General features: G+C 64.2%; 100 protein-coding genes, 1 tRNA gene, 1 pseudogene and 1 riboswitch (2 of these 103 only partly in view). Of the genes and pseudogenes, 59 read left to right on the top strand and 43 right to left on the bottom strand.

Annotated features, from left to right (window positions below; translation table 11 throughout):
* From R2B70_RS07755 to R2B70_RS07735, 5 genes are all read left to right on the top strand, one after another.
* Nucleotides 1-860 carry the 3' portion of an FAD-dependent oxidoreductase gene (locus R2B70_RS07755; protein ID WP_318163047.1) on the top strand. Its footprint begins 562 nt before the window's first position, so 860 of the gene's 1,422 nt are visible here — the last part of the coding sequence; its start codon lies beyond the left edge, outside the window; it ends in the stop codon at nt 858-860.
* Nucleotides 861-1,036: 176 nt separating this feature from the next.
* Nucleotides 1,037-1,609: a hypothetical protein gene (locus R2B70_RS07750; protein WP_318163329.1), complete on the top strand. Its 573-nt coding sequence runs from the start codon at nt 1,037-1,039 to the stop codon at nt 1,607-1,609.
* A 187-nt stretch (nt 1,610-1,796) separates the two neighbouring features.
* Nucleotides 1,797-3,059 carry a hypothetical protein gene (locus R2B70_RS07745; protein ID WP_318163328.1) on the top strand — a complete coding sequence of 421 codons (1,263 nt, stop codon included), beginning with the start codon at nt 1,797-1,799 and terminating at the stop codon, nt 3,057-3,059.
* A 76-nt stretch (nt 3,060-3,135) separates the two neighbouring features.
* Complete coding sequence (locus tag R2B70_RS07740; protein ID WP_318163046.1) at nt 3,136-4,812, top strand: hypothetical protein; 1,677 nt, start codon at nt 3,136-3,138, stop codon at nt 4,810-4,812.
* Between the two features lie 50 nt (nt 4,813-4,862).
* Complete coding sequence (locus R2B70_RS07735; protein WP_318163045.1) at nt 4,863-6,059, top strand: Bcr/CflA family multidrug efflux MFS transporter; 1,197 nt, start codon at nt 4,863-4,865, stop codon at nt 6,057-6,059.
* Nucleotides 6,060-6,132: 73 nt separating this feature from the next.
* On the opposite strand, the gene R2B70_RS07730 is transcribed toward R2B70_RS07735, so the two are convergent.
* From R2B70_RS07730 to R2B70_RS07720, 3 genes are all read right to left on the bottom strand, one after another.
* Nucleotides 6,133-6,699: a pyridoxamine 5'-phosphate oxidase family protein gene (locus R2B70_RS07730; RefSeq protein WP_318163044.1), complete on the bottom strand. Its 567-nt coding sequence runs from the start codon at nt 6,697-6,699 to the stop codon at nt 6,133-6,135.
* 18 nt (nt 6,700-6,717) lie between these two features.
* Entirely contained in the window at nt 6,718-8,148 is a 1,431-nt protein-coding gene (nhaD, locus tag R2B70_RS07725) for a sodium:proton antiporter NhaD (protein ID WP_318163043.1), read from the bottom strand.
* A 132-nt stretch (nt 8,149-8,280) separates the two neighbouring features.
* Nucleotides 8,281-8,754, bottom strand: coding sequence for a DUF4357 domain-containing protein (locus tag R2B70_RS07720; protein WP_042075259.1), 474 nt, complete (start codon nt 8,752-8,754; stop codon nt 8,281-8,283).
* A 152-nt stretch (nt 8,755-8,906) separates the two neighbouring features.
* On the opposite strand from R2B70_RS07720, the gene R2B70_RS07715 reads away from it, so the two are divergent.
* From R2B70_RS07715 to R2B70_RS07700, 4 genes are all read left to right on the top strand, one after another.
* Entirely contained in the window at nt 8,907-9,587 is a 681-nt protein-coding gene (locus R2B70_RS07715; RefSeq protein ID WP_209791758.1) for an ABC transporter ATP-binding protein, read from the top strand.
* A gap of 21 nt (nt 9,588-9,608) precedes the next feature.
* A complete protein-coding gene (locus R2B70_RS07710; RefSeq protein ID WP_318163042.1) occupies nt 9,609-12,035 on the top strand; it encodes an FtsX-like permease family protein in 2,427 nt (808 codons plus the stop codon).
* Entirely contained in the window at nt 12,032-13,105 is a 1,074-nt protein-coding gene (locus R2B70_RS07705) for a lipocalin-like domain-containing protein (protein ID WP_318163041.1), read from the top strand. Before R2B70_RS07710 ends, R2B70_RS07705 begins: the two co-directional genes overlap by 4 nt.
* A 573-nt stretch (nt 13,106-13,678) precedes the next feature.
* Entirely contained in the window at nt 13,679-14,380 is a 702-nt protein-coding gene (locus R2B70_RS07700; protein ID WP_084202573.1) for a cold shock domain-containing protein, read from the top strand.
* 128 nt (nt 14,381-14,508) lie between these two features.
* Here the strand turns inward: R2B70_RS07700 and R2B70_RS07695 are convergent, their stop codons facing one another.
* Genes R2B70_RS07695 through R2B70_RS07675 form a run of 5 tightly spaced genes read right to left on the bottom strand, consistent with a single transcriptional unit; the run spans nt 14,509 to nt 21,922 of the window.
* Nucleotides 14,509-17,316, bottom strand: a complete 2,808-nt coding sequence (locus tag R2B70_RS07695; RefSeq protein ID WP_318163040.1) for an FAD-binding and (Fe-S)-binding domain-containing protein — start codon at nt 17,314-17,316, stop codon at nt 14,509-14,511.
* Nucleotides 17,316-17,960 (bottom strand): LutC/YkgG family protein, encoded by a 645-nt coding sequence (locus R2B70_RS07690; RefSeq protein ID WP_042075247.1) that lies wholly within the window; start codon nt 17,958-17,960, stop codon nt 17,316-17,318. Before R2B70_RS07690 ends, R2B70_RS07695 begins: the two co-directional genes overlap by 1 nt.
* 1 nt (nt 17,961) lies before the next feature.
* On the bottom strand, nt 17,962-19,398 hold the full coding sequence (locus tag R2B70_RS07685; RefSeq protein ID WP_042075244.1) for a LutB/LldF family L-lactate oxidation iron-sulfur protein: 1,437 nt from the start codon (nt 19,396-19,398) through the stop codon (nt 17,962-17,964).
* The gene (locus R2B70_RS07680; RefSeq protein WP_318163327.1) at nt 19,391-20,212 is read right to left on the bottom strand and encodes a (Fe-S)-binding protein; all 822 of its coding nucleotides are present in this window, start codon (nt 20,210-20,212) and stop codon (nt 19,391-19,393) included. Before R2B70_RS07680 ends, R2B70_RS07685 begins: the two co-directional genes overlap by 8 nt.
* Before the next feature lie 12 nt (nt 20,213-20,224).
* Complete coding sequence (locus R2B70_RS07675) at nt 20,225-21,922, bottom strand: L-lactate permease (protein WP_318163039.1); 1,698 nt, start codon at nt 21,920-21,922, stop codon at nt 20,225-20,227.
* Between the two features lie 61 nt (nt 21,923-21,983).
* Here R2B70_RS07675 and R2B70_RS07670 point away from each other — a divergent pair, with 61 nt between their 5' ends.
* Entirely contained in the window at nt 21,984-22,961 is a 978-nt protein-coding gene (locus R2B70_RS07670) for a LysR family transcriptional regulator (RefSeq protein ID WP_197971228.1), read from the top strand.
* A gap of 15 nt (nt 22,962-22,976) precedes the next feature.
* On the opposite strand, the gene R2B70_RS07665 is transcribed toward R2B70_RS07670, so the two are convergent.
* Nucleotides 22,977-23,771: an alpha/beta fold hydrolase gene (locus R2B70_RS07665; protein ID WP_318163038.1), complete on the bottom strand. Its 795-nt coding sequence runs from the start codon at nt 23,769-23,771 to the stop codon at nt 22,977-22,979.
* 107 nt (nt 23,772-23,878) lie between these two features.
* On the opposite strand from R2B70_RS07665, the gene R2B70_RS07660 reads away from it, so the two are divergent.
* The 3 genes from R2B70_RS07660 to R2B70_RS07650 are packed head-to-tail and all read left to right on the top strand — an operon-like array spanning nt 23,879 to nt 25,136.
* Entirely contained in the window at nt 23,879-24,247 is a 369-nt protein-coding gene (locus R2B70_RS07660) for an MmcQ/YjbR family DNA-binding protein (protein WP_318163037.1), read from the top strand.
* Nucleotides 24,244-24,789 (top strand): GNAT family N-acetyltransferase, encoded by a 546-nt coding sequence (locus tag R2B70_RS07655; protein ID WP_318163036.1) that lies wholly within the window; start codon nt 24,244-24,246, stop codon nt 24,787-24,789. Before R2B70_RS07660 ends, R2B70_RS07655 begins: the two co-directional genes overlap by 4 nt.
* An 11-nt stretch (nt 24,790-24,800) precedes the next feature.
* On the top strand, nt 24,801-25,136 hold the full coding sequence (locus tag R2B70_RS07650) for a DUF3802 family protein (RefSeq protein ID WP_209791749.1): 336 nt from the start codon (nt 24,801-24,803) through the stop codon (nt 25,134-25,136).
* 274 nt (nt 25,137-25,410) lie between these two features.
* Here the strand turns inward: R2B70_RS07650 and msrA are convergent, their stop codons facing one another.
* Nucleotides 25,411-26,043 (bottom strand): peptide-methionine (S)-S-oxide reductase MsrA, encoded by a 633-nt coding sequence (gene msrA, locus R2B70_RS07645; RefSeq protein WP_042075228.1) that lies wholly within the window; start codon nt 26,041-26,043, stop codon nt 25,411-25,413.
* A 253-nt stretch (nt 26,044-26,296) separates the two neighbouring features.
* Here msrA and argA point away from each other — a divergent pair, with 253 nt between their 5' ends.
* Nucleotides 26,297-27,625 (top strand): amino-acid N-acetyltransferase, encoded by a 1,329-nt coding sequence (argA, locus tag R2B70_RS07640; protein WP_318163035.1) that lies wholly within the window; start codon nt 26,297-26,299, stop codon nt 27,623-27,625.
* A 106-nt stretch (nt 27,626-27,731) separates the two neighbouring features.
* Nucleotides 27,732-27,953: riboswitch (Lysine riboswitch) on the top strand.
* Between the two features lie 86 nt (nt 27,954-28,039).
* Entirely contained in the window at nt 28,040-29,392 is a 1,353-nt protein-coding gene (gene lysC, locus R2B70_RS07635) for a lysine-sensitive aspartokinase 3 (RefSeq protein ID WP_209791747.1), read from the top strand.
* Nucleotides 29,393-29,551: 159 nt separating this feature from the next.
* Here lysC and R2B70_RS07630 read toward each other — a convergent pair whose 3' ends face one another.
* A complete protein-coding gene (locus R2B70_RS07630; protein WP_318163034.1) occupies nt 29,552-30,634 on the bottom strand; it encodes a hypothetical protein in 1,083 nt (360 codons plus the stop codon).
* A 249-nt stretch (nt 30,635-30,883) separates the two neighbouring features.
* On the opposite strand from R2B70_RS07630, the gene R2B70_RS07625 reads away from it, so the two are divergent.
* Nucleotides 30,884-33,145 (top strand): LTA synthase family protein, encoded by a 2,262-nt coding sequence (locus R2B70_RS07625; protein ID WP_318163033.1) that lies wholly within the window; start codon nt 30,884-30,886, stop codon nt 33,143-33,145.
* A gap of 118 nt (nt 33,146-33,263) precedes the next feature.
* Here R2B70_RS07625 and R2B70_RS07620 read toward each other — a convergent pair whose 3' ends face one another.
* The 6 genes from R2B70_RS07620 to R2B70_RS07595 form a co-directional block, all read right to left on the bottom strand.
* Nucleotides 33,264-33,581 carry a heavy metal-binding domain-containing protein gene (locus R2B70_RS07620; RefSeq protein WP_219144031.1) on the bottom strand — a complete coding sequence of 106 codons (318 nt, stop codon included), beginning with the start codon at nt 33,579-33,581 and terminating at the stop codon, nt 33,264-33,266.
* A 159-nt stretch (nt 33,582-33,740) separates the two neighbouring features.
* Entirely contained in the window at nt 33,741-35,033 is a 1,293-nt protein-coding gene (locus R2B70_RS07615) for an NAD(P)/FAD-dependent oxidoreductase (RefSeq protein ID WP_216990021.1), read from the bottom strand.
* Between the two features lie 74 nt (nt 35,034-35,107).
* Nucleotides 35,108-35,647 carry an alpha/beta hydrolase YcfP gene (gene ycfP / locus R2B70_RS07610; RefSeq protein WP_042075214.1) on the bottom strand — a complete coding sequence of 180 codons (540 nt, stop codon included), beginning with the start codon at nt 35,645-35,647 and terminating at the stop codon, nt 35,108-35,110.
* A gap of 185 nt (nt 35,648-35,832) precedes the next feature.
* Nucleotides 35,833-37,641: a M3 family oligoendopeptidase gene (locus R2B70_RS07605; RefSeq protein ID WP_318163032.1), complete on the bottom strand. Its 1,809-nt coding sequence runs from the start codon at nt 37,639-37,641 to the stop codon at nt 35,833-35,835.
* A gap of 80 nt (nt 37,642-37,721) precedes the next feature.
* Nucleotides 37,722-39,512 carry a M3 family oligoendopeptidase gene (locus R2B70_RS07600; protein WP_318163031.1) on the bottom strand — a complete coding sequence of 597 codons (1,791 nt, stop codon included), beginning with the start codon at nt 39,510-39,512 and terminating at the stop codon, nt 37,722-37,724.
* Between the two features lie 171 nt (nt 39,513-39,683).
* Complete coding sequence (locus R2B70_RS07595; protein WP_318163030.1) at nt 39,684-40,598, bottom strand: DUF808 domain-containing protein; 915 nt, start codon at nt 40,596-40,598, stop codon at nt 39,684-39,686.
* A 265-nt stretch (nt 40,599-40,863) separates the two neighbouring features.
* On the opposite strand from R2B70_RS07595, the gene R2B70_RS07590 reads away from it, so the two are divergent.
* A complete protein-coding gene (locus R2B70_RS07590) occupies nt 40,864-41,466 on the top strand; it encodes a DUF924 family protein (protein WP_318163029.1) in 603 nt (200 codons plus the stop codon).
* A 66-nt stretch (nt 41,467-41,532) separates the two neighbouring features.
* Here the strand turns inward: R2B70_RS07590 and secF are convergent, their stop codons facing one another.
* From secF to hinT, 9 genes are all read right to left on the bottom strand, one after another.
* Nucleotides 41,533-42,447 (bottom strand): protein translocase subunit SecF, encoded by a 915-nt coding sequence (gene secF / locus R2B70_RS07585; protein WP_318163028.1) that lies wholly within the window; start codon nt 42,445-42,447, stop codon nt 41,533-41,535.
* Between the two features lie 109 nt (nt 42,448-42,556).
* Nucleotides 42,557-44,359: a protein translocase subunit SecD gene (secD, locus tag R2B70_RS07580; RefSeq protein ID WP_318163027.1), complete on the bottom strand. Its 1,803-nt coding sequence runs from the start codon at nt 44,357-44,359 to the stop codon at nt 42,557-42,559.
* A gap of 146 nt (nt 44,360-44,505) precedes the next feature.
* Nucleotides 44,506-44,973: a hypothetical protein gene (locus tag R2B70_RS07575; RefSeq protein ID WP_318163026.1), complete on the bottom strand. Its 468-nt coding sequence runs from the start codon at nt 44,971-44,973 to the stop codon at nt 44,506-44,508.
* A 108-nt stretch (nt 44,974-45,081) separates the two neighbouring features.
* Nucleotides 45,082-45,942, bottom strand: coding sequence for a DUF6279 family lipoprotein (locus tag R2B70_RS07570; RefSeq protein ID WP_042075201.1), 861 nt, complete (start codon nt 45,940-45,942; stop codon nt 45,082-45,084).
* Between the two features lie 50 nt (nt 45,943-45,992).
* Nucleotides 45,993-46,853, bottom strand: coding sequence for a phosphotransferase (locus R2B70_RS07565; protein ID WP_318163025.1), 861 nt, complete (start codon nt 46,851-46,853; stop codon nt 45,993-45,995).
* Nucleotides 46,843-47,439 (bottom strand): penicillin-binding protein activator LpoB, encoded by a 597-nt coding sequence (gene lpoB, locus R2B70_RS07560; RefSeq protein ID WP_318163024.1) that lies wholly within the window; start codon nt 47,437-47,439, stop codon nt 46,843-46,845. The genes R2B70_RS07565 and lpoB overlap by 11 nt, the downstream gene beginning before the upstream one ends.
* A complete protein-coding gene (locus R2B70_RS07555; protein WP_318163023.1) occupies nt 47,439-47,837 on the bottom strand; it encodes a YcfL family protein in 399 nt (132 codons plus the stop codon). Before R2B70_RS07555 ends, lpoB begins: the two co-directional genes overlap by 1 nt.
* 69 nt (nt 47,838-47,906) lie before the next feature.
* Nucleotides 47,907-49,319, bottom strand: coding sequence for a hypothetical protein (locus R2B70_RS07550; protein WP_318163022.1), 1,413 nt, complete (start codon nt 49,317-49,319; stop codon nt 47,907-47,909).
* Nucleotides 49,319-49,669 carry a purine nucleoside phosphoramidase gene (gene hinT / locus R2B70_RS07545; RefSeq protein WP_209791711.1) on the bottom strand — a complete coding sequence of 117 codons (351 nt, stop codon included), beginning with the start codon at nt 49,667-49,669 and terminating at the stop codon, nt 49,319-49,321. Before hinT ends, R2B70_RS07550 begins: the two co-directional genes overlap by 1 nt.
* Nucleotides 49,670-49,926: 257 nt before the next feature.
* On the opposite strand from hinT, the gene R2B70_RS07540 reads away from it, so the two are divergent.
* Nucleotides 49,927-51,939 (top strand): methyl-accepting chemotaxis protein, encoded by a 2,013-nt coding sequence (locus R2B70_RS07540; RefSeq protein WP_318163021.1) that lies wholly within the window; start codon nt 49,927-49,929, stop codon nt 51,937-51,939.
* Nucleotides 51,940-52,010: 71 nt separating this feature from the next.
* Here the strand turns inward: R2B70_RS07540 and R2B70_RS07535 are convergent, their stop codons facing one another.
* Nucleotides 52,011-52,895 (bottom strand): 6-carboxytetrahydropterin synthase, encoded by an 885-nt coding sequence (locus R2B70_RS07535; RefSeq protein ID WP_318163020.1) that lies wholly within the window; start codon nt 52,893-52,895, stop codon nt 52,011-52,013.
* A gap of 79 nt (nt 52,896-52,974) precedes the next feature.
* Here R2B70_RS07535 and R2B70_RS07530 point away from each other — a divergent pair, with 79 nt between their 5' ends.
* The 5 genes from R2B70_RS07530 (at nt 52,975) to R2B70_RS07510 (ending at nt 56,793) form a co-directional block, all read left to right on the top strand.
* Nucleotides 52,975-54,318, top strand: a complete 1,344-nt coding sequence (locus R2B70_RS07530) for a dihydroorotase (protein WP_010674339.1) — start codon at nt 52,975-52,977, stop codon at nt 54,316-54,318.
* A gap of 1 nt (nt 54,319) precedes the next feature.
* A complete protein-coding gene (locus R2B70_RS07525) occupies nt 54,320-54,442 on the top strand; it encodes a hypothetical protein (RefSeq protein ID WP_280841991.1) in 123 nt (40 codons plus the stop codon).
* Between the two features lie 211 nt (nt 54,443-54,653).
* Nucleotides 54,654-54,730, top strand: a tRNA-Pro gene (locus R2B70_RS07520).
* Between the two features lie 123 nt (nt 54,731-54,853).
* Entirely contained in the window at nt 54,854-55,330 is a 477-nt protein-coding gene (locus tag R2B70_RS07515) for a CC0125/CC1285 family lipoprotein (RefSeq protein WP_318163019.1), read from the top strand.
* A gap of 203 nt (nt 55,331-55,533) precedes the next feature.
* Nucleotides 55,534-56,793 carry a dicarboxylate/amino acid:cation symporter gene (locus R2B70_RS07510; RefSeq protein WP_318163018.1) on the top strand — a complete coding sequence of 420 codons (1,260 nt, stop codon included), beginning with the start codon at nt 55,534-55,536 and terminating at the stop codon, nt 56,791-56,793.
* A 72-nt stretch (nt 56,794-56,865) separates the two neighbouring features.
* Here R2B70_RS07510 and R2B70_RS07505 read toward each other — a convergent pair whose 3' ends face one another.
* Nucleotides 56,866-57,312 carry a methyltransferase family protein gene (locus R2B70_RS07505; RefSeq protein WP_042075180.1) on the bottom strand — a complete coding sequence of 149 codons (447 nt, stop codon included), beginning with the start codon at nt 57,310-57,312 and terminating at the stop codon, nt 56,866-56,868.
* Nucleotides 57,313-57,485: 173 nt separating this feature from the next.
* Between R2B70_RS07505 and alr the strand changes: the two genes are divergently transcribed.
* On the top strand, nt 57,486-58,712 hold the full coding sequence (gene alr / locus R2B70_RS07500) for an alanine racemase (protein WP_042075178.1): 1,227 nt from the start codon (nt 57,486-57,488) through the stop codon (nt 58,710-58,712).
* A gap of 57 nt (nt 58,713-58,769) precedes the next feature.
* Here alr and R2B70_RS07495 read toward each other — a convergent pair whose 3' ends face one another.
* The 7 genes from R2B70_RS07495 to R2B70_RS07465 form a co-directional block, all read right to left on the bottom strand.
* Nucleotides 58,770-59,726, bottom strand: coding sequence for a TerC family protein (locus R2B70_RS07495; RefSeq protein WP_216990007.1), 957 nt, complete (start codon nt 59,724-59,726; stop codon nt 58,770-58,772).
* Between the two features lie 291 nt (nt 59,727-60,017).
* A complete protein-coding gene (gene oppF, locus R2B70_RS07490; RefSeq protein ID WP_318163017.1) occupies nt 60,018-61,013 on the bottom strand; it encodes a murein tripeptide/oligopeptide ABC transporter ATP binding protein OppF in 996 nt (331 codons plus the stop codon).
* Nucleotides 61,014-61,994 carry an ABC transporter ATP-binding protein gene (locus R2B70_RS07485; RefSeq protein ID WP_318163016.1) on the bottom strand — a complete coding sequence of 327 codons (981 nt, stop codon included), beginning with the start codon at nt 61,992-61,994 and terminating at the stop codon, nt 61,014-61,016. It abuts the gene before it with no gap.
* Nucleotides 61,995-62,101: 107 nt separating this feature from the next.
* Nucleotides 62,102-63,013: an oligopeptide ABC transporter permease OppC gene (oppC, locus tag R2B70_RS07480; RefSeq protein ID WP_042075170.1), complete on the bottom strand. Its 912-nt coding sequence runs from the start codon at nt 63,011-63,013 to the stop codon at nt 62,102-62,104.
* Between the two features lie 14 nt (nt 63,014-63,027).
* Nucleotides 63,028-63,948 (bottom strand): oligopeptide ABC transporter permease OppB, encoded by a 921-nt coding sequence (oppB, locus tag R2B70_RS07475; protein WP_010674330.1) that lies wholly within the window; start codon nt 63,946-63,948, stop codon nt 63,028-63,030.
* A 97-nt stretch (nt 63,949-64,045) separates the two neighbouring features.
* Nucleotides 64,046-65,665, bottom strand: a complete 1,620-nt coding sequence (locus R2B70_RS07470; protein ID WP_042075168.1) for an ABC transporter substrate-binding protein — start codon at nt 65,663-65,665, stop codon at nt 64,046-64,048.
* Nucleotides 65,666-65,945: 280 nt separating this feature from the next.
* The gene (locus R2B70_RS07465) at nt 65,946-66,581 is read right to left on the bottom strand and encodes a YchE family NAAT transporter (protein ID WP_042075167.1); all 636 of its coding nucleotides are present in this window, start codon (nt 66,579-66,581) and stop codon (nt 65,946-65,948) included.
* An 850-nt stretch (nt 66,582-67,431) separates the two neighbouring features.
* On the opposite strand from R2B70_RS07465, the gene adhE reads away from it, so the two are divergent.
* The 5 genes from adhE (at nt 67,432) to R2B70_RS07440 (ending at nt 75,791) form a co-directional block, all read left to right on the top strand.
* A complete protein-coding gene (adhE, locus tag R2B70_RS07460; RefSeq protein ID WP_318163015.1) occupies nt 67,432-70,107 on the top strand; it encodes a bifunctional acetaldehyde-CoA/alcohol dehydrogenase in 2,676 nt (891 codons plus the stop codon).
* 108 nt (nt 70,108-70,215) lie between these two features.
* Nucleotides 70,216-71,451 (top strand): HD-GYP domain-containing protein, encoded by a 1,236-nt coding sequence (locus R2B70_RS07455; RefSeq protein ID WP_216990004.1) that lies wholly within the window; start codon nt 70,216-70,218, stop codon nt 71,449-71,451.
* 352 nt (nt 71,452-71,803) lie between these two features.
* Nucleotides 71,804-73,474 (top strand): sensor histidine kinase, encoded by a 1,671-nt coding sequence (locus tag R2B70_RS07450; RefSeq protein WP_318163014.1) that lies wholly within the window; start codon nt 71,804-71,806, stop codon nt 73,472-73,474.
* Nucleotides 73,475-73,524: 50 nt separating this feature from the next.
* Nucleotides 73,525-74,229, top strand: a complete 705-nt coding sequence (gene btsR, locus R2B70_RS07445) for a two-component system response regulator BtsR (protein ID WP_318163013.1) — start codon at nt 73,525-73,527, stop codon at nt 74,227-74,229.
* Between the two features lie 140 nt (nt 74,230-74,369).
* Nucleotides 74,370-75,791 carry a carbon starvation protein A gene (locus R2B70_RS07440; RefSeq protein ID WP_042075160.1) on the top strand — a complete coding sequence of 474 codons (1,422 nt, stop codon included), beginning with the start codon at nt 74,370-74,372 and terminating at the stop codon, nt 75,789-75,791.
* A gap of 67 nt (nt 75,792-75,858) precedes the next feature.
* Here R2B70_RS07440 and R2B70_RS07435 read toward each other — a convergent pair whose 3' ends face one another.
* On the bottom strand, nt 75,859-77,493 hold the full coding sequence (locus R2B70_RS07435; protein ID WP_318163012.1) for a mechanosensitive ion channel family protein: 1,635 nt from the start codon (nt 77,491-77,493) through the stop codon (nt 75,859-75,861).
* Nucleotides 77,494-77,738: 245 nt separating this feature from the next.
* Between R2B70_RS07435 and R2B70_RS07430 the strand changes: the two genes are divergently transcribed.
* The 5 genes from R2B70_RS07430 (at nt 77,739) to R2B70_RS07410 (ending at nt 83,043) form a co-directional block, all read left to right on the top strand.
* Entirely contained in the window at nt 77,739-78,071 is a 333-nt protein-coding gene (locus R2B70_RS07430; RefSeq protein WP_318163011.1) for a DUF3302 domain-containing protein, read from the top strand.
* Nucleotides 78,072-78,081: 10 nt separating this feature from the next.
* On the top strand, nt 78,082-79,119 hold the full coding sequence (locus R2B70_RS07425) for an HlyD family secretion protein (RefSeq protein ID WP_318163010.1): 1,038 nt from the start codon (nt 78,082-78,084) through the stop codon (nt 79,117-79,119).
* A 129-nt stretch (nt 79,120-79,248) separates the two neighbouring features.
* A complete protein-coding gene (locus tag R2B70_RS07420; protein ID WP_318163009.1) occupies nt 79,249-81,009 on the top strand; it encodes a DEAD/DEAH box helicase in 1,761 nt (586 codons plus the stop codon).
* 125 nt (nt 81,010-81,134) lie between these two features.
* Nucleotides 81,135-82,568: a D-alanyl-D-alanine carboxypeptidase/D-alanyl-D-alanine-endopeptidase gene (gene dacB / locus R2B70_RS07415; RefSeq protein ID WP_216989997.1), complete on the top strand. Its 1,434-nt coding sequence runs from the start codon at nt 81,135-81,137 to the stop codon at nt 82,566-82,568.
* 217 nt (nt 82,569-82,785) lie between these two features.
* Nucleotides 82,786-83,043, top strand: coding sequence for a GrxA family glutaredoxin (locus R2B70_RS07410; protein WP_010674029.1), 258 nt, complete (start codon nt 82,786-82,788; stop codon nt 83,041-83,043).
* A gap of 58 nt (nt 83,044-83,101) precedes the next feature.
* On the opposite strand, the gene R2B70_RS07405 is transcribed toward R2B70_RS07410, so the two are convergent.
* Complete coding sequence (locus R2B70_RS07405; RefSeq protein ID WP_209791671.1) at nt 83,102-83,311, bottom strand: DUF1653 domain-containing protein; 210 nt, start codon at nt 83,309-83,311, stop codon at nt 83,102-83,104.
* Between the two features lie 355 nt (nt 83,312-83,666).
* Here R2B70_RS07405 and R2B70_RS07400 point away from each other — a divergent pair, with 355 nt between their 5' ends.
* Nucleotides 83,667-84,881 (top strand): pyridoxal phosphate-dependent aminotransferase, encoded by a 1,215-nt coding sequence (locus tag R2B70_RS07400; RefSeq protein ID WP_005302243.1) that lies wholly within the window; start codon nt 83,667-83,669, stop codon nt 84,879-84,881.
* Nucleotides 84,882-84,942: 61 nt separating this feature from the next.
* Here the strand turns inward: R2B70_RS07400 and R2B70_RS07395 are convergent, their stop codons facing one another.
* Both R2B70_RS07395 and fabV read right to left on the bottom strand, forming a co-directional pair.
* A complete protein-coding gene (locus tag R2B70_RS07395; protein ID WP_318163008.1) occupies nt 84,943-86,418 on the bottom strand; it encodes a YfcC family protein in 1,476 nt (491 codons plus the stop codon).
* 163 nt (nt 86,419-86,581) lie between these two features.
* On the bottom strand, nt 86,582-87,775 hold the full coding sequence (gene fabV, locus R2B70_RS07390) for an enoyl-ACP reductase FabV (RefSeq protein WP_209791667.1): 1,194 nt from the start codon (nt 87,773-87,775) through the stop codon (nt 86,582-86,584).
* A 281-nt stretch (nt 87,776-88,056) separates the two neighbouring features.
* Between fabV and R2B70_RS07385 the strand changes: the two genes are divergently transcribed.
* From R2B70_RS07385 to R2B70_RS07375, 3 genes and pseudogenes are all read left to right on the top strand, one after another.
* Nucleotides 88,057-88,494 carry a DUF4124 domain-containing protein gene (locus R2B70_RS07385; RefSeq protein ID WP_010673985.1) on the top strand — a complete coding sequence of 146 codons (438 nt, stop codon included), beginning with the start codon at nt 88,057-88,059 and terminating at the stop codon, nt 88,492-88,494.
* A 510-nt stretch (nt 88,495-89,004) separates the two neighbouring features.
* A pseudogene (locus R2B70_RS07380) lies at nt 89,005-89,763 on the top strand (PAS domain-containing protein); the annotation flags it as partial.
* Nucleotides 89,764-89,859: 96 nt separating this feature from the next.
* Complete coding sequence (locus tag R2B70_RS07375) at nt 89,860-90,303, top strand: methyl-accepting chemotaxis protein (protein WP_272941395.1); 444 nt, start codon at nt 89,860-89,862, stop codon at nt 90,301-90,303.
* A gap of 73 nt (nt 90,304-90,376) precedes the next feature.
* Here R2B70_RS07375 and R2B70_RS07370 read toward each other — a convergent pair whose 3' ends face one another.
* Together R2B70_RS07370 and R2B70_RS07365 are read right to left on the bottom strand one after the other, a co-directional pair.
* Nucleotides 90,377-90,574 (bottom strand): hypothetical protein, encoded by a 198-nt coding sequence (locus R2B70_RS07370; RefSeq protein WP_010673983.1) that lies wholly within the window; start codon nt 90,572-90,574, stop codon nt 90,377-90,379.
* Between the two features lie 61 nt (nt 90,575-90,635).
* On the bottom strand, nt 90,636-91,532 hold the full coding sequence (locus R2B70_RS07365; protein ID WP_257707113.1) for a DMT family transporter: 897 nt from the start codon (nt 91,530-91,532) through the stop codon (nt 90,636-90,638).
* A 111-nt stretch (nt 91,533-91,643) separates the two neighbouring features.
* Between R2B70_RS07365 and rsxA the strand changes: the two genes are divergently transcribed.
* From rsxA to gloA, 8 genes are all read left to right on the top strand, one after another.
* Nucleotides 91,644-92,225, top strand: coding sequence for an electron transport complex subunit RsxA (gene rsxA, locus R2B70_RS07360; RefSeq protein WP_318163007.1), 582 nt, complete (start codon nt 91,644-91,646; stop codon nt 92,223-92,225).
* A 4-nt stretch (nt 92,226-92,229) separates the two neighbouring features.
* Nucleotides 92,230-92,796, top strand: a complete 567-nt coding sequence (gene rsxB, locus R2B70_RS07355) for an electron transport complex subunit RsxB (protein ID WP_010673980.1) — start codon at nt 92,230-92,232, stop codon at nt 92,794-92,796.
* A 14-nt stretch (nt 92,797-92,810) separates the two neighbouring features.
* Nucleotides 92,811-95,402 carry an electron transport complex subunit RsxC gene (gene rsxC, locus R2B70_RS07350; RefSeq protein WP_318163006.1) on the top strand — a complete coding sequence of 864 codons (2,592 nt, stop codon included), beginning with the start codon at nt 92,811-92,813 and terminating at the stop codon, nt 95,400-95,402.
* Nucleotides 95,403-95,405: 3 nt separating this feature from the next.
* Nucleotides 95,406-96,458, top strand: a complete 1,053-nt coding sequence (gene rsxD / locus R2B70_RS07345; protein WP_318163005.1) for an electron transport complex subunit RsxD — start codon at nt 95,406-95,408, stop codon at nt 96,456-96,458.
* A gap of 43 nt (nt 96,459-96,501) precedes the next feature.
* Nucleotides 96,502-97,134, top strand: a complete 633-nt coding sequence (rsxG, locus tag R2B70_RS07340) for an electron transport complex subunit RsxG (protein WP_103858587.1) — start codon at nt 96,502-96,504, stop codon at nt 97,132-97,134.
* Between the two features lie 16 nt (nt 97,135-97,150).
* On the top strand, nt 97,151-97,909 hold the full coding sequence (locus R2B70_RS07335; protein ID WP_042079243.1) for an electron transport complex subunit E: 759 nt from the start codon (nt 97,151-97,153) through the stop codon (nt 97,907-97,909).
* Nucleotides 97,910-97,923: 14 nt separating this feature from the next.
* On the top strand, nt 97,924-98,565 hold the full coding sequence (gene nth, locus R2B70_RS07330; RefSeq protein ID WP_103858586.1) for an endonuclease III: 642 nt from the start codon (nt 97,924-97,926) through the stop codon (nt 98,563-98,565).
* A 90-nt stretch (nt 98,566-98,655) separates the two neighbouring features.
* Nucleotides 98,656-99,069 carry a lactoylglutathione lyase gene (gloA, locus tag R2B70_RS07325; protein WP_042079241.1) on the top strand — a complete coding sequence of 138 codons (414 nt, stop codon included), beginning with the start codon at nt 98,656-98,658 and terminating at the stop codon, nt 99,067-99,069.
* A gap of 60 nt (nt 99,070-99,129) precedes the next feature.
* Here the strand turns inward: gloA and R2B70_RS07320 are convergent, their stop codons facing one another.
* Nucleotides 99,130-100,761, bottom strand: coding sequence for a methyl-accepting chemotaxis protein (locus R2B70_RS07320; protein WP_318163004.1), 1,632 nt, complete (start codon nt 100,759-100,761; stop codon nt 99,130-99,132).
* A 290-nt stretch (nt 100,762-101,051) separates the two neighbouring features.
* Between R2B70_RS07320 and R2B70_RS07315 the strand changes: the two genes are divergently transcribed.
* The 13 genes from R2B70_RS07315 to R2B70_RS07255 all read left to right on the top strand — a co-directional run bounded on the left by R2B70_RS07315 (nt 101,052) and on the right by R2B70_RS07255 (nt 113,028).
* On the top strand, nt 101,052-101,981 hold the full coding sequence (locus tag R2B70_RS07315) for a ZIP family metal transporter (protein ID WP_318163003.1): 930 nt from the start codon (nt 101,052-101,054) through the stop codon (nt 101,979-101,981).
* Between the two features lie 240 nt (nt 101,982-102,221).
* A complete protein-coding gene (mtnN, locus tag R2B70_RS07310) occupies nt 102,222-102,914 on the top strand; it encodes a 5'-methylthioadenosine/S-adenosylhomocysteine nucleosidase (protein WP_042079239.1) in 693 nt (230 codons plus the stop codon).
* A gap of 59 nt (nt 102,915-102,973) precedes the next feature.
* On the top strand, nt 102,974-103,873 hold the full coding sequence (locus R2B70_RS07305) for a cobalamin biosynthesis protein (protein WP_318163326.1): 900 nt from the start codon (nt 102,974-102,976) through the stop codon (nt 103,871-103,873).
* Nucleotides 103,866-104,708 carry a cobalamin-binding protein gene (locus tag R2B70_RS07300; protein ID WP_318163002.1) on the top strand — a complete coding sequence of 281 codons (843 nt, stop codon included), beginning with the start codon at nt 103,866-103,868 and terminating at the stop codon, nt 104,706-104,708. The genes R2B70_RS07305 and R2B70_RS07300 overlap by 8 nt, the downstream gene beginning before the upstream one ends.
* Nucleotides 104,709-104,811: 103 nt before the next feature.
* The gene (gene pseB, locus R2B70_RS07295) at nt 104,812-105,816 is read left to right on the top strand and encodes a UDP-N-acetylglucosamine 4,6-dehydratase (inverting) (RefSeq protein ID WP_069784654.1); all 1,005 of its coding nucleotides are present in this window, start codon (nt 104,812-104,814) and stop codon (nt 105,814-105,816) included.
* The gene (gene pseC, locus R2B70_RS07290) at nt 105,813-106,955 is read left to right on the top strand and encodes a UDP-4-amino-4,6-dideoxy-N-acetyl-beta-L-altrosamine transaminase (protein WP_318163001.1); all 1,143 of its coding nucleotides are present in this window, start codon (nt 105,813-105,815) and stop codon (nt 106,953-106,955) included. The genes pseB and pseC overlap by 4 nt, the downstream gene beginning before the upstream one ends.
* Nucleotides 106,946-107,791 carry an aldo/keto reductase gene (locus R2B70_RS07285; protein WP_318163000.1) on the top strand — a complete coding sequence of 282 codons (846 nt, stop codon included), beginning with the start codon at nt 106,946-106,948 and terminating at the stop codon, nt 107,789-107,791. Before pseC ends, R2B70_RS07285 begins: the two co-directional genes overlap by 10 nt.
* On the top strand, nt 107,788-108,543 hold the full coding sequence (locus tag R2B70_RS07280) for a glycosyltransferase family protein (RefSeq protein WP_318162999.1): 756 nt from the start codon (nt 107,788-107,790) through the stop codon (nt 108,541-108,543). The genes R2B70_RS07285 and R2B70_RS07280 overlap by 4 nt, the downstream gene beginning before the upstream one ends.
* Nucleotides 108,540-109,829: an aminotransferase class III-fold pyridoxal phosphate-dependent enzyme gene (locus tag R2B70_RS07275; RefSeq protein ID WP_318162998.1), complete on the top strand. Its 1,290-nt coding sequence runs from the start codon at nt 108,540-108,542 to the stop codon at nt 109,827-109,829. Before R2B70_RS07280 ends, R2B70_RS07275 begins: the two co-directional genes overlap by 4 nt.
* Nucleotides 109,830-110,774 carry a hypothetical protein gene (locus tag R2B70_RS07270; protein WP_318162997.1) on the top strand — a complete coding sequence of 315 codons (945 nt, stop codon included), beginning with the start codon at nt 109,830-109,832 and terminating at the stop codon, nt 110,772-110,774.
* Nucleotides 110,756-111,319, top strand: coding sequence for a UDP-4-amino-4,6-dideoxy-N-acetyl-beta-L-altrosamine N-acetyltransferase (gene pseH, locus R2B70_RS07265; RefSeq protein WP_318162996.1), 564 nt, complete (start codon nt 110,756-110,758; stop codon nt 111,317-111,319). The genes R2B70_RS07270 and pseH overlap by 19 nt, the downstream gene beginning before the upstream one ends.
* The gene (gene pseI, locus R2B70_RS07260; protein WP_318162995.1) at nt 111,316-112,344 is read left to right on the top strand and encodes a pseudaminic acid synthase; all 1,029 of its coding nucleotides are present in this window, start codon (nt 111,316-111,318) and stop codon (nt 112,342-112,344) included. Before pseH ends, pseI begins: the two co-directional genes overlap by 4 nt.
* A gap of 18 nt (nt 112,345-112,362) precedes the next feature.
* Nucleotides 112,363-113,028, top strand: coding sequence for a class I SAM-dependent methyltransferase (locus tag R2B70_RS07255; RefSeq protein ID WP_318162994.1), 666 nt, complete (start codon nt 112,363-112,365; stop codon nt 113,026-113,028).
* Nucleotides 113,029-113,085: 57 nt separating this feature from the next.
* Here R2B70_RS07255 and R2B70_RS07250 read toward each other — a convergent pair whose 3' ends face one another.
* Nucleotides 113,086-113,783 carry the 3' portion of a 6-hydroxymethylpterin diphosphokinase MptE-like protein gene (locus R2B70_RS07250; RefSeq protein WP_318162993.1) on the bottom strand. It continues 1,405 nt past the right edge of the window, so the window shows 698 of its 2,103 coding nt (coding positions 1,406-2,103); the start codon falls outside the window, past its right edge; it ends in the stop codon at nt 113,086-113,088.

Raw genomic sequence — 113,783 nt, 5'->3', positions numbered from 1 at the left:
TCAAGGACGTGGCGCGCCGACTGCTGCCAAGACGCAGCGGCAGCCTCTCGGTGCGCACCTATGCCCGCAAGTATCGCTACCCCAAGTACGGCTTCGGCCAGATCTTCACCACCCTGGGGGAGCGGCTGGTGGCAGAGGGGGCCCTGCTCAAGACCGGCGCCACCATCACCCGCCTCGAGCAGGTCGATGGCCGCATCGAACGGGTCTATTGGCAACAGGAGGGTATTGAACAGAGCGCCGCCTTCGATCAGGTGATCTCCACCCTGCCGCTGCCGCTCACCTGCCGGCATCTGGGCTTGCCGTGCGATCTGCACTACCGGTCGCTTCGCTTCGTCAATATGCCGCTCAAACAGGAGAACCTGTCGGACAACACCTGGCAGTACCTCTCCGACCCCCATATTCTGGCCACCCGTCTGCAGGAGCCGCGCCGGCGCAGCCCCTTTATGGCGCCCCAGGGGCAAACATCCGTGATGCTGGAGATCCCCTGCAATCCGGGGGGTGCCACCTGGCAGGCGCCGCTGGCCGAGCTGCGCGGTCGGGTCACCGCCGATCTCGCCAGCCTCGGCGTCGATACCCAGAAACTTGGCGATGAGACCTTCGAGGCTCGCAGCGAATACGCCTATCCGCTGATGGATCTCGGCTATCAGGCCCGCCGCAACGAAGCCATCCAAGCGCTGATGCCGATCACCAACCTCATCATGACCGGCCGTCAGGGGACATTTCGCTACATCTTCACCGACACCGCCATGGAGATGGGGATGATGGCCGCCGACATGGTGATCGACGGGGTGGACAGACGCCACGCCATTTTCAATCATCGCAACGAAAACACCGTGATCGAAACCCAGAGCGTGGCCTGAGGCCTACGCCGTAAGCCAACCCCCTCCCGGCCTCCCCCTTCGAAATGGGGAGGTGCTTTACCGACGTTGTCGGCAAGGCGATCTGCTCCCTCCCCTGACAAGGGGAGGGTCGGGGTGGGGTCCAACGGATCAGGACTGGCGCCATGCCGCCAGGACAAATCAACAAGGAGAACAGGATGACCATACGCCACGGCTTGATCGCCCTCGCGTTGCTGACGGGCCCGCTGCTGACCCTGAGCGGGCAGGCGCAGGCTTACTCCTACGCCGCCGCCGGCAAGGAGCCGCTGATCGACGCCCGCGAGGCGCTGCTTGGCGCCGCCACTGACGGCAAGGATGCCAGCACCACCTTGGGCGACATCGCCGAGGAGCTGACCTATCTGGAAGAGCACCACAAGGTGGAACTGCAAGCGCCCCTGGCGGCCGCCATCAAGGGGAAAGATGCCGCCGCCACCGCCGCCCTGCTCAACCGCGCCTACAAGGCGGAGATCGAGCGCCGCCTCGAGGGGGCCAGCCAGAATCTTGGCGACTACCAGACCGCCAAGGTGCTGGTGGTCAAGAGCAAGCGCTTCCTCGACTTGATCCTCCCCTCCCTCGGTGAAGGGGATCGCAAGGCCGCCGATCAGGCGCTGGCCAGGGTGCTGGATGCCATCGGCAACCCTGGGGTGTTCGGGGTGGGCGCCAAGCCCGCCGATGCCACCGCTTTCGCCGAGGCCGAGAAAACCCTGATGGCCGTGCTGGCGCCGCTTTGATGACCAACTGCCCATCATTGCGCCATCTCGTTGTGACAAACGGTGGGTTTCGCTTCGCTCTACCCACCCTACGCACTTTGATGACCTCTCATTGATGACGACGGCCCCCCTCATCCCCGGTCCTTCTCCCGCAAGGGGGGAAGGGGGGCGTCACCAGGGCCGATTACGCTTTCCCATTCGACCCTGTCTGCTGATCCTGCTGCAATTGGCCTGGCTTTGCTGGCTGCTGGCCTTCCCGGTGGCGCTCGATTCCGACGACGCCCTCAACTTTGCCCACGGGGTGGTGCGCTTCAGCGTGCTGGAATTCTCCCCCCACTTTCCGGGCTACCCCGCCTTTATCTGGCTGGCGCGGCTGATCAATCTGGCGGTGGACAATCCGACCCGCGCGGTGCTGTGGGCCAGCCTCTTGGGCACAGCCCTGATAGCGCCGCTCGCCGCCTGGCTGGCGGTGAGATTGTGGCAACGGCCCAGCCTGCTGGCACCGGTCTGGCTGCTGGTGCTGGCTCTGCCGCTCACCCCGACGCTGGCGCTCTCCGGCCTCTCGGACGGGCCGGCGCTCGCCGCCTGGCTGGGCGCGCTCTTGGCCTTGCAGCAGCGCAGAATTGCGCTGGCGGGTATGTTACTGGGCCTCATGCTGGCGCTGCGCCCCTCCTACTTCGTGCTGGCCCTGCTGCCCCTTTGGCTCGGGATGGCGCAGAAGGGAACGCGCGTCAGGTTTGTGCTCCCCATCGCGCTGGTGGGGCTCGCCAGCCTGCTTTTTGTCTGGCAGGCCGATGGCTGGGCCTATTTCAGCGAGGGACGCCGCTTTACCGACGGTCACTTCACCCTGTGGGGCAACACGGCGGCGGCCCACGGCGATCGGCTGCTAAGCTGGACGAACACCTTCAACGATCAGCTGACTCCGCTCTGGCCCCTGGCTGTCGGGGGGCTGCTGGCGCAGCCTCTGTGGCAACGACTCAAGGGCCACACCGCCCTCTCTTCGCTCTGGTCCCTCTACTGGCTCATCCTGCTGCTCTGGACCCTGTTTGGCCAGAACCCGGACAATCCCCGCCATCTGGCGCCCATTACCCTGTTCGGCCTTGTGCTGCTGGCTGGCTGGCTGCCACACCGGGGCGAGCTGCCGGCCATGGTGGGGGCTCTCTTGCTGCTGCTTTGCACCCTCACCCCGCCGGCCGCACCGGCCATGACCCGGGCCGCCAGGCTGGCCGAGCAGGCGTGCCCGGCCCTGGTGACCCAATGGGGGGTGAGGTTGCTGCGCGAAACCACGGCATTGCCGGTCACCGACGGCTGGTACCAGGGGGATGCCAGGCTTGCGCTCACACGAGGGGCCTGTCGCCTCAGCCGCCGCCCTCTGGCGGCAGGGGATCTGCCCGGCCCTTATGACGCCGTCTGGTTTGCCCCCCGTTTTCACGCCGAGCCCGGCCTCTGGCTCGCCATCCCGCGTCCATAGCCCGCCGGGCGGCGCATCCTGGTGTCATCCGGCTCGACTACACTCACTGCGCATGGGAGAGGCGGGGAGAGGATGCATGAAGGGAGGAAAGGAGTGGGCACTGGTGCCCCTGATCCTGACACTGGCCAGCGCACTCCTGATGCTGCCGCTCTGGTTGCAGGGGGGCAGCCAGGGGCACGATCTGTTTCATCATCTGCTCTCCGGTCACTATTTTGCCCGCCAGCTCTGGCAGGGGGAGCTCTATCCCCGCTGGCTGATGGCTATGAACGGCGGCTTCGGCAGTCCCACCTTCTTCTTCTATCCCCCGCTCCCCTACTACGCCAGCGCCCTGTTTGCCGGCCCGCTTGCCCCCGCCCAGCAGGCCGTCTACCCCCTGCTCGGCAGCGCCACCGTGGCGCTGCTGCTCTCCAGCATGTTTGCCTATCTGTGGCTGCGTGCCACCACTTCCCCTGGCCGGGCCCTGACGGTGAGCCTGCTCTACCTGATCCTGCCCTATCACGTCGCCATGGATCTCTATGCCCGCTTCGCCCTGGCGGAGTTCTGGGCCTTCGCCTGGGCCCCCCTCATCCTGCTTGGCCAGGATCTCGCCCATCGCGGCCGACGCAAGGGGCTCCCCCTGCTGATCCTGGGGCTGGCGCTGCTGGCCTTCTCCCACCTGCCCAGCCTGCTGCTGATGATGGGGCTGGTCAGCTTGCGCGCCCTCTGGTTCGCCTGGCGCACCCGTGCCCTGCGTCCCTGCTGGCTCGCCCTCTGCGCCCAGGGGCTGGCGCTCTGCATGGCGGCCACCCTGCTGCTGCCCGCCCTGGCGGATCAGGGAGCCATTTCCATGGAGCTGATGCGCGGCGGCATGTTCGACTATAGGCGCAACTTCCTCGACCGTTTGCCCTCGGGCTGGGGGGACTGGCGCTTTCGCGGCCACCTGGCGTGGCAGAGCGTGCTGACCATGGCCCTGCTGCTGCTCGCCTGGGCCGCCGCCCGGGAGCCACGTCACCCCGAGATCGCCTGCTGGGGGGCGATCGGGGTCGCCGCCTTCCTGATGATGCTGCCCCCGAGCCAACCGCTCTGGAGCCTGCTGCCCCCCCTGCAGCGGGTGCAGTTTCCCTGGCGGCTGAACCTTGTCCTTGCCCTCGCCACGGTCGCCGTGGTGGCCCTGGGCACCCCGTCCCATCGCCCCTGGCAGGGGCTCTGGTGGGGCCTGCTCCTGCTGACGCTTCTCTCCACCCTGGCCTACGTGCGCCACGCCCCCCTCACCCAGGCCCCCACCCGGACGGCCATGGCGTTCGAGTTCGACAGCAAGCGCAGCGCCCGGGAATACAGGCCGAGGCAGGTCCCGGGGGGCATGTTCGCCCCGACCCTGCTGGCCTGGAAGGAGGAGTTCCAGCCCCCGGTGAGCGCCGAGCCTCCGGGGGCCCGCTGGGAGCTGGATCGCTGGCAGCCCAGGGAGCTGGCCCTCAGGGTGACGGCCAGGGTGCCGACCCGGCTCGTCCTGCACCAGTACCATTACCCCGGCTGGCAGGCCTGGCTGGACGAGCGCCTGATGCTGACGGTGAGCGCCAATCCCCAGGGTCTGATGCAGGTCTGGGTACCGGCAGGCAGCCACAGCCTCACGCTGAGGCTTGCGGCCCGCTGGCCGGAGCGGGCGGGCAATGCCCTCTCGCTGCTCGGGTGGCTGGCCTGGATCCTGCTGCTCTGCCGGCCCGCCCCCCGGGCGGCGCCGGGGCAGGATGAGCCTGCCCAAGCCCGCCAAAGCTGATAGACTGATCACCTGCTCCCTTGGCCTCTTGCCCACGACACGGATACTCTATGCCTCAAGCCAGCTCCCTCTCCCCCCGTTTTCTCTTCATTCTGCTCGGTGCCCTGGCGGGCCTGACCCCGCTCGCGGTGGACATGTACCTGCCCGCCATTCCAGCCATCGCCCGGGATCTAGCCACCAGCATCGACGGCGCCCAGCTCACCATCAGCGCCTTCCTCGGGGGCTTTGCCATCGGCCAGCTGTTCTACGGGCCGCTCGCCGACAGCTTCGGCCGCAAGCCGGTGATCCTGGCGGGCCTGACGATGTTTGCCGTGGCCTCGGTGGGCTGCGCCATGGCCGACTCTCTGCCCGAACTGCTCGCCTGGCGCATGTTGCAGGCCACTGGCGGAGCGGCGGGATCCGTGGTGGTCAACGCCCTGCTGCGCGACCTTTTCGAGAAGGATGCGTTTTCCCGGGCCATGTCCTTCGTCATCCTGGTGATGACGCTCGCCCCCCTGGTAGCCCCCGTGGTGGGGGGCTACATCAGCGCTCACGCCGACTGGCGGGTGATCTTCTGGCTGCTGGTGGGGATCAGCCTGCTCATCTGCGTGGTGATGCAGTGGAAGATAGAGGAGACCCTCAAGCCCGAGCACAAGCAGCCCCTGCGGCTCGGCCAGGTGCTTGGCAACTACTGGGGCGTGCTCTCCCACCGCGGCGCCATGGGCTATGTGCTGTGCGGCGCCCTGTCGAGTTCGGGCATGTTCGCCTTCCTGAGCGCCTCCCCTTACGTCTATATCGAGTATTTCAAGGTGCCGACCGAGCACTACGGCTGGCTGTTCGGCCTCAACATCCTGCTGATGATGGTGGTCACCTTCGTCAACAGCCGCCTGGTGAAAGGGGTGGGCGCCGAGCGCATGCTGCAATACGGTCTGACGGTGCTGCCGCTGGCCGGGGCCCTGCTCATCTACAACGCCTGGAGCCAGACCGGAGGCCTGTGGGGCATCGTCATCCCGGTGGTGCTCTTCGTCGGTCACATCAGCCTGGTGGGGGCCAACGCCATGACCGGCCTGATGGGCCACTTCCCCCAGTCTGCGGGCACCGCCTCGGCGCTGGCGGGCACCCTGCGCTTCGGCATCGGTGCCCTGGTGGGCGTGCTGGTCAACCTCAATCCGCCCGAGTCCCCGCTGCCCATGGCCGTCGCCATCGCCGGCTGCGGTCTGGGCTCGGCGCTCTGCTACTGGCTGCTGACCGGCAAGGGCCGCGCCTGAGGCGGCGTCGCTGCAGTCCCAAAAAGAAGCCCCGTCCACGGACGGGGCTTCTTGCATGGAGGCGGGCTGACCTTCAGGGGGCCGGCGGCAACCCGCTGCGCACCAGGATCTCGCTCTCCAGCCCATCCAGGCTCACCTGGTTCTTCTTGCGCCAGTAGGCTGCGATCCCCTCCTGCCCCTGGCGGGCCGACCAATTGGCGAGATCCTCCCTGTCCCCCTGGTAGTCAAACAGGGGCACCGACATGCCGCAGGAGGCCTGGACCCGTTCAATGTCCAGCAGGAAGATCTGGCGAGCCGCGACGCTTGGGGGAAAGCGTGCCAGCGCTGCCGCCCAGTCGCCGTCCCCCCGGTGCAGCACCCGCGCCCGGCCATAGGCCCGCAGAATAAGCGGCGCCCCCTCGAAGGCGCAGAACATCACCGTCATGCGCGGATTGTGCAGCACATGGGCCGCCGACTCGTTGCCGCTGCCGGTCAGATTGAGCCAGACCAGGGTGTTGGCATCGAGGACGCGCAGCGAGTCCCCGCCCTTGGGGGAGACGTTGACCGTGCCCTCGCCCGCCGCCGTGCCGACGAAGAAGATCTTCTGCGCCTCGATGAAGGCCACATGGCGCGGCGAGAGCCCCCCGAACAGTTGTCCCATCTTCCCTCCTCAAATCCCTCAGAACAGGGCGCTGTTGAGCCACAGGTGCGCCCCTATGCCGACCATATAGCCAAGCAGAATGGCGGGCAACCACTTGAGATGGCCGACGAAGGTATACATGCCCCTGGCCTGCCCCATCAGGGCCACCCCGGCGGCGGAGCCGATGGAGAGCAGGCTGCCCCCCACCCCGGTGGTCAGGGTCACCAGCAGCCACTGCCCCGTGCTCATCTGCGGCTCCATGGACAGCACCGAGAACATCACCGGAATGTTGTCGATGAGGGAGGAGAGCAGGCCGATGGCCACGTTCGCCAGGGTCGGATCGCCCCCCTGATAGAGGAGCTGGGAGGCGAGCGCCAGATAGCCCATGAAGCCGAGGCCGCCGACGCACATCACCACGCCGTAGAAGAAGAGCAATGTGTCCCACTCCGCCTTGGCGATCTTGTTGAACACATCGAACGGCACTATGGAGCCGAGGCGCAGCAGCCTGGCCTCGTCGCCGGTGCGCTCGTACAGCGCCCGTTCGCGAGCCAGGGAGACGGGCTGGGTCTTGCGCAGGTAGAAGCCGAAAAACTGCAGGTAGCCGAGCCCCGTCATCATGCCGAGCACGGGGGGCAGCGCCAGGAAGTGATGGCAGGCGACGGCGGTCACTATGGTGAGGAGAAAGAGCAGCACTATGGTGAGGGCCCCGCGCCTGAGCACCAGGGTTTCCCCGGACATGGCGGGCACCAGGCGTGGCACCATCAGGCTCATCAGGCTGGCCGGCACCAGGAAGTTGAGCAGGGCGGGGAGGAAGAGCAGCAGAAACTGCGTGAAGGAGACCTTGCCCGCCTGCCACACCATCAGGGTGGTGATGTCGCCAAAGGGGCTGAAGGCGCCGCCCGCATTGGCCGCCACCACTATGTTGATGCAGGCCAGGTTGATGAAGCGGCGCTCCCCGTTGGCCACGTTGAGCACCACGGAGCACATCAGCAGCGCCGTGGTGAGGTTGTCCACCACGGGAGAGATGAAAAAGGCGAGAAAACCGGTGAGCCAGAACAGGGTCCGCAGGCTGAAGCCCGCCTGCACCAGGCGCACCCGCAGCACGGCGAACAGCAGCCTGTCCTCCATGGCGTTCACATAGGTCATGGCCACCAGCAAAAAGAGCATCAGCTCGGCATACTCCAGCAGCGTCTGCCGAAAGCCCGCCTGCGCCAGCGGGCTCAGCCCCTGCCCAGCGTAGACCAGGCCGATGACTATCCAGATGATGCCGGCGGCCACCAGCACGGGCTTGGATTTGCGCAGCTTCAGGTACTCTTCGGCCATCACCAGGGCATAGGCCAGGGCGAAGATGGCGAGGGCAAAGAGGCCGATGGCGGTGTGCGTCAGGTTGAGGGGGCCGCCTTCGGCGAAGGCGGGGGCACAGAACAGGGTCAACCCGGGCAGGGGGGCGAGGCGCAGGAGTCCAGACATGGGTGCTTCTCTTGAGAACCGTCTGGCATTGAGGCTAGCAGCACAGAGGGAAGCCGCCCTCCCCCTGCCATCTGACCTGCCCAGGGCGGGCGCTCACATCAAGGGAGCGAGGCCCGGCACCGGGCCCCGTCGTCAGGAGGCCTTCTTGCCAAAGCCGGACTGCTTGAGGGTGTAGCCTGCGCTGTTTTGCCAGGCATCCAGACCGCTTCGGTTGTTGCCCGCCACCAGGCTGGCGGCCAGGCTCGGGCTGTTGAACAGCTGATCGGCGGTGAAGACGAAGCCCCCTTCGGGGCGAGGGCTGAGTACCCCCTTGCCCAGGAGCTCCTGGCGCAGCTCGATCACCGCCTCGCGCAGGGAGGCGGCATCCTCGCCGTTGGCGGTGGAGCCCGCCTGCACCATGAAGCCGGGGTTCTGCCGCTTGCCCACCGGATAACCGTGGGCCTCGGCCCCCTTGCCGTTGAAGTGGTAGAGCTCGCGCTCCCCCGGCTTGTTGTCGGAGAGCGCCTTTTGCAGGGTCATCAGCTCGTTGTAGATATCGATGGGAACCACGGCAGCCTGCTTGACGCCCTTGCTGTCGACGATAAAACTGACTTGCTTGTGTAACATCCTTGCTCATCCTGTGACCCATGGAGAGCCCTATTCTAACCACCACAGGCGAGCGGGATCCAGCGAGGATCCTCATCCCTTTTGCAGGCGCGATCACTAACTGGCATAGTGACTGACATTGTGAAAGCCATTGGCCATCAACCGGTTATCCCATGCTTAGCCTGCGCAACCTCAGTAAACGCTTCGCCAGCGGCGGCGAGACGCTCCCCCTGTTTGCGGGGCTGGATCTCCAGCTCGCCGCCGGGGAAACCTGCCTGCTGCTGGGGCAAAGCGGCTGTGGCAAGTCCACGCTGCTGAACCTCATCGCCGGCCTCATCGCCCCGGACGAGGGGGAGATCTGGCTGGGACAGACCCGTCTCGACACCCAGCCTGCGGACGAGCGGGCCCGGCTGCGGGGCCGCCATTTCGGCATCGTCTATCAGGATTTCAACCTGCTGCCGACCCTGACCGTGGAGGAGAACCTGCGCCTGCCCCTGGAGATCAACCACCTGCCCCGGGACGACGCACGCCTCGATGCCCTGCTCGAGCGCCTTGGCATGAGCCACAAGCGCCACGCCTGGCCGGAGCAGCTCTCCGGCGGCCAGCGCCAGCGGGTGGCGCTGGCCCGGGCCCTCATGCACAGACCCCGGTGGCTGCTCGCTGACGAACCCACCGGGAGTCTCGACGAGCACAACGCCGAGCAGGTGATGGCCCTGATGATGGCGGCGGTGCGCGATACCGGCGCAGGCCTCCTGCTGGTGAGCCACAACCCGGGCTATGGCGCCCTGGCGGATCGGGTGCTGCGCCTGGAGGGGGGCCGGCTGGTCGAGATCAAGGGGCACCGCCATGAGTGACGCCCGCCGCCCGGGGGCGCCATGCTGCCGCTGAAGGCGCTGCTGCGCCTCTATCGCGCCCACCCCTGGCTGCTGCTGATGAGCCTGGCCGGGCTCACCCTCGGGGTCACCCTGGTGGTGGCCATCGAGCTGCTCAACCACAGCGCCCGCACCAACTTCGTCGCCGCCCGCAGCCAGCTCGCCGGGGAGGCCAACTACCGCCTGGCGCCCCGGGGCGGGCTGGATGAGCGGCTCTACGTGCACCTGATGCGAAGCCAGCCGGGCCTTGATGCCATGCCCGAGCTGCACGCCTGGCTCAAGGACGCCCAGGGGCGCAGCTTCCAGCTCCTGGGGATGGATCTCTTCAACCCCGGCCCCTTGCGCCGACTCTTTGGCGAGCAGCCGACACGCGAACCCGATTTTTCCTTGAGCCGCGCCGACAGCGTCTGGCTCGCGGCCCCCGAGGCCAGACGTCTCGACTGGCAGCCGGGCCAGTCGCGGACCTTTGTGCTGGGCGACGAGTCGAAGCGCCCCCTCACCCTCACCCTGGCGGGCACCTTCGAGCCCGGCGCCATCCCCATGGAGCGGCTGCTGGTGACCGACATCGGCCTCGCCCAGCCCCTGCTTGGCAAGGCCGGAAGGCTGGATCGTATCGTCTTCAAGCTGAGCGACGCGCAGGCCACTGCCTTGCAAAGTGCCTTGCAGGCCGCGCTGGGATCCGAGTTCCCCCATCAGCCGCTCTGGCTCGAACCCATCAGCCCGGCCCTTGATGCGAGCCAGCTCGGCGATGCCCTGGCCCTCAACCTCACGGCCCTCTCCCTGCTCGCCATGGCGGTGGGGCTGTTTCTGGTGTTCAACGCTCAGCGCTTCGTGCAGAGCGTGCGCCGCCCCCAGCTCGCCCAGCTCATCATCCTCGGCATGCCGCCGCGACGGGTGCTCGGCTGGCTGGCCCTCGAACTCGTCATGCTCGCCAGCATAGGCACCCTGCTCGGGCTGCTGCTGGGGAGCCTGCTGGCCCTGACCCTGATGGGGCAGCTCACCCAGGCGCTGGCCGACCTCTACGGCCCCAACCCCATAGATATGCTGCGCCTCTCCCCGACCAGCCTCATCAAGGCGCTGCTGATAGGCCTGGCTGGCACCCTTGCCGCCAACCTCCCCGGCTGGTGGCAGTTGCTGCGCCAATCCCCCCTGGCGCTTCGGGAAGGAAACAGCCGCCCGCCGGCTCACCCCTGGCAACGTCGGGTGCTGGCCATCGCCATATTACTGCTCTGTGTCATTTGTCTGTGGTGGCCAGAAACGGGGCTCGGCGGCGCCCTCTTCGTGGCCGGGGGCTGGCTGCTCGCCATGGCCCTCGTCCTGCCCGATGCCCTGCGCGCTCTGCTGGGGCGACTGCGTGGGCGCGGCCCCCTCACCGCCCGGCTCGGGGTGGCCGAGACCCAATACCATCTGGATCGCACCGCCATCGCCGTGATGGCGCTGCAACTCGCCATCGCCGCGGCCATCGGCATCGGGGTCATGGTGTCGAGCTTTCGCTCGAGCGTGGAGATCTGGCTCGGCCAGCGCCTCGCCGCCGACCTCTATGTCACCGCCCCCAAGGGGGTGGCGGGCAGTCGCGGCGCCCTGAGCGAGCAGACCCTCAACACCCTGCTCGCCGCCCCAGAGGTGAGCGCCGCCTCGCGCCGCGCCGTGCTCCCCGCCCGCTGGCAGGGCCATCCCATCGAGTGGGCACAGATGGACTTTATTCCCGAGCTCAAGGTTGCCTACCCGCTGCTGGCCGGGCGCTGGCCCGCCACCCCTGACGAGGTGCTGGCAAGCGAACCGCTCACGGTGCGCCTCGGGGTCAGGGTGGGCCAGCGCCTCGAGGTAACAAGCGAGGGGGGGCCGAGAGCCTTCACCGTCACCGGCGTCTATCAGGATTACGGCAGCGACAAGGGCCAGATACTGCACGCCTTCGAAGGGGGCGCCGTGCAATCCCTCGCCCTCTTCAGCACGGACCCCGAGGGCCTGAGCGATCGGCTGCGCGCTCGTTTTGGCGAGCGGGTGAATCTGCTGCCCGCCCCCGCCATCCATGCAGCGGCGCTCAGGGTGTTCGACCAGACCTTCGTGGTGACCGAGCTGCTGAAACTGCTGATCCTGGGCATCGCCTTCGTCGGCATCGGCTCCGCCTTTATGGTGTTGGGGCTGGCCCGGCGCGGCGAGTTGCAGACCCTGCAGAGCCTTGGCTTGAGCCCCCGCCACTGCCGCCGGTTGCTGGTGTGGCAGGGGGCGGGTCTGGGACTGCTCACCGCGCTCCTGGCCCTGCCGGTGGGCTATGGCCTCGCCTGGGTGCTGATCGAGGTGGTCAACCCCCGCGCCTTCGGCTGGCGCCTGGCCTTCGAGGCCGCTCCCCTGCATGCCGTCACGGCGCTCTTGCTGGCGCCGGTGTGTGGGGCGCTCGCCTCCTGGTTTGCCGCAAGGAGAGTGGTATGAAATTGAGTTGGAAGTGGCCTCTGGGGCTGGGCGTTCTCTGGGTGCTCTATGGCGCTGCCGCCTGGGCCAGCGATCTGGGGGCCATCCTCGGTGGCGGCAGCGATCACTTCAAGAAGGCGCTGCCGGGCCAGCTTATCCACCTGCCCGCCGATCACGGCGCCCACCCCGACTACCGCTCCGAGTGGTGGTATCTCACCGGCAACCTGAAAGACGAGCAGGGGCGCGACTACGGCATGCAGTGGACCCTGTTTCGCCAGGGAATCGAGCAGCAGATAACGTCAGACAACCCCTGGCTCAGCCCCCAGCTCTGGCTGGCCCAGTTCGCCATCACGGATCTCGCCCGTGGTACCCACCGCCAGGATGAGCGCACCAGCCGCCAGGGGCCCGGGCTCGCCGGCGCCAGCGGCGGCGAGTGTTGGATCAAGGAGTGGCGGCTGACCTCTGAAGGGAAATCGCTCTTTCCCGCCACCCTCAAGGTGCAGAGCAAGGCGGGGGATCTCGACCTCAAGGTGAGCGCCGCCAAGCCGGTGGTGCTGCAGGGCGAAGCGGGTTACAGCGAGAAGAGCCCGGGCAACGCCTCGTTTTACTACTCCTACCCGCGCCTGAACCTGAGCGGCACTTTGACCCTGGAGGGGGAGACCCGCACCGTAACAGGCCAAGGGTGGTTTGATCACGAGTGGAGCAGCTCGGTATTGGCCGAGTGGCAATCGGGCTGGGACTGGTTTTCGCTCCAGTTTGACGATGGTCGCGAGCTGATGCTGTTTCGCCTGCGCACCAAAGCGGGCCACACCGAGCCCGAAAACCGCTACGGCATCCTGATTGAGCGAGACGGCAGTAGCCGGGTGCTGAACCCTGAGCAGATCCGCCTCACCCCGGGCAAGACCTGGCGCGGCCCCAAGGGGCAACCCTACCCTATCGAGTGGCAGCTGGCAGCCGCCGATTTGAACCTGACGATCCGTGCCCGCCAACCCAATCAGGCCATGACGGGGCGTTTTGACTACTGGGAAGGGGCGGTCTCCGTCTCGGGAGACGCCAAGGGCGTCGGTTATCTGGAGATGACGGGGTATTGAACCCAAGGCCTCCCCCATTTTCTCGCAGCGTCTCTTTTTTGTGTTGCGGGGCGAAGTCTACGCCCCGTTACCATCTCTACGGTTTGGTTCTGAGACAGCCTCCCAATAACAGCCATCACCAAATTTCCTGCCCCCTCCAATTTCTGATCCCCATCAAAAATACTCACCAAACCACACCCAAAGTAAAACGTTTTGCTCAACATAGACTGCTGCACTTGGTACCCTGTCCATGCGACCCTCATAGCCCTAAAGGCAGCCAGGGAGCGGCGATGGTTCGTACCTCTTCAATCGGTTAACCGCAGCACAACGGAGGCTATATTCCGTGCGGTAGCCGTGTGATTTAATGAGTAATGAAATAGGACTGGACACCAGTAAACATCTTTGTCTGATAGTTAGGCAGGGGGTCATATATCCACAACATCAAGATTGAATGTGGTATACGATATAAAAATCACAGTGAGACCTTTCTCTATATAGAAAGCATCTAGGGACACAAGAATAAAAAATCACTTTCTTTGTCAATCCCTCGAACATTAACACAGTCAATTCAACATTCGACACCCAGGGAAGAAAATGAAAGGAAAAATTACTCAATGGAATGATGACAAGGGCTTTGGATTTATTACGCCAGAAGATGGTTCAGAAAAAACATTCTTTCATATTTCTGCTGTAAGCCCCAAAGACAGAAGGCCACAGATTAATGACGAGGTATTGTTTGAGACTGAAACCGATAGTCAGCGACGAGTGAGAGCTACAGAAGTTTACTATGAAGGTTGGACTCTTCGTCCTATCACACAGCCTTCCAAACAAAGCCATCGTGCTAAGGGAGGGTCAAGTGATAAAAAAATCATCCTTGAACCAGTCAGAAAAACACCTCTGGATTATGTTTTTTTAATCCTGGCTATAGTTTTGATAACGTTAGCTGGCTTTAACTATTTTAAAGAAAAAGACCTTACAACATCACTTCCAATTGCATTTTTTGCAATAATACCACTGGCTCTATTTAGTCGTCCAAAAAAACCTTCAAACAAATTTTTTACCTGTTCTCGCTGTCGCTGCAATGCTCCGTTTGACAATCGCACCATTCGTGCTTGGAATACGGGCACAATAAAACTCTATTGCTCAAATTGCCATGCTGAATGGTTGAATAACCGAGAAAACACAAGTAATAATTTCCACTCATCATCAAGCCGGGGTAGCGGCTGCCTTGGTGTTCTAGCAATGATGATCGTTATTCCAGTAGGGTTAGTGTCTATTGCATCCTGGCTGAGTTGAACATTACATAATGAGAACTTGGTGTGAAGCAGCTAGCGGCCATAGGCGTTAAAAATAGACGTCAGACTCTTGCTCCTATTTTTCCAACAAAGAAAGCCCCGTCAGAACTTGTTCTGCCGGGGCTTTCTTTATCTCGCCGCCTGATCCACCAGATAAAGGATGCTGTGATAGGGAATGCCGGCGTGCTGGCTGAGCCCCATTTCGCAGGTGCGGCTGTTGCTGAAACCCTGACGGCAATCGCTGGGCACCTGGGCTGGCAGGCTGGCAAGCGCCGCGGCGTTGAGCTCCGGGGTCATCAGCCCCTTGTCGCCGGCAAAGCCGCAGCACTGGATATGCTCAGGGATTATCACCTCACGGGCGCAGGCGCGGGCCACCGCCAGCATCGTCTCCCCCAGCCCCATGCGCCGGCTGCTGCAGGTGATATGGAGCATGACGGTCTCGTCGATGGGGGTCAGCTCAAGGTGGGGTAGCAGGTGTTCCAGCACAAAGGCGGAGGGCTCGAACACCCGAAGCCCCTTGCCGAGCGCCCCCGACAGCAGTCGCTGCACGCAGGGGCTGGTATCGAGCAGCACGGGCCAGCGCCCCTGCTCGCTTGCCTGCCACAGCGCCGCCACCAGCTCACTGCGCTTGCCCTGTGCCACCTCGACCATCCCCTTGCTGTCATAGGGCATGCCGCAGCAGAGCCCCTCAACTCTCACCGGCACTATCACCCGGCAACCCGCCTTCTTGAGCAGGGATAACACCACGTCCGGCAGTGACGGGGCATCCTCCTGCTGGCCGAATACCCGGCTGGCGCACGACGGCAGATAGACCACGGCGCGATCCTCTCCCATGTCCTCGCTGGATCCGCCATGGCTCCCCTCCCCTTGCGACCACCGGTAGCGGCTCGGGCCCGGCAGGGTCGGCAGCCAGGCGGGTGTGCGCTGGCCGCTCAGATGGCGAACCCCGTTCACCAATCCGGCCAGCGCTTTGTCCCCCAACAGCTTGCCGGCAATCCTTTTGAGGCCGAGGGCTCCGCGAGCCGTGCGGGTGACGCCGGCGAAGTGATCGGCGCTCCAGCGGGCGATGGGCACGAAGCGCCGGTATTTGTCAGTGCGCAGCTTCTTGATGAGCGCACCGGTATTGATGCCGACCGGGCAGCGATCGGCGCAGAGCCCGGTGGCGGCGCAGGTGTCGATGCCCTGATAGTCAAACAGCCGGGCCAGCTGGTTGGAGGGCTCATCGGCACGATTGCGGCGGGCCAGTTCGCGGTAAAGCACGATGCGCTGGCGCGGCGAGAGCGACAGGGTGCGCGAGGGGCAGACCGCCTCGCAAAAGCCGCACTCGATGCACGGATCGACGATAGCATCGCTCGCCGGCATGGGCTTGAGGTGGGCCAGATGGGCCTTGGGGTCGTCGTTGATGATGACGCCGGGATTGAGCAGGCCATCGGGGTCGAGCAGCGCCTTGATGCGGCGCATCAGCGCCATCCCCTCCGGCCCCCATTCCAGCTCCACATAGGGGGCCATGTTGCGGCCGGTGCCGTGCTCGGCCTTGAGGGACCCGCCAAAGCGCACGGCGACGAGTTCGGCCACCGCATCCATAAAGGCGCCGTAGCGGGCCACCTGCGCCGGATCCTCGAACCCCTGGGTAAAAACGAAGTGCAGGTTCCCCTCCAGCGCGTGGCCGAAGATGATGGCCTCGTGATACTCAAACTCGTCGAACAGTTGCTGCAGCCCCGCAACCCCTTCGGCCAGACGCTCGATGGGAAAGGCGACATCCTCGATGATGACGGTGGTGCCGGTGGTGCGCACCGCCCCCACCGCCGGGAAGAGCCCCTTGCGAATGGCCCAGAGCCCGGCGCTATCGGTAGTAAAAGGCACAGAGGCGACCTGGGCGAACTCGGCCGCCATGGCCGTCACCTGCTCGCAGCGAGTCACCAGCTCCTCTTTCGATTCCCCATGCACCTCGACAAGCAGGGCGCAGGCAGCCAGGTCCAGCGTCTTGATAAAGTCCGGCAGGCCGGGCTTGCCCGCGACCGAGCGAAGGGAGCGCCCATCCATCAGCTCCACCGCCGCCACCGGCGCACTTTTCAGGCGCGAGGTGGCCAGACAGGCCTGCTCCGCATCCCGAAACACCAGCAGGGCCGAGGCCTTGTGGGGGTATTCGGGCACGGTATCGAGCACCACCTCGGCGATAAAGCCGAGGGTCCCCTCCGAGCCGATCATCAGGTGGGTGAGGATATCGATGGGGTCTTGATGGTCGAGCAGGGCATTGATGGCGTAGCCGGTGGTGTTCTTGAGCCGGTACTTGTGGCGAATTTTGGCGGCAAGCTCGGCGTTCGCCAGCACTTCGGCGCGCAGGGCGGCGAGCCCGGCCAGCAGCTCCGGGCGTCTGGTCGCCAAGGCGGCGCGGCTGTGGGGATCACCGCTCTCCAGCACGGTGCCATCGGCCAGCAGCAGGGTCATGGCGTGCAGGGTGTGATAGCTGTTGTGGGCGGTGCCGCAGCACATGCCGCTCGCGTTGTTGGCGGCGATGCCGCCCAGCTTGCAGGCGTTGATGGAGGCGGGATCCGGCCCAATCTTGCGGCCCAGAGGCGCCAGATAGCGGTTGGCATCGGCGCCGATCACTCCGGGTTGCAGGGCGATGCGCTTGCCCTCGTCCAGAATGCGGTGGCCGCGCCAGCTATCGGTGAGAGTGATAAGCACCGAATCGCTCAGGGCCTGACCCGAGAGGCTGGTGCCGGCGGCGCGAAAGGTGCACGGCAGGTGCAATTCGCGGCACACCCCCAGCACAAAGCGCACTTCATCGAGGGAGTCGAGGCGCACGATGCGCTCGGGCACCAAGCGGTAGAAGCTCGCGTCCGTGCCGTGGGCGAGGCGCAAATCCGGGTCGCTCACCAGCCGCTCCGGCGGGATGCGCTCAAGCACGGCGGCGTCAAACTGGTTCCAGCGCATCAGCAATCCTCCACCAGCACTACCAAGAGGCGACTCGGGCCGTGGGCGCCGTAGGCCAGGGTCTGCTGGATGTCGGCGGTCTTGGAGGGGCCGGAGACCAGCAGCAGATTGGTGGGCATGGCCTGCTGCCAGCGTCCGGCCTCCACCAGCCCTGCCAGGTTGTCGGCGATGGTGGAGGCCGCCAGCAGGGCGATATGGCAGGGGGGCACCAGGGATAAGGTGCGCGGCTCGCCGCCGTCCGGCAGCAACACCAGCGTCCCGGTATCGGCGATGGCCCCCGCGCAGTGGGTGATCCCCGCCTGACAAACGTCAAACAGCTCGTCTTTCCAGCCGGCGAACTCCCCCGCCGGGGTCAACACAGAGCGCCCGGCGCAGGCGGCCGTGACCTCATCCTGCCAGCGGCCGCCCTGGCCACAGGCCAGACTCGTCACGCCTTCTTCATCCAGCCAGGCGCTCAGATCACGGGCCAGGTTTGCCTGTTGGACAGTGAGGATCTCGGCGTGGCTGGCGGTGATCATGCCAAGAAAGCGCTCACGCCGCGCGTTGTCATCTTCCCCGCGCCAGGGCTGCCAGGCGTGCGGAGCCTGGGCAATGGGGGTAGCGGCGCCGCGCAGGCGGTTCAAGATAGCCTCTTTGCTCGACATCTCAGGACTCCTTCTTCTTCTGGCGCAGCAGGGCGTGCAGGCTCTGGGGGGCGGGTTTGGGGGCCTCGCGGCACTGGGTCCAGGGGCCCAAGTGTTTGGGCATCAAGCCCCGCAGGCGACCGGCCACACCGGTCGCGGCGTGATAGAGGCGCGGATGAGTGGCGGCAAAGGCAAAGCCCTGCATGGCCAGGGTCTCGAGCCGGCTCCTGGCCGCCCCCTGCCCCGCCAGCGGTTCGTGACCGGGCTCTGCGTCGTGTTTGGCCTCCCGGCGCAGGCGCTGCAACATGTCGGGAATGGGGATACGCACCGGGCACACCTCGCCGCAGGCCCCGCACAGGCTCGATGCGGTCACCAGATCGCTCGTGCTTTCCAGCCCCAGCAGGTGGGGGGAGATGATCTTGCCGATGGGGCCCGGGTAGATGGTGCCGTAGGCGTGGCCGCCGATGCGGGTGTAAACCGGGCAGTGGTTCATGCAGGCGCCGCAGCGGATGCACTGCAATGTCTTGCGCAGCTCCTCATCCCGGTAAGCCTGGCTGCGGCCGTTGTCGAGCAGCACCAGGTGCACCTCGTCCGGGCCGTCCAGCTCCCCTGCCCGGCGCGGGCCGCTGATGACGTTGAAGTAGGTGGTGATGGCCTGGCCGGTGGCCGAGCGGGTCAGGGCGCTGTAAAGAGGCGGTACGTCACTGAAAAACTCCACCACCTTCTCGATGCCGGTGATGGCCACGTGCACTTTCGGCACAGTGGTGCACATGCGCCCGTTGCCCTCGTTCTCGACGAGGCACAGGCTGCCAGTCTCGGCCACCGCGAAGTTGACGCCGGAGAGCCCCATGCCGGCGCGGCGAAACTCTTCGCGCAGGGCCCGCCGCCCGGTCTGGATCAGGGCGTCCACGTCCGTGGTGGGGGTAAAGCCTTCCAGGTTGCTTGCGAAGGTGTCGCTCACCTCCTGCTTGTTCTTGTGGATGGCGGGCATGATGATGTGGGACGGGGTGTCGCCGTCGAGCTGGACGATAAACTCCCCCATGTCGCTCTCAAGACAGCGAATGCCGTGGCGCGCCATCTCGTGGTTGAAGCCCACCTCCTCGCTCACCATGGACTTGCCCTTGGCGATGCTGCTCACCCCATGCTGCTGAGCGATGCCGAGGATGATGGCGTTGGCCTCGGCCGGCGTCTGGGCCCAGTGCACCCTGATACCGTTGCGCTCGCAGTTGGCTTCGAGCTGCTCCAGCAGCTCCGGCAAGCGCGAGAGGCAGCGCTGGCGAATTTGCTCGGCCGCATCGCGCACCGCCGCTTCTTCCTGCGGGTCGGCGAAGGCGTCGCGCCGCTTGCCGCGCAGGTAATCCATGGCGCCGCGAAAATTCTGGCGCAGCACGGGGTCGGCCAGGGCCGCCTCGGCCTGGGGGTGGAAGCGGCGCGGCGAATACTTGGCGTGATCAGACATGGGGCTGGGCCTCTTTGGTATGAGCCAAATCGCTAACAGCGACGCCGTTATGAGCTATTTCGTCACTGTCGGGGCGGCTGTGGGCGAGCAGGAAGCTCGCCAGGTGGGTGGCAGGCAAGATCCTGCCCTGATAGGCCAGGGATCCCTTGATGTTCAAGAGGCACCCCCAGTCGGCGCTCACCAGGGTGTCGGCGCCGGTGGCCAGCAGGTGGCGGGTCTTGTCCTCCACCATGGCCTGGCTGATGTGGGGGTGGCGCACCGAGAAGGTGCCGCCAAAGCCGCAGCACTCGCTCTCGTAGGCCTGTTCATGCAAGGTGACGCCATCGAGCTGCCCCAGCAGGCTGCGGGCCGTAGTGTGTACCTGCATCTCGCGCCGGGCCGAGCAGGAGGTGTGCATGACGATGCTCGCCTCCCCCACCCCGTGCCAGCGCACCCGGCAGATCCGGGCCAGAAACTCGGTGAGCTCGAACACCCGATCGCAAAAATCGGCCACCTCGGGGCTCTCGGGGAAGAGGCGGCGGTAGTGGTGGTGCATCATGCCGCCGCAGGAGCCCGACAGCACCACCACGGGCCAGGGCTCGGGGAAGAGCGCCATCTGGCTTTGCGCCACCTTGCGCGCCTCCTCCTCATGACCCGAGGTGTAGGCCGGCTGCCCGCAGCAGGTCTGTTTCTCGACAAAGTGCACCCTTATCCCTTCCCGCTCGATCAGGGCGATGGCATCGAGCCCCGCCACCGGGTCGAACAGGTCCACCAGACAGGTGGCGTAGAGATAGACATTGGCCGGCTTGGCCGGGTAGACCCGCATTACCTTCATCACTTGCTCTCCTTACTTGAGCTGCAGCAGTGCGTCCGAGATGTGGAAGCTGTACATGAGCGCCAGCCCGATAAGGCCGGTGACCAGCAGGTAGTAGAGGGTCGGCAGCGCCGTCTTGCGCAGCGTCGCCCCCTCACGGCCGAGCAGCCCCACGGTGGCCGAGGCCGCCACCACGTTGTGAATGGCGATCATGTTGCCCGCAGCGGCGCCGACTGCCTGCAGGGCCAGCATGGCGGCGGTGGAGACCCCCAGGGTCTGGGCCACCTCGAACTGGAACTGGCTGAACATCATGTTCGATACCGTGTTGGATCCGGCGATAAAGGCCCCCAGCGCACCGATGGTGGCGCTGAGCGCCGGGAAGAACTCCCCCACCAGCCCGGCGGCAAAATTGGCGGTGGTCACCGGCATGCTGGCGAGATCCGCCCCGTTGACGCCGGAGTTGATGAAGATGCGCACCATGGGCACGGTGAAAATCAGCACGAAGCCGGCGCCGATCAGGGTGCGGCTGGACTCCCCCAATGCCCGCCCGAAGGGGGCGAGGGAGCGCGATTGCAGCCAGGTGGCGAGCAGGGCGCAGAGCACCAGCAGGCCCCCCGGCAGGTAGAGTGGCTCAATGGAGGCGCTGACCCCCTTCTCCCCCAGCAGATCCGTGAAGGCGAGGCTCACCGACAGGAGGCTGGCCTTGAACTCCGGGCTCACCCGGCTCGCCACCAGCAGGAGCGCCAGCGCCACATAGGGGAGCCAGGCCAGCATGAGCGACATGGGGCGGCCGGCGGCCTCTTTGAGATCGAGCTTGAGGGAGCCCAGCCACTCGGCGGGCCACTCGTTCTCGGGGGCGAAATCCCAGGAGTTCTTGGGCACCAGAAAACCGGCTCGCGCCGCTGTCACCACCAGGGCCAGCCCCACCAGACCGCCGATGAGGGACGGGAACTCGGGGCCGAGCAGCATGCCGGTGAGGGCATAGGGGACGGTGAAGGCGAGGCCGGCGAAAATCGCAAACGGCAGGATGGAGAGCCCCTCGGTCCAGCTGCGGTTGCGACCGAAGAAGCGGGTCAGCATCATCACCATCAGCACCGGCATCAGGGTGCCGACGGTGGCGTGAATGAGGGCCACGTTGGTGGTCACCTGTTGCAGGTAGATGTCCCAGCTGCTGCCACCGGCGCTCAGGGTCTGGCCGATGGCCTGGTTATCCAGCCCCTTGTTGATGCCCACCAGAATGGGGGTGCCTACCGCGCCGAACGACACCGGGGTGGACTGGATCATCATGCCGAGCAGCACGGCGGCGAGCGCCGGAAAGCCGATGGCCACCAGCAGGGGCGCGGCGATGGCGGCCGGGGTGCCAAAGCCCGAGGCCCCTTCGATAAAGGCGCCGAAGCACCAGGCGATGATGATGGCCTGGATGCGCCTGTCCGGCGAGATGTTGGTAAAACCGCCGCGAATGGTGCTGATGGCGCCGGTGTGTTTCAGGGTGTTGAGCATCAGGATGGCGCCGAACACGATCCAGAGCACGGTCACCGTGATCACCAGCCCCTGCAGGGTGGAGGCGATGACCCGGGTCGGGCTCATCTGCCAGCCCCAGAGGGCGATGAACACGGTCAACAGGAAGGCGACGGGCATGGCGCGCTTGGCGGGCCAGTTGAGGCCGACCAGCAGCACGGCGGCCACCAGGATCGGCGAGAAGGCCACCAGGGCCAGCAGGGTGTCTGTCATCATTGCGTCCTTGTCCAGAGGGGTGCAGAGGCGCACCTTGTTGTTGTTTTGTTAAGCGGACGTGACCTTACCCTGTTCCTTTTTCGCGATATATGGAAATAATGAACAACATTCGTTCCAAAAGTTGATTAATATGGCCAGTACCGACGACCTCATCCTCTTCGCCCAGGTGGTGGAGGCCGGATCCTTCAGCAAGGTAGCTGAACAAAATTCCCTGACAAATTCAGTGGTTAGCAAGCGGATCGGGCGTCTTGAGGAGGAGCTCGGGGTGCAGCTCCTCTATCGCACCACCCGCCGGCTCACCCTGAGCGAGGCGGGCAAGGCGCTCTATCAAGGTGCCAAAAATGTGAAGGCCGCCGCACTGGACGCCTTCGACGCGGTGGCGGGATTTGGTGAAAAGGTGAGCGGTCATGTGCGGATGTCGGTGCCCACCATCTCGGGGGAGCTCTTGCTCGCCGATGCGGTGGCCGATTTTTGCCAGCAGCACCCGGGGCTCACGGTGGAGATGTCGCTGGACAACCGCTTCGTCAACCTGGTGGAAGAGGGGTTCGATCTGGTCATTCGCACCGGCTATCTGGATGACTCGAGCCTGATTGCCCGCCACATTCTCGACTCCCAGTGGGTCATCTGCGCCGCCCCCGCCTATGTGCGCCGTTTCGGGGCGCCGCGGGAGCCGTCGGATTTGCTCACCCACAACTGCCTGCGCTACGCCTACCAGAGCACGGGGGCCTCGGAGTGGGCCTTCAAGGGGGAAGAGGGCAACTATCTGGTGTCGGTGTCGGGGAGCTTTTCAACCGACAACGCCGGCGCCCTGCGCAAGGCGGCGCTGGGGGGGCGCGGCATCGTCTATGTGCCGCGCTGTCTGGTCTATCACGATCTGATGAACGGCGAGCTGGTGGATCTCTTCCCCGATCAGGTGGGCAAGAAGCTCGGCATCTACGCCGTCTACCCCTTCACCCGCCAGCCGCCGCGCAAGATAAGGCTGCTCATCGAGCACATCCGCCAGCGCTATCTGGAGATTGGCCACTACTTCCTCTGAGGCCCTTGTCGGGCCTCAGAGGGCGGATGACGCCGCCTGACGGGAGAGAAACGCCAGGGACTGGCGGTTGAAGTGATCCGGCTGCTCCACGTTGCAGACATGGCCGCATTTCTCGATGATGGCCAGCCGACTGTAGGGGTCGCGGGCCACCTGCTCGCGCACCGGGGCGATAAACATGTGGTCCTCCTCCCCCATCAGGTAGAGGGTCGGGATCGGCAGGGCCCGCTCGCGAAAATAGCGCATAAGAGGGTTCACCTCGGTGGCGAGACGGAACCAGCGTTTGAACTCCTTCTGGCACAGCTTGCGGGCCTCGCGCACGAAGAGGTTGCGGGACTCCTGATGGTGCTGGCGCGGCATGATGATGAAGGCGAACAGCCGGTAGAGCCACATGTAGGGCAGGATGTGCTGGCCGAGGCGGCCAAGCTGCACCAGCACCCGGGAGCGGATGTCGAGGCGCAGTATGGCGCCGCCGAGCACCATGCTCTTGACCCGCTCGGGGCAGAGCTCCGCCAGGTGGCGAATGAGGATGGTGCCGAGCGAAATGCCGACAAAATGGGCGTGCGGGATGCGCAGGTGATCGAGCAGGCGCAAGATGTCCTCGGTCACCGCCCGGAAGCTGTAGTGACCCTTCACCACCTGCTGCAACTGGTTGGACTGGCCGTGGCCGCGCAGGTCGAGCAGCAGCACGTTGAAGTGCTCGCGATAGGCGCGCAGCTGCTTGAACCAGATGGAGGAGCTGCCGCCCGCCCCGTGCACGAACACCACCCAATCCCGATCGGGGCCCAGTTCAAAGGTCTTGTGGTACAACATCTCGTGGGCTCCCGGGGTGATGGGGGGTATACTCGGCGCGCATATTAACAGATGGCTCACCCCGGTGAACATGCTTCCTCCATGATCGGACCAGAGCGGACTCCTCCATGACACTCGTGCAATTGCGTGAATTTTTGCTCAGCCAGCCCGGCGCCACCGAAGATACCCCCTTCGGCCCGGAGATCCTGGTCTACCGCATCGCCGGCAAGATGTTCGCCCTGGTGGACTGGCAGGCGGATCCCCTCTCCATCAACTTGAAGTGCGAGCCCGAGCTCGCCCTGCTGCTGAGGGAGATCCACCCCGAGGTGAAACCGGGCTGGCACATGAACAAGCAGCACTGGAACACGGTGACCCTGAGCGAGAGCCTGCCGGACGAGCTCTGGCAAGGCTGGATAGTGCACTCCTACGAGCGGGTGGTGGCGGGACTGCCCAAGGCCAGGCGGCCTCAGGCCCCGATCGGCGACGCCACGCCATGAGCCCCGCCTTGCCGACACAGGGAGCCGGCCCGCTGCACATCGTTCCCCTCGCCGAGCGCCATGTCCCCGCACTGCTGGCCCTGTTCGAACAGTCGGTGCGCCGCCTGGGCCCGGAGCACTACAGCCAGGAGCAGGTGGAACAGTGGGCCAGGGGGGCCCACCACCCTGGCCTCGCCAGCCAGTTGCGCGAGCACCATGGCTGGGTCGTCGAACGGGGGGAGACGCCCCTTGGATTCGCCACCCTGAGCGATGACGGCCACCTCAGCCTGCTCTACGTGAGCGCGGATCATCAGCGCCAGGGGATCGGCACCCTGCTGCTGGAGGCGGTGCTCGAGCACGCCGTCCGGCTGGGACTGCGTCTCCTGACCACGGAGGCGAGCGCCTTCAGCCTCGCCCTGTTCCTGCGCCACGGCTTCGAGCTGGCAGGAGTGGAGACGGTGGACCGTGGCGGTGTCCGTTTTATCCGCCATCGCCTCTACTGCCGCTTGCCAAGCGGGGGCCAGCCACTAAAATACCCACCATTTCCCCAAGGCATTGAATAAAGGGCGACCATATGGTGGTAGAGAGCGACGGTTACATTGCGCTGATCGAGTATCTGGTAGAGAGTCTGGGTCTGTTCGAGAGCCAGCAGCAGGGCAGCGGCACCCAGACCATAGAGGATCTGGTGAGCAGCCGGGTGGCCGACAACCTGATGGCCATCTGCGAGCAGAATCCCCAGCTCGACCCCAAGGTGCGCTTCATGATCATGCAGGAGGCCGATGCCGTGGTGGCCGATCTGGAGGAGGTGCTCTCCGCCGTCTGGCTGCGCGCCCCCACCCCGGCCCAGCACGCCTTCCTCGACGAGTTCATCAGTCTCATCAAGAACCTGTTCGACAACACCATAGGCTAGGCCCTTCCCGCCCCTCGTCGAGACGCCAATGAAAAGGGCCGCCTCATCGGGCAGCCCTGCTTGCTAGCATTGTCAATTCATCGCGCTTGTCAGTTGAATGAATATCGGAGCAACAAAGGTGTCTGGTCTTGGCTTCCATCCATGGTAGCTAACCTGTTGGTCAGCCCTGGTTCAGTTTAGTTCCCCGCCAGACAGTATTTTCTCGATATTTATTTCACCCTTCTTTCAAAAATGTGACACGGGGCCGGCTGGCCCCGTGTTGCGCGACGACGCCTCAGCGATTGAGGCTGGGCGGCAGGCAGACGCCTATGCCCCCCAGGCCGCAATAGCCTTCCGGGTTCTTCTCCAGATACTGCTGGTGATAATCCTCGGCGTAGTAGAAGGGCGCCAGCGGCAGGATGCGGGTGGTGATGGTGCGCCCGTCACCGCTCGCCGTCATGGCCTGCTGGTAGGCGGCCAGGCTCTGCTGGGCGATGGCCTCCTGGCTCTCGTCGGCATAGAAGATCACCGAGCGGTACTGGGTGCCGATGTCGCCGCCCTGGCGCATCCCCTGGGCCGGATCGTGGTGTTCCCAGAACAGCTTGATGAGATCCCCATAGCCGATGACCCTGGGATCGAACACCACCTGCACCGTCTCGGCGTGGCCGGTCAGCCCGCTGCACACCTCCTTGTAGGTGGGGTTGGGGGTCAGACCCCCCTGATAACCGGCGGCGGTGGAATAGACCCCGGGCTGCTGCCAGAACAGCCGCTCGACGCCCCAGAAACACCCCATGCCAAACCAGGCCAGCTCCATCCCCTCGGGCCAGGGCCCCTGGGTCGGATGACCGTTTACCGCGTGCTGCTGGCCAATCTCCAGCGCTTCCCGCCGTCCCGGCAGGGCCTCTGCCGGTGAAATAATCTGCTCCATATGCCCTGTCCTTGTATAAAACCCCGCGCGATGCGGCTGACGAAAAGGAACACCGAAGATAACAGGTTCCTAGCCCGGATCAACCGAGGGCGGCCTCCCGCGGCGGGGGCCGCCCTCCGGTGCGCCTCGCGGCCCCTCTCCCTCCCCCTGGTCAAAATCACGGCAAAAAAACACCAATTCAATATTTAGTCTTGATTTGTGAATTAATTTTCATATATTGAGCAAATTGCTGCTTTTTTATGGAATGAAACACGTGCGTGAACGCGAACCCAGCCTGGTCCATGCCTTTCGGCAGTCCACCCCCTATGTCAACGTGCATCGGGGTGCCACCTTCGTCCTGATGATCGGCGGGGAAGCCATCTGCCACCCCAACTTTGCCAACATCGTCAGCGACATCGCCCTGCTGCAGACCCTCGGCATTCGCCTGGTGCTGGTGTTTGGCTCGCGGCCGCAAAATGACGAGGCCCTGGCCCGCGCCGGCATCCAGGCCCAGTACCACAGGCGGGTCCGGGTCACCGACGATCAGAGCTTCGCCATCATCAAGCAGGTGTGCGGCGGTCTGCAATACGACATCACGGCCCAGCTCTCCATGGGGCTGGCCAACACCCCCATGCAGGGGGCGCGCATCAGCGTGGTGAGCGGCAACTTCGTCACCGCCCAACCGCTGGGGGTCGACGACGGCATCGATTTTTGCCACAGCGGCCGGGTACGGCGCATCGACGTGGAGGGGATCACCCGCCAGCTGGATCAGCATGGCCTGGTGCTCATCTCCCCCATCGGCTGCTCGGTCACCGGCGAGAGCTTCAACCTGAGCTCGGAAGAGGTAGCCCGCCGGGTGGCGGTGGATCTGAAAGCGGACAAGCTCATCTGCTTCAGCAGCACCCAGGGGGTCATGGACAGACACGGAGAGGCCATCTCCGAGCTCTTCCCCGAGCAGGCCGAGGAGCTGCTGGCGGAGCTGGAGCAGGCGGGGGAAGAGATGTCCGGCACCGCCCGCTACCTGCGCGCGGCCATCGCCTCCTGCCGGGGTGGCGTGCCCCGCTCCCACCTGGTGAGCTATCAGGATGACGGCGCCATGCTGCAGGAGCTGTTCAGCCGCGAGGGCCTAGGCACCCAGATAGTGCGCGAAAGCGCCGAGCGGGCGCGGGCCGCCACCATAGAGGACATCGGCGGCATCCTGGATCTCATCCGCCCCCTGGAGGAGGAAGGCATACTGGTGCGCCGCTCCCGGGAGCAGCTGGAGATGGAGATAGACAAGTTCACCATCATAGAGCGCGACGGCCTCATCATCGGCTGCGCCGCCCTCTACTGCTTTATGGAGGAGGCGATGGCCGAGATGGCCTGCGTCGCCATTCACCCGGAGTACCGCAACTCCAACCGGGGCGACACCCTGATCGCCAAGGTGGCCGAGCGGGCCAAGCGGCTCGGCATCCGCCGCCTGTTCGTGCTCACTACCCGCTCCATCCACTGGTTCCGGGAGCGGGGCTTCGATCCCCTGGAGGTGGAGAATCTGCCGGTGGCGCGCCAGCGCCTCTACAACTGGCAGCGCCGCTCCAAGGTTTTGTCCAAGACCATTTCGTAACTTGTTGATCTTGTGTCTGGTTGCCGTCAATTGTGTACTTTTTTACAAACTCGATTGACAGTGCAATCCAGTGCAGGGTATTTGTACATGTACGCCACCCCAGGGTGGCACCAGAAGAGGAGCGCTGCCCAGGCAGCCCAAGGGAGGACACCAGAATCCGGTGAACTTGGGTCAGGGGGAGCAGCGCCGAGACGAGGCGAGTGACTGGACACCGCCACGTCGGCTGCGGGGGCTGAATCCCCCGGGTTGTCATCGGTCGTGTGCATCCCACAGGCATCCAGCAGGATCCTTGCGGGATGGGCACCACGGGTGGAGTGCTTCTGGCCGGGATCCTCACGTTTTCCTGCCATTTTTTGCCTCCTCCTCTCTTTTGCCCGATGAAACCGGATTTTCACCTTGAGACAGGAGTATGCAATGAACCTCATCAACGTCGCCAAGTTTGGCGGAACCAGCGTCGCCGATGCCGCGGCCATGAACCACTGCGCCGACGTGGTGCTGGCCAATCCGGCGACCCGGGTGGTGGTGCTGAGCGCCAGCGCCGGCGTCACCAACCTGCTGGTGAGCCTGGCCCAGGGCGAACTGGACGAAGCCGGGCAGGACGCCCTGCTCGACAAGCTGACCGGGATCCAGCAGGCCATCCTGACCGCGCTCGGCAACCCGAGCGACGTGAGCGCCCTCATTCACGCCCAGCTCGGCGACATTCGCACCATGGCGCGCCAGGCCTGCCAGCACACCGACGCCGAGCTTGCGGACAGGCTCATCGCCTGCGGCGAGCTGATGTCCACCCGCCTCTTCACCGAGCTGCTGCACCAGCGCGGCGTCAAGGCCCAGTGGCAGGATGCGCGCCAGCTGCTGCGCACCGACAGCCGCTTTGGCAAGGCCACCGTGGATCTCGCGGCGACCCGCGCGCTCTGCCAAGCCACGCTGGGCCCCCTGCTGGGTGACAGCCTCGTCATCACCCAGGGCTTCATCGGTGCCGATGGCGACGGCCGTACCACCACCCTCGGCCGCGGCGGCTCCGACTACAGCGCGGCCCTGCTCGCCGAGGCGCTGGACGCAGGCAGCATAGAGATCTGGACCGACGTCCCCGGCATCTACACCACGGATCCGCGCCTGGTCACCCGGGCCCGCCCCATCCCCGAGATCAGCTTCGTGGAGGCGGCGGAGATGGCCACCTTCGGCGCCAAGGTGCTGCACCCGGCCACCCTGCAACCGGCCCTGCGCCAGGACATCCCGGTGTTCGTGGGCTCCGCCAGGGATCCGGCCGCCGGCGGCACCTGGATCCGCGCCAGCACCAGCACCAATCCCCTGTTCCGGGCCGTGGCCCTGCGCCGCAACCAGGTGCTGGTCACTCTGCACAGCCTCAACATGTTCCACGCCTACGGCTTCCTGGCCGAGGTGTTCGGCATTCTGGCCCGCCACCGCATCTCGGTGGATCTCATCACCACCTCCGAGGTGAGCGTGTCGCTGACCCTGGATCACACCGGCAGCCAGAGCAACGGCGAACCCATCCTCAATGACAAGGTGCTGGCGGAGCTCGGCCAGCTGTGCAAGGTGGAGGTGGAGACCGGCTTCGCCCTGGTGGCCCTCATCGGCAACCGCATGAGCGAGGCGGCCGGAGTGGGCAGCCAGGTGTTCGACGCCATCCGCGAGCACAACATCCGGATGATCTGCTACGGCGCCAGCGCCCACAACCTCTGCTTCCTGGTGAAAGAGGACGAGGCGGGCCACATCGTCAACTGCCTGCACCGGGAGCTGCTCGACTGAGCAACGCTCTTCTCCTGGCCTGGACAAACCTGGCGGGCCCCCCTGCTTCCCTCGCGGGAGCAGGGGCTTGAGGGACATCCATCCTCCCTCTCTGGAGCCACCACGAGATCGACAACAAAGAGGGGCGCCGCGGCGCCCCTCTTGTCGTGCAGGTATGCCCTAGGATCGCGCGGGCGGCAGCAGGTTGGCGCGGATCTGCTCGCGCAGCCCCCCCAGCCGCTGCAACAGACCGGCCTGACCGAGCCCGGCCTCATCGTGCTCCAGGTTCTCGGCAAGCGCCGGGAAGTGATCCCGCACCGCCAGCTCCAGCCAGTCGAGGCGGCGCAGGGTGAGCGGGCCGCAGCTCTTGCCGCTGAGATCGTCCTGGATGTCGAGCCGGTGGCTGCGGTACATGTCGCGCCACCAGTTGGCCGCCAGCGCCTCGTCGCTTGCCAGCGCCGCACTCCACTCCCCCACCAGCCCCTGCATGCGGGCCAGCACGGGGGCGCTCGCCCCCTCCCGCGACAGGTATTGCAGCTCCCCCTTCGCCCAGGCGAGGCAGAGCTCGCGCCAGTGGCGAAACAGCGGCAGGGGGTCGGCCACATCCAGCCAGAGCCCGGAGAGGGTGCGGGTCTCGAGCCGCTCCGGCACGTGGAAGCCGGGGTCGGTGAGGCCGTTGGAGTTGAATTCGTACAGGGGATCGAAGGGCCACATGTAGCCAAAGTCGAACACCGAGATCTGCTGGCCGTCATCGAGCAGGTTGCCCGGGCTCGGATCCCAGTCAAACCAGCCCCAGCGTGCCAGCTCGGCCTCCACCGCCAGCATCTGCGCCAGGTTGCGCTTGCAGAGCTCGCGCACCGGCTCGCCCCGCAGCCAGGGGGAGACCAGCACCCCGGCCCGGGCTGAGCCGAAGCTGGTACAGACCACGTTGGAGAGGATGGTGGGGTGCAATTCCCGCAGGGACTCTATCTCCCGGCGGCGCTCCAGTTCGGTGAGAAAGGCGGTCTTGCCGTCCACATTGGCCACCAGGGAGTCCTGCCGGCACCGTTTCAGGCACCAGTGATGACCCTCCACCTTGAGATGAAACACCTCGGCGGTGAGTCCGTGGCCATAGGCCCTGATCACCGCCGGGTGATCCTCGGTCAGCCCGATGAGCTGGGCCAGCGGCAAGGGACAGTCCCGCTCCCGCCCGATCCGGATCTCTTCTTTGTTCTCCAGCATCTGGAGCAACCTGGCCTGACGCGCCGCAACCTTGGGATTCATACATGTACCTCCAACCGTTGTTCTGAGACTAAACAGCGGTACGGCGGCAGACCAGCGGTAAAGCCCCATGATGACGCTTTCATCACAGAATGAGCCCCCCTGGCGGATCGGGATCACATTTTGCAAGTCACGGTCGTCACGAAATATTCATCCCCTTGTCATTGAATTGACATCGAGGAACAAGCCCCTCACCATCTGGTCAAAATAGATGCAGCGTTGCTGCCGTGCCCGCTCCAAGGATGAGCCCCTATGAATGCCCCCGTCTCCGGTCACTCCCCTTCCCCGTCCCGGCCCCTGGCCGGATGGCTGCTTGGGGGACTGACCGCCCTGCTGCTGCTGACCCTGGCCCTGCCGCTGCTCAACCCCGTCGGTTGGCTCGGGCGGGTGCAACCGCTGATCCTGGGGCCCGCGGATCAGCCCATCGCCACCCTCTCCCGCTACAGCCTGCTCTACAAGAGCGACAGCCGTGGCCTCTATCTGGTGGTACGCAGCCAGTGGCAACTGTTGAAGCCGCTGCAGGAGGGGGACAAGGTGCGAGTGGAGCTGCTCAACGACAGGGGTGTTCGCATCGATCAGCTGAGCCAGGCGGCAGAGAAACGCCAGAAGTGCCGCCAGGAGCGCTGCACCCTGGATCTCAACAGTGCGCTGCGGGCGCCGGATGATGCCCTGGACAGCCGCTATCAGCTGCGCATCGGCCTCTTGCTGAAAGATCGGCCGCAGAGCGGGGAGTACAGCCAGATCCTGCAGACCCTGCCGGAGCGCGGCTTCAACCTGACCTATCTGATGACCAGCCTGCTGCTGGTGCTGCTGATGAGCGCCGCCATGCTCAGGGTGTTGATGCCGCGGCTGCGCCGCAGCTACCGCTCGCGGATCCTCGGCAGCCTGCTGCTCGGCAACCTCACCTTCGTGCTGCTGCACGGCTTCGTGGTGTTCAAGCTGGGGGAGTTTCTGTTCTGGTCCGGCTTTCGGCCTGAACACTACTATCTCGCCTGGGGCAGCATGGTGCTGGGCTGGAGCCTGTGCGCCCTGGCGGGCTTCAACCTCTACATGGGGCTGGTCTTTACCGCCCTCTCAGGCATAGGCCTGCTGGCGAACTTCATGAAGATCGCCATCTACGGGGTGCCGCTCGGGGGGGACGATCTCGGCAACCTGCTGGCCCTGCTCCACATCCTGCTGGATCAACACCCGGTGCTGCCGGTGCTGGCCGTGCTGGGCCTGCTGTACCTGTGCTGGCGCTTCGCCCTGTCCCGCTGGATCCTGCGCACGGCCGCCGCCACCGCCGCCTTCTTCGCCCTGTGCGTGTTCGCCACCCAGACCGGCAACAAGCTGCTCGGGGCCAACATCCGCTACGTCGACAGGGCGGTGAACTACCACAGGGACATCATCCGTGCCGGTCCCGGCCTCTACCTGTTCAACCTGGTGGACGAGATGCTGCAAAGCGGCAACGTCTTTCGCTACCCCCTGCAGATCAACGAGCGCACTCCCGAACTCAGCCAGCCGGCCCTGGGCCAGCCACCGCGCTTCGATCTGGTGATAGTGCTGCAATACGAGTCGCTCTGGCTCGACTGGCAGGGCAAGATCTGCGCCCCCGCCCCCACCCTGAACCTGCCCGCCGGGGTGGCGCAGTGGCACAAGACCATCCACTCCCCCACCACGGGGGGCATGACGGTGCTGGCGGAGTTCGAGATGAACACCGGGCTGCCGGCGGGCCTGCTCAAGCAGGGGGTGGTGCCCTACTACTACCTGTCAAACCAGGTGCCTGGGCTGGCCCAGAGCGCGAAGCAGAGCGGCTACCAGACCCTGTTCGCCCACCCCTATGTGGAGAAGTTCTGGGGCCGTGCCAAGGCGATCCCGGCGCTCGGCTACGAGGAGCGCTGGTTCGACACCCGCTTCACCAGCCTGGAGCACAAGGGGCTCTATATCTCGGACGATGCCCTCATTGATCACCTGCTGAGACGCACGGCGCAGGACGACGGGCCCCTCTTCGCCTACGCGGTCACCATGCAGGGGCACGGCCCCTTCGACGGGGATCGCTATCGGGCCCAGCAGATCGATCGGGCCTGCCCGGATCAGAGCCCGGCGGAGCGGCAGCTGCTCAACACCTACTACACCGGGGTGGTGGATGCCATGGCCTCCCTGGAGCGGCTGCTCAAGACACTCGATCGCTCCGGCAAGCGCTACCTGGTGGTAGCCTTCGGGGATCACCAACCCTTCCTGATGTCGGCGGGCAAGGGCATCCACGGCGCCAAGCCGCCCCGGGATGCCCCCTACCAGATCCCCATGATGGCCTTCACCCGCGCCGATGAGGGGCTCGATCTCGCCCGCCAGTTCGCCCCGGTGCGCCAGCTCTACCAGATGGGTCAGGCCACCCGAGCGCTGCTGGCGGGGGACTTCACCCCCATAGAGGACAAGCCCCTGCTGCACCCTGTGCTCGGGGAGGAGAAGGGCTTCGACCCCTCCCCCCTGGTGCCGCAGATCCGCGCCAGCTTCCGGGCCGATGCCTTGCCCTAACCCTTCTCCCGCAAGGGGAGAAGGGACCATCGCCTCATACCATCAGGGCGTCGCGCCCGCAAAAAAGCCGATCTCAGGATCGGCTCGGGGCGCTGGCTGGCAAGGGGTGAAAGCGGGCTCACACCACCACGGCGGTGCCGCTGATGCTGACCATCAGCATGCTGCCGTTCTGGCCCACCACCTCGTAGTCGATGTCGATGCCGACCACGGCGTTGGCCCCCAGGGCGGCGGCACGCTCCCTGAGCTCCTCGAAGGCGATCTCCCGGGCCCGGGCCAGCTCCTTTTCATAGGCGCCGGAGCGACCGCCGATGATGTCGCGGATGCCGGCGAACAGATCCTTGAAGATGTTGGCGCCGAGGATGGCTTCGCCCACGACGATGCCGCGGTACTCACGAATGGGCTTGCCCTCCAGGGTGGGGGTGGTTGAGAGGATCATCTTGCGCTCCTTGGGATGAAAACGGGTTTCAGACTACCCCAAACCGTCGCCAAGGGACATCCCCCTGCCGCGCCACTTCGGGATCTGCCGCACCGCTTCGGCCATAAAAAAGGAGAGGCCCTGGCCTCTCCTTCTGATCTGAGTGTCGACCAATACCGCTCAGTGCAGCTTCATGCTCGGGCGCAGCACCCGGTTGATGCGGCCCACCAGCATGATGAGGCCGGTCTTGATGTAGCCGTGCAGGGCCACCTGGTGCATCCGGTACAGGGAGATGTAGACGATGCGGGCGATGTAGCCCTCCACCATCATGGAGCCACGCATCAGGTTGCCCATCAGGCTGCCCACGGTGGAGAAGCGGCTCAAGGAGACCAGGGAGCCGTGATCGTGGTAGCGGTAGGGCTTCATCTCGCCGCCGTTCATCTTGGCCAGGATGTTCTTGAACGCCTGGGTCGCCATCTGGTGGGCGGACTGGGCGCGCGGCGGCACGAACTTGCCGTCCGGCTGCGGGCAGGCGGCGCAGTCGCCGATGACGAAGATGTTCTCGTCGCGGGTGGTCTGCAGGGTCTCGTGGACCACCAGCTGGTTGATGCGGTTGGTCTCGAGGCCCGCGATCTCCTTCATGAAGTCCGGCGCCTTGATGCCCGCGGCCCACACCATGAGGTCTGCTTCAATCAGCTCCCCATCCTTGGTGTGCAGACCCTCGGCGGTCGCTTCGGTGATCATGGTGGCAGTGCGCACGTCCACGCCCAGTTTCACCAGCTCCTGGTGGGCGGAGCCGCTGATGCGCTCCGGCAGGGCCGGCAGGATGCGGGGGCCCGCTTCCACCAGGGTCACCTTGAGGCTGTCGGTGGTGAGATTCTTGAAGCCGTAGGCGTAGAGCTGCTCCACCGCGTTGTAGAGCTCGGCGGAGAGTTCGACGCCGGTGGCGCCGCCGCCGACGATGGCGATCTTCACCTTGTCACCGGGCTGGTATTCGGTGGCGAACTGCAGGAAGCGGTTCATCATGCTGTTGTAGAAGCGGTGCGCCTGGGAGGGGCTGTCCAGGAAGATGCAGTGATCCTTGATGCCCTTGGTGTTGAAGTCGTTGGAGACGGAGCCGATGGCCATCACCAGGATGTCGTAAGGGACTTCCCGCTCGTTGACCACCAGGGCGCCACTGTCGTCGTGGATGGGGGCCAGCACGATGCGCTTCTCGTCGCGCTTGATGTCGGTCAGGCTGCCGAGCTGGAATTCGAAGCCGTGGTTCTTGGCGTGGGACTGGTAGCTCAGGGCGTCGATGCCCGCATCCATGGAGCCGGTGGCTACTTCGTGCAGCAGGGGTTTCCACAGGTGGGTGCGGTTGCGATCCACCAGGGTGACCTTGGCCTTGTTCTTCTTGCCCAGCTTGCGACCCAGGCTGGTCGCAAGCTCGAGACCGCCGGCGCCACCGCCTACAACGACAATATTCATCATGATGATTTTCCTTGGTTCCTCAAAACGAAAGGGAGCCATTGGCTCCCTAAAACGAAATCGGTTGACGTGATGGCTCAGGCTTCTTTGAAGGCCTTCATCCGTTGCAGATGGTGCGAGATGTTCTTGAACTTATGGGTCTCGCGCTCATCCCATACGATGTCGTAATAGTTCTTCAATTCACGTTCAGTGTCCCGATTATCGCGGATTTCATCCCGGACGGAAAGGATGCACAGGCAGTTTCCTGAATTTTTATTACGAAATTCGGTTACACACTTGGTGCCGATGTCCTCGTACTCCTCCGGCCTGTCGATCTTGCCCTGCATGTTCTCTTCCGGGTGCAGGTTGGGGTTGAAGATCACCTGCTTGATACCGCACAGAAACCCGATCCGCTCGCTCCAGTAGCCGCCAAGCCCCACGCCGCAGATGAGGGGCTTGGGGTCCGTGCTCATGTCGAGCTGTTTCTTCACTTCCTTGAGCAGGTGGCTCATGTCGTGGCGGGGATGAACCGTGCTGTAGTGCACGAAGCGCACATCATCATCGATAAACTGCAACTGCAGCACTTTTTCATGATTGCCGGGGCTGGTGGCATCGAAGCCATGCAGATAGATGATCATGGACAAGACCTCAAAAACTGTGTCGGTTCTATCGAAACTACCCCAGCGACAGGGCCTTGCGCCACCAAAACATCTGACTTTCTTGCTTTGGATCACGCCCGTCCGGGCCGGAAAACCGCGGGGCAGAACCCTTTGCCCCGCCATGCCCCTGCAAGGAACATGGCGGGAACCGGGTCTGTCGTGACTCAGCCGCCGCTTTGGGCGAAGCGCTCCACCGCCGCTTCCACCAGGGCCAGGCTCCCCTGCCAGAAGGCGCTCTGGCGAATGTCCTGCCCCAGGTGTTTCTCCACCAGCGCCTCGGCGCTCATGCGGCCGGTGTCCCGCAGCAGGGCGCGATAGGCCCCGGCCACGTTCTCCTCCCCCGCCGCCTGGCGACCCATCAGCTGCTGATAGACCCCGAGGCTGAACAGATAGCCAAAGAGATAGGGGTAGTTGTAAAAGCCGAAGCCCGCGATGGAGAAGTGCGCCTTGGCGGCCCAGAACATAGGGTGATAGCGGCTGAGGCTCTTTTCATACCAGCGCCCCCAGGCCTCGTCGGTCAGCGCCTTGAGCCGCGCCGGCGAGACATAGCCCGACTCGCGTTCGGCCACCAGGGCGCGCTCGAAGTCGAAGCGGGCCGGGATGTTGACCAGGAAGGTGGCGGCGCCGTCGGCCTCCGCCCAGGCGATGGCAAGGCGCTCCTCGGGGCTCTGCGCCTGCTCGAACAGGGCGCTGCGCACCAGGGTCTCGGCGAAGATGGAGGCGGTCTCGGCGAGCGTCATGGGGTAGCTGCGCTGGCTCATGGGCAAGTCTCGGATGAGCCAGTTGTGCCAGGCGTGCCCCAGCTCGTGGGCCAGCGTGATGACGTTGTCCATGGTGCCCGCATAGGTGATGAAGACCCGCGGCTCCACCGGCTCGGCAAACTTGGTGCAATAGGCACCGGTGCGCCGGTTCGGGGTGGGGGCGGCATCGATCCAGCCGCGCTCGGCCATCATGCGGGCAAAGTCACCCATCTCGGGGTCGAAGCGGGCGAAGGCCTCGGCGATGATCCCGATCGCCTCCTCGAAGGGGATCTCCCGGCGGCTGGCGGCGGGGGGCGGCGCAAACAGATCCTCGGGCCCCAGCACCTCGAGGCCGAGGCGCCCGGCCATCAACCCCAGGGCCCGCTGGCCCAGGTGGCGGGCCTGCCAGGTCTCCTCCATCAGGGTATCCAGGGTCGCCCGCTCGATATGGCTCTGGTGGCAGGAGAGATCCAGGGCATCGAGGGTCCGAACCTTGCCGCGCTGGCGCGAGAGCTCCAGGCGCCAGCCGTTGAGGGCGTTGAGGATGGCGGCCACCGTCTCCTGCTCCCCCTCCCAACCGGCGCTGATGGCATCGAAGGCCTCTTTGCGCAGGGCCCGATCCGGGCTGGAGAGCAGGTTGCTCGCCTCTGCCAGCCCCATCTCGCGGCCGTCGATCACCAACCGGATCTTGCCCACCAGATCGTTGTAGAGGTTGCCCCAGGCGTGCAGGCCGTCGGTGCCCAGGCCGATGACCAGTTGCTCCGCCTCCACCGGCAGGCGCTGATCCTGCAATCGGCGCTCATGGCGCAGCCGGTACGCCTCCTCCCCCAGCAGGGGATCGGCCATCAGCTGCTCAAACTCGGGCGCAGGTAGCGCCAGCATCAGATCGTCGATGGGGGCAAGCGTCTTGAACAGATCGGCGTTGAGGGCGCGGGCGCGGGAGGCCTGCTGCTTGGCCAGCCCGTCCCGGGCATCCTGGCTCCCCTTGCAGGCCGCCAGCACGGCGATGTTCCAGCCGATGTCGCGAATGCGCCGGGCCCGCAGGCGCACTTCCCGCAGGAAGTCCTGCAGGGCCGGCAGGCTGGTTTGCGCCTGCGCCAGCCCCTCGATAAAGCCGCCAAGCTCCGCCAGGCTGGCGCGGGCCAGGCTCATGTCCGCCTCCAGCACGCTGCTGTCGAGGGAGGGGTAGATATGCTCATTTTGCCACTGCTGTGGGTAGACTCGTTGTTGCATCGAACGCTCATCGTCAGGGACGGGCCAGGCCCGTCGTGAAACCGGGGTGACCCGAGGGCCACGAACTTCGCGGGCTGGCCTCACACCAGCCGCTCGAGGCGCTCCACCGCCTCTTCCACATAACGCAGGCTCTCCTGCCAGAACACGGGCGCACGGATGTCGACCCCCAGGTGCTTCTCCACCAGCGCCTCGGCGCTCATGCGGCCGGTATCTTGCAGCAGGGCGCGATAGGCGGGGACAAACGCCCGCCCGGCCCGCGCCTGCTGGGCATAGAGCCCCAGGCTGAAGAGATAGCCAAACAGATAGGGGTAGTTGTAGAACCCGGACTCGGCGATGGAGAAATGGCCCTTGCTGGCCCAGAACAGCTCGTCATACTGGCTGAGGGCGTCACCATACCACTGCTGCTGCGCCGATTTCATCATCTCCCGCAACTGGCCCGCCCCCACATACCCCTGCTCCCGCGCCGCCACCAGGGCCCGCTCGAAGGTGAACCGGGCTGGGATGTCGAGCAGCAGGCTCGCAGCCCGCTCCCCGTCCAGCCAGGCGATGGCCCGGCGCTGCTCCACCTTGTCGGTGGCGGCCAGCAGGGCATCGCGCACCAGGGTCTCGGCAAAGAGGGAGGCGGTCTCCGCCAGCGTCCTGGGGTAGTCGCGCTGCTCCAGGGGCAGGTCTCGCAAGAGCCAGCTGTGCCAGGCGTGGCCAAGCTCGTGGGCCAGGGTGATGACGTTGTCCATGGTCCCCTCGAAGGTGAGGAAGACACGCGGCTCCGGCGGGTCGGCATACTCGGTGCTGTAGGCACCGCTGCGTCTGTGGTCGCTCGGAGCGGCATCTATCCAGCCCCGATCCGCCATCATGCGGGCGAAGGCCCCCATCTCGGGATCGAAGGCCGCAAAGGCCTCCACCACCAGAGCCAGCGCCTGCTCGAAGCTCATCCTGCCTTGCACGGCGAGCGGGGCCGGGGCATAGAGATCCCAGGGGGCAAAATCGGTGATCTGCAGGGCACAGGCCATGGCCCGCAGGGCGCGGCGCCCCAGCGCCTTGTGCTCGTCGGCCGCCGCCATCAGGGTCTCCAGGGTGGCGCCCGTGAGGTGCTCCTGATGGCAGGAGACCGCCAGGGCATCCAGCCTGCCTCCCCTGCCGCGCTGACGGACGATCTCGTTGCGCCAGCCGTTGATGGCGTTGAGGATGGCGGCCACCGTCTCCTGCTCCGCGGCCCAGGCGGTCTGGATGGCGTGCCAGGCGGCGGCGCGGCGTGCCCTGTCCGGGTGGGCGAGCAGGTTGTCCGCCTGGGCCAGCCCCATGGGAACCCCCTCCACCACCGGCATCAGCCGGCCCACCAGGTTGTCGTAGAGATCCCCCCACCCCTGCAGGCCGTCCACCGCCAGCCCCTCGATGAGCTGCTCGCTCTCGAGCGACAGCCACTGATCCTGCTGCACCCTGTCGTGATGGATGAAGTAGGCCAGCTCGAAGAGCTCGGGATCCTGCAGCAGGGTGCGTACCAGCGCCTCGGGGGCACGCACCCAGAACAGGGCCACCGGCTTGCAGCGCTGGGCCAGGGTCGCCTGCAGCTGCTGGCCCCGGGAGAGCAGCACCCTGGCGGCCTCGTCGCGCCCGTCCCGGCTGAGGCGGTTGTAGCCATAGGTCTGGCTGTTCCAGGCCAGGGTCTTCACCCCGTTGGCCTGGCGGCGGATGGCCCGCAGCAGGTGGCGCAGGGCGTTGGGGTCAGGGATGGGGTGAGCGGGATCCGGCAGGTCCGCCAGCAGGGCGTCGAGCCCGGTGAGGGCGCGGGCGGCCTGCGAGAAAGCGGCGTCGATGGCCGTATCGTCGGGGGCGGCATAGATGTGAGCATCCTGCCAAACGGGTGGTTTCATGGTTGTCCTTGTCTGTTTGCGTCCATATCGGGGCCCCGCCTCTGCGGGCGGGTGACAGCCCGGATAGTACGAAGGGGGCCAGGCACTTGCCTAGCCCCCATTCGAGGCAACCGGAATCACGGGGAAGGCGCGGTGCGACGGCCCCTGTCGGCCGCCCCGCACAGCAACGCCTTACTTGGCGGGTTTGAGCTTGCTCACCAGGGTCATGGCCAGCACCAGCAGCAGGCCCGCCAGCACCCCCACCAAGGCGTTCAGCAGGGTCGGCATCACCAGGGCGAGGGCCGTCCCCATGCCGGGCAGGGAGGCGACAGCCGCTGCGGCCCCCTCGATCAGGTGGTGGACGAAGGGCCAGCCGTGGACCAGGATGCCGCCGCCGACCATGAACATGGCGATGGTGCCGACCAGGGCCAGCAGGTGCATCAGGAGCGGCGCCGTGACCAGCAGGCCTCGCCCCAGGGCGCGGCGCAGGGCACTGGCATCGGGGGCCTGCAGCAGGTGCAGGCCGATGTCGTCCAGCTTGACGATGAGCCCCACCAGGCCGTAGACGCCTATGGTCATCAGCAGGGCGATGCCCGCCACCACGGCGATCTGCAGCCCCAGGCTCGACCCCTGTACGGTACCAAGGGCGATGACGATGATCTCGGCGGAGAGGATGAAGTCGGTGCGGATGGCCCCCTTGATCTTCTGCTGTTCAAACGCGACCAGATCATCGGGAATGGGGGCGGCCTGGGACTCCTCCCCGGCCTCGTGGGGCAGGAACTTGTGCGCCAGCTTCTCGGCCCCCTCGAAACAGAGGTAGGCGCCCCCCAGCATCAGCAGCGGGGTGATGAGCCAGGGCACCAGGGCGCTGATGGCGATGGCCGCAGGCACCAGGATGAGCTTGTTGCGAAACGACCCCTTGGCCACCGCCCACACCACGGGCAGCTCCCGCTCGGCCCGCACCCCGGAGACCTGCTCCGCGTTGAGGGCGAGATCGTCCCCCAGCACCCCGGCGGTCTTCTTCGCCGCCATCTTGGTCATCAGCGCCACGTCATCGAGCACGCTGGCAATATCGTCGAGCAGGGCCAACAAACTGGTTCCGGCCATATCAGAGAATCCTTATGTCAGTGGAAGAGAGCTTCCCGAAGCACACCGCGCCCTTGTTGGCCACGACCTTGGTCATCAGCGCCACGTCGCCCGGCACGCTGGCAATGTCGCCCGGCAGGACCGGCAAGGGTTCCGGCCGAAGGGGGATCCCTATTTCGGGAAAAGATGGCACAGTGTAACGGGAAGCCACCATGTCGGCAGCCCCCCATGGCAGGGTTCCCCTGCCCCATGTTCACTTCAAGGCCCCGGGCCCGAGGAGTTTTCCATGCAACCCTGGCAACCTCTGATCGATTTCTGGTTTGGTGACGATGCCGATGACGCCCGCCGTGCGGCGCGCCAGGCCCCCCTCTGGTGGGGCAAGAGCAGCGAGACCGACGCCCTGCTGGCCCGGCGCTTCGGCGAGCTGGCGGCCAGCGCCGCGGCGGGCGAGCTCGCCGGTTGGGCGGATCACCCCGCGGGCCGCCTGGGGCTCATCCTGCTGCTCGACCAGTTGCCGCGAAACCTCCATCGCGGCACCCCCGCCGCCTTCGCCCAGGACGACAAGGCGCGGGCTCTGTGCCTCAAGGGGCTGTCGTTCGGGGCGGACAGGGGGCTCTCGCCGCTGGCCCGGGTCTTCTTCTATCTGCCCCTCGAGCACGCGGAGTCCCGGGAACAGCAGGCCAGAAGCGTGGCCCTGTTCGAGGCGCTGGCCGCCGAGCAGGCACAGGGCCCGGCCCGGGAGACCTTCGAGGGGTTCGCCGACTTCGCCCGCCGCCATCAGGTCATCATCCAGCGCTTTGGCCGCTTCCCCCACCGCAACGCCATCCTGGGGCGCGAGAGCACCCCGGAGGAGGTGGAATTTCTGCGCCAGCCGGGCTCCGGCTTCTGAGCCGCGCGGCCAGACGCGCATAAAAAAACGGGCCTTAGGGCCCGTTTCTCATGGCTTGGCCTGCGGTCATGCCGCCTCTGCCAGCTCCTCTTCCTGTTTCTGGTAGGCCTGGGGGGAGAGTCCCAGCAGCTCCTGCACCGTGGAGGCCACCGTGATGGAGGAGAGGGTCCCCACCAGGATGCCGGCGAACAGGGTGAAGGAGAAGCCGTAGAGGGCGTCCCCGCCGAACAGGAGCAGGGCCCCCACGGTGAAGAGGGTGGTGCCCGAGGTGATCATGGTGCGGCTGAAGGTGGCCTTGATGGCCACGTCCGAGCACTCGTGGATCCCCATGCGGGTGCGCGAGCCCAGCAAGTCCCGCAGCCGGTCCGAGATGACGATGCTGTCGTTGAGGGAGTAGCCTATCACCGCCATCAGGCCGGCGATGACGTTGAGATCGAACTCGATGTCAAAGAGCGCGAGAAGTCCGATCGCCACCAGGCCGTCGTGCAGTACGGACACCAGGATGCCGATGGCCTGCCGCCACTCGAAGCGCACCGCCAGGTAGGCGGAGATGGCCAAGGAGGCCACCAGCACCGCCAGCATCCCCTGCTGGAACAGCTCCGCGCCCACCTGGGGCCCAACTATGGTGGTGCGCAAGAGCTCCACCGGCAGGGCGAGCTGCTGCCCCAGCATGGCCGCCAGATCCTCCGCCGCCCAGGGCAGCGCGTGGGGGGGCAGCTTGATGAGCCACTCGCCGGGCACACCGGCGCCGTGCAGCTCCACGACGCCCGCCAGGGGCGCCGTCAGCGGGGCGTTGAGCTCGTGTGCCTCCTTCAGGGTCTGGATGCGAAACTCCAGCAGGATGCCACCGGTGAAATCGAGCCCGAGGGCAAGCCCTTTTGCCGCAAGGACGGCCACGCAGGCCAGGGTCAGAAGCACGGAGGCCCACAGCCCGATATAGCGCCAGCGGGTCAGCCCCATGGCCAGGATCATTCTCAGCATTGTTCTTCCCTCGACGTCAGGTGGTTCAGGCTTCCCGGCAGGAAGCGGTCGGTGCGCAGGCCAGGCAGGCTCACGGGCGCGGCGTCATGGTGATGAAGTCGGTTCATGGTCATACCCTCAGCAGCTTGGCGCGGCTGTTGCCCCACAGGGGGTTGATGATGGCGCGGGTGCCCCAGATGCCGGTCACCATGCTGGAGATGAGCCCCAGGATCAGGGTGATGGAAAAGCCCTGCAGCGGCCCGGAGCCGATGGCATAGAGCACCACGGCGCAGATGAGGGTGGTGATGTTGGCATCGAAGATGGTGCGAAACGCCGAGCGATAGCCAAAGTCGATGGCGTTGGCAAGGGTCCCCCCCTCCCGCAGCCTGTCCTTGATCCGCTCGAAGATGAGCACATGGGTATCCACCGCCATGCCCACGGTGAGCACCAGACCGGCGATCCCCGGCAGGGTCAGCACGGCCCCCGGCAGCACTGCCAGCATCCCCACCTGCATCAGGAGGTTGGCAACCAGCGCCGTGATGGCGACCCAGCCGAACTTGCGATACCAGGCCATCATGAACAGCATCATGCCCGCCATGCCGAACGCCAGGGCGGTGAAACCCGCCTCTATGTTCTGCAGACCCAGGGTCGGGCCAATGCTGCGCTCCTCCAGGATCTTCAGCGGCGCGGTGAGGGCACCGGCCCGCAGCAGCATGGCGAGCTCCTGGGCCTCAGGCAGGCTGCCAATCCCGGTGATGCGGAACTGGTTGCCAAGGGCGGTTTGGATGGTGGCGACGTTGATCACCTCGCTGCGGGCGCGCAACTTGCCCTCGGCATTGGTCTTGTACTCGGTGAAGACGGTGGCCATGGGCTTGCCCACGTGCTGGCGGCTGAACTGGTTCATCTTGCTCCCCCCCAGGGTGTCGAGCACTATGTTGACCTGGGGTTGCCCCATCTCCCCCATGTTGGCGCGGGCATCGACGATGTGCTCGCCGCTCAGCACCGGCTGGCGGGCCAGTCCCACCGACTGGCCGTTGCGATCCGCCATCACGAAGCGGCTGTCGGCCTTGGCCTCGTAGAAGGCCAGGGACGCGGTGGCGCCGATCACCTCTTTCGCCTGCCTGGGGTTGTGCACCCCCGGCAGCTCGATGCGGATGCCGTCCTGCCCCTGGCGCACCACCGAGGCCTCGACGATGCCGAGCTCGTTGATCCTTTTTTTCAGGATCGACAGGTTCTGGGTCACGGCGTTGTTCACCAGCAGGGTGCGTTCAGATTCGCTCAGCACCAGGGTCAGCGCGTTGCCGGAGCGAGTCAGGGTCCACTGATCCTGGCGGGTACCGGCGCTCTCCTTGATGATGGCGAGCCAGGCCTCCTGCCCCGCCACGTCGGGCAGGGTGACGGCCACGCTCCCCTGGGCGGTGCGCATCACGCTGGCACCGCGCAGGTTTGCCTCGCGAAAGCGGGTGCGCAGGGTATCCACCAGGTTCTTGGTCTGGTTGTCGATGACGAAATCCACGTCCACCCCTATCAGCAGCTGGGAGCCGCCGCGCAAGTCCAGCCCGAGCTTGATGGGGTCTGCGCCGAGCCGGCTTATCCAGGTCGGGGCATTGGAGTAGAACTCCAGGGTGAGGGCGGCGCTGTCCAGCCCCTGCTGCTCCAGCAACTGCTTGGCCAGTTGCTGCTCCCCCTGGCTGGCGAACACCAGCTCCATCCGATTGCCCTGGGCGACCTGCTTGAGCGGCTCGATGCGGTTGTCGGCCAGCAGGGTGCGCTGCGCGTCGCTCAGGCGCGACTGACCGTGCAGGCCGAGGGAGGGCTGCTCACCGAAGAAGGTGGGCAGGGAATAGAACGCGAAGGTGACCAGCATCAGCAGCAGCAGGGCGTACTGCCACAGGCTCATGCGGTTCAGGACGGTATGACTCTTTTTTCTCATGAAATCGGCCTCTGTCAGGCGATGGCAGGGGGCGACGCGACGTCGCACCGTGCAAAAAATGAAACAAGACAGCCTAGCCGTTCACTGAAGGTGAACAGCAACAGAGAGAAGATGAGGCAACAGGTGGCAAGCTGACCCCATCGGGATCAGGCGAGGAAGCTCTGGGCGAAGCGATACTGCAGATGCCGGCGCTGCAAGCGCCGCTGGTGAAGGGTGGCAAACCTGTCGCGGAAACTGGTTCGGGGATACGACAGGGCGGCATAGAGCAGCAGGCCGCACAGCAACAGCAGGATGGCCTGCTGGGACCAGCTCGTCACCAGCTCGTAGACCACGCTGCCGGGCTGATGATCGCGACTCAGGGAGTGCTCGAGTCGCAGCAGGTGATTCTGGTGGGAACCGACGAACTTGACGATGCCGTCGTCACTGCCGCTGACGCCGTGGGCCGCCAGGCTTGCATCGGAAGGCGTCGCCCCCTCCGCCAGCGAGTGGGCCTGCTGGGCCGAGGGCTGGGACGCGGGAACCCTGAGCCCCTCCACCGAGAGGGTAGAGAACAACAGAGCGAGGGTGATGAGCAGGGTCATCGCCGCCAGTTTCACGTTGTCAGTCAGGCTCAAAAAGTTAATTCCCACACAATAGAAAGGGCAAGCTACCACAGCCTGCCCCACAAGAACAAGGGCGGCAGGCCCGAAGGCCCGCCGCCCTTGCGCTCTGGTCCCTCGCCCTCAGCGGCTGCGGGTCATGCCCTCGAAGTCCTCGGCATAGTCCTTGAGCAGGGTATAGAGATGGGCCCGCTGGGAGAGATCCATGGACTGGCTGAGATCGCTCAGCCACTGGATGGTGCGCTGGCGTGACTGGTCCGTATAGCCGGTGAAGCGACCGTCCATCAGGCCGTCCCCCTGCTGCAGCAGCCGGGTCAGCTCCTGGCCGAAATTCGGACTCTGGCGCTGCTTCATCAGCCGGTCCAGCTCCTTGGTCCAGGCCTCCTGGAAATCGAGCCAGGGGGCCATCATCTCGTATTGCCACTCGGCCCACTGGTTGACGAGGGGCGCCTGGGCCGGTTTCACCTTGCCAATCCAGAACACCAGGCGCTCGTTCATCTTCTCCCGAAAGCCCTTGATCATCTCGGCCTTCGACTCGGTAGCAAAATCGTGCTGGCGCTCCTGCTGGCGCTTCACCCGATCGGCCATGAAATGCGCCACCTGGTCGTCGGTCAGGGTCTTGGCCAGGCGCACCGTGCGGGGAATGGCGTTTTCCAGGGTGCGGGTCAGGCTCGCCTGGGTTCTGTCCAGGTGCAGGGTGACCTGGGCCGGGGTCATGGGGCTGGCCACCGCCCTGGCCAGGGCATCGAGATCCCGGGCGTAGAGGGGCAGCTCATGCTGCCGGTGCCAGGCCATCAGCCCCTTCACCTCCTGATCCAGCAGGGTCTTCTGGCTGCGGTTCAGGGAGAAGTAGTCGTCCAGTTGCCAGACGATGGCCGAGTCGAGCCAGTAGTAGATCACCCGGGTGGCGCAACCCGTCAGCAGCAGGCAGAGCAGCAGCAGGCTCCAGCTACGAGGTTGACGCCATGAGAATGTGGTCACCATGCATGCCTCCCATTCATTGAAAACAAGCGTCAGTCATGCCGTTGCCGGATTCATTCCAGGCGCTGGCGGTTCGTGTCGATGAGGGCCTGATACTCGGGCCCGGGTTGCCGCTCGGCCATCAGCAGCGCCCACAGCAGGCCGATGTAATCGACCCAGGGCAGGAAGGCATCGGCCTGAAATCCCTTGGCATTGAGCAGCTTATGCGTTCCCATGCCTTCAAGATAGCAGCTCTCCAACTGACGCCGCTGCTCTTCGCTCCAGCCATGGGTGCGCTGAATGCTGGCGACCTCGAAGCCCGGATGACCGGCGGCGCCGTACTCCCAGTCGATGACCCAGGGCCGAGGTCCCAACAAGTTAGCCGGATTGAGATCGTGATGGCAAGGGAGCCAGCAATCGTCCGGCTCCCGGCTCGCGAGCAGGGCCCGCTCCAGCGCCGGCAGCCAGGCCGGCACCCGGGCCAGACGGGCGCGATAGCCGGCGCTGTGGGCCCGCACCGCCATCACCACCTTGGGCACCGGCAGGCGGTGCAGGCGCCCCAGCACCCCGGCCAGCAGGGCGGGCTGCGCCTCGGGCGCGGGCGGCTGCTCGGCCCAGTTCGGCTCGTCGCACCACGCCAGCAGCATCAGGCCGCTGGCGGGATCGCCGTGATGGCAGGGCAGTGCCAGCCCCTGCCCCACCGCCCCCTGATAGAGCCGCCACTCGGTGGCCCGATCGATGCCGAGGCGCACCGGATCCGGGTGGCCGCGGCGCAGGAAGGCGCACTCTCCCGAGGGGAGGCTGAGCCGGTAGTTGCCGTTGGTCAGCCCCCTCGCCAGCGGCTCAAGGCGCCCCTGGTTCCAGGGGGCTGGCAGGCTGGCGAGCAGCGCCAGCTCCGCCAGATCCCCCTGCCCGCGCGGGTCCTCACCAGCCAAAGGTGGAGGTCTTCGCCTGCTTGCGGATCTCTTTCTGATCGGCCCACAGCAGTTCGCCGTTCTCCAGATCCATCAGGTTCATGGTCATCTGGTAGTAGACGTCCTTCACCTTGCCGTTGTCCTTGACGATGCTGGCGAGGTTGCCATAGACCATGTAGCGGGCCCCGGTCTGCTTGCCCAGGCGCACCATGGTGGCGGGATCCACCATGCCGCTGCCCTGCTGGTACTCGAGCTGCTGCTTGACCGCGCTCACCTTGCTCATGTCCACGAAGCGGAACTTGCCGGCGCGCAGCAGCTTGGTGCGCAGGGTGTCGGTGATGGCCTCGGTGTCGATGTGCTCCGAGGTCTTGTTGCGGATGGAGTCCATGAACATCACCGGGCGGCCCCCTGCGGTGATTTCGCTGGTCGCCGGTGAGGCGAGCAGGGAGTCCGCCATCTTGTCGGCGATGGCCTGCAAGTCGGAGGAGCCGTAATCCACCGTCACCGTCTCTGTCTCGGTGGGATCGCCATAGCTGACGGTGGTGCTGGAGCAGCCGCCGAGCAGCAGGGCGCCGGTCAATATCAGCAGGGCATGGTTCATTCTCATCAGTTCGATTCCTCAATCACTTCGCGTACGTAAATCCGGTAGCCCCGGGCGGCCGGACTCGGCGCCAGGGCGGACAGAGTGCGGGTCTGGTAGCCGTGCAGCTTGATGGGGGTCCAGCCGCGGCCGTCGCTGGCCAGCTCCTGCCCCGCCTCGTCATACCAGTAGAAGAGATATTGCAGCGTGTTGTCACCGCGCTGGGTGCTGGCCACCGCCACGTTGACCTGCAACAGGCCGTTCTGCTGGCGCCGGCTCAGCTCGGTCAGGGTGACGTCGACGTTCTGGTGCTGCTCCGCCACCGCCGCCGCCCCGGGCGCGCCATAGAGCGCCATGCCGGAGGTATTGGTGGCGCAGCCCGTCAGCAGCAGAACCAGGCCCAGGGCCAACCCTTGTGCTTTCATCTTGTTCTCCTCGCCGGCGGCCTTTGGCCAGACCGGTCACTCAGGTGGATTGCCATTGCCGGGAGGCCCTCACAGGGGCAGCACCCGGGTCGTCAGACCGGCGCCCAGGCGCTGCACCCACACCAGGGTAGTGCGCCCGGCGTGCACGGTGAGCGGCAGCTGGCGCATGGCACTGCCCGCCCCCAGGGTCAGGGTGATCTCTCCCGCCGTCACCCTCCTCTGCCAGCTCGATGCCTGGGCGGGCAGGGTCAGCCAGCTGCGGGTATCCGCCCGCTCCGAGAGGGTGTTGAAGATCCCGACCAGGATGTTGCCCACATCCCCCCCCTCCTTGGCGGCGCCGCGCCGCATCTGCTCCTTGGCCACCAGCCGCAGGGCCTGGCGGGTCAGCATGCCCGGCAGCCGCTCCTGCAGATCCTTGGCGGCCAGGGCTTCGAGCCGCACCAGCTCGCTGGTCTGCTCGACCCGCTGACCGAGGGTGACGGTCAGGGGCCCGGTGTCACTCGCCCTGTTGTCGTAATAGGGCACAGCCACCGTAAAGGTACGAAAATCGCCGCCCGAGGTGGAGAGGGGCAGCGGCAGGAAAAGCTCCCGCCGCGCCGGGATGAGGCCATCTTCAAACAGCACCACCACCTGCCCCTCGCCCTTGGCAAGGGGCGGCGCCTTGCGGCCCACCTGCTGCTCGATCTCCTTGAGTTCATCGGGCGAGCCCCTAAGCACAGCCAGGCGCAGCAAGGCATCCTGCAGGCTCCGGTTGTCCGGCGCTATCTGGTAGCCGCGCCGATAGTCCACCCAGGCGTCGTTGAGATCCCCCGCAGCCTCGTAGAGCACGCCGGAAAAATAGAAGGTGTAGGCGTTCTGGAAGCCGTTCTTGACCTTGCCGATCAGGCGATCCAGCTCGGGGGCGACGCGCGACATCTGCTGGCGCATCTCCCCGCTGGCCTCGTCCTCCTCTCCGGCCTTTTGCACCTCGTCGGCCCGGCGCTTGAGCGCCTGCTCCTGCACCTGGTTGGCGCGGCGCACCTCCACCAGGGCCCCCTCGGCATCCCCCCGCTGCAGGTACCCCAGGGCCTGGTAGTGGTGCAGCATGGTGCGCTCGTAGTCCGGGGCCCGGTAGGCCATGGTCTGATCGTTGGTCAGCAGGCTGCCCGCCTGGGCCAGCCCATGGCTCAGGCGGTACTGGGCCTGATTGTCTTCCCAGGCGAGGCGACCATCGGCGGCGGCGAAGGCCTGCCTGCTGACTCCATCCTGGCCCGCCAGCCAGGCGATGCGCCCCTTCTCCAACTGGTCCAGCACATAGGTGTCGTCCCCCGGGGTCGACTCGCGTACCTCGGGCAGGGCCTCGGCGGCCTGACCCAGCAGCAGCGCGTTGCGCAGGGGCACCATCTGATCCGAATAGGAGACGAAGATGTCTTTCCAGTGGGAGGCGCAGCCCCCCAGCAGCAGACCGGCCAACAGCAGGCCGGTCAGCGAGGCGGGACGCATCACAGGCTGAGCAGGGGTCCCAGGGGCTGGCCACCGACCAGGTGCAGGTGGATGTGGTAGACCTCCTGCCCGCCGTGGCGGTTGCAGTTCATGATGAGGCGGTAGCCGTTCTCGGCGATGCCGGCCTCGGCCGCCAGCTTGCGTGCCACGGTGAACATCCGTCCCAGCGCCAGCTCGTGATCCGGCTCCACGTCGTTGACCGTGGGGATCAGCACGTTCGGCACGATCAGGATGTGGGTCTTGGCCTTGGGCTGGATGTCGCGAAAGGCGGTCACCAGCTCGTCTTGATAAAGGATGTCGGCGGGGATCTCCTTGCGGATGATTTTGCTGAAAATGGTTTCTTGCGCCATGGGTAACTCCTTTATATGAAAAAGAAAATTTAACACAAAACTCAAGCGACTCCCAAAAATGCCGCCACGGCCCGCCAAGTGTGACACAAGCCGACATTTGACACAGCCGTTGTCCCAATCCCTTCAGTTATTGTGAAGAATACCGATAGTGAGGATGTCGTCCCTACTGCCACGGCAGCGCACCCTTCGGGGCATGCAGGGTATCAAAGGGACGGGGTACTCAGGCAAGGGACTTTTGCACAGACAGCGGGACAATAATGAAACAAACAATGTCAGACCTCTCGATCTTACAGAGAGTCTATCTGGGCTTTGCCATCCTGGTCGCCGTCATGGTGGCCAGCGCGGTACTGACCTTTCGCGGCCAGAGCGAACTCAGCGGCGCCCTTGATCAGGTGACCCAGGAGTCCATGCCGCTGGTGCTCGCCAGCAGCCAGACCCAGATCAGCCTGCTGAGCGCCAACAAGTGGCTCACCGACGTGCTGACCGAGCAGGATCTCAAGCGCCTGCCCGAGGAAGTGGCCGAACTGCAGCAGGCCAAGGGCCAGGTAGACAAGATGCTCTCCAGCCTCAAGCAGCAGGTGGCGGCCCACCCCCAGCTGCAGGGTGACATGCAGGCCCTCGGCAAGCTGGTCGACGACTACCTGCAGCTGACCCAGACCCTGCCCGGCGAACACGAGGCCCTGCTCACCCGGCTGCACAAGGTCAATCTGGCCAAGGGCCAGTTCCAGGTCAGCCTGCCCCAGTTCAAGAAGAACCTCGGCGACATGATGGTCACCGTCGACGACAGCTTCATCAAGATGCTCTCCGAGACCCTGACCACCAAGCTCTCCGCCATCGAGCTCTCCACCATGGATGCCCTGAACCAGAGCATCCCCGCCCCCATCGAGGCGGCGCTCAAGCGCAACAAGATGCAGATCGAGAGCTTCAACAGCACCATCAAGGATCTCCAGGGGGAGCTCAAGGATTTCGACAACAACATGGGCCACTACGTCCACGGGTTCGTGCGCGATACCACGGGCAACGAAGGGGTGCTGGCCCAGTACCTGGCCCTGATGAAACAGCAGCAGGCCATGCGCGAGCAGAGCCGGCAGGCGAGCCAGCTCATCCTTGGCATCCAGAACAAGCTGGAGGGGATCACGGCCCAGAGCCAGCAACTGATGAACGCCAGCATCAAGGCCTCCGATCGGGTGCAGACCCAGAGCACCCTCACCCAGGGGATCAGCATCGCCATCGCCATCTTCGTCGCCATCCTGGTGGCCTTCACCCTGGGCAAGGCCATTCGCCAGCCCCTCAAGGAGCTGCTTCGGGTGCTGACCGAGGTGACCCAGGGGGACATGACCCAGCGCGTCGGCTTCAAGAGCCAGAACGAGTTCGGCCAGCTCGCCAGCCAGATCAACCTGCTGATCCACCAGATGGGTGACGTGCTCAGGCAGCTCTCCCAGGCCTCGAACCAGCTCAACAGCGCCGCCCACGACAACCGCCACACCACCGAATCGGTGCGGGCGGATCTGGAGAAACAGCGCCAGGAGACCGCCTCGGTCGCCGCCGCCATGACCCAGATGGAGGCCTCGGTGCGGGAGGTGGCCCAGGCCGCCAACCAGACCCTGGAGCGGGTGATGGACGTGGAGAAGGCCTCCGAGATGGGTCGCAAGGTGATGGCCGGCAACATCACCACCACCCATCAGCTCGCGGGCAAGCTGCAGCAGACCGGCAAGGTGATCGGCGACGTGAGCGCCATGAGCGGCCAGATCGGCAACATCCTCGACGTCATCCGCGGCATCGCCGAGCAGACCAACCTGCTGGCCCTCAACGCCGCCATCGAGGCGGCCCGTGCCGGCGAGCAGGGTCGCGGCTTCGCCGTGGTGGCGGACGAGGTGCGCAACCTCGCCGGGCGCACCGCCCAGTCCACCAGCGAGATCCAGACCATGATAGAGAACCTGCAGCAAGGGGTCGCCCGGGCGGTCAACGTGATGCAGGAGTGCTCCCGCGAGATGGACAGCTGCGTGGATCAGAGCTCCCAGGCCAACAACGCCATGGAGGAGGTGCAGGGCATCGTGGTGCTCATCAGCGACATGTCGAGCCAGATCGCCTCCGCCGCCGAGCAGCAGCAGGCCACCAGCGCGGACATCGCCACCAACCTCAACCGCATCTCCGACATCTCGGATCTCAACTACCTGGGGATAGAGCGGGTGGCCGAGACCAGCCAGCAGCTCGACTCCCTGGCCGAGCAGCAGGAGACCCTGGTGCAGCGCTTCCGGCTCAGAGCCTGAGGGGCGCCCCCCCCAATGACAAGGCCCCGCAACAGCGGGGCCTTTTGTTCATCTGGGCAACGCAGCGGGGATCAGGCGTAGGCGATGGCGCCCTTGCCGACCCCTTCATAGGCCACGATCTTCACGAACTTGTCCCCCACCTGCCTCTTCACCTCCCGGGCAATGTAGTGGGCCAGCAGTTCTATGGTGGTGTCGGTGTCGATCATCTCCACCTCCGCCGCCGGCATGGCGAGCTGGAACAGCCCCTGGGGCGCCACATACTTGAAGCCGACGTAGTGTTCGCCAGCCTCTTGCAGGATGGCCCTGGCCTGTTCGCTCAGCGCCAGCTCGGACAGGGCCACCCTGTCCTCTTCGGTGCCGAGGTAGATGTCGGCCCAGCGCTCGGCCCAGTTCAGCTCCAGCTCCTGGTCGCGCTCCCCGTCCACAGAAATCTCGATGGGGGAGCGGTGACCGTGGGCGATGCGCTGGCAGTTGCCGTCGTGCTTCTTGAGGCCGTGGCTGTAGTGGTAGAAGGCGCCCTCGATGGCCTCCTGGCGCAGGGTCAGGGTCAGATCCTTGATATTGCCCGGCAGCCGCTTGGCCAGCACCGCCAGCAGATAACGGGTCACCGACTCTTTATCCACCTGGGGCGCGGGAATGAAGGCAAAGCCCTGGGTCGGGCAACGCAGATGGATGGAGCGACCCGGGCGCAGCAGATCCACGGTGCACTCGTCGTTGTCCAGGGGCTGGACATGCACCAGGGGGCTCCCGGTCGGCACCAGCAGCTTGTGATCCACCTCGTCATCGATGATCGACTTGATGAGCTTCTTCACCCGCCCGAAATCCAGCAGCATGCTCATCTCGTTGAGCTCGCCGCTCATCTCGATGTCCACCAGCCAGCTCTCGCCCACCATGCCGCGGCGCTCGCACAAATAGCTGGAATCGATCACAGTCAAATCTCTAACAAATAACTTCATTACTCAGGCCTTGCTACAGAGAAAGTGCAGTTTGCGATATTATGACCCCGGATTATCGGCAAAGGAACTGGAACCCCCCATGAACAAATTGCTTATCAAGAATGCCACCCTGGTCAACGAAGGCCGCATCTATGCTTCCGACGTCCTGATCGAGGGGGAGCGGATCGCCCGCGTCGCCCCGGACATCAGCGCCCCCGATGCGGTGGTGATCGATGCGACCGGTCGTCACCTCATCCCCGGGATGATCGACGATCAGGTCCACTTCCGGGAGCCGGGCCTGACCCACAAGGGGACCATCGCCAGCGAATCCCGGGCCGCCGTGGCCGGTGGCACCACCAGCTTCATGGAAATGCCCAACGTCAATCCCCAGACCACCACCCTCGACGCCCTCGAAGCCAAATACCAGATCGCCGCCAACTCCGCCGCCGCCAACTACAGCTTCTATCTGGGTGCCACCAACGACAACCTGGAAGAGATCAAGAAGCTCGATCCCAAGCAGTCCTGCGGCATCAAGATCTTCATGGGGGCCTCCACCGGCAACATGCTGGTGGACAACCAGGAGACCCTGGCGGCCATCTTCCGCGAGAGCCCGGTGATGATAGTCACCCACTGCGAGGACACCCCCACTATCAAGGTGCTGGAAGACGAAGCTCGCGCCAAGTGGGGCGAGGACGTGCCCATGCGCGAGCACGGCCGCATCCGCAGCGCCGACGCCTGCTACAAGTCCTCCAGCCTCGCGGTCTCCCTGGCCAAGCAGTACGGCGCCAAGCTGCACGTGCTGCACCTGACCACGGCGAAAGAGCTCTCGCTCTTTACCGCCACCCCGGACCTGAAGGATCTCAAGGACAAGAACATCACCGCCGAAGTCTGCGTACACCACCTCTTCTTCAACGAGGCGGACTACGACACCCTGGGCAGCCAGATCAAGTGCAACCCGGCGGTGAAGAGTGCGGCCGACCAGCACGCCCTGCTGGATGCGGTACGCAACGACGTGCTCGACATCATCGCCACCGACCACGCCCCCCACACCTGGGAAGAGAAGCAGAACAGCTACTTCAAGGCGCCCTCCGGCGTGCCCCTGGTGCAGCACTCCCTGCAGGCGCTGCTGGAGCTCTACCACAACGGCGTCTTCTCGCTGGAGACCATCGTCAAGAAGACCTCCCACGCGGTGGCCGAGCGCTTCCAGGTGCAGGATCGCGGCTACATCCGGGAGGGCTACTTCGCGGATCTGGTGCTGCTGGATCTCGGCAAGCCCTACGTGGTCACCGACAGCAACCTGCTCTACCTGTGCGGCTGGTCCCCGTTCAACGGCTACCGCTTCCAGAGCACCATAGAGATGACCCTGGTGAACGGCCAGATCGCCTGGCAGAACGGCCAGGTCACCGACAAGGTGTTGGGCAAGCGGTTGACCTTCAATCGCTGATATGTGTGATGAGCGCTTCCAGCGCGCCCTGATTGAGATGACCCTGGTGTACGGTCAAGTCGCCTGGCAGAACGGCCAGGTCACCGACAAGGTGCTTGGCAAGCGACTGACCTTTAACCGCTGACCAGTCTTCGCTGATGCCAAACGGCCACCCATCGGGTGGCCGTCATTTTTGGCCGACAAGCCGGGAAAACAGCGCAACCCCGGGTGATTGGTCGCTCTTTGATCCGAAGTTGCTCGCAAAGCAGGCGAACGATCGTGAAGTACTGTTTCCCCTGTTGACAGGGCATGGCCATCTCCATAAACTCAGCCCCCGTCAGCCGAGCTGACTCCGTCGGTGTGTAGCGCAGCCAGGTAGCGCATCTGCATGGGGTGTAGAGGGTCGGAGGTTCGAATCCTCTCACACCGACCAAATTCCCCGAGAAAGGCCTTGTCAGACGACAAGGCCTTTTCTTTTTGCGCCGCTGCGCCCCTCATTGTCTCCCCATGTCCGTTGTGCTGTAGTGGTGCTCTGTCTTCTGCCCGGATCCCTCAGATGTCGCTCCCCCGCTCTCCCCTCCCAGGTCTTCTCCTGTGCGGCCTGCTGCTCGGTCAGCTCGCGGGCTGCGCCACCCCCTACGACAGCGAAAAATCCTTCTGGAACGGCCAGACCGGTTTCTCCCAGACCCGGCTCGGGCCTACCCAGTGGCAACTAGAGTTTGTCGGCAACGAGCTGGTGGACAGGGAGACGGCACGCAAATACGTGCTCAAGCGGGCCGGGGAGATGGCGCTGGCACAGGGGTATGCCTGGATGCTGGTGCAGACGCTGACCCTGTCGCGGGATGCGGTCAGGGTCACGCCAGCGCGCCCCCGATTCGGCTTCGACGAATACGAGCCCGACACCTTCATGGACGAGATGCACGTGGAGCATCGCACCTCGGCACTGCTGACCTTCACCCTGGAAAACCGCCCATCGAGCGACCAGAGCCTGGAAGCTGTTTATATTGCAAAGATTAAAATAAACAGCGATTAATATAATTAATTAACAAGATTTACATCACATACCACTAATAACCACATAAAGTTCTGCCATAAGTTGCTGGATTTCCCCTTCGCGATTAGGCATGCTCCAGCACACCGGCTGTCTGGATTCCACGGCCCGGATCACAAAAAAGGACTGAGGTGGCACCCTGCCTACCTGTACAGCACTGCACATATCGAGACTGGGACTCCCCCATGAAAATGAATAAATTGACCGTTGCCATCCTCATCGCGATGATGCTTGGCATTGCTACCGGGCAAGGCTATCGCCTGTTTGCCCCTGCAGAGGCCGCCGGCTTTGCCAGCGACATCACCCTGCTGACCGACATCTTCCTGCGCCTGATCAAGATGATCATCGCCCCCCTGGTGTTCACCACCCTGGTGGTCGGCATCGCCAAGATGGGCGACACCCGCACCGTGGGCCGCATCGGCGTCAAGACCCTGGGCTGGTTCATGCTCGCCTCCCTGATGTCCCTGACCCTGGGTCTGGTGATGGTCCACCTGATGCAACCCGGGGTGGGGCTCTCCCTCTCCCTGCCCGATGACGGCGCCAGCTCCGGCGTGACCGCGGCCGCCATTTCCCTCAAGGACTTCGTGACCCACGCCATCCCGAAAAGCGTGGTCGAGGCCATGGCCACCAACGAGATCCTGCAGATCGTGGTGTTCTCCCTCTTCTTCGGCCTGGCCGCCGCCGCCCTGGGGGATGCCGCCAAGCCCGTGGTCATGCTGATGGCCAGCGGCGCCGAGATCATGCTGAAGGTGACCGGCTATGTGATGAACTTCGCCCCCTTTGCCGTATTCGGCGCCATCGCCGCCATGGTGGCCAAGGAGGGGCTCGGCATCCTCGCCACCTACGGCAGCTTCATGGCCCAATTCTACCTGGCCCTGGCCTGCCTCTGGCTGCTGCTCATCGTCATGGGCAGCCTCTTCATCCGTCGCCGCATCCTGACCCTGCTGGCCATGATCCGCGAGCCCATCCTGCTCGCCTTCTCCACCGCCAGCTCCGAGGCCGCCTACCCCAAGACCCTGGACAGGCTGGAGAAGTTCGGTTGTGACAAGCGCATCGCCAGCTTCGTGCTGCCCATGGGCTACTCCTTCAACCTGGACGGCTCCATGATGTACTGCACCTTCGCGGTGATGTTCATCGCCCAGGCCTATGGCATCGAGCTCAGCACCGCCCAGCAGATCACCATGCTGCTGCTGCTGATGGTCACCTCCAAGGGGATGGCAGGTGTGCCGCGCGCCTCCCTGGTGGTCATCGCCGCCACCCTCAACCAGTTCCAGATCCCGGAGGCCGGCATCCTGCTGCTGCTCGGCATCGATCACTTCCTGGACATGGGCCGCTCCGCCACCAACGTGCTGGGCAACGCCATCGCCGCCAGCGTGGTGGCCAAGAGCGAGGACAGCCTGGGGGACAGCGAACCCCTCGGCCAGGTCGACACCGCCAAGGCCTGATCCCGACCCGCGCTCTCGATACGGCCCGCCTCTGCGGGCCGTTTCTTTATGTGCAATCGGCCAGGAGCCCCCTCAACACCAGCGCCGCACCCGCCGGCAGTAATCGGCATAGGCATCGCCGAAGCGCCTGTGCAGCGCCCGCTCTTCCGCCAGGATTTGAAAGCGGGTGAGCCAGCCCCACAGCAGCAACGGCCCGAGCCACACCATCATGCCCCCCAGATAGCAGGCCAGCGCCATGGTCCAGCAGAGCAGCCCCAGGTACATGGGGTTGCGGCTGATGCGATAGACGCCCCGGGTCACCAGCACCCGGCTCTGATCCAGGCGGATGGGGTGGACGCTGGTCCCCTGGCGCCAGAAGTGCAGGAGTGCCCCGCCTCCCAGCAAGGCTCCCGCCAGCAGCAGGGCTGCGGCAGGCAGGAGCAGGGGCTCTGCCCCCCTCGCCTCTCCCCGCCCCAGCCACATGACAAGGGCGATGACCACAAACAGCAGCAAAGGTGGGATCCGCACCACTAAACGCATATTTTATTCCTGCAGCATGTGCCACGAATGACGCCATTAAGATACACTCTCGCCGCTGGCACCTTGGAAAAAATGGATAAATATCATCCACATACGAATAAATTACCAAGATACCTACGCCCGCGTCCACACCAGGACGCGCCTCAACAGAGACAATAAGAAGGTAACATCCCATGCACAAGAAAACGCTGCTCGCGACCCTGATCTTCGGGCTGCTCGCCGGTCAGGCGGTCGCCGCCCCCTATCTGCCGCTCGCCAGCGACACCCGCAACGGCCAGGAGCAGACCGCCACCAACGCCTGGCTGGAAGTGGACCTGACCGCCTTCGAGCACAACATCCAGACCCTCAAGGATCGTCTGGGTGACAAGGGGCCGCAGATCTGCGCCATCATGAAGGCGGACGCCTACGGCCACGGCATCGACCTGCTGGTCCCCTCCGTGGTCAAGGCGGGCATCCCCTGCATCGGCATCGCCAGCAATGAAGAGGCCCGGGTGGCCCGCGAGAAGGGCTTCGAAGGCCGGCTGATGCGGGTCCGTGCCGCCACCCCGGCCGAGGTGGAGCAGGCCCTGCCCTACAAGCTGGAAGAGCTGGTGGGCAGCCTGGCCAGCGCCCAGGGGATCGCCGACATCGCCCAGCGCCACCACACCACCATCCCGGTGCACATCGGTCTGAACTCCGCCGGCATGAGCCGCAACGGCATCGATCTGCGCCTGGCGGACTCCAAGGAAGATGCCCTGGCCATGCTCAAGCTCAAGGGGATCACCCCGGTCGGCATCATGACCCACTTCCCGGTGGAGGAGAAAGAGGACGTCAAGCTGGGGCTGGCCCAGTTCAAGCTGGACTACCAGTGGCTCATCGACGCGGGCAAGCTGGATCGCAGCAAGCTCACCATCCATGCCGCCAACTCCTTCGCCACCCTGGAAGTGCCGGAAGCCTACTTCGACATGGTGCGCCCGGGCGGCATCATCTATGGCGACACCATCCCCTCCTACACCGAGTACAAGAAGGTGATGGCGTTCAAGACCCAGGTCGCCTCGGTGAACCACTACCCGGCGGGCAACACCGTCGGCTATGACCGCACCTTCACCCTCAAGCGCGACTCCCTGCTCGCCAACCTGCCGCTCGGCTACTCCGACGGCTATCGCCGGGCGCTCAGCAACAAGGCCTATGTGCTGATCCAGGGCCAGAAGGTGCCTGTGGTGGGCAAGACCTCCATGAACACCATCATGGTGGACGTGACTGACCTCAAGGGGGTCAAACCCGGTGACGAGGTGGTGCTGTTCGGCCGCCAGGGTGACGCCGAGGTGAAGCAGTCTGACCTGGAAGAGTACAACGGCGCCCTGCTGGCGGACATGTACACCGTCTGGGGCTACACCAACCCCAAGAAGATCACGCGCTGACCGCGGATCGGAAACAAGAAAGGGCTCCCGCGGGAGCCCTTTTCAGTGGTTTGGCCATCAGGCCGCTTTCACGCCCTCTTTCTTGCGGGTCACCCAGAGGCTAAGCCCCATGGACGCCAGCAGGATCAGCGCCACCACACCCAGCGCGATGCCGGTGGGTATCTTGAAGATGTCGAGCAGCAGCATCTTGACCCCGATGAACATCAGGATCAGCGCCAGGCCGTATTTGAGCAGGGCGAAGCGCTCCGCCACCCCGGCCAGCAGGAAGTACATGGCACGCAGGCCCATGATGGCGAAGATGTTGGAGGTCAGCACGATGAAGGGATCCGTGGTCACCGCGAAGATGGCCGGGATGCTGTCCACCGCAAAGATGAGATCGCTCACCTCCACCAGCACCAGGATGAGCAGCAGCGGGGTGGCGTAGCGCACGCCGTCGCGCCAGACGAAGAAGCTCTCCCCCTCCAGGGTCTCGGTCACCTTGAAGCGGCGGCGCATCCAGAGCAGCAGCGGGTTGTTGGCGAGATCCGGCTCCTTGTCGGCGGCCCACAGCATCTTGACCCCGGTCAGCAGCAGGAAGGCGCCGAACAGGTAGAGGATCCAGTGGAACTGCTCGATGAGCCAGCTGCCCGCAAACACCATGCCGGCCCGCATGACGATGGCGCCCAGCACACCGTAGAGCAGCACCCGGCGCTGCAGCTCGGCCGGAATGGCAAAGTAGCCGAACAGCATCAGCCAGACGAAGACGTTGTCCACCGCCAGCGCCTTCTCGATGAGGTAGCCGGTGAGGAACTCCAGCCCCTTCTCGTTGGCCACCTCGCGGCCCACGCTGTGATCCAGCCAGAGCCAGATGGCTAGGTTGAACAAGAGCGCCACGCTCACCCAGATGAGGGACCAGATCCCTGCCTCCTTGAGCGACACCTTGTGCGCCTTGCCGCCGCCGACGAAGCGTATGTCAATCCATAACAGGACCAGCACTATGCTGAAGAAACCGGTCCACATCCACCATTCACCCATTTTCACTTCTCCCAAAACGACAAAACCCACGACCGAGAGGCGTGGGTTTGCGTTTGGAGCAGATACACCTTGCCTCTCGGCAAGGTCTCACTTACAGCAAGTTCGATGTGCTGCCCGGCTGCCGGGTGCACTGCAGGATATGGGTGCACCGTAATGACGACAAACCGGCGAGAAGTTACTCCCCTTGTGCGGCGGATAGTAACAGCCCGGGAAGATGGCGCCAAGAGGCATCTTCTGCCCCGGACAAAAAAACGGGGCGCCACCCGGGCGCCCCTCGTCATCCCATCTGTCTCAGAGCGGATCCACCTTGAGACAGGAGACCGCGTGGTCGAAGTTCCCCTCGAGCATGGGCCGGGTCTTGGCACACTCCGGGCCCGCCACCGGGCAGCGGGTGCGGAACACGCAGCCGGAGGGCGGGTTCATGGGGGACGGCAAGTCCCCTTCCAGGATCTGGATGGTCTTGCTGCGCTCCACGTCCGGATCCGGGATGGGCACAGCCGACATCAGGGCCTTGGTGTAGGGGTGCAGGGGGTTCGCGAAGATCTCCTTGCCGGTGCCTAGCTCCACGGCGTTGCCCAGGTACATGACCAGCACCCGATCCGAGATGTGTTTGACCACGGAGAGGTCGTGGGCGATGAAGATGAGGGAGAGCCCCATCTCCTTTTGCAGGGATTTCAGCAGGTTCACCACCTGAGCCTGGATGGAGACATCCAGCGCCGAGACCGGCTCGTCGCAGATGATCATCTTGGGTTCCAGGATCAGCGCCCGGGCGATGCCGATGCGCTGGCACTGGCCGCCGGAGAACTCGTGGGGGTAGCGGTTCACCAGGTTCGGCAGCAGGCCCACCTTGGTCATCATGGCGCGCACCTTCTCCTTCACCTCATCCTTTGAGAGCTTGGGATAGAAGGTGATGAGCGGCTCGGCGATGATATCGCCTATGGTCATGCGCGGGTTCAGGGAGGCCAGCGGATCCTGGAAGATCATCTGGATCTCCTTGCGCTTCTCCCGCAGGGCGTTCTGCTCCAGCTTGGTCAGATCCTGCCCCAGCCACACCACCTTGCCGTCGGTGGCCGGCACCAGGCCGATGAGGGCGCGGGCGAAGGTGGACTTGCCACAGCCGGACTCCCCCACCACCCCCAGGGTTTCCCCCTCGTACAGGCGCAGGGTGACGCCATCCACCGCCTTCAGGGCGGAGGGCTTGGCCCAGGGCCAGGCCTTGTCACTCTTGATGCTGAAGTGAACCTTGAGGTCGGACACTTCCAGCAGCAGTTTCTTGTCAGTACCCATTTAGTTCACTCCCTTGATCATGGCATCCGATACCCAGTGGCAGGCCCGCTCCCGACCGTCGCCGAAGGGGGTCAGGACGGGAGACTGCTGGCCGCAAATCTCGTGGGCCCGGTGGCAGCGCTCCTGGAAGGGGCAGCCGGTGGGCAGACGCAGCAGGTTGGGCGGATTGCCCGGGATGGTGGGCAGCACTTCCCCTTCCGTATCGAGGCGGGGAATGGCGCGCAGTAGCCCTTCGGTATAGGGGTGGCTCGGGCGATAGAAGATGTCGTTCACCCTGCCGTATTCCATGGTGCGGCCCGCGTACATCACCAGCACCTTGTCACAGATGCCGGCCACGACACCGAGGTCGTGGGTGATCATGATGATGGCGGTGTTGAACTCGCGCTTGAGCTCGTTCATCAGGGTCATGATCTGGGCCTGCACCGTCACGTCCAGGGCCGTGGTCGGCTCGTCGGCGATGAGCAGCTGCGGCCGGCACAGCAATGCCATGGCGATCATCACCCGCTGGCGCATGCCGCCGGAGAACTCGTGGGGGTACATGTTCATCCGCTTGCGCGACTCGGGGATCTTCACCGCGTCCAGCATGCGCACCGACTCCTCGAAGGCGGCGGCCTTGGTCATCCCCTTGTGCAGCATCAGCACTTCCATCAGCTGATCCTTCACCTTCATGTAGGGGTTCAGCGACGTCATGGGGTCCTGGAAGATCATGGCGATCTTCTCGGAGCGGATGCGGTTGAGCTTGGATTCCGGCAGGTTGAGGATCTCCTCCCCCTGGAACCTGGCCGAGCCGGTGATGACGCCGTTCTTGGCGAGCAGCCCCATGATGGCGAACGCGGTCTGGGACTTGCCCGAACCGGACTCCCCGACGATCCCCAGGGTCTCGCCGGCAGTAAGAGAAAAGTTGAGGTCGTTGACGGCCACCACATTGCCGTCCGGGGTCTTGAACTCGACCCGCAGATCTTTCACATCCAGTAATTTCATATCAGCACTCCTTATCGCGCTGTCGTGATGCCGGCCTGCCCATCCCGAACGCAGCGCGTCCCTGAACGGGTCTTACGGCCCCTTGGCGTCTTTCCTGTCCCTTGCTGTCAGCGATCCTTTGGATCCAGGGCATCACGCAGACCATCCCCGAGGAAGTTGAAGCAGAACAGGGTCACCACCATGAAACCGGCGGGGAACAGGAGTTGCCAGATGGCCACTTCCATCGACTTGGAGCCTTCATCCAGCAGGGCGCCCCAGCTGGTCATGGGCTCTTGCACCCCCAGCCCCAGGAAGCTCAGGAAGGATTCGAACATGATCATCCCCGGCACCAGCAGGGTGGCGTAGACCGCCACTATGCCGAGCACGTTCGGCACGATATGGCGGGTGATGATCTTCCACTTGGAGACGCCGCAGACGTGGGCCGCCTCGATGAACTCCTTGCTCTTGAGGCTCAGGGTCTGGCCGCGCACGATCCGCGCCATGTCGAGCCAGCTCACCGCGCCGATGGCGAGGAAGATGAGCGCCAGATTGCGACCGAAGAAGGTCACCAGCATGATCACGAAGAACATGAAGGGGAAGGCGTTGAGGATCTCCAGCACCCGCATCATCAGGCTGTCGACCCGGCCGCCGATGAAGCCGGAGGCGGCGCCATACAGGGTGCCGATGATGACGGCCACCAGGGCCCCCATGATGCCGACCATCAGCGAGATGCGCCCGCCGAGCAGGGTACGCACGAAGAGATCCCGACCCAGGCTGTCGGTACCGAACCAGTGACCCGTCTCCATGTCAGGAGCGGTCTGCATGGCGCCCCAATCCGGATCGTCGAAGGTGTATTGGGACAGGTGGGGCCCGACGATCACCGCCAGACCTATGATGGTCAGGATGATGAGGCTGGTCAGGGCCGCCTTGTTGCGCAGGAAACGGCGACGGGCATCCTTCCACAGGGAGCGCCCTTCCACCACTTCCACTTTCTGGGCAAACGCCTCGACGGCTTCGCGCTTTTCAGTTGTGACTACCATGATGAACTCCCGGCTTAGTAACGGATCTTGGGATCGATGACGGCATAGAGGATATCGACCACGGCGTTAAAGGTGATGGTGAGGGCGCCGACCAGAATGGTCAGGCCGAGTACCATGGAGTAATCACGGTTCAGCGCTCCGTTGACGAACAGCTGGCCAATCCCCGGCAGGCCGAAGATGGTCTCGATCACCACGGAGCCGGTGATGATGCCCACGAAGGCCGGACCCAGGTAAGAGACCACAGGCAGCATGGCCGGGCGCAGCGCGTGCTTGAGGATGATGTGGCGCAGGGGCAGCCCCTTGGCGCGGGCGGTACGGATGAAGTTGGAGTTCATGGTCTCGATCATGCTGCCGCGCATGATGCGGGAGATGGCCGAGATGTAGTACATCATCATGCCGAACACCGGCAGCACCATGAACTGGGCGCCCCCCCCCTGCCAGCCCCCCGCCGGGAACCAGCCGAGATAGATGCTGAAGAAGAGCACCAGCAGCGGTGCCAATACGAAGCCCGGGATCACCACCCCGGCCATGGCCGACGACATCAGCAGATAGTCGATGAGGGTGTTCTGCTTGAGCGCCGCTATGGTGCCGAAGGTGACCCCCAGGGTCACCGCCAGCAAGAAGGCGACCGAGCCAATCTTGGCGGAAACGGGCAGCGCCTGGCTCACCAGATCGTTGACGGTGAAGTCCTTGTACTTGAAGGAGGGCCCCAGATCTCCCTGGACCAGGTTGCCCAGATAGGTGAGGTATTGCATGCCGATGGGCTTGTCCAGGCCATATTTGGCCTCGATGTTGGCCAGGACTTCCGGCGGCAGGGCGCGTTCGCTGGTGAAGGGGTTGCCCGGGGCGAATCGCATCATGAAGAAGGAGACGGTGATCAAGACCAGCAGAGTCGGGATCGCTTCCAATAGACGTTTAAGGATGAATTTCAACATAGACATTTCCTGTCCTGTACTGCTTCCAAAGGGTCGCGGTTGTAATAAAGGCCCGCCGTCTGGCGGGCCCTGCTTGTTATGCGACTTGTTTCTTTACTCAGTGAGCAACGATGTACATGTCTTTGCTGTAGATGTTGTCCAGCGGGTTGGCCGGGTAGCCGCCCACGTAGGGCTTGACCATGCGGGAGGTCACGTACTGATAGATGGGGGCGATCGGCATGTCCTTGGCCAGGATCTCTTCGGCCTGGACATAGAGCTTGTTGCGCGCATCGGCATCCACCTGGTTGCGGGACTCGCTCATCAGCTTGTCGAAGGCGGGGTTGGAGTACTTGCCGTCGTTGTTGCCGTGGGTGGTCTGCATCAGATCCAGCATGGAGGAGGCTTCGTTGTAGTCCGCAATCCAGCCGGCGCGGCCCACGTCGAAGTTACCCTGCTTCTTGGTCTCCAGGTAGGTCTTCCACTCCTGGTTCACCAGGCTCACCTGCACGCCGAGCTTCTTCCACATGGAGGCGACGGCCACGGCCACCTTCTTGTGGTTGTCGTCGGTGTTGTAGAGCAGCTCGAACTTGAGCGGCTTGCCCGGGCCGTAACCGGCTTCGGTCAGCAGCTCCTTCGCCTTGGCGTCGCGCTCCGCCTGGGTCAGCTTGGACCAGGCCGGCGCCACCGGCTTGAAGCCGTCCACGAAGTCGGGCACCAGGGTGTAGCCCGGGGTTTCGCCCTTGCCCATCACCTTGTCGGCGATCACGTTGCGATCGATGGCGTAGGAGAGCGCGGTACGCACCCGCACGTCGTCAAACGGCTTGTGCTTGAAGTTGTACTGGTAGTAGTAGGTGCCCACATAGCCGCTCACCTTCACCTCGTCCGGCAGATCCTTCTTCATCTGCTTGAAGCGCTCGATGGGCATGTTGTAGGTGAGATCCACTTCGCCGGCCAGATAGCGGTTCAGCTCGGCGTTGGTGGACTGGATCGGCAGATAGGTCACCTTCTCGATGACGGTCTTGCCGTTGTTCCAGTAGCTGGGGTTGCGCACCACGTCGACGCGCTCGTTGACCACCCAGTCCTTCAGCACGTAGGCGCCGTTGGACACCATATTGCCGGGCTGGGTCCACTTGTCACCAAACTTCTCGATGACCTTCTTCGGGACCGGATAGGTGGTGGTGTGGGAAAGCATGCTGACGAAGTAAGGCACCGCCTTCTCCAGCTGCACCTCGAAGGTGTGATCGTCCACCGCCTTCACACCCAGGGTGTCGGACGGCTTCTTGCCAGCGATGATGTCGGTGGCGTTGACGATGGTCGGGATCTCCATGTACCAGGAGTAGGGAGAGGCCGTCTTGGGATCCACCGCGCGCTTGAAGGCAAATTCGAAATCGTGGGCGGTGACGGGATCGCCGTTGGACCACTTGGCATCCTTGCGCAGGTGGAACACGTAGTGTTTGTTGTCCTTGGTTTCCCAGGACTCGGCGACGCCGGGCAGGGTCTCACCCTTGGGGCCGGAGGTGACGAGACCCTCGAACAGGTCGCGCAGGATATTGGATTCTACCGTTCCCTCGGTCTTGTGCGGATCCAGGGTGGCAGGTTCGGAGCCATTGCCCTTCACCAGGGTTTGCTCGGGAGCCAGCTTGGTACCGGCGGGGACATCGGCGGCCTGGGCCAGGGTGGCGCCACCGAAAAGTGCGGTCAATAAAAGGGTATTAATAATTGTTTTTCTATGAGTCATTTCCATACTCCAACAAGAACATTCCATGCATTTGTTATCCACGAGACAAACACCTCGCTGCCCGCATAATTCCCTGACAATTCTGATAATGCAATAGATATCATCAGTGCGGGACCACTTTAATGGTCAAAAAAACAGCCTTAAACCATTTATTCAGCATTTAAATATCGCGCGGCGGTCATTTTTCATACAGAGCCGCTCGATTCTAGTAAATGACCAACAAAAAAGAAACAATAAAAAAGCCGGTCACAGGGACCGGCTCCGACAAAACAGACCTGGCTCACATCAGGCCGGGGAAGACTCCCTTGATGCCGGCTACTATGATCTCGATGCCGAGGGACATCATGATGAGACCCATGATACGGGTGACCACGTTGATGCCGGTGTTGCCCATCAGCTTGAACAGCAGGGGGGCGGCGCGGAAGATGAGCCAGGAGCAGCAGGCGAACGCCACCACCACCAGGAACATGCCGGCCAGCTGGGGCAGGGTCTTCTGGCTGGCATAGACGATGGAGGACGAGATGGCACCTGGCCCGGCCATCAGGGGCAGCGCCAGGGGCACCACGGCGATGGATTCGCGCGCGGCCAGCTCCCCCTTCTCCTGCTTGTTGTGCTTCACCTCGCCGAGCTTGCCCTGCAGCATGGACCAGGCGATCAGGGTGATGAGCGAGCCCCCCGCTATACGAAAGGAGGCCAGCGAGATGCCGAAGCCGTCGAGGATCAACTGCCCCATGCACATGGAGACCATCAGGATGATCATCACGGCGATGTGGGCCGTCGTATTGGTCTTCCTGCGCTCCTCCGGCTGCATGTGACCCGTCAGACTGACAAAGACCGGCAACAGACCCAGCGGGTTGATGATCGCAAAGAGGCCGACGAAGAATTTCAGGTATAAAGAGAAGTCAATTGCTGCCATAGGCGCCATCCAGAACCAAGCCGGGCCACTGAGGGCCATCCCCATCAAACTGCGCGTAAATTTACACCAGGACTTTTCCCTTCTCCAATCAAATAATCTCACCCTTACCGGGGCTTTTTAGTTAGTTCCTCTAATGTATCGACGAAATTCAACATATCGAGTTGTTAAGCAACATGGTCAATATTTAACGGAATGATAAAACCCGTCGGCATTTTATTCTGCTCATCCCTCTCATCACGATATTGATACTCCACAAACGGCCATGCCGCTGGCCGGATATCGGCATACCCCGACGCCTCCTGCACAGTGGCTATCCGCCCGCGCCACGGCCAGCAACCGCCCTCTTCTGCCATTATCGGCCCATCATTGCCTGTGCCGTCGCCTCACCTTCAGCATCTTGTGCGCCGGGTGCGGCAACTGGATGAAAGCAACAAGCCGCTTTTTCAACAAACTTGAAACGCATGCCCCACTTCCGGCGTGGCCGTGTCACCATGGCACTCCCCCCTGTCTGTTCCCGCGCCACCCGAAAAGGAGGGAGGACAGGGGCAAGGACCCGAACCCGGACGCAAAAATCCTTGCCTCTCTTGCAGTTAGCACTCGAGGCGCACGCAACAGGTTAGCAACATTCGGTCAGTCTGGTGGGTGAAACAAAATTTCTTTTGTTCTTTTGTTACATATGATCCAGATCAATCTTTTCTGACACATCCCGGCCCTATAATCGAGTCAGAAAGCAGTTTACTAAGGCATGTAAATACCCCGTTGTGGTGATTCTCTCCTTGACAGGGCGACTATAATTGCCGGGCATTGCCAAGGTCTTACTAAACAGTTTTCAAATCATCAGGAGATAAACATGGCAGTAACCAATTTGGCTGAACTGGATGCACTGGTTGCCCGCGTCAAGGAAGCCCAGCGTGAATTCGCCAGCTTCTCGCAAGAGCAGGTAGACAAGGTCTTCCGCGCCGCCGCACTGGCCGCCAGCAACGCCCGTATCCCCCTGGCCCAGATGGCCGTTGCCGAATCCGGCATGGGTATCATCGAAGACAAGGTCATCAAGAACCACTTCGCCTCCGAATACATCTACAACGCCTACAAAGATGAGAAGACCTGCGGCATCCTCAGTGAAGATGACGAGATGGGCACCATCACCATCGCCGAGCCGGTAGGCATCATCTGCGGTATAGTACCGACCACCAACCCGACTTCCACCGCGATCTTCAAGGCCCTGATCTCCCTGAAGACCCGCAACGCCATCATTTTCTCCCCGCACCCCCGCGCCAAAAACTCCACCAATACCGCAGCCAAGCTGGTACTGGATGCAGCCGTGGCCGCCGGTGCGCCGAAAGACATCATCGGCTGGATCGACCAACCCTCCGTCGAGCTCTCCAACGCCCTGATGCGCCACAACGACATCAACCTGATCCTGGCCACCGGTGGTCCTGGCATGGTGAAGGCCGCCTACTCCTCCGGTAAGCCCGCCATCGGTGTGGGTGCGGGCAACGTGCCCATCGTCATCGACGAGACTGCCGATATCAAGCGTGCCGTCGCCTCCATCCTGATGTCCAAGACCTTCGACAACGGCGTGGTCTGTGCGTCCGAGCAGGCGGTCATCGTGGTCGACTCCATCTACAACCAGGTCAAGGAGCGCTTCGCGACTCACGCCGGCTATATCCTCTCCAAGGACGAAGCCGACAAGGTGCGTAAAGTGCTGCTGATCAACGGCGCCCTGAACGCCGACATCGTGGGCCAGCCTGCCACCAAGATCGCCGCCATGGCCGGTGTCACCGTGCCTGCCACCACCAAGATCCTCATCGGTGAAGGTCTGGAGCTGTGCGCCGAGGACGAGTTCGCTCACGAGAAGCTCTCCCCGACCCTGGGGATGTTCCGCGCCAAGAACTTCGAAGAAGCCGTCGAAATGGCCTGCGACATGGTCAACATCGGTGGTATCGGCCACACCTCCGGTCTGTACACCGACCAGGATCGCAACGCCGACCGCATCAAGTACTTCGGCGACAAGATGAAGACCGCCCGTATCCTGATCAACACCCCCTCCACCCAGGGCGGTATCGGTGACCTGTACAACTTCGCACTTGCCCCGTCCCTGACCCTGGGTTGCGGCTCCTGGAGTGGTAACTCCATCTCCGAGAACGTCGGTCCCAAGCACCTGATCAACAAGAAGACAGTCGCAAAACGGGCAGAAAATATGCTGTGGCACAAACTTCCGAAATCCATCTACTTCCGTCGTGGTTCCCTGCCGATCGCCCTGGGCGACCTGGAAGGCAAGAAGCGCGCCATGGTGGTCACCGACCGTTTCCTGTTCAACAACGGCTATGCCGATGAAGTGGTTCGTCTGCTCAAGAAGCTGAACATGGAAGTGGAAATCTTCTACGAAGTGGAAGCCGACCCGACTCTGTCCGTGGTACGCAAGGGCGCCGAGATGGCGAACTCCTTCAAGCCGGACGTGATCGTCGCCCTGGGCGGTGGTTCACCCATGGATGCGGCCAAGATCATGTGGGTCATGTACGAGCACCCGGACACCGCGTTCGAAGATCTGGCCATGCGCTTCATGGACATCCGCAAGCGTATCTACAAGTTCCCGAAAATGGGCGTGAAGGCCGAACTGGTCTGCATCACCACCACTTCCGGTACCGGTTCTGAAGTGACCCCGTTTGCGGTCGTGACCGACGACGCCACCGGCATGAAGTACCCGCTGGCCGACTACGAGCTGACCCCGAACATGGCCATCGTGGATGCCAACCTGGTCATGGGCATGCCCAGATCCCTGTGTGCCTTCGGCGGTATCGACGCCGTGACCCACGCCATGGAAGCCTATGTCTCCGTGCTGGCCAACGAGTACTCCGACGGTCAGGCGCTGCAAGCCCTGAAACTGCTGAAGGAATACCTGCCCTCCAGCTACCTGAACGGTGCCAACGACCCGGTTGCCCGCGAGAAGGTGCACAACGCCGCCACCATCGCCGGTATCGCGTTTGCCAACGCCTTCCTGGGCGTGTGTCACTCCATGGCCCACAAGCTGGGTGCAGAGTTCCACATCCCCCACGGTCTGGCCAACGCCCTGCTGATCAGCAACGTCATCCGCTACAACGCGAACGACAACCCGACCAAGCAGACCGCGTTCTCCCAGTACGACCGTCCGCAGGCTCGCCGTCGCTACGCCGAAGTCGCTGACCACCTGGGTCTGACCGCAGCCGGTGACCGCACCGCGGCCAAGATCGAGAAGCTGCTGGCCTGGCTGGACGAGCTGAAAGCCACCCTGGGCATCCCGGCCTCCATCCGTGAAGCCGGTGTGAACGAGGCGGACTTCCTGGCCAAGGTTGACCAGCTGGCCCTGGAAGCCTTCGATGACCAGTGCACCGGCGCCAACCCGCGCTACCCGCTGATCACCGAGCTCAAAGCCATCCTGATGGACACCTACTACGGTCGTCCCTTCGTCGAGGAAGCTCAGGTAGCGACCAAGGTTGAAGCCAAGGTCGAGGCCAAGGTAGACAGCAAGAAGAAATCCAAGGCCTGATAATCGGCCAGGATGACAAAGCCCGCGCAGTTGCGCGGGCTTTTTATTTGTCTATCTGCTTAATTTTGCTAGCTTGTTGGTAGGCAAACACGACACAAGAGCTAGCATATGGCGCTGATCCAGGCCTCCATCGAGCAGTTGAGAGTCGGCCACTACATCCATCTTCCCACGGGATGGACCAGTCACCCTTTCCTGTTCAACGCCTTCAAGATCCGCGACCAGCAGCAGCTGGAGATCCTCCGCCACCTCGAACTCACCCTGCTGATGGTGGATCCCGACAAGAGCGATCTGCCCGTCACCCCCCTGCTGAGTGCCGAACCGGCCACCGCACCCGGGCCGGACATGGTGCAACACGCCCCCTTGACCCCCATGACCCCCACCTTCGACGAGAAGGCATTCAGACGCTCCCTGCGCGCCGCCGACAAGGCCTTTGGCCAATCCCTGTCGGATCTGCGCGATGCACTCGGCGCCCTCAACCTCAAGCCCGACGAAGGCCTGGCCAATACCGCCCAGCTAGTGCGCAACACCGCCGCCCGTCTGGCAGAGCATCAGGGGCCGCTCGGTCTGCACCTCATCCGCAGCCAGCACACGGATACCCTGCTGCAGCACAGCCTGAGCGTGGCCTTCATCGCCATGCTGATGGCGCGAGAACTCGGCATGAACCCGGTCGAGATCGAGGAGGCGGGGCTGGCCGGCCTGCTGCACGACATCGGTGAGCTCAGGATCCCGAGCCAGATCACCCAGAAACGGGGCGAGCTCAACAAGGCAGAGCAGAACTTCCTCAACATGCATCCCCAGTACGGGCTGGAGATGCTCAACCAGTTGCAGGCCTTCGAGCCCAGGATCCGCGAGGTGGCCCATCTGCATCACGAGCGCCTCGATGGCAGCGGCTTTCCCCTCTGCCTTCAGGGCGACAGGATCCCTCCCCTCGCCCGCCTCATCGGCCTGGTGGATCACTACGACGAGTCCCTTCACCCCCGCAGCGGCCTACAGCCCGCGGGGCCGAGCCAGGTCATAGGCCAGCTCTTCAAGCTGTCACAGAAGAAGTTCGATCAGGATCTGGTCAGGTTGCTGATAAAGGTGCTCGGGGTCTATCCGCCCGGTTCCCTGGTGCGCCTCGACGACGACTCGGTGGCCCTGGTGCTGTCGACCGAGCCCACTCTGCCCCTCAAACCCAAGGTACAGCCCTACATCAAGGGGCAGCGCCCGGAGGGGGTGGCCATGATCGATCTGCGGGAAGATGCGCGAAGCATTGTGGCCACCCTCAGGCTGGAGGAGCTGGATGAGGGGCAGCGGGCCTTCTTCGGCCTGGGTAGGCGGGTCTGCTACTATTTCGCCTTCTGAGTTATCCCCAGAAGCTGGGGATAACTCATTGGACAAACCTGAATAATTGCTCAAGCCCCCTCGAAATCGTCCGCCATTGGCACCGGATAAAAAACGCCCAGCCGAAGGCCGGGCGGAGCATGCCACCTCCGTGTGGTGTATCCGGCGGATACATTCATGCTCTCTCCAGCAATACCAAGCGCTGGCAGATTACACAAATATCAATTTAACACTCTGATTTTATATGGTTTTATTTTTCCATTCTGGCAAACTGCCTCCGCAACAGGGGCGCGGCATGCACCAGGACGAGATCTGGCTCACAATACGCCAGGGTGACTCACGGGCTCGGCATGATTCTTGAAGAAGGTTTTTTATGCAGTTAGTTCTCTCCCTGCTCCAGCAGATGAGCGTCAGCCTGGTCATCGCCTACCTCTTTTCCAAGAGTCCGCTGCTGCGCCCCCTGGCCAACTACTCGGTCAGACTTCCCCACAAGGTGCTCATCTACCTCATCTTCTCCAGCTTCTGCATCCTGGGTACCTATGTGGGGCTGGACATCGACGACGCCATCGCCAATACCCGCGCCGTCGGCGCCGTGCTGGGCGGGCTGCTGGGGGGCCCGCTGGTGGGCTTCCTGGTGGGGCTGACCGGCGGCCTGCACCGCTATACCCTGGGGGGGTTCACCGATCTCGCCTGCGCCATCTCCACCACCTGCGAGGGGCTGCTGGGCGGGCTGGTGCACTGGCGGCTGATGCGGGCGGGCAAGATGGATGCGCTGTTCGAGCCGCGCATCGCCTTCTTCACCACCCTCTACGCCGAGATCATGCAGATGGTGATCATCCTGCTGGTGGCCACGCCATTCGATAAATCCCTGCTGCTGGTGCGCACCATCGCCACCCCCATGATCCTGGCCAACTCCTGCGGCGCCGCGCTCTTCATCAGCATGATCCGCGATCAGCAGCAGATGTACGAGAAGTTCTCCCGGGTCTTCTCCGCCAAGGCGCTCAATATCGCCAACCGCACCGTCGGCATCATGAGCCAGGGCTTCACCCCCGAGGCCAGCCACAAGATCGCCAGCATCATCCAGGAGGAGACCGGCGTCGGGGCCGTCGCCATCACGGATACCGACAAGATCCTCGCCTTCATCGGCATCGGCGAGGAGCACCACCAGCCTGGTACCCCCATCACCTCGGCCATCACCCTGCAGGCCATCGCCCGCAACAAGGTGCTGTTTGCCGACGGCAACAGCCAGCCTTACCGCTGCAGCATCTCCCCCCAGTGTCAGCTCGGCTCTGTGCTGGTGATCCCGTTGCAGGGGGATCAGGGGGTGATCGGCACCATCAAGCTCTACGAACCCAAGAAGCGGCTGTTTCTCAAGATCAACCACACCCTGGGGGAAGGGATCGCCAACCTGCTCTCCCAGCAGCTGCTGACCGGCCGGCTGGAGCAGCAGCAGCGGCTGCTGGTGCAGTCCGAGCTCAAGCTGGTGCAGGCCCAGATCAATCCCCACTTCCTGTTCAACACCCTCAACACCATCAGCGCCATCACCCGGCGCGAGCCCGAGCGGGCGCGCCAGCTGCTGCTGCACCTCTCCCTGTTCTTTCGCAAGAACCTCAAGCGCCAGAGCGGCCTGGCCACCCTGCAGGAGGAGCAGGAGCACTGCCAGTCCTATCTGGAGATCGAGCTGGCCCGCTTTGGCGACAGGCTGACGGTGCAAAACGAGATCCCGCCCGCCCTCGCCGGCCTCAAGCTGCCGAGCTTCACCCTGCAGCCTCTCATCGAGAATGCCATCAAGCACGGCATCTCCACCCTGCTGGAGCAGGGGCGCATTCGCCTCTACGCCGAGCAGACGGCGGAACAGGTCACCCTCCACGTGGAGGACAACGCCGGCACCTGGCAGGAGAAACCGGCCGGAGACGGCCTCGGCATGACCCTGGTGGACAGGCGCCTCAAGAGCGCCTTCGGCAACCGCTATGGCCTGAGCGTCAGCTGCGAGCCCGACTGCTGGACCCGGGTCTCCGTCACCCTGCCCAGGGAGGCGCCATGACCCGGCCGCCGCAACACACCATCTTTGCCCCCCGTCCCCCAGGAGACCCCATGATCCGCACCCTGATCGTCGATGACGAGCTTTATGCCCGCGAGGAGCTGATGCAGCACCTGGCCACCGAGCCCGATATCGAGCTGCTGGGCACGGCCGCCAACGCCATCGAGGCGCTGCCGCTGATCCAGCGGCTCAAGCCCGACGTGGTGTTTCTCGACATCCAGATGCCCAAGCTCAGCGGCATGGAACTGGTGGCCATGCTGGATCCCCTGCCCCGCATCGTCTTCGTCACCGCCTTCGACGACTACGCCATCCAGGCGTTCGAGGAGAACGCCTTCGACTACCTGCTCAAGCCGGTGGAGCCGGCGCGCCTCGCCAAGACGCTTGGGCGACTCAGGCAGGACATCACCCCGCAACCGGTCGGAAACCTGGCCCCGACCATCCGCCATATCCCCGGCTACCTGCACAACCGGGTGCGGCTGCTGCCCATCGAACAGGTGGAGTACGCCTTCTCCGATCTCGGCGGCGTGCACGTCGCCAGCCGGGGCGAGCTGTTTCACACCCAGCTCACCCTCAAGTCCCTGGAGGAGAAGACCCCGCTGCTGCGCTGCCACCGCCAGTATCTCATCGCCCCCGACGCCATCTTCGAGATCCGGCTGCTGGACAACCAGCTGGCGGAGATGGTGACACCGAGCGGTGCCCGGGTACCGGTCAGCCGCCGCTACCTGAAGGAACTGAAGGACGAACTGGGGCTGGAGTAAGCCCCGCGATGTGAGCCGGATCACGAGCACCGACCGCTCGGGTCGCCATATGACCGCTCATCTTCTTTACCTGCCGTTAACAGGGGCGCACATCTAGACTGGCCGCGCACACCCAACAATAACAAGGCAGGAGCGTAACAATGATCTGGTTCTTCCTCTGTGTCGGCTTGCTCGTAGCCGGCTACTTCCTCTACGGCAAATTCATCGAACGGATATTCGGCCCCAAACCCGAGCTGAAAACCCCCGCCATCACCATGGCGGACGGGGTGGACTATGTCCCCATGTCGGACAAGAAGGTCTATCTGGTGCAGCTGCTCAACATCGCCGGCGTCGGCCCCATCTTCGGTCCCATCCTGGGTGCCCTCTACGGCCCGGTCGCCATGCTCTGGATCGTCTTCGGCTGCATCTTCGCCGGCGCGGTGCACGACTACTTCTCCGGCATGCTGTCGGTGCGTGCCAGGGGCGCCTCGGTGCCAACCGTGGTCGGCGAGCACCTCGGCAACGCCGCCAAGCACTTCATGAACCTGTTTGCCGTGGTGCTGCTCATGCTGGTGGGCGTGGTATTTGTGCTGAGCCCGGCGGGCCTGCTCGCCAACCTCACCTCCACCGATTTGGTCTACTGGATTGCGGCCATCTTCGCCTACTACATCCTGGCCACCATAGTCCCCATCGACAAGATCATCGGTCGCTTCTACCCGATCTTCGGCGCCCTGCTGGTGTTCATGTCGGTCGGCCTCATCATCGGCCTCATGGTCTCCGGCAAGGGCTTCTACAACACAGGGATGGACTTCTCCAACCTGCACCCGACCGAACTGCCGCTCTGGCCGCTCTTGTTCATCACCATCGCCTGCGGCGCCGTGTCGGGCTTCCACGCCACCCAGTCGCCGCTGATGGCGCGCTGCATGCAGAACGAAAGCTCCGGCCGCTTCATCTTCTACGGCGCCATGATAGGGGAAGGCATCATCGCCCTCATCTGGTGCACCCTGGGTCTCTCCTTCTACGACAGCACAGAAGCGCTCAACGCCACCCTGGCGAGCGGCGGCCCCTCCGCCGTGGTACACGAGGTCTCCACCAGCCTGCTCGGCACAGTCGGCGGCATCCTGGCCATCCTCGGCGTGGTGATCCTGCCCATCACCTCGGGTGACACCGCGTTTCGCAGCGCCCGCCTCATCATCGCGGACTTCCTGAAGCTGACCCAGAAGCCCATGGCCAAGCGTCTGCTGATCGCCATACCGATGTTCATCCTTGGTTTCATCATCTCCAAGGCCGAGTTCGGGGTGATCTGGCGCTACTTCGGCTGGGCCAACCAGACCACGGCCGTCATCATGCTGTGGGCAGCCGCCGCCTACCTCATCAAGGAGGGCAAGCTGCACTGGGTCTGCACCATTCCCGCCATCTTCATGACCGCCGTGGTGATCACCTACCTGGCCAACGCCCCCATCGGCTTTGGTCTCGCGATGAACGTCTCCACCCTCATCGGTCTGGTGAGCACCGCCCTCATCACCCTGGCCTTCCTGGTGAAGTTCAGACCCTCCCAGTTGCGGGAAGCCAAGGAGAGCTGAGTCGCGAGACTGACGCTGCCCCATGACAAGAGGCCCGGCATTGCTGCCGGGCCTCCTCTTTTTGGGGTCATGTCTTGGGTGGGGGCTCACTGCCGGCGGGAACCTCAGGAGGCTGCGCGGGCGACTGATACCAGTGTTCCCTGGCCACCAGCACCGCCTGCTCCGGCTGGGCGATGAAGTTGGGGGACATTATCTGCACCCCGAACTCGTTGAAGACATCCTGGATATGGCCGTGCAGCTCCGTCTTGACCACGGCGGGCAGCAGATCCCCCTTCATCCGCACCTGCAGCTCATATTCCACATACCAGTCCTGCAGGTTCAACTGCCGCACCAGGGGCGGTTCGTCCTGGTTGAGCAGGGTACAACGTCTGGCCGCCAGCTCCAGCATGGCGTGCACCTGACGCCAGGGGGCATCGTAGCCTATGGTCACCCTGGTCAGGAGCGCCACCCCCTTCTCCCCCGCCAGCCGCGTCAGGTTGACCACCTTGCCTCCCACCACCACCGCATTGGGCAGGGTGACTTCGTGATCCTGGCGCGTCACCAGCTTGGTGGAGAGGGCATTGAGCTCGCTCACCATCCCCTCCACCTCCCCAATCTGCACCAGATCCCCGGGCCTCAGCGCGCGGGAATAGATGAGCACCAGGCCGCTCATGGCGTGGTTCATGATGCCGGCCGACCCCAGGGTTACCATCAGACCGAAGAAGACGCTGATCCCCTTGAAGGCGTCGGAGTCGGCACCGGGCAGGTAGGGGTAGGCCACGGTCAGGGCAAACAGCCAGATCACCACGGAGAGCAAGCGCCGGGTCGCCCCTATGGTCTCCGCATGCACCCCCTGCACCCGCAACTGACCGCGCTCGATGCGATCGAAGAGGATGGCCAGCACCCGGATGAAGAAGCGGGTGATGAGCACGATCAGCAGCACGGTCACCAGCCCCGGCATGGCGGCTATCATGCCCTCCAGCATGTCGCCGCACAGGGCGAACAGGGAATCCCCCAGCCGTTCGCTCCAGGCCCGGGTCTGGGGGAAGAGGCCAAGCACATAGGTGAGCCAGCCATAGGTGAGCATGAAGAGCAGCAACAGGGTCACCAGGCCAAGCAGGCGCACCTCCACGTTGCCCGCCACCTGGCGCCACTGGTGCGGGATCAACCCCTTCTGCTGCAGCAGGCGATTGGCGAGCCACCTTCTAATTCGTCTGTGGCCCCGCTGCAGCTGCCAGATGACGGCGAAGAAGAGCAGGCTGGCCGCCACCGCCTTGCCGCCTGCCTTGATCAGATAGGGGCGCGAGTGCAGTTCGAGGTACTTGAGGCGCACCTTGTCGAGCCGCCCCCGCACGCGCTCGCTCGCCTGCTCCAGGCTGAGTTCGTCTAGGGTCTCCAGATCTCCTTCCATCAGCACCAGGATCCGCTTGCCATTGACCAGAAACTCCCGGCTATCCTGCCCTTGCCGGCGACCCTTGACCACAGTGATGGGATGGTTCAGATCCGCTGGGTCCAGGCGCTGGATCCGCTCATGGGTCAACCTCACCCGGGCCGCCCCGTCCAGGCTGCCGAAGGTCGCCTGCAACATCACGATGGGCTCATGGAGCAGGATCAGGGTCTGGGCCCTCTCCTGCTCGGTCGGTTCCATTCTGGGTTCTGCGGCCCAGATGCTGCCGCTTTGCACGGCAACGAACAATAACAGTGCCACCCACCGGCGGCCCATCCTGCATCCCCTTTCCATCGCGTCTCCCGTCCTTTAGCCATGAGACAGACGAATCTCGTTCCCGTTTGATTTTACAGAAGGAAATGAAGGATGGGCGATAAATAGCCAACCGGTTAACCGGGCCTGTACCGGAATATCAACTCCCCTGTTGCACTCTTGCACTCAGCTAATATGCTGTCATCATGGCCGGATGCCTTGTCTAGACGAAACAAGGCATTACCTCGCGACTAAGATGGGAGAAAACGATGGTACTTGACTACATTGCCCTGGGAATACTGGTGTTTGTCGTCTTGGTCATGTTCTATGGCGTTATCGTCATTCACGATATTCCGTACGAGATTGCCAAGCATCGTCAGCACCCTCACCAAGACGCCATTCACGTGGCTGGCTGGGTCAGCCTGTTCACCCTGCATGTGCTCTGGCCCTTCCTCTGGATCTGGGCCACGATTTATCGCCCCGATCGCGGCTGGGGCTTCACGCAACGACTGCAAAAAGACGAAGACGAGATCAGCGCGCTCAAGCAGGAGCTGGCCGCACTGCAAGCCCGCATGACCACGCTCGAACAGACCGATAAATAGGTAACCCTCCATGGACCTGCTACTTATTCTCACCTATACGGCCCTCTGCATAGGTATTTTCAAGATCTTCAAGATCCCGCTCAACAAGTGGAGTGTGCCCACGGCCGTGCTCGGCGGTGTCTTCCTCATCGGGGCGCTCATCATGATGATGAACTACAACCACCCCTATTCGGAGCTGGCCCGCAATTACTACGTCTCCACCCCCGTCGTTCCCCTGGTCAAGGGGCGGGTCACCGAGGTACCGGTCAAGGCCAACCAGCCGGTCAAGCAGGGTGATGTGCTGTTTCGCCTGGATGCTGTGCCCTTCCAGGAGAAAGTCGCCAGCCTGACGGCGCGGCTCGCCTCCAACAAGGATTTCCTCAAAGCCCTCGACGCCCGGCTGCGCTCCGCCAGTCTGGACCGGGATCGTGCCCTGGAGCTGATGCGTCGCGGCATCGGCAAGCAGCGTGATCTCGACGTGACCCAGGCCAACGTGGACGACATCGTCGCCCAGATTGACCAACAGAAGGCGTCGCTGGATGACCTGAGCGCCCAGCTCAACATCGCCAAGTACGAGCTGGATCAGACCGTGGTCTACGCCCCGAGCGACGGCCATGTGGTGCAGCTGGCGCTGCGTCCCGGCATGATCGCCGCCCCCTTCATGTATCGCCCCGTGATGACCTTCATCCATGAAGATGAAAACGCCTACGTCGGCTGGTTCTGGCAAAACAGCATGCAGCGGCTGAAGGATGGCGATGAGGCCGAGGTGGTGCTGGACGGTATCCCCGGCCGGATCTTCAAGGCCAGGGTGCAGTCCGTGATCCCCGCCATGGCGCCGGGCAACATCCAGGCCCAGGCAGGGCTCATCGATCAAACCTCCGCCCAGGTACCGGGCCGCCTGCCCATCATCCTCGAGATCACCGATCCCGAGTGGGCGAAGTACCAGGTGATTGCCGGCTCCAGCGGCCAGGCCGCCATCTACACAGAGCACTTCCACCACGTGGCCATCATGCGCAAGATCCTGATGCGCATGGGCAGCTGGCTCAACTACCTGTTCCCCTTCCACTAAGCACTCGCCAGTGTCTGCGGGCCGGCATCATGCCGGCCCGTTTTCGTCTGGGGCACCGCCCCCTCCCCTCGCTGCATTTTCGCCGCAAGATCCCTATAATGGCGCCACCTTGCGCCACAACCGTTCCCCATGTTCGTTCTCAGACCCTATCAAACCGACGCCGTCAACGCCGTGATCCGCCACTTTCGCAAGCACCCGGATCCCGCCGTGGTGGTGCTGCCCACCGGCGCCGGCAAGAGCCTGGTGATCGCCGAGCTGGCGCGCAAGGCCCGTGGCCGGGTGCTGGTGCTGGCCCACGTCAAGGAGCTGGTGGAGCAGAACCACGCCAAGTACGAGGCCTGGGGGCTCAAGGCCGACATCTTCGCCGCCGGCCTCGCGCGCAAGGAGGCGAGCGCCCAGGTGGTGTTCGGCTCGGTGCAGTCGGTGGCACGCAATCTGGCCGCATTTGACGGGGCCTTTTCCCTGCTCATCATCGACGAGTGTCATCGGGTTTCGCTCGATGACGACAGCCAGTACCATCAGGTGATCGCCCATCTCAAGACCGCCAACCCTGCCCTCAAGATCCTGGGTCTCACCGCCACCCCCTATCGTCTCGGCCTCGGCTGGATTTACCGGCGCCATTACCACGGCATGGTCAAGAGCCATGGGGAGCGGCTGTTCGGCGACTGCGTGTTCGAGCTGCCGCTGCGCTTCATGGTCAAAAACGGCTACCTGACGCCGCCGCGCCTGGTGGATGCCCCCATAGTCCACTACGACTTCAGCAAACTGGTGGCGCGGGAGAATGGCCTGTTCAGCGAGGCGGATCTCAACGGCGAGCTCAAGCGCCAGGAGCGGGTCACCCCCCATATCCTGAATCAGGTGCTGGAGTATGCCCGCGAGCGCCAGGGGGTGATGATCTTCGCCGCCACCGTCGAGCATGCCCGGGAAATCCACGGCCTGCTGGGCGCGCGCGGGGAACAGGCCGCCCTGATCACCGGAGAGACCCCGGGTCCGGAGCGCGATGCCCTGATCCATGCCTTCAAGGTCCGCGAGCTCAAGTTTCTGGTCAACGTGGCGGTGCTGACCACGGGGTTTGACGCCCCCCACGTGGATCTCATCGTGATGCTGAGGCCCACCGAGTCGGTGTCTCTCTATCAGCAGATCGTGGGGCGCGGCCTGCGCCTGTCGCCGGGCAAGATCGACTGCCTGGTGCTCGACTATGCCGGCAACAACTTCAACCTGTTTGCCCCCGAGGTGGGGGAGCCCAGACCCCACGCCGGCACCGAGCCGGTGCTGGTGCCCTGCCCCGCCTGCGGCTTTGCCAACACCTTCTGGGGCAAGACCGACGAGGATGGCAAGGTGATCGAGCACTACGGCCGTCGCTGTCAGGGACTGTTTGAAGATGACGAGGGCCATCGCGAGGAGTGTGACTACCGCTTTCGCGCCAAGATCTGCCCGGCTTGCGGGGCGGAGAACGATATCGCCGCCCGCCGCTGCCAGCACTGCGATCAGCTGCTGGTGGACCCTGACGACAAACTCAAGGAGGCGCTCAATCTCAAGGACTGCATGGTGATCCGCTGCGCCGGCCTGACGCTGAGTGCCGGGCGTGGCAAACAGGGGGAGCGACTGGAGGTGACCTACCACGACGAGGACGGTCTCACCCTGAGCGAGTACTTCGGTTTTCACTCCGAGGGCGCGCGGCGCTTGTTTCAACAACGCTTTGTGCGTCATCATTGGCCCGCCCCGGGCCTGGAGCCCGAATTTGCCACCCTGGCGAGCGTGCTGGCGTTGGAGCGCCAGTTTCGCCACCCCGATTTCGTCATCGCCCGCAAATCGGGCCGCTTCTGGCAGATAAAGGAGAAGATTTTTGATTATGACGGCCGCTACCGCACCGCCAACGCCTCGGCGTAGCGGCAAGGGGCGACCGGCATCATGAATGGCTTCGTCACGGCCGAGCCCGCATCGGCTGGTGACACAAGGTTGAATTGTCAGGGCCGGCACCACTGCCGCGCCCCTTCGTCACGTTAGAGGATGTTATGCAGCGGCTGTTGATTGGTTTTTGTGCTCTCTTTTCCCTGGTGGCCCAGGCCACCCCGCTGACCCCGCCCAAGGGGGGCCAGTATGCAGTCATCGTCCAGGGCAACAACGGCATCGAGTTTTCCCGCAACGCGGACGACATGATAGCGCCCGCCTCCACCATGAAGGTGCTGACCGCCCTGGCGGCCCGCCTCGAGCTTGGCGCCGATTTTCGCTTCGCCACCGATATCCAGGCCCAGTCCGGCGCCAAGCAGGGGGATACCATCAACGGTGACATCTGGATCAACTTCGTGGGCGACCCCACCCTGTCGCGCATGGATCTGGTGGCCCTGTTCAAGCAGCTCGGGGTCTCCCGCATCCAGGGCAACGTCTACGTCAACACCGGCGCCTACAACGGCTATGAGCGCGGCAATGGCTGGTCCTGGGGGGATCAGACCCTCTGCTTCGCCGCCCCCGTCTCCTCCGTCATCATCGACAAGAACTGTGCCTATGGCACCGTCACCGCCACCCAGATCGGCAGACCGGCGGTGGGCAATGTCGCCACCGGCGTGCCCATCGGCATCGGCGCCGACAACGTGGAGGTGATGAGCTATGGCGACATGGCGCGCCAGTTCTGCGCCCTGGAAGTGGACATGGCCAAGGGCAACTTCTACGAGCTCAAGGGCTGCATCACCCCGAACAAGGAGCCACAGGGGCTGCGCTTCGCCATTCACGATGTGGAAGCCTGGGGCTGGGACAACATCCGCTGGGCCATGAACCGCGCCGGTATCCGCCACGACGGCCTGCTGCGGGTCACCCACCAGGCGCCGGTGGGCGCCGAAACCCTGGCCACCCACTACTCCGTCTCCCTGCCGGTGATGCTCGCCAAGATGCTGAAAAAATCGGACAACCTCTACGCCGACACCTTCTTGAAGACGGTGGGCCGCCACTACTACAACAAGCCGGGCAGCTATCGCAGCGGCACCATGGCGGTGCGCGCCATCCTGACCAAGCACGGCATCGATCTGGGCAACGCCACCCTGGCCGACGGCTCCGGCCTCTCCGCCCACAATCTCATCAGCGCGCGCCAGATGCTGTCGGTGCTGAGCTTCATCCAGCAAAACGACGCCGAGCTCGACTTCATCAAGCTGCTGCCAAGCTCCCAGGTGGACGGCACCCTGGCCTGGCGCCGCAGCGTCACCGCCCCCATGATGAAGAACAAGGTGCACGCCAAGACGGGCACCATCACAGGCACCTCGAACCTCGCCGGCTTCATCGACACCGCAAGTGGTCAGCGCAAGGCCTTCGTGATGTTCCAGCGCGGCCTGTCGCAAGACCCCGCCACCCACGAGCGCTATCGCGCCAGCAAGGCCCCCTGGCCCTGGACCGTCTTCGAAAAAGGCGTGCTGGAGAGCATCTACCAGCAGCAGCCCATCCAGATCGCCGAGCAGTGATGAACGATATGGGTGGCCTTGCCAGCAAGGCTGCCCCCATTCCCCGACCTTGGCGCGAGACAGGGGCTCTGGAGCCTTCATCAGCAATGAGCGCAATCGGGGTTGGCGAACGGACGCATCGCTATTTTCGGCTTTGACTGGCACGGCGGCGGGGCTATGCTGTGCCCAGCCTCGTCTCAATGGCCTTCTTCAACGGCCTGTTTAATGGAGAGAAAAGATGTTTGTAGAGATTTTTGGTCGTCCCGGTTGCCCCTATTGCGTGCGCGCCAAGCAGATTGCCGAGCAGCTGACCGAGGAGCGCGATGACTTCGAGTTCCGCTACGTGGATATCAACGTGGCCGGGCTGACCAAGGACGATCTCGCCGCCAAGGCGGGCAAGCCGGTCACCACTGTGCCGCAGATCTTCCTGGACGAGCAGCACATCGGCGGCTGCACCGATTTTGAGGCCTATGCCAGAGCCAATCTGGGTCTGTAAGCCCCACACCATGAAAAAAGGCGCCTCTGGCGCCTTTTTTCGTCTTGTTCTGCCGGGTTCACGCCACCGGCGTAAAGCGGCTCACCACCTGCCCTTGGTGTTCAATCCACTCCATGAACATGGCGACGGGACGGGCATAGACCTGACCGTCCTGCTCCGATTGATAGACGACCAGGGATTCCCCGGTCTCGGTATGCAGGGCCAGGGTGAGCACCCGGTAGTGGCCTCCCTTGAAGTGACGATAGCGACCGGGTTGGGGTGCTTGCATGGCAGTGCCTCCATGGGTTGATGAGAGCCAGTCCGACGGGAAACGGACTTGGCCGAAAGGGTCTGGCGACGTTTTTCGGCCCAGCCAATCGTGCCAGATGGTGTGGAGATTTCAATACACTCCGGTGGCATTATGGGATCACCCCTCATCTTTCACTGGTTTCTCGCGAAACAGGCAAAAGATCCTGCTGAATTCAACACCTCAGCAACCCTGTTTTAGGGGTAAATATCAGGGATTTATTCCATAAATTAGATTGTTCTAGCATTCAATTCTGTGAAGAATAGGGGCAGAGAAATTTGATACTAAAAACCGCTTTTCTGCCAACGCGCCCCACGGGGAAGGAATCACGCTCACCATGTTCACTATCGACAAGTCGCACAAGCTCGACGATGTCTGCTATGACATCCGCGGCCCGGTGCATAAGGAAGCTCGCCGTCTCGAAGACGAAGGTCACCGCATCATCAAGCTCAACATCGGCAACCCAGCCCCGTTTGGCTTCGAAGCGCCGGAGGAGATCATCAAGGATGTGATCCTCAACATGCCCCAGAGCCAGGGCTACTGCGACTCCAAGGGGCTCTTCTCGGCCCGCAAGGCGGTGATGCAGTATTACCAGCAGAAGGGGATGCGCAAGGTCGACATCGACGACATCTACATCGGCAACGGCGCCAGCGAGCTCATCGTGATGGCGATGCAGGCGCTGCTCAACAACGGCGACGAGATGCTGGTCCCCTCCCCCGACTATCCGCTCTGGACTGCGGCCGTGACCCTCTCCGGCGGTCATGCGGTGCACTATCGCTGCGATGAAGGGGCCGACTGGTATCCGGATCTCGACGACATCCGCGCCCGCATTACCCCGCGCACCCGCGGCCTGGTGCTGATCAACCCGAACAACCCGACCGGCGCCGTCTACGGCAGCGAGTTCCTGCTGGAGGTGATCGAGATCGCCCGCCAGCACAACCTCATCATCTTCGCCGACGAGATCTACGACAAGATCCTCTACGACGACATCTCCCACACCAGCGTCTGCACCCTGTGTGACGATGTGATGGTGGTGACCTTCAACGGCCTCTCCAAGGCCTACCGCGCCTGTGGCTTCCGCCAGGGCTGGATGGTCATCACCGGGCCCAAGGGCCGTGCCAAGGGCTATATCGAGGGGCTGGAGATGCTGGCCTCCATGCGCCTGTGTGCCAACGTGCCGATGCAGCACGCCATCCAGACTGCGCTGGGCGGCTACCAGAGCATCAACGAGCTGATCCTGCCGGGCGGTCGCCTGCGTCGCCAGCGCGACAAGGCCTGGGAGCTTCTGAACGAGATCCCCGGGGTCTCCTGCGTCAAGCCCAAGGGGGCGCTCTACATGTTCCCGCGTCTCGATCCCAAGGTGTACGACATCCGCGATGACCAGAAGATGGTGTTCGATCTGCTGCAGCAAGAAAAATTGCTGCTGGTGCAGGGCACCGGCTTCAACTGGCCCGCGCCGGATCACTTCCGCCTGGTGTTCCTGCCCCGGGAAGAGGAGCTGGAGGAGGCCATCGGCCGCCTCGCCCGCTTCCTCAAGGGCTACAAGCAGTAAGCAAGGCTCATGAAAAAGGCTCCCGCGGGAGCCTTTTTGTTGTCTGTCGTGTGACGTCCCATCAGCCGTGCAGCAGGGCACCGGCCACCAGCACCGCCATGGTGATGAGGGCCACCCCGACGATGAAGGGCAGCACCCAGCGCACGAAGCGATCGTAGGGGATCCTGGCCAGCGCCAGCCCCGCTACCAGATGAGCGGCGGTGGGGGCGAACAGGTTGATCCAGCCGGAGGCGGACTGATAGGCGGTGATCACCAGATCCCGGGAGATGCCGGAGAAGTCCGCCAGCGGCCCCATCAGCGGCATGGAGACGGTCGCCAGCCCTGAGGTGGAGGGGATGAAGAAGCTCAGGATGATGTGCACCAGATAGGCCATCAGGATAAACACCGATGACGACAGCCCGCTCACCAGCCCCTCGGCCCAGTGCAATATGGTGTCGATGATGACCCCATGCTCCATCACCACATAGATGCCACGTGCCACCGCCACCACCAGCGCCACCCCGATGAGATCCCGCGCCCCCTCGAGGAAGGTGGCCACGTAGTTGGACTCCGGCATCCGGTTGATCAGCGCGATCAGGATGGAGGCGCTGAAGAACAGGGTGGAGAGCTCGTCGAACCACCAGCCCAGGGTCGGCAGCACGTTGATCCCCAAATCCGACCAGGGCACCACCGCATAGATCATCAGCAGGAAGGTGGCGAAGAACACCGCCATGGTGAGCTTCTGCTTGCCGCTGAAGACCCCGTCCCCGCTCTTCATCTGGGCAAACTCATCGTCGTACCGGATGTCCGCCAGCACCGAGCTTTCCTTGTCCTGCCGCACCCGTTTGGCGTAGCGCATCACGAACCAGGAGGCGAAGATCACCAGCAGCAACCACTGAACGACCCGCAGCCCGATCCCCTCGCCGATGGGGATGCCGGCAAAACCGGAGGCGATGCCGGTGGCGAACGGGTTGACGGTGGAGGCGAGCACCCCGACGCCGGAGCCGAGCAGGATGATCCCCGCCGCCACCATGCGATCGAAGCCCGCCGCCATCATCACCGGCACGATCAGCGCCCAGAAGGCCACCGTCTCCTCCGCCATGCCGAAGGTGGAGCCGCCGAGGGCGAACAGGGCGATCAGCACCGGGATCAGCAGCTGCTCGCGGCCGGCGAAGGCGCGCACTATGGCCCCCACCCCGGCATCCAGCGCGCCGCTCTGCATGGTCACCGCCAGGAAGCCACCGATGATGAGCACGAACAGCGCCACGTCGGCCGCCTTGTGGAAGCCCTGGATCGGCGCCTTGAGCACCTCGAACAGCCCCTGCGGCTGAGAGGGCAGTTCGGTGTAGCTGCCGGGCACCGGCAACAGCCGCTCGCCGCCGCCGTAGTCCGCCACGGCGGCCGCCGCCACGGGCTGCTTGCTGTCGGCGGTGACATAGTTGTACTTGCCCGCCGGCAGCACCCAGGTCAGGGCCGCCATCAGGGCGATGATGATGAAAAGCAGGGTATAGACAGTGGGGAGTTGGCGCTTTTTGGGCGCTTCATGTGGAGTGGTCATAGCTTCCGTACCTCGGCAATGCCGTCATGTGATCCAGACAGCGCAAGCCTAGCGGGTTTGATATGGGGAAAAGGTGATCGTGGATAATAAAATTCCGCAGTCTGACGGAATTCTTGCCAAAAAAACAGGGCCCCGCAGGGCCCTGTTTTCACTTGAGTCAGACTCAGAGCTCGACCACGTCGAATTGCACGTCCGGATTCACGTCCGCCTCGTAGTCCACCTCGTCCAGGCCGAAACCGAACAGACGCAGGAACTCCTGCTTGTAGCCGGCATAATCGGTGAGCTCACAGAGGTTCTCTGTGGTGATGGAGGGCCAGAGGTCGCGGCAGGTCTGCTGCACGTCTTCACGCAGTTCCCAGTCATCCATGCGGATACGGGCCTGCTCGTCCAGCGCCAGATCGGCGCCGTACAGGCGGGTGCGCATCATGCGATCCACCTGCTCCATGCAGCCCTCGTGAATGCCCTTCTCCTTCATGATCTTGAAGGCCATGGAGATGTAGAGCGGCATCACGGGAATGGCGCTGGAGGCCTGGGTCACCACGGATTTGAGCACGGCCACGTGGGCGGTGCCGCCCTTGGCGGCCAGATCGCCACGGATGGCGGCGGCGGCGCGATCCAGATCTTCCTTGGCGCGGCCCAGGGTGCCATGCCAGTAGATGGGCCAGGTCAGGTCGGTACCGATGTAGGAGTAGGCCACGGACTTGGCGCCGTCAGCCAGCACGCCCGCATCGCGCAGGGCCGCCATCCACAGCTCCCAGTCCTGGCCGCCCATGACGGTGATGGTGCTCTGGATCTCTTCCTCGTTCGCCGGCTCGACGGTGGCGGTGATGATCTGATCCTTGTTGGTATCGATGGCGGTGGAGGTGTAGACCTCACCGATGGGCTTGAGGGCGGAGCGCACCACTTCGCCGGTGTCCGGCAGCCTGCGCACCGGGGAGGCCAGGGAGTAGACCACCAGATCGATCTGCCCCAGATCCTGCTTGATGAGCTCGATCACCTTGGCGCGGCACTCGTGGGAGAAGGCATCGCCGTTGACACTCTTGGCGTAGAGGCCGGCCTCTTTGGCGGCCTTGTCGAAGGCGGCGGAGTTGTACCAGCCGGCGGTGGCGGTCTTGGTCTCGCTGCCCGCTTTTTCGAAGAAGACGCCGAGGGTGGCGGCGCCGCTACCAAAGGCGGCGGCAATGCGGGAGGCCAGGCCATAACCGGTGGAAGCGCCGATCACCAGCACCTTCTTGGGGCCATTCTCGATGGCGCCCTTGGCCTTCGTATAAGCGATCTGGCGACGAACATTGGCTTCACAACCGACCGGGTGGGTGGTGGTGCAGATAAAACCGCGAACCTTGGGTTTGATGATCATATGGGGTCTCGGATCCGTTTAATGGATGAAATCGGGGCATAAGATACCTCATTGTGGCCCGTTATGGTGCTCTGATGTGTTGAACGGCGGGGAAAACCGGTCGAGATCCGCCGTTTCGCACGGCAACTGGGCACCCTGTGTGCAGGATATGCCGCCCCGTTCGCAGGTAAAGAGGACGCGACGACACGGGCAATCCCTCGCTTTCATCGCGGATGACGGGAGTAATTGTCTGACCCGGCACCATGTACTAGTGTGCAAGGGGAGGATTCAAGGAGGAGTCTATGTCACGCACCCTGGTCATCTGCCTCGCCCTGCTGGCGGCGGCCACCCCGCTCTCTGCCGAGGTCTACAAATGCACCGTCAACGGCAGCATCACCTTCAGCGACATCCCCTGTACCGGTGACAGCGAGCCGGTGAGGATGAACATCTTCACCCCCTCGGCCGAGGAGGTCGAGCGGGCGAACAAGCGAACCCGGGATATCGAAGAGAACCTGGCCAGCGGTCGGAAGCAGCGCCAGCTTGAGGCCATGCGCACTGAACTGGATGCCAAGGATCAGAAGATGAACCGCGAGATGACCAGGTTCAACGAGGGCCAGTCAGACACCATCACCACCGAGACCGGCGACACCCGGCGCCTGGATGTGCAGGCCGTGACACGTCCATATCAGGACGAGATGGAGGCGCTGAACAAGCGGCTCTCCACCCTCAAGGCAAAATAAGCGCCCTCCCCGTTTCATCCGGATTCATAAAGATGCTGCCGAGCCGGGAATATTGCGCTTCGCCTGTGTAAAAGGGTTATCGGGGGATCACTGGCATGTGCATGGGGTTATTTCCCACACAATCAATACCGATTCATCGTCTTTTCAGCCGCCCTGCCGGCCGCTAATCCACCAGCCGATATCCCGGCGCCTCAATGCCATGCAGCCCTCACCGGCGTCGGTCGATATTCATCGACAGCCGAAGCGATGAAATAAAACCCCCAATGTAGAGACGACAATATCAAGTGTCAAAAGAGACACCGTCATGCCAATATCAGATGCAGCCAGAGAAGGGTAACAATATAAAAGAGCCTTATTCGAGACCTTATTGTCCAGCAATCATAAAATCAGCATTGAAAATTAAAAAGTTAACTCAGGTCCGATGATGATTCATCAAAGAGCAATGCTATTGTTAATTCACTCAGATTAAGCTCGGTCTGTCATTCAAGGGTCTCATGGAGGAGCTCTGTCATGTTCTGGAATCAAAAAACAAGCAAGGAAGCCAGTGAGCAAGCGGCAAGGATGGTGGAGCTGGACGCGTTCGAGCGGGCCATCCAGTCCCAGGTGCCCTTCGTTCAGTTTACCCCGGCAGGAGTGGTCACCTTCGCCAACGAGCTGTTTCTCAAGATCGTGGGATTTGAACGTGAAGAGGTGATCGGCAAGCATCACAGCGCCCTCTGCTTCCCGGAAGACGTCAAGACACGCGATTACGAGGGGTTGTGGCAGGATCTGCGCGGCGGCGTCTCCCGCAGCGGCCGCTTCATCCGCCAGTCGAAATCGGGCAAGGCCGTGTGGCTGGAAGCCACCTATTTCCCCATCGTCATCGACGGCAAGGTGGTGCGGATCGCCAAGGTCGCCTCGGACGTGACCCAGCAGCAATCCTCCCTGGAGCGCACCCAGGCCCTGCTGGCTGCGCTGGACAAGTCCCTGGCGGTCATCGACTTCCAGCCCGATGGCACAGTGCTCAACGCCAACCAGAACTTCCTTCACTGCTTCGGCTATCGGCTGGAAGAGGTGGTCGGCAAACATCATCGCCTCTTCTGCGACCCCGAGTTCTACCAGAAAAATCCCAACTTCTGGCACGATCTCGGTTCGGGGGACATCAAGTCCGGCCTCTTCATGCGCCTGGGCCACCGTGGCGAGAAGATCTGGCTGGAAGCCACCTACAACCCTATCTTCAACCACGAGGGCAAGGTGGTCAAAATCATCAAGCTGGCGAGCGACATCACCGAGCGGGTAGAAAAATCCATCTCCACCCGGGAAGCGGCCCAGAAGGCGTGCGCCATCGCGAGCGAAACCGTCGCCAGTGCCGCCAAGGGGCGGGAGGTGATCGATCGGGTGCTGGAGACCTCCTCCCACATCAACCACTCGGTCAACGCGGTCAGCAGGCAGATAGAGCAGCTCAATCAGCAATCCAGGAGCATAGAGTCCATCATCTCCACCATCAGCGGCATCGCGGATCAGACCAACCTGCTGGCCCTCAACGCCGCCATAGAGGCGGCTAGGGCCGGCGAGCAGGGACGGGGATTCGCGGTGGTGGCGGACGAGGTGAGACAGCTTGCCGCCAGGACGTCGACCTCCACCAGCGAGATCGTCTCCGTCATCAAGCACAACTCGGAGATCACCTCCCAGATCACCCAGACCGTCTCCGTCGTCTCCGACAAGGCGGTGGCCGGGCAGGATCAGGCCAACATCATCGCCGACGTCATCAAGGAGATCATCGAGGACGCCAACTCCGTCTCGGACACCGTCAAGAGCCTCTCCATCTAGTGCGATGCCCCCATGACGACGCGGGGCCAAGAGCCCCGCGCTTTTATGGGTCATAAAGCCCCTCGGGTACGGATCACTCCTCCCCAAGCAGATAGTGCCTGGCCTCCTCGTCGGCCTGACCGAGGGCCGCCTCCCACAGCTCGGCGATGCAGAGCCCCTCCTCCCCCACGGCCTCCTCCTCCAGCGCCTCCAGCGCCCTGGCATCGGCCAGGGTAAAAGGGTGGTGGCTCAGCAGTGCCTTGGCCTCGGCCAGCAAGATCATGTCGCTCATGGTGTGGCTCCTTCATGGCCGGGATGCTCCCCTGTCCAGACTGTAGCCCAACGGCGGCGACTCATCCCCCCATGGTGATGGCCTGTGACCGCGGCTTGCCCGAGGGCAGCTGGCCCACCCCGATGCCGGCCAGCACGGCGGCGCAGGCAAGCCATTGCAAGGGACTGAGGGTCTCCCCCAGCAGCAGATAGGCGAGCAGCAGGGTAAACACCGGGATGAGGTTCACATAGGCCGCCGCCAGGGTCACCTTGACCTGGGTCACCGACCAGTTGTAGAGCAGGTAGGCGCCGAGCGTCACGAAGGCGCCGAGGAAGACGATGACCGCCATGTCCTGCCAGGCCCAGGCGGCAGGCCAGGGGGAAGAAAAGGCAAAAGGCGCGAAGAAGAGGGTGCCGACGAAGGCCTGCAGGGCCGTCAGGGTCATCACGCCGTAGCGGCTGGAGAGCTTCTTGAACACCACGGAATAGGTGGCGGCGCAGAGCATGGCCCCCATCTCCAGACTGTTGCCGAGCAGGGCGTTGGGGGCAAACTCGTCGGCCCCCTCCCCCAGTCCCAGCAGGGCGATGCCGGCGATGGCGATGGCAAAGCCGAGCAGCTGGCGGCGGCTCACCCGCTCCCTGAGCAGCACGAAGGCCACCAGAGCCACCATCAGGGGCAGCAGGGCACAGACCATGCCCGCCTGGCCGGCGCTGGTGTAACGCAGGGCGTTCACCTCCAGCAGGAAGTAGAGGCAGGGCTCGAGCGCCCCCATCAGGGCCAGCCAGCGCCAGTCCCCCTGCCGATAGTGAAAATTGCCGAGCCGGCGGTAGCACAGCAGCCAGCAGCCCGAGGCCACCCCCATCCGCATGAAGAGCACCTGGCCGAAAGACCAGACCTCCAGCACATGTTTGAGGGCGATGAAGGAGCTGGACCAGAGCAGCATGGCCAGGGTCAGGGTCAGGATGGGTAAAGGGCGCACTATGCCTCCATGAATTGGCCAGTCGAATAATAACCATGCGGCCTTGCGGTTGTCTAAAGGCACCTAACATCAGATAATACCGCCGCCTTCATACCGGATAACCCATCGTCAATGACTGAGTACCTGCATTTACTGGTCGGCACCGTGCTGATCAACAACTTCGTGCTGGTGAAGTTTCTCGGCCTCTGCCCCTTCATGGGCGTCTCGGGCAAGCTGGAAACCGCCATCGGCATGGGACTGGCCACCACCTTCGTGATGACGCTCGCCAGCGCCTGCTCCTACCTGATGGAGCACTACATCCTGATCCCGCTGGACATCGCCTACCTGCGCACCCTGGGCTTCATCCTGGTGATCGCCGTGGTGGTACAGTTCACCGAGATGGTGATCCGCAAGAGCAGCCCGACCCTGTATCGCCTGCTCGGCATCTTCCTGCCGCTCATCACCACCAACTGCGCCGTGCTCGGCGTGGCGCTGCTCAGCATCAACGAGCGCCACAACTTCATCCAGAGCATCATCTACGGCTTCGGTGCCGCCGCCGGCTTCTCCCTGGTGCTGATCCTGTTTGCCGCCATGCGGGAGCGCCTGGTGGCCGCCGACGTGCCGGCCCCCTTCCGCGGCGTTTCCATCGCCATGGTCACCGCCGGCCTGATGTCGCTGGCCTTCATGGGCTTTACCGGCCTCATCAAGATATAGCGCTATGACTCACATACTCTTTGCCATTCTGGTGCTGGCCCTGCTTGCCCTGGCCTTCGGCATCATTCTGGGCTTTGCCGCCGTCAAGTTTCACGTAGAGGCCGATCCCATCGTCGATCAGCTCGACGCCCTGCTGCCCCAGACCCAGTGCGGCCAGTGTGGCTACCCGGGCTGCAAGCCCTACGCCGAAGCCCTGGCCAATGGCGACAAGATCAACAAGTGCGTGCCAGGTGGCGACGCCACCATGCGCAAGATAGCGGACCTGATGGGGGTCGATCCCCAGCCGCTGGACGGGGGCGAGGAGGCGGCAACCCCGGTCAAGAAGGTGGCCTTCATTCACGAGGACATGTGCATAGGTTGCACCAAGTGCATCCAGGCCTGCCCGGTCGATGCCATCCTCGGCGCCACCAAGGCGATGCACACCGTCATCGCGGCCGAGTGCACGGGGTGCGACCTCTGCGTCGACCCCTGCCCGACCGACTGTATCGAAATGATCCCGGTGCCGACCACGGTCGACAACTGGAAATGGGATCTGGCCAAGGTCGCCATTCCGGTCAAGATAGTGGAATAAACAGCGGAGTAACCATGCAGCATCTGCTCGAACGCATCAAAGCCGGCACTCTGTGGGATTTTCACGGCGGCATTCATCCCCCCGAGAACAAGCACCAGTCCAGCCTGACCCCCGTCGTTGACGCGGGCCTTCCCCCCCAGCTCATCATCCCGGTGCGCCAGCATGCCGGCCCCGCCGGCGAACTGCTGGTGCGGGTGGGGGACAGGGTCAAGAAGGGCCAGCCGCTGACCGGCTTTGACAAGGGGCGCATCGTGCCGGTGCACGCCTCCACCTCGGGCACCGTCACCGCCATCGAACAGCACACGGTGGCGCACCCCTCCGGCCTCGACGATCTCTGCGTCATCCTCACCCCGGACGGAGAGGATGCCTGGGGGCCGCGCGACGGCCGCCCCGACTACTGGAATCTGGAGCGCGGCGATCTGCTCGCGCGCATTCAGCAGGCGGGCATCGCCGGCCTCGGCGGCGCCGTCTTCCCGACCCACAGCAAGCTCGACGGGCGCGGTCAGCTCACCGAGATCCTGATCGTCAACGGCCTGGAGTGCGAACCCTACATCACCACGGATGACCGCCTGATGCAGGAGTATGCCGACGAGATCATGGACGGCATCCGGGTCCTCAAGCACCTGCTCAAGCCCAAGCTCACCCTGATCGGGGTGGAGGACAACAAGCCCGCGGCCATCGAATCCCTCAACCGCCATGCCACAGACCCGGATGTGCTGGTCAAGTCGGTGCCGACCAAGTACCCCTCGGGCGGTGCCAAGCAGACCATAGAACTGCTCACCGGACGCCAGGTCGCCAAGGGCGGCCGTGCGGTGGACATGGGCATCATGGTGCTCAACGTCGCCACCGTGTTCGCCATCAAGCGCGCCATCATCGACGGCGAGCCGCTCATCGAGCGCATCGTCACCCTCACCGGCGACGCCTTCAAGAAGCCCGGCAATGCCTGGGTGCGCCTCGGCACCCCGGTTCGCTGGCTGTTGCAACGCTTCGAGCTGCAACCGGAGGCGGATCAGCGGGTCATCATGGGGGGCCCCATGATGGGCTTCACCCTGCCCCATGCCATGGTGCCCGTGGTCAAGGCCACCAACTGCCTGCTCTCCCCCACCCGCGCCGAGCTGCCGCCCCCCGGCCCCGAACAGGCCTGCATCCGCTGCAGCGCCTGTGCCGATGCCTGCCCCGCCACCCTGCTGCCCCAGGAACTCTACTGGTACAGCCGGGTCAAGGAATACGACAAGGCCGAGAAGCTCAACCTGTTCGACTGCATCGAGTGCGGGGCCTGTGCCTGGGTCTGCCCGAGCGAGATCCCCCTGGTGCAGTACTACAAGATCGCCAAGGATGACATCCGCGAGGCCCGTGCCGAGCACGAGAAGGCCGAGCGGGCCAAGCAGCGCTTCGAGGCCAAGCAGGCCCGTTTCGAGCGGGACAAGGCCGCGCGGGAGGCACGCCATGCCGAGGCGGCGGCCCAGCGCCGTCAAGCCATGACGGCCGCGGGGGGAGAAGATCCCGTCGCCGCTGCCCTGGCCCGCCTCAAGGCCAAGCAGGAGACCGCCCAGGCAGGCACCAGCGAGCCAGCACCGGACAACGGCGCCATGATTGCCGCCAGAGAGGCGCGCAAGCAGGAAGCGCTGGCACGTCGCGCCGCCAAGGCGGCTGAGGCCGCTGATGGCGTGGAGAGCGGCGCCGTCGAGGTCGATCCCAAGAAGGCGGCCGTGGCTGCCGCCCTCGCCCGCGCCAAGGCCAGGAAAGCCGCCCAGGCTGCAGGGGACGACGCCGTGAGCGAGACTGCGCAGGGGCACCGGGACGAGGCCCCCCCCGCATCGATCCTGACCGAGTCCGCCGACGCCGATCCCAAGAAGGCCGCCGTGGCCGCCGCCATCGCCCGTGCCAAGGCCAGGAAAGCCACCCAGGCTGCAGGTGACGACGCCGTGAGCGAGACCGCGCAAGAGCACCGGGACGAGGCATCACCCGCATCGACCCTGGCCGAGCCTGCCGACGCCGATCCCAAGAAGGCCGCCGTGGCCGCCGCCATCGCCCGCGCCAAGGCCAAGAAGGCGGCTCAGGCAGAAGGCACTGCGGCCGAGGGGACGACGACCGAGCATCCGGCAGCCGGGAGCGAAAGCCCCGCCGACGCGACCGTCCCGGTGGCGAGCGAACCTGCGGCAGAAGTCGATCCCAAGAAGGCGGCCATCGCCGCCGCCATCGCCCGCGCCAAGGCCAAGAAGGCGGCTCAGGCAGAAGGCACTGCGGCCGAGGGGACGACGACCGAGAATCCGGCAGCCGGGAGCGAGAGCCCCGCCGACGCGACCGCCCTGGTGGCGAGCGAACCTGCGGCCGAAGTCGATCCCAAGAAGGCGGCCATCGCCGCCGCCATCGCCCGCGCCAAGGCCAAGAAGGCCGCTCAAGCCGAGGGAATTGCGGCCGAGGGGACCACGGCCGAGAGCCCCGCCGGCGCGGCCACCCCGGTGGCAAGCGAACCCGCGGCAGAAGTCGATCCCAAGAAGGCGGCCATCGCCGCCGCCATCGCTCGCGCCAAGGCGAGAAAGGCCACCGACGCCGCCGCACGCGAGTCCACCGAGTCAGACCCACTTTCCGACAAGAGCCACTGATCCATGTTCAATATCGCGATGGCGCCCTTTGCCCACAACCGCAGGCAGACCCAGACCATGATGGCGCTGGTGATCCTGGCCTGCCTGCCGGGTTTTCTGGCCCAGACCTGGTTCTTCGGCTGGGGCACCCTGATCCAGATCCTGCTGGCGCTGGTCACGGCACTGGGCTGTGAGGCCTTCGTCCTTCGCCTGCGCGGGCGCCCCGTCAAACCGGCGCTGCTGGATGGCAGCGCGGCCCTCACCGCCGTGCTGATCGGCCTCGCCTTGCCCCCCCTGCTGCCCTGGTGGATGCTGGTGATCGGCACCGCCTTTGCCATCATTATCGCCAAGCACCTCTACGGGGGGCTCGGTCAGAACCTGTTCAACCCCGCCATGGTGGCCTATGTGCTGCTGCTGGTCTCCTTCCCGGTCCAGATGACCAGCTGGCTTCCCCCCTCCAGCATCGCCGCCTATGACATCGGCTTCGGCGATGCGGCCTCGGTGATCTTCACCGGCTTCAGCCTGGACGGCTACAGCATGCTGCAGCTCAAGCAGGGGGTGGATGGCCTGACCATGGCCACGCCGCTCGATACCCTCAAGACCGGGCTGACCCAGGGACTCACCGCCAGCGAGGTGATGACCCACAAGGTGTTCGAGGGCTGGGGCGGCATTGGCTGGAGCTGGGTCAACCTCGGCTACCTGCTGGGGGGCCTCTTCCTGTTGCAGCAGAAGGTGATCAACTGGCGCATTCCGGCCGCCGTGCTGGGCTCACTGCTGCTGGCATCCACCCTGGGCTATCTGGCCACGCCGGATGCCACCGCCACCCCCATGCTGCACCTGTTCAGCGGCGCCACCATGCTGGGGGCCTTCTTCATCGCCACCGATCCGGTGAGCGCGAGCACCACGGCGAAGGGGCGCCTGGTCTACGGTGCCCTCATCGGGGTGCTGGTCTATCTCATTCGCCGCTTTGGCGGCTACCCGGACGCCTTCGCCTTCGCGGTGCTGCTGGCCAACCTGTGCGTGCCGCTGATTGACAGCCTGACCCGCCCCAAGGTCTATGGAGCCCGTCGCAAATGAACCCATATCTGAGTTGCCGGACACGCGAGACGGAGAGCCTCCCATGTTGAAGAGCATGCGCAAGAACGGCCTGACCCTGGCCCTGTTCGCCCTGGGTTGCACCGCCATGGTGGTGCTGACCAACGAGCTGACCCGGGATCGCATCGCCCACCAGCAGCAGCTGGAGCAGTTGCGCACCCTCGGGGCCCTGCTGCCGGAGGGAAGCTATGACAACGATCTGGTGGCCAGTTGCAAGCTGGTCAGGAGCCGGGAATACCTGGGCAGCGATCAGCCCATGCCGCTCTATACCGCCACCCTCAAGGGGGTGCACACCGGCTACGCGCTGGAAACCGTGGCCCCCGATGGTTACAGTGGGGCCATCCGCATGGTGGTCGGCACCGACGCCAAGGGTGCCATCAGCGCGGTGCGGGTACTGACCCACAAGGAGACCCCGGGCCTGGGGGACAAGATAGAGCTGAAGAAGTCCAACTGGATCGACAGCTTCGTCGGCCGTACCCTCAATGCAGAGAACGAGGCCAGCTGGGCGGTGAAGAAGGACGGGGGCGAATTCGACGCCTTCACCGGCGCCACCATCACCCCCCGGGCCGTGGTCAAGGCGGTGAAGAACCTGCTGCTGCTGCAACAGGAGCACCCCGAGTTGCTGCGGGACGCCCCCTCCTGTGACGCCACCCCCTAACGCCGGAGCACAAGCTATGGAACAAGTCGACGTGATTGACGGGCAGGGCCCGATCAGCGAGAGCAATGGCCGCCGCGAGGAGCTCAAGGAGCTGATGCTGCAGGGGCTGTGGAAGAACAACCCCTCTCTGGTGCAGGTGCTGGGCCTCTGCCCCACCCTGGCCGTTTCTTCCACCTTCACCAATGCGCTGGGGCTGGGTCTTGCCACCATGGTGGTGCTGATAAGCTCCAACCTCGCCATCTCCCTGGTGCGAAACTGGGTGCCCAAGGACATCCGCATCCCGGTCTACGTGATGATCATCGCGGCTCTGGTCACCAGCGTGCAGCTCTTGATGAACGCCTACACCTACGGCCTGTATCAGGCGCTCGGCATCTTCATCGCCCTCATCGTCACCAACTGCGTCATCATAGGCCGGGCCGAGGCCTATGCCTCCAAGAACCCCCCTTTGCTTGCGGCCGTCGACGGCTTCATGATGGGGCTGGGCTTTACCCTGGTGCTGCTGGTGCTGGGGGGGCTTCGCGAGATCATCGGCATGGGCACCCTGTTCGACGGTGCCGACCTGCTGCTGGGGGACTGGGCCAAGTCCCTGCGCATCGAGCTGTTCCACGCCGATGCCAGCCTGCTGCTGGCCATACTGCCGCCGGGGGGCTTTATCGGCCTTGGCCTGCTCATCGCCGGCAAGAATGCCATCAACGACTGGATGGGCCGCAAGCAGGCCGCCGACAGGGCCCACTGCAGCGTGCCGGCGGCGGGCGCCCGCGCCACCCAGCTCTGAGACAAGAGAGAGCCATGAACAACCAGAAACGCAGGCAGATCCTGGAGCGACTGCGGGACGACAATCCGCACCCCACCACAGAGCTCAACTTCACCACGCCGTTCGAGCTGCTCATCGCCGTGCTGCTGTCGGCCCAGGCCACGGATGTGAGCGTCAACAAGGCCACCGACAAGCTCTATCCGGTGGCCAACACCCCGGCCGCCATGCTGGCCCTCGGGGTGGTGGGGCTCAAGGAGTACATCAAGACCATCGGCCTGTTCAACACCAAGGCCGAGAACGTCATCAAGACCTGCGCTATCCTGCTGGAGCGCCACGGCGGCGAGGTGCCGGAGGATCGCGAGGCCCTCGAGGCCCTGCCCGGCGTGGGCCGCAAGACCGCCAACGTGGTGCTCAACACCGCCTTCGGCTGGCCCACCATCGCCGTCGACACCCACATCTTCCGGGTGTCGAACCGCACCGGCTTCGCGGTGGGCAAGAACGTGGATCAGGTGGAAGAGAAGCTGCTCAAGGTGGTGCCCGCCGAGTTCAAGCTGGATGTGCACCACTGGCTCATCCTGCACGGCCGCTACACCTGTCTCGCCCGCAAGCCGCGCTGTGGCTCCTGCATCATCGAAGACTTGTGCGAATACAAAGAGAAGGTCTATCCCGAAAGCTGATCCGCAGGGCGCAGCCTGACTTGCAGGCGTCTGCGGAGCCGGGCCTCGGGCCATCAGGCAGTACCAATCACCAACCCGGAGAATTGAGCAATGAGAATTCTGCATACCATGCTGCGCGTCGGCGATCTGCAACGCTCCATCGACTTCTACACCCGAGTGCTGGGCATGAAACTGCTGCGCAAGAGCGAGAACAGCGAGTACAAGTACACCCTGGCCTTCGTCGGTTACGGCGACGAGAAGGACGAAGCCGTCATCGAGCTCACCTACAACTGGGGGGTGAGCGAGTACGAGCTGGGGTCCGCCTACGGCCACATCGCCCTGGAAGCGGATGACATCTATGGTACCTGCGAGGCGCTGCGCGCCGCCGGCGCCAAGATCACCCGCGAGCCGGGCCCGGTCAAGGGGGGCACCACCGTCATCGCCTTCGTGGAAGATCCGGACGGCTACAAGATTGAGCTGATCGCCAAGAAGGATGCCGGCACCGGTCTCGGTACCAGCGTCTGAATCCGTGCTTGCGGTGATACAAACAACGGGGCCCTGGGCCCCGTTTTCATTGGCAGGCCGTCAGGCCAGGCGAAAGCGCCCCATGGTCTGGCGCAGCCCCGCCGCCAGCTGACTCAGCTCCAGACAGGCGCGGGCGGTGTGATCCGCCCCGCCCGCCACCTCGTTGGCGGAATCATTGATCCGCGCCACGTTGCGGCCCAGCTCGTCGGAGACCGCATCCTGCTCGCCACAGGCGCTGGCGATCTGGATCGCCATGTCGGCGATCTGGGCGACCGCCTCCTCGATCTGCTGGATGCCCGAGCCGGTCCGCTCGCTCTGGCTCACGCACTGACGGATCATCTCGCAGCTCTGGCCGGTCACCGCCTTCGCCTGGTTGGCGCGCACCTGCAGGGTCTCGATGATGGCGACGATCTCGCCGGTGGAGGCCTGGGTGCGGCCCGCCAGGGTGCGCACCTCGTCGGCCACCACGGCGAAGCCGCGGCCCTGCTCCCCGGCGCGGGCCGCCTCGATGGCGGCATTGAGTGCCAGCAGGTTGGTCTGCTCGGCGATGCCGCGGATCACATCCACCACCAGGTTGATCTGGGCCGATTCCCGCTCCAGCTCGGCCACCAGGGTTCCGGCCTGCTCCATCTCCTCGGCAACCCGGGTAATGGCCACCAGGGTGCCCTGTACATCCTGATTGCCGCGACGGGCCAGGGCATTGGCGGAGCTCGCAGACTCGGAGGCGACCTCGGTGTTGCCCGCCACATCCGCCACCGTGGCCTTCATCTGGGCCATGGCGGTCGCCACCTGGGAGATCTCCTGTTGCTGGCTCTGGATCCCCTGGGCCGACTGCTCGGAGACGGTGCTCACCTCCTCGATGGCGGCGCCCAGCTGGGTCACGGCGGCGACGACCTCCTCGATGAGGCCCCTCAGGTTGTCCTGCATCTTGAGGGAGGCCCTGGCCAGCATCCCGAGCTCATCCTGTCCTATGTGCCGGCGATCCAGATCGTGGGTCAGATCCCCCTGGGCGATGGCGTTGGCCTGGGCGACCACGGCCTGCAGCGGCAGGCAGATCTGGCGGGTCAGGAACCAGGTCATGACCCCCATGAACAGCAGCAGGGCGCCTATGCTCGCCGAGGCGAAGAGCGTCACCCTGTTGACGCTGCCGAGCAGGCTGCCGCGGTTCTCCCGCACGAAGCCCAGGTTCACCTCCACCAGGGCGTTTACCGACTGCTCCAGTTCGGTATAGGCTGCATTGGAGCCGAACAGCACGTCCCTGGCCTGCTCACTGTCTCCCAGAGAGAACAGCTGATCGACCCGGTTGACCGCCCCCAGATACTGCAGCCAGTGCTGCCTGACCCGGTTGAACGCCCGGCGTTCGTGCTCGGCCCCCACTGTGGCCTCATAGGCACCGAGCGCCTGCTCCACCTTGCCCAGGCTCTCCTGAATGCGACCGCGGCGGACCTGCCTGTCGACGACATCCTCCACCATCAGCAGGGCAAACTGGGCGCGCCGCACATAGGAGACGTCGTAGAGCAGGTTTTCCACCGAGATGACGCTCGGCAGGGTGGAGTCGGTGAAATTCAGCACCCGGTCCCGCACGCCGCGCAGTTCGCTGGCGAGAAACAGCCCGAACAGTATGTTGATGACGGCGATGACCGAGAAAACGGCGGCAATCTTCTTGCCGATGGAGAGATGCTTGTAAGACATGTTGGCTGGTGATCCTCGACTGCGAAGACGCAGTGACACAATGATCACATCCGTGTAAGCGGTGACCCGAGACTCCTGACGGGAAATGACGACGCGCGAGCAAGGACAGGGCCTTTCCCCTCCCCTCGCCACCCCGGGCCTATGTCGCTCGGCCCGGGAGCCCGCTACAGAGCGACCACCCGGGCGCCAAACTTGAACCGATTGTCGCAATCGCCCCGGCGCCATGGACAAACGGGGGGCCAGGTTATGTAATGGCACCCTCGTCTCTTGATCACAGCGCCCGAGGCTCCATGGAAAACGCGTCGACACTCTCCCCCTCCTGGTCCGTCCAACTGCGCGAGCAGATCCAGGCTCGTCCCCTCGTCGCCCTGGGGCTGCTGCTCGCCCTGGCCGCCGTCCTGCTGCTCCTGTTGCAGAGTCTGATCGTGCTGGCGGCCGGTGACATCACCGCCGGCATGCGCTATGGCCTCATCGGCGGTGTCGCCGGCTTTGTCGCCACGGCGCTCGGGGCCCTGCCGGCCCTGTTCCTGCGGGCCGTTCCCCAACGGGTGGAAGACGCCATGCTGGGTTTTGCCGCCGGCATGATGCTGGCCGCCAGCGCCTTCTCCCTGTTGCTGCCGGGCCTCGAGGCCGCGGAGGGGATCACAGGCGACGGCTTCCTCGCCGCCGCCGTGGTGGTGACGGGCATGGCTCTCGGCGTCCTGCTGATGCTGGGGCTGGATCAGTTTACCCCCCACGAGCACGACAAGACGGGGCCCTGCGGTCCCGGCCACGAGAGCTGCTCCCGGGTCTGGCTGTTCGTTTTCGCCATCGCCCTGCACAACCTGCCGGAGGGCATGGCCATCGGGGTCAGCTTCTCCCAGGGTGACATGGCCGTCGGTCTGCCGCTCACCACCGCCATCGCCCTGCAGGACATTCCCGAGGGGCTGGCGGTGGCGCTCGCCATGTGCGCCGCCGGTTTTCGTCCCCCGCTGGCCGTGCTGGTGGCCATCGCCAGCGGTCTGCTGGAACCGCTCGGGGCCCTGCTCGGGGTGGGGCTCGCCAGCGGCATGGCCATCGCCTACCCCATTGGCCTGGGGCTCGCGGCCGGCGCCATGCTGTTCGTGGTCTCCCACGAGGTGATCCCCGAGACCCACCGCAACGGCCACCAGACCCACGCCACCCTGGGCCTCATGGTCGGCTTTGCCCTGATGATGACGCTGGATACCGCGCTGGGATAACGCGTCGGCCCCCCGTGCACTCCGTAGTCTTCCACAAAGCGCTTCCCGAGCGGCTGGCCCTGTTCGCCAGCACACTGCAACGGCTTGCAGAGCGCGGCGAGCCGGCCGCCCTTGTCCAGCACTCCCACTGACGCAGGAGATGCCCCGCCAGCCCCATAGGAATGCTCGGCGCCATCGCCAAGTTTTGTTATCATCCCCGCCAACTTTTTCGGCCCAGCGGCCATCGAGACGAGGTAGATGATGAAAGTAGGTATTATCGGCGCCATGGAGCAGGAAGTGGCCCTGCTGCGCAGCCAGCTGAGCGAACCCACCACCCTGCAACTGGGTGGCTGCGAGTTTTATCAGGGCCGCCTGGCCGGTAAAGAGGTGATCCTGACCCGCTCCGGCATCGGCAAGGTCGCCGCCAGCGTCGCCACCAGCCTGCTGCTGGAAAAATTCGCCCCCGACTGCGTCATCAACACCGGCTCCGCCGGCGGTTTCGCCCAGGATCTGCACATCGGTGACGTGGTCATCGCGAGCGAGATGCGCTTCCACGACGTGGACGTGACCGCCTTCGGTTACGAGATGGGCCAGATGGCCCAGCAGCCCGCTGCCTTCCCCTGCGATGACAAGCTCATCGCCCTGGCCCAGGCCTGCATCGCCGAGCAAGGCAAGCACCAGACCAAGGTCGGCCTCATCTGTACCGGTGACCAGTTTATGTGCAAGCCCGAGGCGATTGCGAAAGCCCGCGCCGACTTCCCGCAGATGCTGGCGGTGGAGATGGAAGGGGCCGCCATCGGCCAGGTGTGCCACATGTTCAAGGTGCCCTACCTGGTGGTGCGCGCCATGTCCGACATCGCCGGCAAGGAGCAGGTGGAATCCTTCGATGCCTTCATCGAGGTGGCGGGTCAACACTCCGCCGAGGTGATCATCGCGCTGCTCGGTAAATTGTGATCGATACCCTCTCCTGGGACGCCCTGGTGACCGCCCTCGCCTCGACGACGGCGGCCATCATGGTGGGCGCGGCCCTGCTGGAGGTCCTGCTGCCCTGGCCGGCCCGCTTTCGGCCCGGCACCGTCGTGCCCCTGCTGACCCGCCTCGGCCAGAAAGTCTATCGCCCCGACGGTACGCCCCGCCAGCAGGGCCAGGCCGGGCTCCTGGCCCTGCTGGTGGTCTGGGTGCCCTGCGCCGCCGGTCTCTGGGCGGTGCGCAATCTCGCCCTGTCGGAGCCCCTGTTCGATCTGCTGTTTCTGTTGCTGATGCTGGAATCCCGGCCACTGCGCGAACTCGCCCAGGGGAGCCGCGCCCTGGCCACCCAGGAGACCCTGGTGGTGGCGAGGCTGCAGGCGGCGCCCTGGCTCAGGCGCGAGACGGGGAAGCTGTCGGTGATGGGGCTGAACAAGGCGGTGAGCGAGACCTGCGTGCAGCGCCTCGTGGGCCAGTGGGCCGGCCCCCTGCTGGGCTTTGCCCTGGCCGGGGTGCAAGGCGCCCTGCTCTGGCGCCTCGCCCAGCTGATGAACCAGGCCTGGAGCCCGAAGCAGGCCGAGTTCGTCCACTTCGGCCGCCCCGCCGCGGCGCTGTACCAGGGACTCTGCGCCCCCGCCATCCTGCTGCTGGCGCTCCCCCTGTGCCTGACCCGGCTGCGCCGGCTCGGCGGCAGGCTGCGCCCCGCCCTGCACTGGCCCTATCCGGCCATGGGCTGCCTGCTCGCCCTGCTGGCCCTGACCACGGGCAGCCGGCTCGGCGGCCCGCGCTACTATCGGGGCCAGCTGGTGCGCTTCCCTGTGCTGGGCGAGGGGGAAGAGCCCGATGCCCTCCTGCCCCGGCGCCTGCTGCACCGCCTGCTGCTGATCGGCTGGGGCTGGCTGACCGTGGCGTTACTCCTGACCCTGCTGGTACTGCACCATGGCTAATCCCTTGCACTGGCGGGCCCTCTGCCTGCTGCTCTGCCTGCTGAGCGCCCCCCTGCTGGCCACAACACCTCCGGCGCCACAGCGCATCATCACCCTCACTCCCCATCTGACCGAGCTGTTGTATGACATCGGAGCCGGGGATCGCATCGTCGCCACCGACGACGCCTCCGATTATCCCCCCGAGGTGGCGCCCCTGCCGCGGGTCGCCAACTATCGCAGCATCAACCTCGAAGCCCTGCTGGCCCAGAAGCCGGATCTGGTGGTGGCCTGGCGCTCGGCCCAGGCCCGCATGCTGGCCCCCGTCGAGAAGCTCGGTATCCCCGTCTTCTACTCGGAGCCCACCGACTTTGCCTCGCTGGCCACCGAGATGCGCAGCCTGGGGCGCCTGCTCGGCGTCGAACAACAAGCTGACGCCAGGGCCGGCGCCTATCTGGCCAGACTCAATGCCCTGGCGGCGCGCTATGGCAAGCCCAAGTCCGTCTCGGTCTTCTACCAGCTCTGGTATCCGCCGCTGACCAGCGTCAATGATTCGACCTGGCCCGGCCAGGCCATCACCCTGTGCGGCGGCCGCAACATCATGGCCAAGGCGGCGACCCCCTATCCCCAGGTCGGGCTGGAGCAGGTGATCAAGACCGACCCTGATCTCATCCTGGCCGGCAGCCAGGACCCTGAGGTGCTGGCGCACTGGCGACAGTGGCCCATGCTGGACGCCGTCAAGCAGCGGCGGCTCGCCCTCATCAACGCCGATGAGCTGCACCGCTTCACCCCCCGCGCCCTCAACGCGGTGGAGCAGGTATGCGAGGCGATCCTGCACGGCCCCTCACCATCCGCCTGACGCCGTCATGGCGGTGAGCGCCCCATGGGGCGGGCATCTCAGTGATATGGCATAAAATATGCTTCACTATTTGAAGACACTCACTCCATAACGGGACAATGACATGTTCAACGGAAAAACGATCCTGATCACCGGGGGTACCGGCTCCTTTGGCAAGAAGTTCATCGAAACGGTCCTCACCCAGTACACGCCGAGCCGTCTGATCGTCTACTCCCGTGATGAGCTCAAGCAATTCGAGATGCAGCAGCGGTTCAACCACCCCTGCATGCGCTACTTCATCGGCGACGTGCGCGATGGCGAACGCCTGGACATGGCCATGCACGGCGTGGACTTCGTGGTCCATGCCGCCGCCCTCAAGCAGGTGCCTGCCGCCGAATACAACCCCATGGAGTGCATCAAGACCAACATCCACGGGGCGGAAAACGTCATCAAGGCGGCGCTCAACAACGGGGTCGAGAAGGTGATCGCCCTCTCCACCGACAAGGCGGCCAACCCGGTCAATCTCTATGGCGCCACCAAGCTCTGCTCCGACAAGCTGTTCGTGGCCGCCAATAATATGGCGGGCAAGAACCCCACCATCTTCTCCGTGGTGCGCTACGGCAACGTCGTGGGCTCCCGCGGCTCGGTCGTGCCCTTCTTCGACCGGCTGATCAGGGAAGGGGCCAGCCGCCTGCCCATCACCCATGCCGAGATGACACGCTTCTGGCTGACTCTGCAGCAGGGAGTGGAGTTCGTGCTGACCAACTTTGCCCGCATGAAGGGGGGGGAAGTGTTCGTTCCCAAGATCCCGTCGGTGCGCATCACGGATCTCGCCAGCGCCATGGCGCCGGAGCTGCCCCAGGAGATCATTGGCATCCGCCCGGGCGAGAAGCTGCACGAGGTGATGTGCCCGGCCGACGACTCCTACCATACCTATGAATTTGACAACTATTACGTAATCGCCCCCAGCATCACCTTCACGAGCCGCAACAATGACTTCGCCGTCAACGCCCTGGGGGAGAAGGCCACCCAGGTCGAACACGGCTTCGAATACAATTCCCTCAACAATCGCCATTTCCTGTCGATAGAGGAATTGAAAGTCATGAATCAGCAGGTGCTCGCCGAATGATCCCCTATGGACGCCAATCCATCACAGATGAAGATATCGAGGCCGTCGTCGCCGTCCTGAAGTCCGACTACCTGACCCAGGGCGAGATGGTGCCCGCCTTCGAACAGGGGCTGGCCGACTATTGCCTGGCCCCCCACGTGATCGCCTGCAGCAATGGCACCACGGCACTGCACCTTGCCTGCGCCGCGCTGGATCTGGGGGCGGATGACTGGGTCTGGGTCTCCGCCATCAGCTTTGTCGCCTCCGCCAACTGCGCCCGTTACTGCGGCGCCCAGGTGGACTTCGTCGACGTGGAGCCCGAGACCGGCAACCTCTGCGTGGCGGCGCTGCGCGAGAAGCTGCAACGGGTGCAGGGCAGCCCCCACCAGCCCAAGGCCCTGGTCGCCGTGCATCTTGCGGGCCAGCCCTGCGATCTCGCCGAGATAGGTGCCCTGTGCCGAGAATATGGCGTGCACCTCATCGAGGATGCCTGCCATGCCCTGGGGGCCAGCTATCAGGGGCAACCCATCGGTAGCTGTGCCCACAGCGACATGACCGTCTTCAGCTTCCACCCGGTGAAACCCATCACCACAGGGGAAGGGGGAGCCGTGACCACCCGCTGCGCCGCACTGGCCGCAAAGCTGAGGCTTTATCGCAGCCATGGCATCACCCGGGAGCCCGCTCAGCTGAGTGCCCCCAGCCCGGGAGGCTGGTACTACGAGCAGCAGGTACTGGGTTTCAACTACCGGCTGACCGACATCCAGGCCGCACTGGGCGCAAGCCAGCTTCGCCGCCTGCCCCTGTTTATCGAGCAGCGCCAACAGCTTGCCGCCCGCTACGACGAACTGCTGACCCGGCTGCCGGTGCAGCCCCTGCGCCAAATGGATGACAGGCGCAGCGGCTACCACCTCTATGTGGTCCGGGTCGCCGACCGGGATCGGGTGTTTGCCCATCTGAGGGAGGCCGGCATAGGGGTGAACGTCCATTACATGCCCATCCCGGCCCAGCCCTACTATCGCGAGCTGGGTCATGATCCCGCAGCCTACCCCGGCGCCCAGGCCTATTACCGGCAAGCCGTCAGCCTCCCCCTGTACCCCGTCCTCTCCCTGGCGGAGCAGGATCAGGTGGTGCGGGCGCTGGAGTCCGTGCTATGCGCCTAGCCCTGGGCACGGTCCAGTTCGGGCTCGATTACGGCGTCAGCAACCGCGCCGGCGAAGTGCCGGATGACGAACTCGATGCCATCCTGACCCTGGCCCGCAAGCTGGGGGTGGATACCCTGGACACGGCCCAGGCCTATGGCAAGGCCGAGACCCGGCTCGGCAGCCATCACACCGCCGACTTCCAGCTGGTGGGCAAGCTGGCGCCGGGCATCCAGGCCACCGAGGTCGCCACCTCGGTGGCAGGCAGCCTGCAACGCCTGGCCCGCCCCAGGCTGGACGGCCTGCTGCTGCACCGCAGCCAGGATGCCAGCCCCGCCCTGTTCGAGCAGTTGGCAGAGCTGCAGCGTCAGGGGCTGGTGGGCAAGCTGGGGGTCTCCGTCTATGCCCCCGAGGAGCTGGCACTCTGGCTGGCGCAGGGTTATCCGCTGGAGCTGGTGCAGCTCCCCGCCAACCTGCTCGATCAGCGTTTTTTACGCTCGGGCTGGCTCGACCGACTGCAGGCCCTGGGGTGTGAAATCCACGTGCGCTCTCTGTTCCTGCAAGGCCTGCTGCTGATGCAGCCGGCCATGCGCCCGGACTATTTCCAGGCCTTCGCCCGACCGCTGACGCGGCTGGACGACTGGCATCCCCATCTCTCCCCGCTCCACAAGGCGCTCTCCCTGATCCCGGCCCTGCCCCAGGTAAGCCGCTTCGTGGTCGGGGTCTGTCATGCCCATGAACTGGCGGCCATCGCCTCGACCTATGCCCATCTGCATCCGTGCCATGACGACGAGCTGGCCGCCCTCGCCTGCGACGAGCCCGGCCTCATCAACCCGGCCATGTGGAGAACATCATGATCCTCGGAATATTGCAGGCCAGAGCCAGCTCCAGCCGACTGCCGGGCAAGGTACTCAAGCCCCTGCTCGGCGTCCCCATGCTCGCCCGCCAGATAGAGCGGCTCCAGCGCTCGACCAGGCTGGATCGACTGGTGGTCGCCACCAGCGACCAGGCCGGGGATGAGGCCATCTCGGCCCTTTGCACCGAGTTGGGCGTCCCCTGTTTTCGCGGCCCGCTGGACGACGTGCTGCAGCGTTTTCATCTGGCCGCCCAACCCTTCGGCCCCAGCCAGATCGTGCGGCTCACCGGGGATTGTCCGCTCGCGGATCCCGCCCTCATCGACGAGCTGGTCGAGCTGCATCTGACCGGCGGCTACGACTACAGCAGCAACTGCTGGGACCCCAGCTACCCGGATGGACTGGACGCCGAGATCCTGAGCGCCGCCACCCTGGATCTGCTGGCCGGGAGCGCCCACACCCCGACCCAGCGCGAACACGTCACCTACTACATCCGCCAGCACGAGGCGCAGTTCAAGATAGGCAAGCTGGCGCGCCAGCCGAGCCTGGCCCATCTGCGCTGGACGGTGGACGAGCCCGCCGACTTCGCCCTGGTCGAGCAAATCTATCAGCGGCTCTACCCGTCAAACCCGGCCTTTGCCACCGAAGACATTCTCGCCCTGCTGGCGCGTGAGCCGCAGTTGGCGACCCTGAACACCCAACATCAACGCAATGAGGGGCTGGCAAGCTCGCTGGCCAAGGAGAACCACTCATGACCTCACGGTATCAGCATTCACTGACCCTCTCCGCCCGGGCCGAGCAGAGCATTCCTTTAGGGTCCCAGACCTTCTCCAAGAGCCGCCTCAGCTTCCCCTATGGCGCCGCGCCGCTCTTTCTCGAGCGCGGTCAGGGCGCCAGGGTGTGGGATGTGGATGGCAACGAGTATCTCGACTTTGCCAGCGGCCTGCTGGCCATCAGCCTGGGTTACTGCGATCCGGAGGTGAACCAGGCCGTGCTGGATCAGCTCAGCCTGGGCTCCATCTTCTCCCTGCCCCACCGCCTGGAAACCGAGGTGGCGGAGCAGCTCATCGAGCTCATCCCCTGCGCCGAGATGGTCCGCTTTGGCAAGAACGGCACCGACGCCACCTCCGCCTGCATTCGCCTCTCCCGCGCCGTCACCGGTCGGGAGCGGGTCGCCGTCTGCGGCTACCACGGCTGGCAGGACTGGTACATCGGCTCCACCACCCGCCACCTGGGGGTGCCCGAGTGCGTGCGCGAGCTCACCCATCGCTTCGACTACAACGATCTGGCCTCCCTCAAGGCCCAGCTGGAAGCCCATCCCGGCGAGTTTGCCGCCGTGATCCTGGAACCCATGAACGTCGCCTGGCCCGCTCCGGACTTCCTGCCCGGCCTGCGCCAGCTGTGCGACGAGCACGGCGCCCTGCTCATCTTCGATGAGACCATCACCGGTTTTCGCTTCCACCTCGGCGGCGCCCAGACCCTGTTCGGGGTGACCCCGGATCTGGCCGCCTTCGGCAAGGGCATGGCCAACGGCTTCCCCATCTCCGCCGTGGTGGGTCGCCGCCAGTACATGCGCCGCATGGAAGACATCTTCTTCTCCGGCACCTTCGGCGGCGATGCCATCGCCCTGGCGGCGGCCAACGCCGTGATCGGAAAGATGCGCCGGCTCGACGTGCCTGCACGGCTGGCCGAGCGGGGCCAGCAGTTGCTGAACGGGCTCGATGCCTTGCTGCAAAAGTTGGATGCCCCGAGCTGGCTGCAAAGCGCCGGCCATCCGAGCTGGAGCTTCCTGCTCATCGGCGACTCGGCCAACCACTCCAGCTGGCTGCTCAAGAGCTATTTCATCCAGGAGCTGTGCAAGCGGGGCATCCTGAGCCTCGGCAGCCACAACCTGAACCTTGCCCACAGCGAGCAGGATGTACAGACCCTGCTGGCCGTCTATGCCGAGGTCCTGCCGGCGCTTGTCCGCCTGGATGCCGACAAGGCCATTCATCAGGCCCTGGATGGCGAGCCTATCCAGCCGGTGTTCAAGGTGCGCTAAATGCCGCCGCTCTGGATCTTCAGCGAGGGGGACCAGGCCCGGGGCCTCGGTCACCTCAGTCGTTGCAGCGCCTATGCCGCGGCCTGGCGACAGCAGGGCGGTACCGTCCACTGGGTAGTCGATGGCGACGAGCTTGCCAGCACTCTACTCGGGAAGGAGTCCGTCAGCTGGGACACCTGGCAGCAGCGACCCATCTCCCCGCAACAGGCGGTCGCCATCGTCGACTCCTACTCGGCCAGCCTGGCCACGCTTGAGAGCATCTCTGCCGGTTTCCTGCGGGTGCTCTATCTCGATGACACCGAGCGGCTGAACTACCCGAAGGGGCTGGTCATTCACGCCAGCCCGGGCACACCAGGCAACCAGTCCGACATCGCCACCTGGCGGTGGGGACCTGGCTGGCAACCCCTGCGCCCCCCGTTCTGGTCCGTGCCCGCCCGAATCCGGGTCTCAACCCGCATCGAACGCATCCTGCTCATCATGGGCGGCACCGACATCCACGACCTGCAACCTGGCCTGGTCACCTGGCTGCGCCGGCACCATCCGGACGCGGAGTTGAACGTCGTCAACCGGGCGCCCGACTCGCGCCTGTCGGGATGCCGGCAACATCACAACCTCGATGCCGGGCAGATGGCGGATCTCATGTGCCGCTGCGATCTAGCCATCAGCGCCGCCGGGCAGGTGACCTATGAACTGGCACGCTGCGGTCTGCCGGGCGTGCTCATCGGCGTAGCCGACAACCAGGCCCGCCAGCTGGCGGGCTGGTGCGGTCCAGACACCTTTGTCTCCGGCGGCTGGTGGCAGGATGCCGCCCTGCTATCCCGGCTGGAACAAGGGCTGGCGACGCTGGCGACAGCGGAGGAGCGCGCCAGACGGGCACAAGGGTTGCAGCGACTCATGGCAGGAAACGGTACCCTGGAGGCCCTCTCATGGCTCAACCAGGCCTAGATCTGCAGCACGCCTTCGACCTCGCCGGGGTGAGCCTGCTCCCCTTCGCCATGCTGGACGAACAGCAGGTCGTGGCGGTCTGGCAGATGCGAACCCACCCCGAGATCGCACGCTGGATGAATACGGGAGGCGACATCAGTCTGGAGACGCATCGCGCCTTCATGGCACGCCAGCACCAGGACACCCGCAACCTGAACTACCTCTGCCTCGACCCCCGGGGGATCCTGGGGGTGATCGCCCTGCACCGGCTGGACTGGCAGAATCGTCTGGCCTGGCTCGGGATCTATCGCAATCCCTCGCGCCCCGACAAGGGGCTGGGGGCTCGCCTGCTGGCCACCGTCAACCGCCTCGCCTTCGAGGTCGCCCGGTTGCATACGCTCAAGCTGGAGGTCGCGGCCGACAATGAAAGAGCCATTCAGGCCTATCTGCGTGCTGGCTTTCGCCATGAAGGGGCCTGGCGGGAGGCGGTCTATCGCCCTCATACAACAAACTATGTCGATCTCGTGCTCATGGGGATCACCGAACAGGAGTGGAGACATCCATGACCCAAGCCATTCATCCGAATCGATGCTTCATCATCGCCGAACTGTCGGCCAATCATGGCCACTCCCTGGAGACGGCCCTCGCGACGGTACGCGCAGCCAAGGCGTGCGGCGCCAATGCCATCAAGATCCAGACCTATACGGCCGACACCATCACCCTCGACTGCGACAATGAACATTTCCAGATCAATCAGGGCACCATCTGGGATGGCACCACGCTCTACAAGCTCTACCAGAAGGCCTATACCCCCTGGGAGTGGCATGCCGCCATCCAGGCGGAAGCGCACAAGGAAGGCCTCATCTTCTTCTCCACCCCCTTCGACCCCAGTGCCGTCGATTTTCTGGAGACACTCGACGTCCCTCTCTACAAGATCGCCTCCTTCGAGATCACCGACATCCCCCTGATCGAGTACACCGCCAGCAAGGGCAAGCCGATGATCATCTCGACCGGCATCGCGACCCTGGCCGACATCGATGCCGCCGTGCAAGCCTGCCGCCGCGTGGGCAATCACGACATCACATTGCTCAAGTGCACCTCCTCCTACCCAGCCCCGGTGGAGGAGGCCAACCTGCTCACCATGCCGAATATGAAGCAGACTTTCGGGGTCGAGGTGGGGTTGTCGGACCATACCCTGGGGGAAGCGGTGGCCATGGCCGCCACCGCCCTGGGGGCTAGCGTGATAGAGAAGCACTTCATTCTGGACCGAGCCCTGGGTGGACCGGATGCCTCCTTCTCCATGACGCCGGACGAGTTCGCCCACATGGTCGAAGGGATCCGGCAAGTCGAGGCGGCCCTGGGTGAGGTCAGCTATCACCTCAGCGACAAGACGATGCGCAACCGGCGCTTCGCTCGCTCCCTCTTCGTCTGTGAGGACATGAAGGCGGGGGATGCCTTCACGTCCCGCAATGTCCGTTCCGTCCGGCCGGCCGATGGTTTGCCCCCGGTTCACCTTCCCTCCCTGCTGGGTCGCCGTGCCAGCCAGGATATTCAGGCCGGTACGCCCCTGGCCTGGTCATTGGTTTCCTAAACGGTCGAGGAGCTCAGCATGGATCAGAAGAACGTCTTCATGTCCCGGGAAGGGAACGAGTGGTACGAACGCAACAAGAGCGCCATCCTAGGCAAGACCCTGGAGCGCGATCCCATCTTCAAGGCACTGGCGTATCTGGGCAGCAAACCCGCCAGGATCCTGGAGATTGGCTGTGCCAACGGCTGGCGGTTGGCGCAGCTGGCCGAGCATTACGGCGCACGCTGCTATGGGGTGGATCCCTCGGCCAGTGCCATCCAGGATGGGCTCTCCCGCTACCCTGGATTGCAGCTCACTGTGGGGACGGCCGACAACCTGCCCGAGATGGAACCCGTCGACCTCATCATCTTCGGCTTCTGCCTCTATCTGTGCGATCCCCAGGATCTGTTCAAGATTGCCGCAGGCAGCGATGCGCTGCTGGCCGATCGGGGACTCATGACCATACTGGATTTCAATCCGCCGGCCGGGCACTATCGCAACGACTATCAGCATCACGCCAGTCTCTTCAGCTACAAGATGAACTACGGCGATCTGTTTGCCTGGCATCCGGGTTACCACCGTCTGTTCGAGCATGTGCAGCATCACGACGGCGGCACCGAACTCGAGCCGGATGCGCTGATCTCGGTGCAGATCCTGCGCAAAGATGCGAGGCTGCTCGCGGCGCAGAACCCCTATCCCGCAAGATAAAAAATACCGACCCAAGGGTCGGTATTTTCGTCTCTCCCCACGTGCAGGGGCACAGGCTCAGCTGTTCACGGTTTTCTTTCTGAACAGCGCCATCACTTCGTTATCCACCATGTCGACGCTGTCGAGCGCCCTGGGATACATCTCCCTCGCCTTCTCCAGGAACTCCAGCCAGAGCTCGATGGCGGGCTTCATCAGGGCCAGCGTCTCCTCCTCTCCCTCAAACGAGTAGAGGATGGAGCTCAGCAGGGTGAACACATAGTTCATCGACCCCACCATGGTCTGGGAGATATGCTGCTGCCGTGTGACGGCAATCTGGCCAAGGTAGCCGAAGTTGCGCAGCATCAGCTGGTTCAACTCGTTGCGGGAGGAGAAGGGCTGCCGCCATTCCTCCATCATCTTGTCGATGAAGAGATTGAAGAACTCGACGTCGAGCAGCGAGGAGAAATCCTCCTTGGACAAGGGGATGGGGGCACAGAGCGCCGCAATCTCTCCGAGCAGGGCTCGCTTGTCGACAGGCTGGGAGAGGTGGATTTCGCCGCTCGGCAGGGCCCTGGCATGCGCGATCCTGGCCCCATCGCTGCAATTGAAGCAACGCACGTCGTCATTGTTCGCCAGAACCTGCTCCATCACGCGGCGGGAGGTATCGAACATGGCATTGCTGATGACGGTGCCGCCGAAGTTCCCCTCGCGTTGCCACAGGCTGTCGCCATACATCATCTCTCCCAGGGCGCCGGCACTCTCCTCATCGTTGTAGT

It is taken from the genome of Aeromonas sp. XH (assembly GCF_033348475.1).
In the GTDB taxonomy this organism is placed as follows: domain Bacteria; phylum Pseudomonadota; class Gammaproteobacteria; order Enterobacterales; family Aeromonadaceae; genus Aeromonas; species Aeromonas sanarellii.
The sequence above is the reverse complement of the archived record's forward strand: the minus strand, read 5'-3'. Positions and strand labels throughout refer to the sequence as shown.

What these genes read in the sequence shown, in the direction of transcription:
- R2B70_RS07305 (WP_318163326.1), top strand. Translation starts at nt 102,974, where the DNA reads ATGGTGGGCGCGGCCCTGCTGGAGGTCCTGCTGCCCTGGCCGGCCCGC.
- R2B70_RS07605 (WP_318163032.1), bottom strand. Translation starts at nt 37,641, where the DNA reads ATGCAACAACGAGTCTACCCACAGCAGTGGCAAAATGAGCATATCTAC.
- R2B70_RS07275 (WP_318162998.1), top strand. Translation starts at nt 108,540, where the DNA reads ATGACCTCACGGTATCAGCATTCACTGACCCTCTCCGCCCGGGCCGAG.
- fabV (WP_209791667.1), bottom strand. Translation starts at nt 87,775, where the DNA reads ATGATCATCAAACCCAAGGTTCGCGGTTTTATCTGCACCACCACCCAC.
- R2B70_RS07440 (WP_042075160.1), top strand. Translation starts at nt 74,370, where the DNA reads ATGATCTGGTTCTTCCTCTGTGTCGGCTTGCTCGTAGCCGGCTACTTC.
- R2B70_RS07405 (WP_209791671.1), bottom strand. Translation starts at nt 83,311, where the DNA reads ATGCAAGCACCCCAACCCGGTCGCTATCGTCACTTCAAGGGAGGCCAC.
- R2B70_RS07270 (WP_318162997.1), top strand. Translation starts at nt 109,830, where the DNA reads ATGCCGCCGCTCTGGATCTTCAGCGAGGGGGACCAGGCCCGGGGCCTC.
- pseC (WP_318163001.1), top strand. Translation starts at nt 105,813, where the DNA reads ATGATCCCCTATGGACGCCAATCCATCACAGATGAAGATATCGAGGCC.
- mtnN (WP_042079239.1), top strand. Translation starts at nt 102,222, where the DNA reads ATGAAAGTAGGTATTATCGGCGCCATGGAGCAGGAAGTGGCCCTGCTG.
- lysC (WP_209791747.1), top strand. Translation starts at nt 28,040, where the DNA reads ATGAACCTCATCAACGTCGCCAAGTTTGGCGGAACCAGCGTCGCCGAT.
- R2B70_RS07370 (WP_010673983.1), bottom strand. Translation starts at nt 90,574, where the DNA reads ATGAGCGACATGATCTTGCTGGCCGAGGCCAAGGCACTGCTGAGCCAC.
- R2B70_RS07525 (WP_280841991.1), top strand. Translation starts at nt 54,320, where the DNA reads ATGTGTGATGAGCGCTTCCAGCGCGCCCTGATTGAGATGACCCTGGTG.
- R2B70_RS07470 (WP_042075168.1), bottom strand. Translation starts at nt 65,665, where the DNA reads ATGACTCATAGAAAAACAATTATTAATACCCTTTTATTGACCGCACTT.
- oppC (WP_042075170.1), bottom strand. Translation starts at nt 63,013, where the DNA reads ATGGTAGTCACAACTGAAAAGCGCGAAGCCGTCGAGGCGTTTGCCCAG.
- R2B70_RS07555 (WP_318163023.1), bottom strand. Translation starts at nt 47,837, where the DNA reads ATGAAAGCACAAGGGTTGGCCCTGGGCCTGGTTCTGCTGCTGACGGGC.
- R2B70_RS07750 (WP_318163329.1), top strand. Translation starts at nt 1,037, where the DNA reads ATGACCATACGCCACGGCTTGATCGCCCTCGCGTTGCTGACGGGCCCG.
- R2B70_RS07595 (WP_318163030.1), bottom strand. Translation starts at nt 40,598, where the DNA reads ATGGCCGGAACCAGTTTGTTGGCCCTGCTCGACGATATTGCCAGCGTG.
- ycfP (WP_042075214.1), bottom strand. Translation starts at nt 35,647, where the DNA reads ATGATCATCTATCTGCATGGCTTCGATGCCACCAGCCCCGGCAATCAT.
- rsxB (WP_010673980.1), top strand. Translation starts at nt 92,230, where the DNA reads ATGACTCACATACTCTTTGCCATTCTGGTGCTGGCCCTGCTTGCCCTG.
- R2B70_RS07740 (WP_318163046.1), top strand. Translation starts at nt 3,136, where the DNA reads ATGAAGGGAGGAAAGGAGTGGGCACTGGTGCCCCTGATCCTGACACTG.
- R2B70_RS07700 (WP_084202573.1), top strand. Translation starts at nt 13,679, where the DNA reads ATGAAAGGAAAAATTACTCAATGGAATGATGACAAGGGCTTTGGATTT.
- R2B70_RS07590 (WP_318163029.1), top strand. Translation starts at nt 40,864, where the DNA reads ATGCAACCCTGGCAACCTCTGATCGATTTCTGGTTTGGTGACGATGCC.
- R2B70_RS07255 (WP_318162994.1), top strand. Translation starts at nt 112,363, where the DNA reads ATGGATCAGAAGAACGTCTTCATGTCCCGGGAAGGGAACGAGTGGTAC.
- pseB (WP_069784654.1), top strand. Translation starts at nt 104,812, where the DNA reads ATGTTCAACGGAAAAACGATCCTGATCACCGGGGGTACCGGCTCCTTT.
- R2B70_RS07530 (WP_010674339.1), top strand. Translation starts at nt 52,975, where the DNA reads ATGAACAAATTGCTTATCAAGAATGCCACCCTGGTCAACGAAGGCCGC.
- btsR (WP_318163013.1), top strand. Translation starts at nt 73,525, where the DNA reads ATGATCCGCACCCTGATCGTCGATGACGAGCTTTATGCCCGCGAGGAG.
- oppF (WP_318163017.1), bottom strand. Translation starts at nt 61,013, where the DNA reads ATGGGTACTGACAAGAAACTGCTGCTGGAAGTGTCCGACCTCAAGGTT.
- rsxG (WP_103858587.1), top strand. Translation starts at nt 96,502, where the DNA reads ATGTTGAAGAGCATGCGCAAGAACGGCCTGACCCTGGCCCTGTTCGCC.
- R2B70_RS07485 (WP_318163016.1), bottom strand. Translation starts at nt 61,994, where the DNA reads ATGAAATTACTGGATGTGAAAGATCTGCGGGTCGAGTTCAAGACCCCG.
- R2B70_RS07315 (WP_318163003.1), top strand. Translation starts at nt 101,052, where the DNA reads ATGGAAAACGCGTCGACACTCTCCCCCTCCTGGTCCGTCCAACTGCGC.
- R2B70_RS07285 (WP_318163000.1), top strand. Translation starts at nt 106,946, where the DNA reads ATGCGCCTAGCCCTGGGCACGGTCCAGTTCGGGCTCGATTACGGCGTC.
- R2B70_RS07735 (WP_318163045.1), top strand. Translation starts at nt 4,863, where the DNA reads ATGCCTCAAGCCAGCTCCCTCTCCCCCCGTTTTCTCTTCATTCTGCTC.
- lpoB (WP_318163024.1), bottom strand. Translation starts at nt 47,439, where the DNA reads ATGAGAATGAACCATGCCCTGCTGATATTGACCGGCGCCCTGCTGCTC.
- R2B70_RS07710 (WP_318163042.1), top strand. Translation starts at nt 9,609, where the DNA reads ATGCTGCCGCTGAAGGCGCTGCTGCGCCTCTATCGCGCCCACCCCTGG.
- R2B70_RS07650 (WP_209791749.1), top strand. Translation starts at nt 24,801, where the DNA reads ATGGTGGTAGAGAGCGACGGTTACATTGCGCTGATCGAGTATCTGGTA.
- alr (WP_042075178.1), top strand. Translation starts at nt 57,486, where the DNA reads ATGCACAAGAAAACGCTGCTCGCGACCCTGATCTTCGGGCTGCTCGCC.
- R2B70_RS07625 (WP_318163033.1), top strand. Translation starts at nt 30,884, where the DNA reads ATGAATGCCCCCGTCTCCGGTCACTCCCCTTCCCCGTCCCGGCCCCTG.
- R2B70_RS07420 (WP_318163009.1), top strand. Translation starts at nt 79,249, where the DNA reads ATGTTCGTTCTCAGACCCTATCAAACCGACGCCGTCAACGCCGTGATC.
- R2B70_RS07615 (WP_216990021.1), bottom strand. Translation starts at nt 35,033, where the DNA reads ATGATGAATATTGTCGTTGTAGGCGGTGGCGCCGGCGGTCTCGAGCTT.
- R2B70_RS07705 (WP_318163041.1), top strand. Translation starts at nt 12,032, where the DNA reads ATGAAATTGAGTTGGAAGTGGCCTCTGGGGCTGGGCGTTCTCTGGGTG.
- R2B70_RS07435 (WP_318163012.1), bottom strand. Translation starts at nt 77,493, where the DNA reads ATGGGCCGCCGGTGGGTGGCACTGTTATTGTTCGTTGCCGTGCAAAGC.
- pseH (WP_318162996.1), top strand. Translation starts at nt 110,756, where the DNA reads ATGGCTCAACCAGGCCTAGATCTGCAGCACGCCTTCGACCTCGCCGGG.
- R2B70_RS07385 (WP_010673985.1), top strand. Translation starts at nt 88,057, where the DNA reads ATGTCACGCACCCTGGTCATCTGCCTCGCCCTGCTGGCGGCGGCCACC.
- gloA (WP_042079241.1), top strand. Translation starts at nt 98,656, where the DNA reads ATGAGAATTCTGCATACCATGCTGCGCGTCGGCGATCTGCAACGCTCC.
- secF (WP_318163028.1), bottom strand. Translation starts at nt 42,447, where the DNA reads ATGCTGAGAATGATCCTGGCCATGGGGCTGACCCGCTGGCGCTATATC.
- R2B70_RS07730 (WP_318163044.1), bottom strand. Translation starts at nt 6,699, where the DNA reads ATGGGACAACTGTTCGGGGGGCTCTCGCCGCGCCATGTGGCCTTCATC.
- R2B70_RS07550 (WP_318163022.1), bottom strand. Translation starts at nt 49,319, where the DNA reads ATGCGTCCCGCCTCGCTGACCGGCCTGCTGTTGGCCGGTCTGCTGCTG.
- msrA (WP_042075228.1), bottom strand. Translation starts at nt 26,043, where the DNA reads ATGGAGCAGATTATTTCACCGGCAGAGGCCCTGCCGGGACGGCGGGAA.
- R2B70_RS07690 (WP_042075247.1), bottom strand. Translation starts at nt 17,960, where the DNA reads ATGTCGAGCAAAGAGGCTATCTTGAACCGCCTGCGCGGCGCCGCTACC.
- R2B70_RS07395 (WP_318163008.1), bottom strand. Translation starts at nt 86,418, where the DNA reads ATGACCACTCCACATGAAGCGCCCAAAAAGCGCCAACTCCCCACTGTC.
- R2B70_RS07495 (WP_216990007.1), bottom strand. Translation starts at nt 59,726, where the DNA reads ATGGGTGAATGGTGGATGTGGACCGGTTTCTTCAGCATAGTGCTGGTC.
- R2B70_RS07455 (WP_216990004.1), top strand. Translation starts at nt 70,216, where the DNA reads ATGGCGCTGATCCAGGCCTCCATCGAGCAGTTGAGAGTCGGCCACTAC.
- R2B70_RS07660 (WP_318163037.1), top strand. Translation starts at nt 23,879, where the DNA reads ATGACACTCGTGCAATTGCGTGAATTTTTGCTCAGCCAGCCCGGCGCC.
- R2B70_RS07465 (WP_042075167.1), bottom strand. Translation starts at nt 66,581, where the DNA reads ATGGCAGCAATTGACTTCTCTTTATACCTGAAATTCTTCGTCGGCCTC.
- R2B70_RS07400 (WP_005302243.1), top strand. Translation starts at nt 83,667, where the DNA reads ATGTTCACTATCGACAAGTCGCACAAGCTCGACGATGTCTGCTATGAC.
- R2B70_RS07510 (WP_318163018.1), top strand. Translation starts at nt 55,534, where the DNA reads ATGAAAATGAATAAATTGACCGTTGCCATCCTCATCGCGATGATGCTT.
- R2B70_RS07505 (WP_042075180.1), bottom strand. Translation starts at nt 57,312, where the DNA reads ATGCGTTTAGTGGTGCGGATCCCACCTTTGCTGCTGTTTGTGGTCATC.
- R2B70_RS07540 (WP_318163021.1), top strand. Translation starts at nt 49,927, where the DNA reads ATGAAACAAACAATGTCAGACCTCTCGATCTTACAGAGAGTCTATCTG.
- R2B70_RS07655 (WP_318163036.1), top strand. Translation starts at nt 24,244, where the DNA reads ATGAGCCCCGCCTTGCCGACACAGGGAGCCGGCCCGCTGCACATCGTT.
- R2B70_RS07665 (WP_318163038.1), bottom strand. Translation starts at nt 23,771, where the DNA reads ATGTTGTACCACAAGACCTTTGAACTGGGCCCCGATCGGGATTGGGTG.
- R2B70_RS07620 (WP_219144031.1), bottom strand. Translation starts at nt 33,581, where the DNA reads ATGATCCTCTCAACCACCCCCACCCTGGAGGGCAAGCCCATTCGTGAG.
- dacB (WP_216989997.1), top strand. Translation starts at nt 81,135, where the DNA reads ATGCAGCGGCTGTTGATTGGTTTTTGTGCTCTCTTTTCCCTGGTGGCC.
- R2B70_RS07685 (WP_042075244.1), bottom strand. Translation starts at nt 19,398, where the DNA reads ATGTCTGATCACGCCAAGTATTCGCCGCGCCGCTTCCACCCCCAGGCC.
- R2B70_RS07535 (WP_318163020.1), bottom strand. Translation starts at nt 52,895, where the DNA reads ATGAAGTTATTTGTTAGAGATTTGACTGTGATCGATTCCAGCTATTTG.
- R2B70_RS07280 (WP_318162999.1), top strand. Translation starts at nt 107,788, where the DNA reads ATGATCCTCGGAATATTGCAGGCCAGAGCCAGCTCCAGCCGACTGCCG.
- R2B70_RS07715 (WP_209791758.1), top strand. Translation starts at nt 8,907, where the DNA reads ATGCTTAGCCTGCGCAACCTCAGTAAACGCTTCGCCAGCGGCGGCGAG.
- R2B70_RS07425 (WP_318163010.1), top strand. Translation starts at nt 78,082, where the DNA reads ATGGACCTGCTACTTATTCTCACCTATACGGCCCTCTGCATAGGTATT.
- R2B70_RS07695 (WP_318163040.1), bottom strand. Translation starts at nt 17,316, where the DNA reads ATGCGCTGGAACCAGTTTGACGCCGCCGTGCTTGAGCGCATCCCGCCG.
- pseI (WP_318162995.1), top strand. Translation starts at nt 111,316, where the DNA reads ATGACCCAAGCCATTCATCCGAATCGATGCTTCATCATCGCCGAACTG.
- oppB (WP_010674330.1), bottom strand. Translation starts at nt 63,948, where the DNA reads ATGTTGAAATTCATCCTTAAACGTCTATTGGAAGCGATCCCGACTCTG.
- secD (WP_318163027.1), bottom strand. Translation starts at nt 44,359, where the DNA reads ATGAGAAAAAAGAGTCATACCGTCCTGAACCGCATGAGCCTGTGGCAG.
- R2B70_RS07600 (WP_318163031.1), bottom strand. Translation starts at nt 39,512, where the DNA reads ATGAAACCACCCGTTTGGCAGGATGCTCACATCTATGCCGCCCCCGAC.
- nth (WP_103858586.1), top strand. Translation starts at nt 97,924, where the DNA reads ATGAACAACCAGAAACGCAGGCAGATCCTGGAGCGACTGCGGGACGAC.
- rsxA (WP_318163007.1), top strand. Translation starts at nt 91,644, where the DNA reads ATGACTGAGTACCTGCATTTACTGGTCGGCACCGTGCTGATCAACAAC.
- rsxD (WP_318163005.1), top strand. Translation starts at nt 95,406, where the DNA reads ATGTTCAATATCGCGATGGCGCCCTTTGCCCACAACCGCAGGCAGACC.
- R2B70_RS07450 (WP_318163014.1), top strand. Translation starts at nt 71,804, where the DNA reads ATGCAGTTAGTTCTCTCCCTGCTCCAGCAGATGAGCGTCAGCCTGGTC.
- rsxC (WP_318163006.1), top strand. Translation starts at nt 92,811, where the DNA reads ATGCAGCATCTGCTCGAACGCATCAAAGCCGGCACTCTGTGGGATTTT.
- R2B70_RS07320 (WP_318163004.1), bottom strand. Translation starts at nt 100,761, where the DNA reads ATGTCTTACAAGCATCTCTCCATCGGCAAGAAGATTGCCGCCGTTTTC.
- R2B70_RS07675 (WP_318163039.1), bottom strand. Translation starts at nt 21,922, where the DNA reads ATGACAGACACCCTGCTGGCCCTGGTGGCCTTCTCGCCGATCCTGGTG.
- R2B70_RS07720 (WP_042075259.1), bottom strand. Translation starts at nt 8,754, where the DNA reads ATGTTACACAAGCAAGTCAGTTTTATCGTCGACAGCAAGGGCGTCAAG.
- nhaD (WP_318163043.1), bottom strand. Translation starts at nt 8,148, where the DNA reads ATGTCTGGACTCCTGCGCCTCGCCCCCCTGCCCGGGTTGACCCTGTTC.
- R2B70_RS07570 (WP_042075201.1), bottom strand. Translation starts at nt 45,942, where the DNA reads ATGGTGACCACATTCTCATGGCGTCAACCTCGTAGCTGGAGCCTGCTG.
- R2B70_RS07335 (WP_042079243.1), top strand. Translation starts at nt 97,151, where the DNA reads ATGGAACAAGTCGACGTGATTGACGGGCAGGGCCCGATCAGCGAGAGC.
- hinT (WP_209791711.1), bottom strand. Translation starts at nt 49,669, where the DNA reads ATGGCGCAAGAAACCATTTTCAGCAAAATCATCCGCAAGGAGATCCCC.
- adhE (WP_318163015.1), top strand. Translation starts at nt 67,432, where the DNA reads ATGGCAGTAACCAATTTGGCTGAACTGGATGCACTGGTTGCCCGCGTC.
- R2B70_RS07680 (WP_318163327.1), bottom strand. Translation starts at nt 20,212, where the DNA reads ATGAAGGTAATGCGGGTCTACCCGGCCAAGCCGGCCAATGTCTATCTC.
- R2B70_RS07410 (WP_010674029.1), top strand. Translation starts at nt 82,786, where the DNA reads ATGTTTGTAGAGATTTTTGGTCGTCCCGGTTGCCCCTATTGCGTGCGC.
- R2B70_RS07300 (WP_318163002.1), top strand. Translation starts at nt 103,866, where the DNA reads ATGGCTAATCCCTTGCACTGGCGGGCCCTCTGCCTGCTGCTCTGCCTG.
- R2B70_RS07630 (WP_318163034.1), bottom strand. Translation starts at nt 30,634, where the DNA reads ATGAATCCCAAGGTTGCGGCGCGTCAGGCCAGGTTGCTCCAGATGCTG.
- R2B70_RS07515 (WP_318163019.1), top strand. Translation starts at nt 54,854, where the DNA reads ATGTCGCTCCCCCGCTCTCCCCTCCCAGGTCTTCTCCTGTGCGGCCTG.
- R2B70_RS07430 (WP_318163011.1), top strand. Translation starts at nt 77,739, where the DNA reads ATGGTACTTGACTACATTGCCCTGGGAATACTGGTGTTTGTCGTCTTG.